100 protein-coding genes, 1 tRNA gene and 1 riboswitch (1 of these 102 running past the window's edge) are annotated in these 115,343 nt (G+C 57.0%); of the genes, 15 read left to right on the forward strand and 86 right to left on the reverse strand.

Features of this window, described 5'->3' with window-relative positions:
- Positions 1-129 precede the first annotated feature (129 nt).
- Positions 130-783 (forward strand): energy-coupled thiamine transporter ThiT, encoded by a 654-nt coding sequence (gene thiT / locus HMPREF9166_RS03140; RefSeq protein ID WP_039980906.1) that lies wholly within the window; start codon positions 130-132, stop codon positions 781-783.
- Positions 784-822: 39 nt separating this feature from the next.
- Here thiT and HMPREF9166_RS03145 read toward each other — a convergent pair whose 3' ends face one another.
- The 4 genes from HMPREF9166_RS03145 to HMPREF9166_RS03160 form a co-directional block, all read right to left on the reverse strand.
- Entirely contained in the window at positions 823-1,482 is a 660-nt protein-coding gene (locus tag HMPREF9166_RS03145; RefSeq protein ID WP_009442610.1) for a TatD family nuclease-associated radical SAM protein, read from the reverse strand.
- Positions 1,483-1,550: 68 nt separating this feature from the next.
- Positions 1,551-2,384, reverse strand: a complete 834-nt coding sequence (locus HMPREF9166_RS03150) for a pyridoxamine kinase (protein ID WP_009442611.1) — start codon at positions 2,382-2,384, stop codon at positions 1,551-1,553.
- Positions 2,381-2,872, reverse strand: a complete 492-nt coding sequence (queF, locus tag HMPREF9166_RS03155) for a preQ(1) synthase (protein ID WP_009442613.1) — start codon at positions 2,870-2,872, stop codon at positions 2,381-2,383. Before queF ends, HMPREF9166_RS03150 begins: the two co-directional genes overlap by 4 nt.
- Positions 2,872-4,563 carry a bifunctional diguanylate cyclase/phosphodiesterase gene (locus tag HMPREF9166_RS03160; protein WP_009442614.1) on the reverse strand — a complete coding sequence of 564 codons (1,692 nt, stop codon included), beginning with the start codon at positions 4,561-4,563 and terminating at the stop codon, positions 2,872-2,874. Before HMPREF9166_RS03160 ends, queF begins: the two co-directional genes overlap by 1 nt.
- A 279-nt stretch (positions 4,564-4,842) precedes the next feature.
- Here HMPREF9166_RS03160 and trxA point away from each other — a divergent pair, with 279 nt between their 5' ends.
- Positions 4,843-5,157, forward strand: coding sequence for a thioredoxin (gene trxA, locus HMPREF9166_RS03165; protein ID WP_009442615.1), 315 nt, complete (start codon positions 4,843-4,845; stop codon positions 5,155-5,157).
- A gap of 271 nt (positions 5,158-5,428) precedes the next feature.
- Here trxA and HMPREF9166_RS03170 read toward each other — a convergent pair whose 3' ends face one another.
- The 10 genes from HMPREF9166_RS03170 to HMPREF9166_RS03215 all read right to left on the reverse strand — a co-directional run bounded on the left by HMPREF9166_RS03170 (position 5,429) and on the right by HMPREF9166_RS03215 (position 28,951).
- On the reverse strand, positions 5,429-15,007 hold the full coding sequence (locus HMPREF9166_RS03170) for an autotransporter outer membrane beta-barrel domain-containing protein (protein WP_009442617.1): 9,579 nt from the start codon (positions 15,005-15,007) through the stop codon (positions 5,429-5,431).
- A gap of 27 nt (positions 15,008-15,034) precedes the next feature.
- Positions 15,035-17,515 (reverse strand): TonB-dependent receptor, encoded by a 2,481-nt coding sequence (locus tag HMPREF9166_RS03175; protein WP_009442618.1) that lies wholly within the window; start codon positions 17,513-17,515, stop codon positions 15,035-15,037.
- Positions 17,516-17,796: 281 nt separating this feature from the next.
- A riboswitch (cobalamin riboswitch) is annotated at positions 17,797-17,972 on the reverse strand.
- A 92-nt stretch (positions 17,973-18,064) separates the two neighbouring features.
- Positions 18,065-18,895, reverse strand: a complete 831-nt coding sequence (locus tag HMPREF9166_RS03180) for an RNA methyltransferase (protein WP_009442619.1) — start codon at positions 18,893-18,895, stop codon at positions 18,065-18,067.
- 50 nt (positions 18,896-18,945) lie between these two features.
- A complete protein-coding gene (gene rplT, locus HMPREF9166_RS03185; RefSeq protein ID WP_009442620.1) occupies positions 18,946-19,299 on the reverse strand; it encodes a 50S ribosomal protein L20 in 354 nt (117 codons plus the stop codon).
- Between the two features lie 50 nt (positions 19,300-19,349).
- Positions 19,350-19,547, reverse strand: coding sequence for a 50S ribosomal protein L35 (rpmI, locus tag HMPREF9166_RS03190; protein WP_039980908.1), 198 nt, complete (start codon positions 19,545-19,547; stop codon positions 19,350-19,352).
- The gene (gene infC / locus HMPREF9166_RS03195; protein WP_009442622.1) at positions 19,534-20,100 is read right to left on the reverse strand and encodes a translation initiation factor IF-3; all 567 of its coding nucleotides are present in this window, start codon (positions 20,098-20,100) and stop codon (positions 19,534-19,536) included. The genes rpmI and infC overlap by 14 nt, the downstream gene beginning before the upstream one ends.
- Positions 20,101-20,295: 195 nt before the next feature.
- A complete protein-coding gene (thrS, locus tag HMPREF9166_RS03200; RefSeq protein ID WP_009442623.1) occupies positions 20,296-22,215 on the reverse strand; it encodes a threonine--tRNA ligase in 1,920 nt (639 codons plus the stop codon).
- Positions 22,216-22,359: 144 nt separating this feature from the next.
- Complete coding sequence (locus tag HMPREF9166_RS03205; RefSeq protein ID WP_050749692.1) at positions 22,360-22,716, reverse strand: LysM peptidoglycan-binding domain-containing protein; 357 nt, start codon at positions 22,714-22,716, stop codon at positions 22,360-22,362.
- A 190-nt stretch (positions 22,717-22,906) separates the two neighbouring features.
- Positions 22,907-27,214 (reverse strand): 2-hydroxyacyl-CoA dehydratase, encoded by a 4,308-nt coding sequence (locus HMPREF9166_RS03210; RefSeq protein WP_009442625.1) that lies wholly within the window; start codon positions 27,212-27,214, stop codon positions 22,907-22,909.
- A gap of 126 nt (positions 27,215-27,340) precedes the next feature.
- A complete protein-coding gene (locus HMPREF9166_RS03215) occupies positions 27,341-28,951 on the reverse strand; it encodes an MBL fold metallo-hydrolase RNA specificity domain-containing protein (RefSeq protein ID WP_009442626.1) in 1,611 nt (536 codons plus the stop codon).
- 164 nt (positions 28,952-29,115) lie between these two features.
- Here HMPREF9166_RS03215 and HMPREF9166_RS03220 point away from each other — a divergent pair, with 164 nt between their 5' ends.
- Entirely contained in the window at positions 29,116-29,976 is an 861-nt protein-coding gene (locus HMPREF9166_RS03220) for an NAD(P)-dependent oxidoreductase (RefSeq protein WP_039980911.1), read from the forward strand.
- A gap of 112 nt (positions 29,977-30,088) precedes the next feature.
- On the opposite strand, the gene rbr is transcribed toward HMPREF9166_RS03220, so the two are convergent.
- The 8 genes from rbr to HMPREF9166_RS03260 all read right to left on the reverse strand — a co-directional run bounded on the left by rbr (position 30,089) and on the right by HMPREF9166_RS03260 (position 40,065).
- Entirely contained in the window at positions 30,089-30,622 is a 534-nt protein-coding gene (gene rbr, locus HMPREF9166_RS03225; protein WP_039980914.1) for a rubrerythrin, read from the reverse strand.
- Positions 30,623-30,728: 106 nt separating this feature from the next.
- Positions 30,729-32,363 carry an FAD-dependent oxidoreductase gene (locus tag HMPREF9166_RS03230; RefSeq protein ID WP_175279246.1) on the reverse strand — a complete coding sequence of 545 codons (1,635 nt, stop codon included), beginning with the start codon at positions 32,361-32,363 and terminating at the stop codon, positions 30,729-30,731.
- 83 nt (positions 32,364-32,446) lie between these two features.
- On the reverse strand, positions 32,447-33,025 hold the full coding sequence (gene ahpC / locus HMPREF9166_RS03235) for an alkyl hydroperoxide reductase subunit C (RefSeq protein ID WP_039980918.1): 579 nt from the start codon (positions 33,023-33,025) through the stop codon (positions 32,447-32,449).
- Between the two features lie 170 nt (positions 33,026-33,195).
- A complete protein-coding gene (locus tag HMPREF9166_RS03240; RefSeq protein WP_009442631.1) occupies positions 33,196-33,723 on the reverse strand; it encodes a NapC/NirT family cytochrome c in 528 nt (175 codons plus the stop codon).
- A 13-nt stretch (positions 33,724-33,736) separates the two neighbouring features.
- The gene (locus HMPREF9166_RS03245) at positions 33,737-35,476 is read right to left on the reverse strand and encodes an FAD-dependent oxidoreductase (RefSeq protein WP_009442632.1); all 1,740 of its coding nucleotides are present in this window, start codon (positions 35,474-35,476) and stop codon (positions 33,737-33,739) included.
- Between the two features lie 123 nt (positions 35,477-35,599).
- Entirely contained in the window at positions 35,600-36,736 is a 1,137-nt protein-coding gene (gene nspC, locus HMPREF9166_RS03250; RefSeq protein ID WP_009442633.1) for a carboxynorspermidine decarboxylase, read from the reverse strand.
- Positions 36,736-37,935: a saccharopine dehydrogenase family protein gene (locus HMPREF9166_RS03255; RefSeq protein WP_039980920.1), complete on the reverse strand. Its 1,200-nt coding sequence runs from the start codon at positions 37,933-37,935 to the stop codon at positions 36,736-36,738. The genes nspC and HMPREF9166_RS03255 overlap by 1 nt, the downstream gene beginning before the upstream one ends.
- 123 nt (positions 37,936-38,058) lie before the next feature.
- Complete coding sequence (locus tag HMPREF9166_RS03260; protein WP_009442635.1) at positions 38,059-40,065, reverse strand: methyl-accepting chemotaxis protein; 2,007 nt, start codon at positions 40,063-40,065, stop codon at positions 38,059-38,061.
- A 208-nt stretch (positions 40,066-40,273) separates the two neighbouring features.
- On the opposite strand from HMPREF9166_RS03260, the gene HMPREF9166_RS03265 reads away from it, so the two are divergent.
- The 5 genes from HMPREF9166_RS03265 to HMPREF9166_RS03285 are packed head-to-tail and all read left to right on the forward strand — an operon-like array spanning position 40,274 to position 44,718.
- Positions 40,274-41,503: an FAD-dependent oxidoreductase gene (locus tag HMPREF9166_RS03265; RefSeq protein WP_009442636.1), complete on the forward strand. Its 1,230-nt coding sequence runs from the start codon at positions 40,274-40,276 to the stop codon at positions 41,501-41,503.
- 45 nt (positions 41,504-41,548) lie between these two features.
- On the forward strand, positions 41,549-41,854 hold the full coding sequence (locus HMPREF9166_RS03270; RefSeq protein ID WP_009442637.1) for a hypothetical protein: 306 nt from the start codon (positions 41,549-41,551) through the stop codon (positions 41,852-41,854).
- Complete coding sequence (locus HMPREF9166_RS03275) at positions 41,851-43,350, forward strand: anthranilate synthase component I family protein (protein WP_009442638.1); 1,500 nt, start codon at positions 41,851-41,853, stop codon at positions 43,348-43,350. The genes HMPREF9166_RS03270 and HMPREF9166_RS03275 overlap by 4 nt, the downstream gene beginning before the upstream one ends.
- A complete protein-coding gene (locus HMPREF9166_RS03280; RefSeq protein WP_009442639.1) occupies positions 43,334-43,909 on the forward strand; it encodes an aminodeoxychorismate/anthranilate synthase component II in 576 nt (191 codons plus the stop codon). Before HMPREF9166_RS03275 ends, HMPREF9166_RS03280 begins: the two co-directional genes overlap by 17 nt.
- Positions 43,906-44,718 (forward strand): HAD-IIB family hydrolase, encoded by an 813-nt coding sequence (locus HMPREF9166_RS03285; RefSeq protein ID WP_009442640.1) that lies wholly within the window; start codon positions 43,906-43,908, stop codon positions 44,716-44,718. The genes HMPREF9166_RS03280 and HMPREF9166_RS03285 overlap by 4 nt, the downstream gene beginning before the upstream one ends.
- A 66-nt stretch (positions 44,719-44,784) precedes the next feature.
- Here the strand turns inward: HMPREF9166_RS03285 and HMPREF9166_RS03290 are convergent, their stop codons facing one another.
- Positions 44,785-46,125, reverse strand: a complete 1,341-nt coding sequence (locus HMPREF9166_RS03290; RefSeq protein ID WP_009442641.1) for an MATE family efflux transporter — start codon at positions 46,123-46,125, stop codon at positions 44,785-44,787.
- Positions 46,122-46,880 (reverse strand): YdcF family protein, encoded by a 759-nt coding sequence (locus HMPREF9166_RS03295; RefSeq protein WP_009442642.1) that lies wholly within the window; start codon positions 46,878-46,880, stop codon positions 46,122-46,124. Before HMPREF9166_RS03295 ends, HMPREF9166_RS03290 begins: the two co-directional genes overlap by 4 nt.
- 113 nt (positions 46,881-46,993) lie before the next feature.
- On the opposite strand from HMPREF9166_RS03295, the gene HMPREF9166_RS03300 reads away from it, so the two are divergent.
- Positions 46,994-47,338, forward strand: a complete 345-nt coding sequence (locus tag HMPREF9166_RS03300; RefSeq protein WP_009442643.1) for a cupin domain-containing protein — start codon at positions 46,994-46,996, stop codon at positions 47,336-47,338.
- Between the two features lie 69 nt (positions 47,339-47,407).
- On the opposite strand, the gene HMPREF9166_RS03305 is transcribed toward HMPREF9166_RS03300, so the two are convergent.
- From HMPREF9166_RS03305 to ftsE, 8 genes are all read right to left on the reverse strand, one after another.
- Positions 47,408-48,622, reverse strand: coding sequence for an ABC transporter permease (locus HMPREF9166_RS03305; RefSeq protein ID WP_009442644.1), 1,215 nt, complete (start codon positions 48,620-48,622; stop codon positions 47,408-47,410).
- On the reverse strand, positions 48,612-49,328 hold the full coding sequence (locus HMPREF9166_RS03310; protein WP_039980923.1) for an ABC transporter ATP-binding protein: 717 nt from the start codon (positions 49,326-49,328) through the stop codon (positions 48,612-48,614). The genes HMPREF9166_RS03305 and HMPREF9166_RS03310 overlap by 11 nt, the downstream gene beginning before the upstream one ends.
- Before the next feature lie 12 nt (positions 49,329-49,340).
- Positions 49,341-50,453, reverse strand: a complete 1,113-nt coding sequence (locus tag HMPREF9166_RS03315) for an efflux RND transporter periplasmic adaptor subunit (RefSeq protein WP_009442646.1) — start codon at positions 50,451-50,453, stop codon at positions 49,341-49,343.
- Positions 50,450-51,838 carry a TolC family protein gene (locus HMPREF9166_RS03320; protein WP_009442647.1) on the reverse strand — a complete coding sequence of 463 codons (1,389 nt, stop codon included), beginning with the start codon at positions 51,836-51,838 and terminating at the stop codon, positions 50,450-50,452. The genes HMPREF9166_RS03315 and HMPREF9166_RS03320 overlap by 4 nt, the downstream gene beginning before the upstream one ends.
- Before the next feature lie 206 nt (positions 51,839-52,044).
- Positions 52,045-53,190 (reverse strand): S41 family peptidase, encoded by a 1,146-nt coding sequence (locus tag HMPREF9166_RS03325; protein WP_009442648.1) that lies wholly within the window; start codon positions 53,188-53,190, stop codon positions 52,045-52,047.
- 38 nt (positions 53,191-53,228) lie between these two features.
- Positions 53,229-54,344, reverse strand: coding sequence for a murein hydrolase activator EnvC (locus HMPREF9166_RS03330; RefSeq protein ID WP_009442649.1), 1,116 nt, complete (start codon positions 54,342-54,344; stop codon positions 53,229-53,231).
- 3 nt (positions 54,345-54,347) lie between these two features.
- Positions 54,348-55,235, reverse strand: a complete 888-nt coding sequence (ftsX, locus tag HMPREF9166_RS03335; protein WP_009442650.1) for a permease-like cell division protein FtsX — start codon at positions 55,233-55,235, stop codon at positions 54,348-54,350.
- On the reverse strand, positions 55,225-55,911 hold the full coding sequence (gene ftsE, locus HMPREF9166_RS03340) for a cell division ATP-binding protein FtsE (RefSeq protein WP_039980925.1): 687 nt from the start codon (positions 55,909-55,911) through the stop codon (positions 55,225-55,227). Before ftsE ends, ftsX begins: the two co-directional genes overlap by 11 nt.
- A gap of 177 nt (positions 55,912-56,088) precedes the next feature.
- Here ftsE and HMPREF9166_RS03345 point away from each other — a divergent pair, with 177 nt between their 5' ends.
- Positions 56,089-56,457, forward strand: a complete 369-nt coding sequence (locus tag HMPREF9166_RS03345) for a YbaN family protein (protein WP_009442652.1) — start codon at positions 56,089-56,091, stop codon at positions 56,455-56,457.
- A gap of 124 nt (positions 56,458-56,581) precedes the next feature.
- Positions 56,582-57,778 (forward strand): acetyl-CoA carboxylase biotin carboxylase subunit family protein, encoded by a 1,197-nt coding sequence (locus tag HMPREF9166_RS03350; protein ID WP_039980927.1) that lies wholly within the window; start codon positions 56,582-56,584, stop codon positions 57,776-57,778.
- 120 nt (positions 57,779-57,898) lie between these two features.
- On the opposite strand, the gene HMPREF9166_RS03355 is transcribed toward HMPREF9166_RS03350, so the two are convergent.
- From HMPREF9166_RS03355 to HMPREF9166_RS03365, 3 genes are all read right to left on the reverse strand, one after another.
- Complete coding sequence (locus HMPREF9166_RS03355; protein ID WP_039980929.1) at positions 57,899-58,732, reverse strand: polysaccharide deacetylase family protein; 834 nt, start codon at positions 58,730-58,732, stop codon at positions 57,899-57,901.
- Between the two features lie 170 nt (positions 58,733-58,902).
- Positions 58,903-59,418 (reverse strand): YbjN domain-containing protein, encoded by a 516-nt coding sequence (locus HMPREF9166_RS03360; protein WP_009442655.1) that lies wholly within the window; start codon positions 59,416-59,418, stop codon positions 58,903-58,905.
- A 135-nt stretch (positions 59,419-59,553) separates the two neighbouring features.
- Positions 59,554-60,990 (reverse strand): carbon starvation protein A, encoded by a 1,437-nt coding sequence (locus HMPREF9166_RS03365; RefSeq protein ID WP_009442657.1) that lies wholly within the window; start codon positions 60,988-60,990, stop codon positions 59,554-59,556.
- A 235-nt stretch (positions 60,991-61,225) separates the two neighbouring features.
- Here HMPREF9166_RS03365 and HMPREF9166_RS03370 point away from each other — a divergent pair, with 235 nt between their 5' ends.
- Positions 61,226-62,023: a sulfite exporter TauE/SafE family protein gene (locus HMPREF9166_RS03370; RefSeq protein WP_009442659.1), complete on the forward strand. Its 798-nt coding sequence runs from the start codon at positions 61,226-61,228 to the stop codon at positions 62,021-62,023.
- 65 nt (positions 62,024-62,088) lie between these two features.
- Here the strand turns inward: HMPREF9166_RS03370 and HMPREF9166_RS03375 are convergent, their stop codons facing one another.
- The 27 genes from HMPREF9166_RS03375 to rfbB all read right to left on the reverse strand — a co-directional run bounded on the left by HMPREF9166_RS03375 (position 62,089) and on the right by rfbB (position 90,435).
- The gene (locus HMPREF9166_RS03375; RefSeq protein ID WP_006691272.1) at positions 62,089-63,393 is read right to left on the reverse strand and encodes an ammonia-forming cytochrome c nitrite reductase subunit c552; all 1,305 of its coding nucleotides are present in this window, start codon (positions 63,391-63,393) and stop codon (positions 62,089-62,091) included.
- On the reverse strand, positions 63,386-63,868 hold the full coding sequence (locus tag HMPREF9166_RS03380; protein ID WP_009442660.1) for a NapC/NirT family cytochrome c: 483 nt from the start codon (positions 63,866-63,868) through the stop codon (positions 63,386-63,388). Before HMPREF9166_RS03380 ends, HMPREF9166_RS03375 begins: the two co-directional genes overlap by 8 nt.
- Before the next feature lie 16 nt (positions 63,869-63,884).
- A complete protein-coding gene (ccsA, locus tag HMPREF9166_RS03385) occupies positions 63,885-66,026 on the reverse strand; it encodes a cytochrome c biogenesis protein CcsA (protein ID WP_009442661.1) in 2,142 nt (713 codons plus the stop codon).
- Positions 66,023-66,397 (reverse strand): cytochrome c maturation protein CcmE, encoded by a 375-nt coding sequence (locus HMPREF9166_RS03390; RefSeq protein ID WP_009442662.1) that lies wholly within the window; start codon positions 66,395-66,397, stop codon positions 66,023-66,025. The genes ccsA (HMPREF9166_RS03385) and HMPREF9166_RS03390 overlap by 4 nt, the downstream gene beginning before the upstream one ends.
- The gene (gene ccsA / locus HMPREF9166_RS03395; RefSeq protein ID WP_009442663.1) at positions 66,390-67,007 is read right to left on the reverse strand and encodes a cytochrome c biogenesis protein CcsA; all 618 of its coding nucleotides are present in this window, start codon (positions 67,005-67,007) and stop codon (positions 66,390-66,392) included. The genes HMPREF9166_RS03390 and ccsA (HMPREF9166_RS03395) overlap by 8 nt, the downstream gene beginning before the upstream one ends.
- A 12-nt stretch (positions 67,008-67,019) precedes the next feature.
- The gene (locus HMPREF9166_RS03400; RefSeq protein ID WP_039980932.1) at positions 67,020-67,676 is read right to left on the reverse strand and encodes a heme exporter protein CcmB; all 657 of its coding nucleotides are present in this window, start codon (positions 67,674-67,676) and stop codon (positions 67,020-67,022) included.
- Entirely contained in the window at positions 67,633-68,274 is a 642-nt protein-coding gene (locus tag HMPREF9166_RS03405) for an ATP-binding cassette domain-containing protein (RefSeq protein ID WP_039980934.1), read from the reverse strand. Before HMPREF9166_RS03405 ends, HMPREF9166_RS03400 begins: the two co-directional genes overlap by 44 nt.
- Before the next feature lie 239 nt (positions 68,275-68,513).
- Entirely contained in the window at positions 68,514-69,509 is a 996-nt protein-coding gene (locus HMPREF9166_RS03410; RefSeq protein WP_009442666.1) for an aldo/keto reductase, read from the reverse strand.
- A gap of 261 nt (positions 69,510-69,770) precedes the next feature.
- The gene (locus tag HMPREF9166_RS03415) at positions 69,771-70,922 is read right to left on the reverse strand and encodes a mannitol-1-phosphate 5-dehydrogenase (RefSeq protein ID WP_039980936.1); all 1,152 of its coding nucleotides are present in this window, start codon (positions 70,920-70,922) and stop codon (positions 69,771-69,773) included.
- A gap of 12 nt (positions 70,923-70,934) precedes the next feature.
- Positions 70,935-72,833, reverse strand: a complete 1,899-nt coding sequence (locus HMPREF9166_RS03420; RefSeq protein ID WP_039980938.1) for a PTS mannitol transporter subunit IICBA — start codon at positions 72,831-72,833, stop codon at positions 70,935-70,937.
- An 84-nt stretch (positions 72,834-72,917) separates the two neighbouring features.
- Positions 72,918-74,987 (reverse strand): transcription antiterminator, encoded by a 2,070-nt coding sequence (locus HMPREF9166_RS03425; RefSeq protein ID WP_039980940.1) that lies wholly within the window; start codon positions 74,985-74,987, stop codon positions 72,918-72,920.
- 145 nt (positions 74,988-75,132) lie between these two features.
- Positions 75,133-76,155 (reverse strand): tRNA (adenosine(37)-N6)-threonylcarbamoyltransferase complex transferase subunit TsaD, encoded by a 1,023-nt coding sequence (tsaD, locus tag HMPREF9166_RS03430; RefSeq protein WP_039980942.1) that lies wholly within the window; start codon positions 76,153-76,155, stop codon positions 75,133-75,135.
- Complete coding sequence (rimI, locus tag HMPREF9166_RS03435; protein ID WP_039981577.1) at positions 76,118-76,609, reverse strand: ribosomal protein S18-alanine N-acetyltransferase; 492 nt, start codon at positions 76,607-76,609, stop codon at positions 76,118-76,120. Before rimI ends, tsaD begins: the two co-directional genes overlap by 38 nt.
- Positions 76,606-77,328, reverse strand: a complete 723-nt coding sequence (gene tsaB / locus HMPREF9166_RS03440) for a tRNA (adenosine(37)-N6)-threonylcarbamoyltransferase complex dimerization subunit type 1 TsaB (RefSeq protein WP_039980944.1) — start codon at positions 77,326-77,328, stop codon at positions 76,606-76,608. The genes rimI and tsaB overlap by 4 nt, the downstream gene beginning before the upstream one ends.
- Positions 77,309-77,785, reverse strand: coding sequence for a tRNA (adenosine(37)-N6)-threonylcarbamoyltransferase complex ATPase subunit type 1 TsaE (gene tsaE / locus HMPREF9166_RS03445; RefSeq protein WP_006691286.1), 477 nt, complete (start codon positions 77,783-77,785; stop codon positions 77,309-77,311). Before tsaE ends, tsaB begins: the two co-directional genes overlap by 20 nt.
- A gap of 133 nt (positions 77,786-77,918) precedes the next feature.
- A complete protein-coding gene (gene rimM, locus HMPREF9166_RS03450) occupies positions 77,919-78,428 on the reverse strand; it encodes a ribosome maturation factor RimM (RefSeq protein ID WP_006691288.1) in 510 nt (169 codons plus the stop codon).
- On the reverse strand, positions 78,400-78,810 hold the full coding sequence (locus HMPREF9166_RS03455) for a YlqD family protein (protein ID WP_006691290.1): 411 nt from the start codon (positions 78,808-78,810) through the stop codon (positions 78,400-78,402). Before HMPREF9166_RS03455 ends, rimM begins: the two co-directional genes overlap by 29 nt.
- Positions 78,811-78,890: 80 nt before the next feature.
- On the reverse strand, positions 78,891-79,118 hold the full coding sequence (locus tag HMPREF9166_RS03460) for a KH domain-containing protein (RefSeq protein WP_006306836.1): 228 nt from the start codon (positions 79,116-79,118) through the stop codon (positions 78,891-78,893).
- Positions 79,119-79,208: 90 nt separating this feature from the next.
- The gene (rpsP, locus tag HMPREF9166_RS03465; RefSeq protein WP_006691291.1) at positions 79,209-79,484 is read right to left on the reverse strand and encodes a 30S ribosomal protein S16; all 276 of its coding nucleotides are present in this window, start codon (positions 79,482-79,484) and stop codon (positions 79,209-79,211) included.
- A gap of 32 nt (positions 79,485-79,516) precedes the next feature.
- Positions 79,517-80,893, reverse strand: a complete 1,377-nt coding sequence (gene ffh / locus HMPREF9166_RS03470; RefSeq protein WP_009442673.1) for a signal recognition particle protein — start codon at positions 80,891-80,893, stop codon at positions 79,517-79,519.
- Positions 80,894-80,920: 27 nt separating this feature from the next.
- The gene (gene ylxM / locus HMPREF9166_RS03475; protein ID WP_009442674.1) at positions 80,921-81,271 is read right to left on the reverse strand and encodes a YlxM family DNA-binding protein; all 351 of its coding nucleotides are present in this window, start codon (positions 81,269-81,271) and stop codon (positions 80,921-80,923) included.
- Between the two features lie 145 nt (positions 81,272-81,416).
- The gene (locus HMPREF9166_RS03480; protein ID WP_009442675.1) at positions 81,417-82,862 is read right to left on the reverse strand and encodes a DUF438 domain-containing protein; all 1,446 of its coding nucleotides are present in this window, start codon (positions 82,860-82,862) and stop codon (positions 81,417-81,419) included.
- 265 nt (positions 82,863-83,127) lie between these two features.
- A complete protein-coding gene (gene clpB, locus HMPREF9166_RS03485) occupies positions 83,128-85,701 on the reverse strand; it encodes an ATP-dependent chaperone ClpB (RefSeq protein ID WP_009442676.1) in 2,574 nt (857 codons plus the stop codon).
- A 134-nt stretch (positions 85,702-85,835) separates the two neighbouring features.
- Positions 85,836-87,725 carry a glutamine synthetase gene (locus HMPREF9166_RS03490; protein ID WP_039981579.1) on the reverse strand — a complete coding sequence of 630 codons (1,890 nt, stop codon included), beginning with the start codon at positions 87,723-87,725 and terminating at the stop codon, positions 85,836-85,838.
- A 146-nt stretch (positions 87,726-87,871) separates the two neighbouring features.
- Positions 87,872-88,618 carry an ABC transporter permease gene (locus HMPREF9166_RS03495; protein WP_009442678.1) on the reverse strand — a complete coding sequence of 249 codons (747 nt, stop codon included), beginning with the start codon at positions 88,616-88,618 and terminating at the stop codon, positions 87,872-87,874.
- A complete protein-coding gene (locus HMPREF9166_RS03500) occupies positions 88,615-89,403 on the reverse strand; it encodes an ABC transporter ATP-binding protein (RefSeq protein ID WP_009442679.1) in 789 nt (262 codons plus the stop codon). The genes HMPREF9166_RS03495 and HMPREF9166_RS03500 overlap by 4 nt, the downstream gene beginning before the upstream one ends.
- 24 nt (positions 89,404-89,427) lie before the next feature.
- A complete protein-coding gene (gene rfbB / locus HMPREF9166_RS03505) occupies positions 89,428-90,435 on the reverse strand; it encodes a dTDP-glucose 4,6-dehydratase (protein WP_009442680.1) in 1,008 nt (335 codons plus the stop codon).
- Between the two features lie 121 nt (positions 90,436-90,556).
- Here rfbB and HMPREF9166_RS03510 point away from each other — a divergent pair, with 121 nt between their 5' ends.
- Positions 90,557-92,074 carry a type VI secretion protein ImpB gene (locus HMPREF9166_RS03510; RefSeq protein ID WP_039980950.1) on the forward strand — a complete coding sequence of 506 codons (1,518 nt, stop codon included), beginning with the start codon at positions 90,557-90,559 and terminating at the stop codon, positions 92,072-92,074.
- A 29-nt stretch (positions 92,075-92,103) separates the two neighbouring features.
- Positions 92,104-92,313: a hypothetical protein gene (locus HMPREF9166_RS03515; RefSeq protein ID WP_009442682.1), complete on the forward strand. Its 210-nt coding sequence runs from the start codon at positions 92,104-92,106 to the stop codon at positions 92,311-92,313.
- A gap of 200 nt (positions 92,314-92,513) precedes the next feature.
- Here the strand turns inward: HMPREF9166_RS03515 and HMPREF9166_RS03520 are convergent, their stop codons facing one another.
- The 9 genes from HMPREF9166_RS03520 to HMPREF9166_RS03560 all read right to left on the reverse strand — a co-directional run bounded on the left by HMPREF9166_RS03520 (position 92,514) and on the right by HMPREF9166_RS03560 (position 100,847).
- Entirely contained in the window at positions 92,514-93,200 is a 687-nt protein-coding gene (locus HMPREF9166_RS03520) for a fructose-6-phosphate aldolase (protein WP_009442683.1), read from the reverse strand.
- A 65-nt stretch (positions 93,201-93,265) separates the two neighbouring features.
- Entirely contained in the window at positions 93,266-94,051 is a 786-nt protein-coding gene (gene trpA, locus HMPREF9166_RS03525; protein WP_009442684.1) for a tryptophan synthase subunit alpha, read from the reverse strand.
- A complete protein-coding gene (gene trpB, locus HMPREF9166_RS03530; protein WP_009442685.1) occupies positions 94,048-95,235 on the reverse strand; it encodes a tryptophan synthase subunit beta in 1,188 nt (395 codons plus the stop codon). Before trpB ends, trpA begins: the two co-directional genes overlap by 4 nt.
- 3 nt (positions 95,236-95,238) lie before the next feature.
- Entirely contained in the window at positions 95,239-96,024 is a 786-nt protein-coding gene (gene trpC, locus HMPREF9166_RS03535; protein WP_009442686.1) for an indole-3-glycerol phosphate synthase TrpC, read from the reverse strand.
- A 131-nt stretch (positions 96,025-96,155) separates the two neighbouring features.
- The gene (locus HMPREF9166_RS03540; protein WP_009442687.1) at positions 96,156-96,767 is read right to left on the reverse strand and encodes a phosphoribosylanthranilate isomerase; all 612 of its coding nucleotides are present in this window, start codon (positions 96,765-96,767) and stop codon (positions 96,156-96,158) included.
- Positions 96,768-97,003: 236 nt separating this feature from the next.
- Positions 97,004-99,052, reverse strand: coding sequence for a glycine--tRNA ligase subunit beta (gene glyS, locus HMPREF9166_RS03545; RefSeq protein WP_009442688.1), 2,049 nt, complete (start codon positions 99,050-99,052; stop codon positions 97,004-97,006).
- Positions 99,049-99,930, reverse strand: coding sequence for a glycine--tRNA ligase subunit alpha (gene glyQ, locus HMPREF9166_RS03550; RefSeq protein ID WP_006691372.1), 882 nt, complete (start codon positions 99,928-99,930; stop codon positions 99,049-99,051). The genes glyS and glyQ overlap by 4 nt, the downstream gene beginning before the upstream one ends.
- Positions 99,931-100,002: 72 nt before the next feature.
- Positions 100,003-100,275, reverse strand: a complete 273-nt coding sequence (locus HMPREF9166_RS03555) for a hypothetical protein (RefSeq protein ID WP_009442689.1) — start codon at positions 100,273-100,275, stop codon at positions 100,003-100,005.
- 29 nt (positions 100,276-100,304) lie between these two features.
- Positions 100,305-100,847 carry a 3'-5' exonuclease gene (locus HMPREF9166_RS03560; RefSeq protein WP_009442690.1) on the reverse strand — a complete coding sequence of 181 codons (543 nt, stop codon included), beginning with the start codon at positions 100,845-100,847 and terminating at the stop codon, positions 100,305-100,307.
- Between the two features lie 247 nt (positions 100,848-101,094).
- On the opposite strand from HMPREF9166_RS03560, the gene HMPREF9166_RS03565 reads away from it, so the two are divergent.
- Positions 101,095-102,255 (forward strand): FprA family A-type flavoprotein, encoded by a 1,161-nt coding sequence (locus HMPREF9166_RS03565; RefSeq protein WP_009442691.1) that lies wholly within the window; start codon positions 101,095-101,097, stop codon positions 102,253-102,255.
- 222 nt (positions 102,256-102,477) lie between these two features.
- On the opposite strand, the gene HMPREF9166_RS03570 is transcribed toward HMPREF9166_RS03565, so the two are convergent.
- The 15 genes from HMPREF9166_RS03570 to HMPREF9166_RS03640 form a co-directional block, all read right to left on the reverse strand.
- Positions 102,478-102,966 carry an AsnC family transcriptional regulator gene (locus tag HMPREF9166_RS03570; RefSeq protein WP_009442692.1) on the reverse strand — a complete coding sequence of 163 codons (489 nt, stop codon included), beginning with the start codon at positions 102,964-102,966 and terminating at the stop codon, positions 102,478-102,480.
- A gap of 21 nt (positions 102,967-102,987) precedes the next feature.
- Positions 102,988-103,446, reverse strand: a complete 459-nt coding sequence (locus HMPREF9166_RS03575) for an AsnC family transcriptional regulator (RefSeq protein WP_039980954.1) — start codon at positions 103,444-103,446, stop codon at positions 102,988-102,990.
- Positions 103,447-103,567: 121 nt separating this feature from the next.
- Positions 103,568-104,191: a ribosome biogenesis GTP-binding protein YihA/YsxC gene (gene yihA / locus HMPREF9166_RS03580; protein WP_009442694.1), complete on the reverse strand. Its 624-nt coding sequence runs from the start codon at positions 104,189-104,191 to the stop codon at positions 103,568-103,570.
- 10 nt (positions 104,192-104,201) lie between these two features.
- On the reverse strand, positions 104,202-106,520 hold the full coding sequence (lon, locus tag HMPREF9166_RS03585; RefSeq protein ID WP_009442695.1) for an endopeptidase La: 2,319 nt from the start codon (positions 106,518-106,520) through the stop codon (positions 104,202-104,204).
- Between the two features lie 97 nt (positions 106,521-106,617).
- A complete protein-coding gene (clpX, locus tag HMPREF9166_RS03590; protein ID WP_009442696.1) occupies positions 106,618-107,883 on the reverse strand; it encodes an ATP-dependent Clp protease ATP-binding subunit ClpX in 1,266 nt (421 codons plus the stop codon).
- A gap of 14 nt (positions 107,884-107,897) precedes the next feature.
- The gene (gene clpP / locus HMPREF9166_RS03595) at positions 107,898-108,509 is read right to left on the reverse strand and encodes an ATP-dependent Clp endopeptidase proteolytic subunit ClpP (protein WP_009442697.1); all 612 of its coding nucleotides are present in this window, start codon (positions 108,507-108,509) and stop codon (positions 107,898-107,900) included.
- A gap of 24 nt (positions 108,510-108,533) precedes the next feature.
- A complete protein-coding gene (tig, locus tag HMPREF9166_RS03600) occupies positions 108,534-109,823 on the reverse strand; it encodes a trigger factor (protein ID WP_009442698.1) in 1,290 nt (429 codons plus the stop codon).
- Between the two features lie 131 nt (positions 109,824-109,954).
- Positions 109,955-110,536 carry a GerMN domain-containing protein gene (locus HMPREF9166_RS03605; RefSeq protein ID WP_050749693.1) on the reverse strand — a complete coding sequence of 194 codons (582 nt, stop codon included), beginning with the start codon at positions 110,534-110,536 and terminating at the stop codon, positions 109,955-109,957.
- 14 nt (positions 110,537-110,550) lie between these two features.
- Positions 110,551-111,591: an N-acetylmuramoyl-L-alanine amidase gene (locus tag HMPREF9166_RS03610; protein ID WP_139062666.1), complete on the reverse strand. Its 1,041-nt coding sequence runs from the start codon at positions 111,589-111,591 to the stop codon at positions 110,551-110,553.
- Between the two features lie 48 nt (positions 111,592-111,639).
- Positions 111,640-111,840 carry a DUF3006 domain-containing protein gene (locus HMPREF9166_RS03615; protein ID WP_039980957.1) on the reverse strand — a complete coding sequence of 67 codons (201 nt, stop codon included), beginning with the start codon at positions 111,838-111,840 and terminating at the stop codon, positions 111,640-111,642.
- Positions 111,837-112,745 (reverse strand): ComEC/Rec2 family competence protein, encoded by a 909-nt coding sequence (locus HMPREF9166_RS03620; RefSeq protein ID WP_039980959.1) that lies wholly within the window; start codon positions 112,743-112,745, stop codon positions 111,837-111,839. The genes HMPREF9166_RS03615 and HMPREF9166_RS03620 overlap by 4 nt, the downstream gene beginning before the upstream one ends.
- Before the next feature lie 15 nt (positions 112,746-112,760).
- Positions 112,761-114,095 carry an NCS2 family permease gene (locus HMPREF9166_RS03625; protein ID WP_009442703.1) on the reverse strand — a complete coding sequence of 445 codons (1,335 nt, stop codon included), beginning with the start codon at positions 114,093-114,095 and terminating at the stop codon, positions 112,761-112,763.
- Between the two features lie 52 nt (positions 114,096-114,147).
- Positions 114,148-114,238: transfer RNA gene (locus tag HMPREF9166_RS03630), tRNA-Ser, on the reverse strand.
- Positions 114,239-114,367: 129 nt separating this feature from the next.
- Positions 114,368-115,015, reverse strand: a complete 648-nt coding sequence (locus tag HMPREF9166_RS11880) for a hypothetical protein (RefSeq protein ID WP_254655003.1) — start codon at positions 115,013-115,015, stop codon at positions 114,368-114,370.
- A gap of 139 nt (positions 115,016-115,154) precedes the next feature.
- Positions 115,155-115,343, reverse strand: partial view of a flagellar hook assembly protein FlgD gene (locus HMPREF9166_RS03640; protein ID WP_009442705.1) — the end only. It continues 336 nt past the right edge of the window; the window shows 189 of its 525 coding nt (coding positions 337-525); the start codon falls outside the window, past its right edge — the gene reads right to left on this strand; it ends in the stop codon at positions 115,155-115,157.

Below are 115,343 nucleotides of genomic sequence, written 5' to 3' on the forward strand. Positions count from 1 at the left end.
GATAAGATGAAGGGAATGTCTGCAAAGAGCACATTTTCAATTTGAACAAACATCGTTTTTATAGTATTCTATACGAAGTACCGGACACCGATGTCCCCCACACAAATTGTATCCCCACAGGAGGTCTCCATGGATACACTCATGAAAAGTACTGCCGATCTGATCGCGCAGCCGACCAGTCTCTTTGCGCTGCTCGCCGTACTCATCCTGATCCTCGGCTATCTGCAGATGCGGCGCATTCACTTCACGACCCACATGCTCATCAGCGTCGCACTGATGCTCGCGCTCACGATCGTACTGCATCAGCTGCGCATCTTTCACATGCCGCAGGGCGGCAGCGTCACCATCGGCGGGATGATTCCCCTCCTCTTTCTCACCTACCGTTACGGGGCGGGCATCGGCTGTCTCGCGGGCTTCCTCTACGGCATGATCAACCTCATGCAGGATGCGTTCATCCTGCACCCCCTGCAGGTGCTCTTCGACTATCCGCTGCCCTATATGGCACTCGCGATTGCCGCTGCCGTACCGGGACGGATCTTCACGGGAGCCGCACTCGCCTTTGCGGCACGCTTCGCTTGCCACTTTATCTCGGGTGCTGTATTCTTCGGCTCGTACGCGCCGGAGGGAATGTCGCCCTATCTGTATTCCCTCGTGTTCAACGCGACCTACCTCGTCCCCGAGGCGGTGATCTGCTTCATCCTGTTGCGCGTACTCCCCGTGCCGCGCCTCCTCGCCGCGATGGACCGGCAAACGCCGCTCTATGGGGCGAAGCTGACGCTATAATGGCTTAGGGAATGACGGTGATCTGAAAGCAGTGAGCCCTTAGCTGTCCTCGTACGTGCGCACGCGCAGGGTCAGTCCGCGCTCCGCACAGATCTTGCGGCAGCGAGCGATCTCCTCCTCGTTCTCCACCTTCTCCACGACGGTGAGTACGACATTTGGAATATAGGGCTTGCAGTGCTCGGCAAAGGTGAGCATCGCCTCATAGGAACCGATGCCGAACTTCGAGCGCGTGAGCGCAAGATAACGCTCGGCATTCGATGCATTGAGACTGATGGAGATGGTGTCGAGCAGCCCTGCAAAGCGCTGTGCAAAGACGGTGCCATGCTCCAGCTCGCCCAGTCCGTTCGTATTGACGCGCGTCGGCACCTGCGGATGATTTTTCTTGACATGGCGCAGGACACCGAGCACTATGTCTAGGCGCATCAGGGGCTCTCCGAAGCCGCAGCATACGACTTCGGAGATGTATTCCCACGGCAGGCGGTCGAGCTCTTCCGTGATCTCAGAAAGTGTCGGGTCATGGTCAATCCAGAGCGAGGACTCCTTCGCCATCTCCTTCATGCTGCGCAGACAGAAAACGCAGTCACAGTTGCAGGAGTTCGTAATATTGACGTAGATGGCACGCTTGCCCTCAGGCTGTTCGCGCAGACTCTCCTCCATCGGCAAATAACGTCCGCCCGCATGGGTCGCGTAAACAATCATAATATGCTCCTAATTATACACAGAAATGAGAAAAGCTGCCCTTACGGCAGCTTTTTTGTTGTACATCCTTACAGTTTGGTCAGCTCGCCCATAAATTCCTCAAAGGGCAGCCCGTAATTCCACGGCAGATCCAGCTCCTCCGCATAGGTGAGGCAGTGACCGATAAAGTCGGCGGCACATTTCACCCCGTCCGCAAGTGGGACACCGCGCACGAGGGACGCCGCGACAATCGCCGCAAACACATCACCCGAACCGGAACGATCACGCCCGATCTTCACATGGTCGTAGCAGCGGCTCTCTCCATCCTCATAGAGGTACGTGCGCACGCAGTCACCCGCGTGAAGGCCGGTAATGACAACAGCACGCGGCCCCATCGCTGCGAGCTGGTATGCCATGTGAGACAGCTCTGCATCGGTCACTGCGCCGCCCGGCGGATACGGCAGATCGAGGAGCTGACACGCCTCCGTGAGGTTCGGCGTCACGACGTCTGCGTACGGCATAAGCTGACGCATCTTCGCACAGAGTGCGGGCGTATACGAGGAGTAGAGCTTTCCATGATCTCCCATCACGGGATCGACAATGACCAGCGTGTCCTTGCCCTTAAACGTATGCACCGCATCGAGCACGACCTCGATCTGCTCCTCCGAGCCGAGAAAGCCCGTGAGGATCGCATCGAAATCGAGATCGTTCTCCGCCCAGTTCTCCATGTACGGGCGCATACGCGCCGTGTAATCGTCGAGATAGTGGTTCGGAAAGCCCGTATGTACGGAAAGAATCGCCGTCGGGAGCGGGCATGCCTGGACGCGCATCGCAGAGATCAGCGGGAGCTGGACTGCCACTGAGCAGCGGCCAAAGCCCGTGATGTCATTGATGAGAGCGATCCGTTTTTGCCGCGCCGTCAACGGTTGTCCACCCGTTCTGGTACACGGTCGTGCTGTGCGAGGCGCTCCCACGCCAGTGTCTCGTACTTGGTCCCCGAGATGCCGTAGTTTGCATAGGGGTCGATCGAGATACCGCCGCGCGGCAGGAATTTCCCCTGTACTTCGATGTACTTCGGTGCCATCAGGCGGATCAAATCACGCATGATGACATTGACAACATCCTCGTGGAAGTCGCCGTGGTTGCGAAAGCTCACCAGATAGAGCTTCAGTGATTTGCTCTCGACCATGCGCTCCGCCGGCATATAGGAAATATAGATCGTTCCGTAGTCCGGCTGCCCCGTAATCGGACAGAGTGTCGTAAACTCGGGGCAGTTGAAGCGTACCCAGTAGTCGTGATCCGTATGCTGATTTTGAAAGGTCTCCAATGCCTCAGGCGCATAGTCATATCCGTAGTCCGTCCGCTGCGCGCCGAGTGAGGTCAGCCCCTCCTCTGCTTTTTCTCTTCCCATTACATCCCCAAAAACTTTTGTTCAAATACATCCTGCGGTTCAGGGCGTCCAAAGAGATAGCCCTGAATCGTATCGGTCTTGCAGATCTTGACGAGGCAGTCGTACTCGTCCTGACTCTCTACCCCCTCGATGCAGGTGGTCTTGCCGATGCTGTGGCAAAGCTCCACCGTATACTCGACGAGCTTCTGATCGAAATGATTGTCCAGAATCCGCATGACAAACGCACGGTCGATCTTGATGATATCACAGTTCAGATTCTTGAGTGAGGACAGCGAGGAGTACCCCGTACCGAAATCATCCATGGCAATTTTGATGCCATGCAACCGAAATGCATCGAACTGCGCATTGACAAATTTCAGATCGCTGACGATCTTGCTCTCCGTCAGTTCGAGGACGACGGCATCCGGCGGCATATCATGCCGATGCAGGCAGTCCTCGATGAACTTAAGGAACGAGAGATCCTTGATCTGCTCATAGCTCATGTTGACACTCATGCAGAAGTTCGGAATCTTCTTCCGCCACTCCTTGCAGACGCGCAGTGCCTGCTCAAAGATCCATCGCCCGACGGGCACAATGGTCTTAGTCTCCTCAAGGATGCGGATGAATTCCATGGGCGCGACCATGTGCCCCTTTTCGTTCTTCCAGCGGAGCAGCGTCTCCGCACCGACAATATGCTGGTCGTCGCCTGCGACCTGCGGCTGGAAGTAAAGCTCGAAATTGCGGCAGCCAGCCTTGACATCCTCAAGAATTTGCTCCTGAATCGTCAGCGACCGCAGCCAGCGGTTATAGACCTCCTTTGAGAACGCATTCAGTCGGTTCTTTCCGCCGGCTTTCGCCGTATCCAGTGCCGCCTGCGCGTATTTATGCAGAACAAGAGGATCACGCGCCGCCTGTGGATAGAACACCATGCCCGCCGACATGGTGACAAGATACTGCCGTCCGTCATATACCTGCGGGTGCGCGAACTCGCGCTGAACGCGGATGAAAAACTCCCTCAGCATCTCCTCATCTGCCTCCGGATAGATGAGTCCGAACTCATCACCATCCAGGCGATAGAGTGAAAGACGCCGCGGCACATTCTGCAGGATACACTCCGAAATCTCCCGCAGAATCACGTCACCGATCTCATGGTTAAACGCCTCGTTCACCGTGCGGAAATTATCGATGCCCATGACGAGGAGACCGCCGCCCTTCCCCGTCTCACGTGCTGCGCGCAGTGCCTCGCCAAGATCCTCAGTGAACTGATAGCGGTTCAGCAGTCCCGTCACCGAGTCTGCTGCATTACGGCGTGCAAGCTGGCTGATCGTCCCAACGAAGAGATTCGGATGTCCATCCTCGGACAGTCCGATCTTCCCCTTCAGGCGCAGCCATGTGAGATCGCCCTTCGCATTCGTAATACGAAAGTCCAGCTGCCGTTCCCGCCCCTCCGTCACGTCCATCAGCGAGGAAAATATCGCATCAAAGGCGCGGCGATCCTGTACGCAGATCAAGGGATGCAGCACGTCGGCGACATGAGTCAGCGTCTCCGATGGCAGCGCATAATCACGGACAAACGTGGGTGAAGCAAGAAACACATCGGCAGCCGGATCCATCATGAAAGCATAGTCAGAGGTCGTGTTTTTCATCAAATCAAAGATCCGCTTGTTCTGCCTGAGTATCGGGCTCAGCGGTGCTCTTTTCTTCCCTGCCATCTTCCGTTCCCCTCTTCTCCATCACTCTATGGCAAATAAATTAAACTTTCTCTTTTATTATTATATACTTTTTCTTCGGGACATGCAACCAACGGCCGCAAGGAAGAGCTCTTATTATTAGGAAAAAAGATTCAATGACTTTTTCCTATATCTCTTGAAAAAATTTCTTTTTTTTTATAATAATAGGCAGCGTTCATAGAAGCACGGATAAACAAAAGTTCATCACCATCGGCGTGGTATTATCCGTATATCCATACTACTGCAAAGGAGATTCAGGCTGTGGCGGTCATCGAATTAACGAGAGAAACATTTGCATCCGAAGTCCTAACGGAAAATCGTACGGTCGTCGTCGATTTTTTGGCGACATACTGTATGCCGTGCCGTATGCTCATTCCCGTGCTGGAGGAAGCCTCCACCGCACGCAGCGATGTCAAGTTCTGCAAGATCAATGTGGATGATGCACAGGACATTGCCGAGCGATACGGCGTGATGAGCATGCCGATCCTCATCTTCTTCAAGAACGGAGAACCCGTCGATGAGTCCGTCGGGCTCATCACGAAGGATGAACTGCTCGCCATGCTGGAGAAGTGCTGATCATTCAGCACCGCCGATCTGACGGACTTCATTTTATCAGCAATTCCCTAGAAAGAACAAATAGAATAGTCGCTCTGCTGCATGACGGTGTTTCACTGCGTGCAGCATTTTTTATATGATATCCCCTGCGCAAGCCACCGCCATCGGTATAAATTCACCAATCGAAATAGCCTTTTTTCCTGTACACGCACAAAAAAAGCGCAGAAAAACTTTCCTGCGCTTTTTTATCAATCTACGCTGCCCCGACAAACTTCATCTTATCAGCAATTCCCTAGAAGCTCCAGCGCATACCGGCATCCATACGCCATGCGGTTTTGATGTCGCCGCCGAAGGTCTTCTCGAAGTTGCCGTACAGGTTCGTGCGGTCGTTGAGTTTCACCGTGCCGCCGAGCTGCACGCCGACCCACGTATCGCTGCCGTTCTGCATCGTGCTCTTCGGTGTAAAGCCGTCCGAGTAGTCCGTATGCAGGTCGCCTGCGAACTCGTGGTAGAGCGAGACTCTCGCATAGTACGTGCTGCGCTCGGTCTCCTTGCCAAAGCCAAAGCCGAGACGCCCGATGAAGCTGTCAAACGGCTTCTGGTGCACATACATGTTCATGCCGATGTAGTCTGTGCTGCCGGTATAGCTTACACCGTTCAGATGGCTGTAAATCAGCTCAGCCTGCGGCTCAATGAAGGTTCCTCCCTTCATCGCGATGCGCTTGCCGTACTCTGCCGAAAGCGAACCGCCCCATGTGCTGTAATCCCCCTTCACATAGTGGCCGAAGTCGTTGTAGACGGTGTACTCGTTGTTCAGGCGGCCGACCTTTGCGATGAGATCGACATACTGTCCGGATTTGCCCGTCCATGTGCCGTAGATGCCGAGGTTGCCCTCTTTGTTCTTGCCGCTGCCGGCTGCGTAGGTGGAGGAGCCATTCATGTAGCTTCCTGCAATACCGACGCGCCAGTCATTTCCAACCTTCTTGTCATAGCCGACCTGAATGGTGGAATAGTTCATGCGGAAGTTGGCATTGTCCTTGTTGCTGGTAGCTTTGCCGCGGTAGGCACGTGCCCAGATACCGGTATCCTGCGGCGAGAGACGGAGGTCGCCCATACGCTTCATGAGGTCGTTCGCCTCAGCCCGCCAAGCCATCGAGGATGCGGTCATCGCGGATTTGACGCCGCTCATGAGTTTTGTCTCATAGTCACCGTATTCGATCTGCGTATTTGGATTGGGATTGGGATTCGGATTGGGGTTCGGATTCGGGTTTGGATTGGGGTTCGGATTCGGGTTTGGATTGGGATTCGGATTCGGATTGGGGTTCGGGTTGGGATTCGGGTTCGGTTCTGTTGCCGGCGTGTAGACGTAGCCGCCCTGGCCGCTCGCCGCATCGAATGTGATGTTCTCGATGCGCTTGCTTGCAGACGATGTCGTGAGGCCCTCAGCGATCTCAGCCTTACCCGTGAGATTCCTCTCTCCCGTCGTATAGGCCGTATAGTAGAGCTTGTTCGCGAGTGCGTTGAGCGCTGCGCTCACGAGATTCTTGTCTGCTGCCTTTGTGGATTCCGGATTGAGGCCGACATTGTCTGTCACCATCTTGACGAGACTGCCTGCCGCCGCTTTCCCGATCGTGACCTTTCCGCCGCAGATCGTCGTCGGCGTCGCTGCGTCGTGGCGATAGAGCATCGTCGTCGAACCGTTGAACTCATCGATCATGAGATCGCCCGTCTCGCCAAGTCCCTTCTCCTCAATGGAGGAAGAACCCGTCTTTACGGGGGCGCCGCTGAGGCTTTGACTCGACGCGAGGAAACGGTTCGTTCCCGTCATGTCGATGAAGCCGCCTTCGCCCGTGAAATACTTAACTTTGCTGATTGCGGCGTTGTTGTCCTGGTCTTTCTGCTCCGGCGTGATGGCGTTGTGCCAGATCGCACCGTCGGAAAGTTTAAGCTGCAAATTGTCTCCAATATTGAAGCCTGTCCAGTTCGTGCCCGCGCCGCTCATCTCCACCTTCATAGAGCCGTTGGAGAATCCCTTCCAATAGGCACCGTTCTTCATAAAGAGGTTGACTGCACCGAGCTGGCCCGGCGTCACACCGTAGCCGCGCGTATCGGCATAGTTGCCGATCCAGTGTGAATCCGCGGTCGCAAGACCAACGCTCACACGGCCTTTCGTGCCCATGCCGCCGTTCGTGACGATATCGCCCTCGACAACGGCGCGGTTCGTACCGGCACCGTTCGCGAGACCGTCCGCTCCCTTCGTGACGTTGAAGTTGACGGCACCGTAGTTCTGCGTGACAAATTCGCCATAGGCGCGGATCGCTGCCCATGCACCATTGATGGCACGGATGGAACCGCCGCCGATGTCAATCTTCGAGGCGACAGCACTCACCGCTTCATTTGCGCCCTTGCCGTTTGCCGCATCATTTCCGTCTGCCAGCACATCAACAAGACCGTCGATCGTGATGTTCGACTCGACACCGTTCACACCGTTCATCGACTTGATGACGGCAACGTTCGTCTTTGCGGTTCCATTGGAACGCATCTTCAGCACCTTATCCTCAAGGTTGCTGCCGCCGTTCTGAATGTGGAGCGCGCCGCCGCCGTTGACAAAGAGCGCCGCAGTCTGTCCGCCTGCCGTGCTCTCTGCATCAATAGAGATGGCTCCGGCATTCTTGATATTGACTTTCGAGTTCTTGCCAATGGACGAGATGCCAGTCGTGCTGACATCCGTCTTTGTATTGACGGCGAGGTTCTTTCCGCTCAGATCGATATCGAGTATCTTTCCATTATTGGCACTGGATATCGCCGCGCTGATATTGCTCATCCACGCGCCGGCCGAAATCAAATCCTTGCCGGTCGTAATGGTGGAGTCTTTCGTGAAGATATACCTGCCGTCTGCCTTGCGGACACCGGCATTCACATACGGAGCATCATGCACCTCATCGCCTGTGATGGCGGTGGTGAACTCCGTCTGTGTCTGAGCGTCCGGTGGCTCCACAGCGGGGGTATAGACATAGCTGCCCTGGCCGCTCGCCGTGTCGAACGTGATATTCTCAAGGCGTTTGCTTACAGACGATGTGGTCAGACCTTCGGCAATCTCCACCTTGCCTGAGAGGCTGCGTTGACCGCTCGTATATGCGGTGTAGTAGAGCTTCTTTGCCAGAGCGTCGAGCGCTGCGTTCACGAGATTCCTGTCGGCGGCCTTTGCGGATTGCGTATTGAGTCCCGCATTGTCCGTCGTCAGTGTGATGACGCTGCTGCCGCCCGCTGCGTTTTTGATGCGGAAGTCGCCGCCCGTCATCACCGTCGGCGTCGCGGCATCGTGCTCGTAGAATACGCGCGCATAGCCACTGTAGTTGTCGATCGTGATGTCATTGGCGTTCTTCTGAAAGATCACACCCGCATGGGAGGCGTCACTGCCGCCCGTAAACGAGGCAAGATGACTGCCCAGCCACTTGTTTGTAACACCGGATTTTCGTTCATTCGTCCAGTGGGCACCATTTTGCAAGGTCAAATTGAACTGCCCCACATCGTGTGCCGTGAAGCCGCCCTTCTGGAAATCCGCCCGATTGACGTCATACGTCGCGGCGCCCATCCACGAAGAATCTGCCGTTGTCAAAGAAACATTCAGTACACCATTCGAGTCAAAATCGACAAGTTGTCCACCGGTGTATTCGACTGTCTTCTTTCCATACTCACGCGTAACATACATATCACCTGTGATGTTTGTCCGTCTGCTTCCGCTGATGCCCTCTGGCGTATTGATGTTCACCGTGCCCTTTTGGACATGTACGGCACGATACTGCTTCGTTTGATCGACGTCCTCGGCAGCCGACATCGTACCGCCGCCGACATCGATCACGCTGTCTGCGCCGACAGTCTTCAGCACACTGCCCTTGATATTCTGAATATCGACATTGCCCTTGACTGTAATCTTGGACTCATCGGCCGTTGTTTGGAGTGCAGCCAGATTGCGTCCGTCATCTGCGCCCTTATTTTTCGTATCCACGCGGTCAGCACGCACGGACTGCACGGTGAGATCACCGTCGATCGTAACGTCGCTCGGAGAGCCGATGGTACCGGAGGTCTGAATAGCCGTCGCATTGTATCCCTTCGCATGAACGTCTTCGATCGTAACAGGGCCTTGAATATAGATATGGGCATTCGCATCCGTCTGGATGCCGTTCGCCGCACGTGTATCCGTATTCGAGGCCTTAATGGTCAGCGCCTTTTTCTCACCACTGTTCACAATCCGAATGCTCTTGTTGTTGCCGCCGTAGATCGCACTGGCAATCTGGTTCTTACTGTTTGCCTCAATGCGCAGGCTGTGCCCGTTCATATCGACGACCATCGGATGCTGCTTGTCATAGGCACTGTTTTCTGTATAGAGCGCCGAGACGACGCGGTTTCCCTTGGTATTTGGCTGTGCAGCAAGTGCCTGGCGGTCATAGGTCAGCGTTTCCGATTCCTTAATCGGATCGGTCGTCACCTCGGACTGCGGCGTATAGACATAGCTGCCCTGTCCCGTCGTCCCGTCGAACGTAATATCTTCGATGCGTTTGCTGGCCGCCGATGTTGTCAGACCTTCGGCGATCTCCGCCTTGCCCGTGAGATTCCTTTCCCCCGTCGTATAGGCCGTGTACCAGAGCTTGTTGGCCAGCGCATTGAGCGTCGCGCTGACAAGGTTCTTGTCCGCCGCTTTCGTCGATTCCGTATTGAGACCCGTGCTGTCCGTCGTCAGCGTGATGGCGCTGTCTGCCGCCGCGTTCTTGATGCGGAAGTCGCCGCCCTTCATCGTCGTCGGCGTTGCCGCTTCATGCGCGTAGAATACGCGCGTATAGCCGCTGTAGTTGTCGATCGAAATGTCCTTGTCGTTCTTCTGGAAGATCACCCCCGCATTGCTGGCATTGCTGCCGCCTTTCAAAGAGACAAGACGGCTGCCAGCAAAAGAGATCTTTTCGAGAACAGCAGAGGACTGATTCCAATCTTGATTGTTCCACACGGCACCGTTCGTCAATAAGAGGCTCACTCCATTTGCTGCCTCTCCCTCCTTATGAACAACACCGTTCAAAGCGGACTCCGCTGTAGCCAGTGACAGATCTGTACTGCCATTGGCTCCTGAATGAATATTTCCACGCAAGATTACTTCATGCGTGCCTCCCTTGTTTACCTTGATGGTCCCATTGTTGTCGATAGACCAACCATCCAAAGAGGATTTATTCAGTGTGACATCCAGACCGTCCGTCTCGATTGCAGCATCCTTACTCGCAGAAAGTCCCTTTGCCGCATCACCGCCCGTGGCAGATATATCCAAATTCCCTGTTATTTTGACTGTTGAGCCGTTCTTAGCATTCCAAACACCATATGCCTTTCCCGTGCCACTCTTGACATTGATCTTTACCGTATCTGCAGCAATCGCAATGCCCTTTTCCCCACTGTTTTTAATCCCCGTGACAAGCCCGTTATTTCCTTCTCCCTTGACCGTCAGCACATGTCCACCAGCATCAATCGTCAGCGGATTTTTGGGAAATCCCGTGTTGGAAATGGCTCCGGCATAAGATGTCTTGGATATGGTCGTATCCTTCGTGAACTTATAGTTTCCCGGACTAGGTTCAACATTGGCATCCTTGTACTCGGCAACTTCCTTCTGCGTGAGCTGCTCAGTGAACTCCGTCTTCGTCTGCTCCCCGCTCGGCGGGGTCGGAGGGGTTGGCGGAGCCGGTGTATAGCTGCCTTGTCCGCTCGCCATATCGAATGTGATATTCTCAATGCGCTTGCTGGCAGCAGAAGTGGTTAGTCCTTCAGCGATCTCCGCCTTGCCGGAGAGATTTCTTTCGCCCATCGTATAGGCCGTGTACCAGAGCTTGTTGGCGAGCGCATTGAGCGTATTATCCACCAGCTTCTTATCGGCGCCCGATGCTGCCTCCGTATTCAAACCGCTGTTGTCCGTCGTCAGCGTAATGCTGCTGCCCTCAGACGCCTTGCCAATCTTCAGCGCAGCGCCGATGATCGTTGTCGGCGCTGCAGCGTCATGCGTATAGAATACACGCGTATTGCCGCTGTAGTTGTCGACCATGATATCCTTGCTGTCTCTCTGGAAGATCACGCCCGCATGAGCAGCATCATCGCCGCCCTTGAGGAAACGCAGCCAACTCCCTGTGAATTTCGCTGCAGTGAGTGCACTCTTCTGCTTGTTGTAGTCCCCATTCGCCCAAACTGCACCGTTCTGCAGGGTCAGCACATTGCCTTTTGCTGCGCCGTTTTGCTGAAGAATGACCGGGAGACTGAATGCTTCATCCTCTTCTTCATCCTCGCCGTCGCTCGGCGCCACCTTTTGGATGACGCCGTTCAGGGCGGACTGCCCTGTCGTCAGCGAGATATTGGTGTTTCCTTCCTCACCCGTCTGGACATTGCCGTTGATGACCACCTCATGGCTGCCGTCGCTGTTGACCGTAACCGTGCCATTGCTGTTGCTGATGGCCCAAGCGCCGCCCACCGAATCCTTGTTCAGCTCTACATGCAGCCCATCCGTTTCAATCGCTGCGCCTCGACTCGTGACGAGCCCCTGCGCAGTCTGGCCGCTCTGCGCCTTGATATCGAGATCACCCTTGATTGTGATGACAGAGCTGTCCTGATTATTGCGTATGCCAAAAGCACGACCGTCGCTGCTCTTTACATCAATCTTCAGCGTATCCGCCGTGATCTTTATGCCATCCTTGCTGTTGTTGTCCACACCGAGGATAAAGTTGCTGCCGTCGCCGATCAAGGTCAGCTTATGCTCCCTTGCATCGACATTGAGCAGCTGTTTTGGATAGGTTGCTGCTGCGATGATGCCGTCATAGGAGCTTCTGCGAATCGTCGTGTCCTTCGTGAACTTGTAATTGCCGGGCGACGGCTCGACATTGGCCGCCTTGTACTCGGCAACTTCCTTCTGTGTAAGCTGCGAGGTGAACTCCGTCTTTGTCTGTTCCGTGCTTGGCGGCGGAGGTGTAGGACCTCCACTGACGTAGCTGCCGCGTTCCGTCGCAAAGGTAATGTTTTTATTGATGGAGGAGGCCGTCAGTCCCTCACCGATCGCGAGTTTGCCTTTGAGTTTCCCGTCGGCGAAATTCTTGTACGTCAGCTTATTGGCAAGCGCATTCAATACGGTGTCTTGATTGGCTGCTGTCACCCCGTTTGCGTCGGTAAAGAGCGTGAAAACATTCTCAGTTCCCACAGCCTTGCCGATGACAATATCACCCCCCTTAAAGGCTGTTGGTGTTGCTTCATCATGCCGATAAACAGCTGTTGTATGGCCGCTGTAATTATCAAGCGTCATTGCATCCGAATCCTTTTGGTAGATGATGCCGCGTGTGGCCTCTGTCGTCCCGCCATAGAAATTGGTGACACGGCTTCTGCCGACATAGATCTTCTTTCCTGCGACATCAGTGAGCGCGCCCGCGCCGATGTCTTCGTTGTCCTGATAGTAGCGCGCATTGCGCCCCTCATTCAGCCATGCTGCACCGTTCTGCAGATAGAGATTCGCCGTACCGCCGTTATCCACAAGGCCGTGCAGGTAGGACTTGTCTGTCATGAGGGCGACGTCGAGTCTGCCCTTGGGCAGCACAAATAGGTCGCCGTCGAGCTTTACATCAGCAATTTCATTTATTTTTTTGCCGTTGCCGAGTTTCGTCCCGTCATCGCCCATATTCATGGAAATCGCGCCCTGATAGGCGGCAAGCGCATAGTAGCTGTACTTCATAGCGGCAGGCACTTGGATGGAGCCGCCGCCTGCGATGCGTACGCTGCTGTCCTTCGCATTCGTCGTCACGCCGTTGCCGTAGACGGTCATATCCACATCGCCGTTTACGGTCACATTGCTCTTTTCGACCTGCGTAAGAATGCCTGCATTGTTGAAGCGCGAGAATACATTCTCACGATTGAGCGGAATACCCCACTGATCCGTCTGTTCACCTGCGATCTTCAGATTGCCGTTGATGCGGATCCCCGATGTGGTGCCCGCTTCATAAGATTTTTCTCCAAAACGGTCACTCTTTTGGATCGCGACGCCGTTGCCGCCAAGGCCGCCTGTCATCGAGATACTGAGCGGTCCGTTGATGGTAAGCTGCGCCGCCTTGTTTTTCATCGCATCAAGCTGAACGGCATTTGTCAGGGTATTGCCGCCGTCAAGCCCTCGCGTGAGGATATTGATGCCCTTTGCCGCACTTACCGTGAGATCCGTTCCCCTGGCATAGATTCCCGTCGGATTTCCCACCGTGTTTTCCACCTGCAGCTGCAGGAGGTTTTTCTTTGCGCTGATATTAAGGCGCTTACCTCCGGCTGCAGAAATCGCCGCAAGCACATTCGTCGACTTGTCGCCGAGCTTATCCTGCCCGATGCTGACAACGGTATCACCGTCCCAGCTCTGCCGCGTCGTGACCGTATCGGTGTATACGGCATTGTCTTTCCAGACGGCATTCTCATTGCGTGTCGCTGCGGTCGTCGTTCCGCCCAGTTCCGGCGGCAGCGTCATGACGACGGATGCCGTCGTGCCGTAGACCCAGTCCGGCTCGATCATCGTGATCTTGTTGAAGCGGCTGAATGCCTTGTTCTCGGAGAAATCCTTCGCCTGCCATATATGTTTCGCCGCATCATCGCCGTCCGTATAGGCCTGCAGAGTATCGCCAAGCTCCAGCCAGAGACGCTTCGTATAGTATTCGGCGTTGAGCTTGCCGAACCATCCCTCCTGTTCGTGCGCAACGGCAATCTCCGTCCAATCGTCGGGATGTTCCGACATCAGATTGGACATGGTCGTCTGGTAGACATGCGCATTGATCTGGCTGCCGCTTGGGCTGAGATTGTACGTCATGACGTAGGCAGTGCCGTTCGGCAGGATCTTCAGATCGCGCATATCCTCGCCGGTTCCCTTGACATGCTCTGGAATAGAAGCGCGGCGCTGCTCCGTGCCCAGGATGCGCCCCGTATTCTGATCGATCTTGGCGATGTTGAGCGCCGTATAGTGGGTATTGCCCGTCCCGTTATAGTGCTGATAGCCGCCGATGCAGGAAATGAGGATATGGTCGTTGAACTTATTGAGTCTGCCCTGATCGATGTTGCGGCTGATGCGCGTATAGCTGCCGAACTTCAGGGTGCCGTCGTCCTGGATGTCGTACTGCATCAGGAAGCCGTCATCGTAGGGATCATAGCCCCCAAGCGGATTGACGGACGCCGCCACATAGAGCCTGCGCCCCTCGACGAGCAGCGCCTCACCGTGCACCTGTGCTTTTGCAGGGTCACCCGTGTAGGTTTTGTCTTTCTCGCCCTTTGAATCTTCGTCGAGGTTTTTGAACGTCTCGGTGAAGTTGTAGCCGCAGTACTGCTTGATGTCATTCTTGAGGTTGACAACAGCTCTTTTGTTTTCCATCAATCGCTTGCCGTTTTGGCGCACGACACCGATCTGCCCGAGATCATAGCCGGTCATATAAATATATTCATCGCTGCCTGCCGCCGCATGCATATTCGGTACATCTGCCGTCTTTCCGCTCGCCACGCTCGCCGCCGCACCAGCAGAATTTGGATCGATGAGTTTCGTCCCTTCCAGTTCCGTCGTGCTATAGGTGTATTGACGCAGCAAGACCATACTCTTGCCTTTCTGATGGAAGCCAAAGGATGCGGGATCGCGGTTGAGGTTTTTCAGCACGCCGACCTGGGGATCGGCATCCACCTGCGTCGTCACTCGGGAACCAGTCACGGTCCCCATCTCGCTGTTTCCGTAGTCCGATGGGACGGTCGAGACGAGGTTTGCCGCACTTGCAGTCGAAGCACAGAGCAGTCCGCCCATAATGAGAACAGAAAGCCGCATACGCTGCACTTTACCAAAATGCGATTTCATAATGCTCCTCCTTTTATCGGTGATTCTTTAGAACTCATAGCGGAAGCTCATATAGTAAGTGCGTCCCTGCAGCGGATACTCGATATTTACCCAACTGGGTTCGCTTAAGTAACGCTGCACGCTGTGCACCTTTAGCTTCGACGCTGCATCGAACACGTCATTGCAGCCAATCGACAGCGTCATATCCTTGCGCGGCGACCACTTGAATCCCAAGTTGATTGTTTTCAACGCCGCTCTCGGCCTGCCGGCAAGTTCCTTTTCCACAGGATCCCTGACCTGCGGGATGGCATAGTGCGTGTAGTACTGCGAAACATAGTGTCCCTCACCGAAGAAGAGCCACTTCTCCGTCGGACGATAGGTCAGTCGGAGATTGCCTTCCCACTTCGGTTGATAGGTTGGGCGCACCTCGAACCAATCATAATGGACGCCCGGGGAGGAGTCCCTGCGCTGCGCCGCTATATTGAGGTACGTGCCTTCGAGGTCGAGATCGAATTTCTTCCAGTGGAAATTCGTCTGCAGCTCAATGCCGTGCGCCTTCCCGCGCATATCGTTGAAGTACGAGCTGTAGTTGAGTCCTGCACGGTAGAGGTAGAGCATGCGCTGTGTATCGCGCCAGAAATATGTGAGCGTCGTTCGATTATCTGCCCCAAGGAACTTGCCGTCCCAAATGGCACTGAGATCAAACTGCTTGCCATACTCGGGCTGTGGAAATTTCGCGCCGCTCCCCTTGTAATCCATTGGAGCCGGCATGATTCCTGCGCCGTCACCTGCGATTTCGTACATATTGAGCAGGCGGAAGTAGGTGCCGCCCGTCATACGCATCGTAAAGTGGTTGTTGAATTCTTTTTTTAATGCGAGCTGCCATGTCACCTTGGAATCCACCTGACTGTCCTCCGGGTGAACCCAGCGATATGTTTTGAGTGGATTGAATCGACCGAACTGACTGTATCCTATAATCTGTGAACGATTGTAGCGGATGGCAGGCGTCAGCTGCCATGAACGCTTCTTGTCAAGCGTAATTGTATCCTGCAGCTGCAAGTTAAAGATATTTTGATCGAACTGGTTGCGCATCTGTGCCCAGAGATTGCCGATACCCGCCTGCACGTCATCGATGACCTCATTAAGCCCATCGCCGTCAATATTCATGCGCTCGTGAGAGTAATTCATCTGGAAGTCGAGCATATTGTTCTTGCTGAGCTGATAGGTACCGTCCACCTGTACATTGTATTTCTTCGAGCGATAGCGGCTCCACTCCCGCATGGGAATCTTAATCATGTATCGCAGACCGTCGTGAATATTCTCGGCGCGGTAGTCCTTGCTCTGGGTGAGGTAGTCGACCATCCAGCCCCATTCATAGTTCTTTCCTATATAGCGGCGCTGTACGAGCAGCTCCTTTGCACTGATTTTTTGATGCCGCTTGTCGTATTTATAGAGATCGTATTTATCAACGAGAAGCCCCGGCTGAATCATATCGAAATAACTTCGATAATCGACCCAGAGACTGTCGGGCAGATGCCGATCGACAGTCTTGTATGTTCCCTTGATCATCCAATCGTCATTCTGCCATTTGACAAGCAGATCCGAATTGCTGTAGTCATTGTATTGCCGCCGGCGGTGCGGATCATCCGCAGCAGTAACCAACCGGCCCCCATTGTCCTCCAGCCACTGGATGCAATCATCTACATTCTGCTGCCATGCTCCGGCGCCATGTGCGATATCAAACGCGGCTTTCCCTGCTGGTGTCATAGCGAGGTAGCCTTGGAGTTCTGTCCGTGTCGCAACGATCTGTCGTCCAATGTCGGTATTTGTATAGAACTGCTCCGCCGCATAGCTGCGGTAGGGGAAGTCACCATCACGCGATTCGTGATTGTAGCCAAAAAGCAGGCTGCCAGCACCTAGGGGGGCTGTGATCTCAACGGAGGCTTTTTTCCCGCCGAAGGAGCTCGGTCCAATCTCGGCGGATCCATGTGCGCCCGTCGGTTTCTTCGTCACGACGTTGATGATGCCGCCGATGAAGGTGCCCGCAAAGCGAGCCGGGATGTAGCCGCGGTAGACCTCGATGCGCTCGATATTGCTGACGGGGATCGTCGAGATATCGACCGCCGCATCGCCGCCGAGGTTCGTCAGCACGCCGTCGACGAATACGCCGACCTGTGCTGCCGTCGAGCCACGTACGGTGACCGTCGTATACTGCCCCTTGCCCTGCACCTCGCGTACATGCACGCCGGGAACCATCTTGAGAAAGTCAGGCAGTGTCTTTTGTTCGCCCTTGAACTCCTCTGGGCGTATAATGGTCACGGTGCCGGGGGAGAGAATATCTTCCCATGTGGGACGCTTCGCCTCGACGGTGATATCAGAAGTGCTATATTTCAACGGAGGACTCGATGATGTCGGCTCCATCTGAACCATGGCAGATGCCTGTTCTTCTTCCCCGCCAGTATCAGTTGCGGTACCTCTTGCTGCGGCAATCATCGGATGATGCAGCGCACCAGACAACAGCATACCCATAACGCCCAACACAAGCCGTCTTTGTTTCCGTCGAGACAACATAGATTATCCTCATTTCTGTAGAATTACCAAAATAAATAATCCCGTCATTATATTCAGTCAATAGTATAGAACATACTGGACTCTCCTTTCAAAAAAATACCGCCTTCTGAACGAAGGCGGTCATATCATTTCAAAAAGGCGGCAGAACAAACCTGCCGAAGATACTCTGCTTCACAAAGAAGCAGAGATGATCCCCTTCCCATCGCTCGCAGGTACCGATTCCGAACAACGTCCGAATCGACGGTGATGTTAAAGCAGGCAATTCTCCTGGCTCAGATTCCTCACCCTGTCAAACCTTCCCAGAATTTCTTCCAGTGGCATACGATGACGGGGCTCCTCTTACAGTGGCGGGACCGCTTCGGCTTATACCGAATTCCTTATTAAGTCTTTCGACACCTGTTTCCTTACAATATGAATTTTTTCACTCTTATGATATTACAAATTAGTTTATTTTGTCAATAATATAAAAGAATCTTTTTATAGTTCTATGTGATAAAACTATATCTATTATATCCCTGCGTAGCTGCGCTGACGCATCGACTCATAGAGGATCGCTGTGGCGGCCGAGGCGACGTTGAGCGACTCCGCCTGCCCACACATTGGGACGTAGAGGTGCTGACACGCGCCCAAGAGGCGCTCCGATACACCGTTTGCCTCGTTGCCGAGGACGACAATCGTGGGGCGGCACAGATCCGCTGCAAAATGCGTCACAGCATCGGCGTCGCACGCAGCCGCATAGAGATATAGGCTTTGCTCCTGTGCGAAACGCAGGAGTTCCTCATCATCGACGCCGCTGATAAAGGGAACGTAAAACAGAGAGCCCATCGTTGCACGGACGACCTTGCTGCTGTATACATCCGCACAGCCGCGCAGGAGTATCACGCCCGCTGCGCCCGCTGCATCTGCCGTGCGCAGAATCATGCCGACGTTGCCGGGATCCTGCACACGATCAAGAGCCAGATAAAACGGTACTTTCTCCGCCGCGTGTACGAGATCGGTCAATGATCTGCGGGGGGGACGCTGCATCAGCAGCAGGATTCCCTGCGGCGCGTCCGTCTCCGCGCAGGCGGCAAAGAGCCGCGGCGGGACACAGTTAACCGGCACGCCGCGCAGATGCAGCTGCTCTGCCAGTATGGCAGCTCGCTCCGCTGCCAAGGCACGCTCCGTCAATACGGCGTGTAGGATCTGTCCGTCTGAGCGCGCTGCCATCTCGGCAAGGCGCAGTCCCTCCACCAAGAATACATTTTCCTTGGCGGCGCGGCGCGAACTTCGTACCAGCACGGAGAGGCGGCGGATGAGTGGGTTCTCCGCACTCGTGATTGTCTCGATCTTTTTCATCGTATAAAAAGAGCCTGATGAATCCGATGACTCATCAGGCTGCTCCCATCTTACTGATTTTCCTTTGCGACGTTCACAAGCTGCGTGAATGCCGCTGCATCGGCAATGGCGAGATCAGCAAGCATCTTGCGGTTGACCTCGACCCCTGCATTCGTCAGACCCGCGATAAAGCGGCTGTACGAGATGCCGTTCGCACGCACTGCTGCATTGATGCGTGCGATCCAGAGACGACGGAACGTGCCCTTCTTTGCACGACGGTCACGGCGCGCATAGTAAAGCGCCTTCATGACGGTCTCGTTTGCCTTCTTGAACTGCTTGCTGCGCGAGCCGCGATAGCCCTTGGCAAGCTTCAAAATCTTCTTATGACGACGGTGTGCCGTAACACCGCTCTTTACTCTTGGCATAGCAATTCCTCCTGTTTCCTACCCACGTAGGGTTCTCTTCATTGCCCCGTTTATGCGTAGGGGAGCATCTTGCGGATGCGCTTGTAGTCCGAATTGTCAGCAAGTGCTGCCTTGCGCAGGTTGCGCTTGCGCTTCGGCGTCTTCTTCTCCAGAATATGTCTCTTGTACGCCTTGTTACGGCGGAATTCTCCGCTCCCTGTTACGGTGAAGCGCTTTGCTGCAGCGCGGCGCGTTTTAATCTTCGGCATCGCCATTTCCTCCTTTATCTTCCTGCTTCGCGGGTTTTGCCGCCTTGGCGGGCTTCTGCACCTTCGGCGAAAGAATCATCGTCATATTCTTTCCCTCGAGCTTCGCACCGCGTTCGATCGACACGAGATCGCCCAGCCGTTCGGAGACGCGGTCGAGAACCACGCGCCCGAGTTCCGGATGGGAGAGCTCACGCCCACGGAACATGATCGTCACCTTGACCTTGTTGCCCTCTTCGACGAAGCGGAGCGCATTCTTCAGCTTGACATTAAAGTCATGCTCGTCGATGTTCGGACGCAGCTTGACTTCCTTGATGCTGATGGTCTTTTGCTTCTTCTTCGCTTCTTTCTCACGTTTCTGCTGCTCATAGCGGAACTTTCCAAAGTCCATGATGCGGCAGACGGGCGGCTTCGCCTTCGGCGCCACCTCGACCAGGTCGAGATGCTGCTCCTCCGCCATGCGAAGGGCATCGCGCGTCAGCATAATGCCAAGCTGTTCCCCCTCCGCACTGGTGACACGCACCTCACGGATATGGATTTCCTCATTGATTCGCAAAGATTCCCTGCTTATGGCAAGAACACCTCCTGGTACGGATGCGCATGATTACGCCATCCGGCAATAGAAAAGGGCGGCATAAAGCCACCCTCATACATTCTCTCATGCAACCCGTCAGACATCTATGCCCGCAGGTGAGAAGCGGTGGCTTCTGCTTTCAACGTGAGATATATTACCACAGATCGGAGTATCCTGTCAATACTCCAGTGCACGCGTCGCAATTTTTTCCTGTACGAGCGCGATAAAGTCCGCGACAGGCAGGACTGTGCTGTCCTTCTCTCCATACTTGCGGAAGGCGACTGTGCCGCTCTCCATCTCCTGATCGCCGACCACCAGCGTGTACGGCGTCTTCTTGACCTGGCTCTCACGGATCTTGTAGCCCGTCTTTTCGTTGCGTGCATCCACCTCGACGCGGAGGCCAAGGTCGAACATCTTCTTATACAGTTCCTCCGCGTATGCGGCATGACGCTCCGTGATCGGCAGGATACGTACCTGCACGGGTGCCATCCATACGGGGAACGCACCTGCATAGTTCTCGATCAGGATGCCGATGAAACGCTCAATCGATCCGTAGACCACACGGTGCAGCATGACAGGGCGATGCTTTTCGCCGTCCTCGCCGACATAGGTGAGGTCAAACTTCTCGGGCAGACTCATATCGAGCTGGATCGTGCCGCACTGCCACGTACGTCCGATGGAGTCGCGCAGGTGGAAGTCGATCTTCGGACCGTAAAATGCGCCGTCTCCCTCGTTGACGACATAGTCCAGACCACGGTTGTCCAGTGCCTTCTGCAGGCCATTCGTCGCCATCTCCCACATCTCGTCCGTGCCCATCGAGTCCTCGGGGCGCGTCGAGAGCTCCGCCTTGTACGTCAGACCGAACGTGCGGTAGACCTCGTCGAAGAGGTCAATCGTGTGCTGGATCTCGCCCTCGATCTGATCGGGGGTCACAAAGAGATGCGCATCATCCTGCGTGAAGTTGCGGACGCGGAAGAGCCCATGCAGAGCACCCGAAAGCTCATGACGATGGACAAGTCCCAGCTCGGCAAGACGCAGCGGCAGGTCGCGATAGCTGTGCAGCTGGGAACGATAGACGAGCATGCAGCCGGGGCAGTTCATCGGCTTGATTGCGTAGTCCTCTTCGTCGATCTCCGTGGTATACATATTCTCGCGATAGTGGAACCAATGCCCCGAGGTCTCCCAGAGCTTACGGCTGAGGATCACAGGCGTGCTGATCTCCTGATAGCCGTAGCGGCGATGCACCTCGCGCCAATAGTCGAGCAGTGCGTTGCGCAGTGCCATGCCGTTTGGATGGAAGAATGGGAAGCCCGGTCCCTCCTCGTGCAGGCTGAAGAGATCCAGCTCTCTGCCGAGTTTTCGGTGGTCGCGCTTTGCCGCCTCCTCCAACATGTGCAGGTAGGCATCGAGTTCTTCCTGCTTCTCAAACGCCGTGCCATAGATGCGCTGCAGCATCTTATTCTTCTCACTGCCGCGCCAGTATGCACCTGCGACACTCTGCAGCTTAAATGCCTTGACCTTGCCGGTCGAGACGACATGGGGGCCTGCGCAGAGGTCGGTGAACTCGCCCTGCGTATAGAGGGAGATTACCTCGTCCTCCGGCAGATCCTCAATCAGCTCCACCTTATAGTTCTCCCCCTTCTCACGGAAGAGTGCAATCGCCTCTGCACGGGGAATCTCACGGCGGACAAGCGGCAGGTTCTCCTTGACGATCTTCTTCATTTCCTTTTCGATATCGCGAAGATCGGCATCCGTCAGCTGGTGCTCCATGTCGAAATCGTAGTAGAAGCCGTTCTCGATCGCAGGCCCGATCGCGAGCTGCACATGGCTCTCCGGATACAGGCGCTTCACTGCCTGCGCCATGACGTGCGCCGCCGTATGGCGCAGAGCGTGGCGGCCGCCCTCATCATCAAAGGTCAGCACGCGCAGTGCAGCATCCTTCGTGACCGGCGTCGTCAGATCGACGACCTTGCCGTCGAGGCTCGCCGCAAGTGCCTTTTTCGCCAAGGAGTTGCTCATGCCCTTGACGACGTCCAGTATGCTCGTTCCTGCCTCTGCCTCGCGAACGGAGCCATCCGGCAGTGTCAGCTTTATCATAAAATGCTCTCCCTTCCAAATATACAAAAGCCCTGTCCCTGTGGGATAGGAAATCCATCCTCTCGGGGACAAGGCGACGGGAAGCACCGTAATTTCGTGCTCCCATAAGTTTCCACCCTAATCGGTAAGGTCATTATAAGGCGGTCAATTCTCTGTGTCAAGGGATTTGTGTTCTGCCATCGCCTGCAGCTGCTCTGATGGGGCAATCACGGGGATGCGAAGATGTCTCCCCGCATGGATTGTGCCGTCGGGCGGCAGATCGTTCACCTCAATGATTGCTTCCTCAAGATCCTTTGCCGTGGATTCTTTTGCCGAGTAGGTCTGTGCAATCGACCAGACGCTCTCCCCATGTGCTACGGACACTTCAACAAAGTCCGCCGAGCGCAGATAGGGATTCGTCAGATGCAGGGCAGAAACTCCCATCCAGATGAGCGCGATTACGCCGAAGAGAAGTCCGACGCGCTTCTTATTCACTGTTCTGCGTGTTTTTCTGCGTCTCATATCCGTACCTCCGAACACTCATATCGCATATACATTCTTAAAACTTTTGTTCGTATATAAGATAACACAGAAAAGATGTTCGGTCAAGTATTTTCGAACGCATCTTTGCGAAAAATTTGTTCGCAGAACGAGTTTTTGTAAAAAAAAGAGATGCTGCACATCGTACAGTATCTCTTTGATAAACTCGGTACTATTTAGGCAAATTGACCGCCCGATCCATTTGCGCCTCAGGATGCTCCGCTCCCTGCGGGCGACGCTCCTTTGCCACGGCAAGCATCAGTTTCAGGCGATTGAGCTGGTTGACCTCACTCGAGCCCGCATCGCAGTCGATCGCCGTGATGTTTGCGCCGTGATACGCCTTACGCAGGTCGTGCATAACGCCCTTGCCCGTAATATGGTTCGGCAGACAGCCGAACGGCTGCAGGCAGACGACGTTGGGGACGCCCTCCTCGATGAGCTTGACCATCTCACCTGTGAGGAACCATCCCTCCCCCGCCATGTTGCCGAGGCTGACGTGGCGTGCTGCGAGTTCCGCCGTATGGTCGATAGACTGCGGCGGACGGAAGTGACGGCTCTCCTTCAGCGCCTTGCGCATTGGTGCGCGGAAGAACTCGATCACCTTGATAAACATACGTCCATAGAGACGATCCTTGTACGAGCCAGCGAGCAGCTTGTGCTGTGCGATCGGGTCGTAGGCGGAGTACAGAAAGAAGTCGACGAAGTCGGGCATCACGACCTCTGCCCCCTCCCCCATCAGTACCTTTTCGATGTCGTTGTTCGCGACGGGGTGGTACTTGACGAGGATTTCGCCGACGATGCCGACCTTTGGTTTCCACAAGGTCTCGTCGATGGGGATATGGTCAAAGTCACGCACAATGTCCTTCACCATGCGGCGGAACTTGAAGATGCTGCCGTGCAGCAGCTCCCCCTTTGCGCGCGCCATCCATTTCTCATACGCCGCCTGCGTACTCCCCTTGACCATTTCGTACGGCATCATGCGGTTGCGCACGTTCATCAGGAGATCGCCGTAGATCGCCGCTTTGATGGCGTCGACCATCATCTCGCGGTTGAATGCAAAGGAATCCGTCTCCTCGGGAAGACCGCGCACGGCAAAGACCGCAACGTTCGGGAAACCCGCATCACGCAGCGCCTTGCGCAGGACACCGAGGTAGTTGGTCGCACGGCAGGCACCGCAGGTCTGAAAGAGCGCAATGCTCGTGTGATCGGGATCGCACAGTCCCGCCTTCAGTGCGGCGAGGAGCTGTCCGATGACGACGATGGCAGGGTAGCACATATCATTGTGCACATAGCGCAGACCAAGGTCAATGGCTGCTTTGTCCGGCATCGGCGGAATGACGACGTTATAGCCGTGCTTTCTCATCGTCGTACGGAACAGATCAAAGTGAATCGGTGCCATCTGTGGGGCGAGAATCGTATGCGTCTTCCGGCAGTCCTCGGTAAAGCGCGGGCGCTCGATGACAGGCACGTCATGGTAGGCGGGCATCTCCCGCCGCGCGAGAGCCGCGATCAGCGAGCGCAGACGAATGCGCGCTGCGCCGAGGTTTGACACCTCATCGAGCTTGATCATCGTGTAAATGCGCTCATGCGACTCGAGGATCTCGCGTACCTCTGTCGTCGTGAGTGCATCGAGACCGCAGCCGAAGGAACTCAGCTGGATCAGCGTAACATTCGGATGCTCCGCAACGAACTGTGCCGCATGATAAAGACGTGCATGATAACTCCACTGATTGACGACCTGCAGACGCCGTTTGCTGACCGGCATGTGGTATACTGCATCCTCGGAGAGAATCGGCAGCTTATAGGACTGGATCATCTCGGGGATGCCGTGATTGATCTCGGGATCAATATGATAGGGACGACCCGCTAACAGGATGGCGTGCTCGCCCGTCTTTTCAATACGGTCGAGGATCTTCTGCCCATAGTCACGGACATCCTGACGATACTGCTCAACCTCGGCATAGCCGGCATCAACTGCCGCGGTAATCTCCGCCCTGCCAATGCCCTCGGCTGTTCCAAACTCCTCCACCAACCGCTCGATCATGCGCTTGCGGTCATTGATGGGCAGGAACGGCTGCAGGAAGCGGATGTTCTTCTCACGCAGGACATCCATGTTGATGCGGATGTTCTCCGCATAGGATGCGACAATCGGACAGTTATAGTTGTTCGCCGACGAGTCGGTCTTGTCCTCCATGTTGTGCGGTTCGCACGGATAGAAGATCGTATCGACGCCCTTTTCGATGAGGTCGGCAATATGCCCGTGGGCAAGCTTTGCCGGGTAGCAGAGGGAATCCGACGGAACGGTCGCCATACCCTTATAGAACAGCTGAGGAGAGGACTTTCCTGAAAGAACGACGCCGTAACCAAGCCGATCAAAGAAGGTAAACCAGAACGGATAGTCCTCGTACATATTGAGCGTGCGCGGGATGCCGATGCGGCCGCGGCGCGGCTCATCCGGCGACTTATAGTGCTTGAAGAGACGGCGATACTTGAACTTGTAGATGTTCGGCGTCTCATCCGCTGCCTTCTCACCGCCGATGCCGCGCTCGCAGCGGTTGCCCGTAAAGTAACGCTCCCCATTGGGGAACTGCTGCATCGTGATGAGGCACTTGTTGCCGCATTTTCCGCAGCGGTAGGTGCTCGTCTTGGAGGAAAACGCGCCCAGCTCCTCCGCGCCCAGCAGAGAGGAGTGCTCCGTCCCCGCCTCCATCGCAAGGATCGCCGCGCCGTATGCGCCCATCAGCCCTGCGATGTCAGGACGGATAACGTGCTTGCCGAGCAGGTTCTCGATGGAGCGCAGGACGGCATCGTTGTAGAACGTCCCGCCCTGCACGACAATGTGGTCGCCGAGGGCATGAACATCCTTCAGCTGCATGACCTTAAAGAGAGCATTCTTCACGACAGAAAGAGCAATGCCCGCCGAGATGTCGGCGACCTCCGCCCCCTCCTTCTGCGCCTGCTTGACCTTGGAATTCATAAAGACGGTACAGCGCGTGCCGAGGTCAACGGGTGCCTTTGCGTCGATCGCCTTGGCGGCGAACTCCGCCGGCGTCATGTGCAGCCCCTCGGCAAAGTTCTGGATGAAGGATCCGCAGCCTGCCGAACACGCCTCGTTGAGCGTGATGTTGCCGACGCTGCCGTTCTGGACGAAGAAGCATTTCATATCCTGTCCGCCGATGTCGAGCACAAAGCTCACCTCAGGGCAGAACTCCTGTGCAGCGCGCAGGTGGGCGAAGGTCTCCACCTCACCGCCGTCCGCATGAAGTGCCGCCTTGACAATCGCCTCGCCGTAGCCTGTCGTCACAGCGCCTGCGATGTGACAGCCCGTGGGCATCACATCATAGAAGTCCCGCAGTGCCTCGATGACCGAGCACAGCGGCGAACCCTGATTGCTGCCGTAATAGGTGTGAAGCAGCTCCTTGTCTTTTCCGATGGCGACGAGCTTCGTCGTCGTCGATCCTGCATCGATGCCGATCCAGACCGGACCGCAATAGGATGAAAGCTCGCCGCGCCGCACGCGATCCCGATCATGCCGCTCCTTGAACGCGGCATAATCCGCTGCATCCTTAAAGAGCACAAAGTCCGCCGTGCGCGTTTCCGCTGCCGCAGCTGCCTCCGCACGCGCAATGCACGCCTCCATCTCCCGCATATCGGTTGCCTTGGCATCATCGGAGAGCGCCGCGCCAACCGCGACGAAATAATTGCCATAATCCACATTGACGACGTGTTCCTCGTCAAGCTTCAACGTCTCGATAAAGCGTCGTTTCAGTTCCGGGAGAAAGTGAAGCGGTCCGCCAAGAAAGGCGACCTTGCCCTCAATGGGACGCCCCTGTGCGAGGTTGCCGATGGTCTGATTGACCACCGCCTGAAAGATCGAAAGCGCAATGTCCGCCTTCTCCGCACCGTCGTTCATGAGTGCCTGAACATCCGTCTTGGCAAAGACGCCGCAGCGCGAGGCGATTGCATAGATGCGCTTTCCCTTTTCGGCAAGTGCATTCAGCCCGATTGGATCCGTTGAGAGCAGGGATGCCATGTGATCGATAAAGGAGCCCGTCCCCCCTGCACAGACACCGTTCATACGCTGTTCCGGCGCATCGCCGAAGTACGTGATCTTGGCGTCCTCACCGCCGAGCTCGACGGCTGTCGAAGTAGCAGGAATGAGCCGCCGCACTGCCGAGGCGCACGCAACAACCTCCTGCACAAAGGGCAGGCCGATGCGCTGTGCAATGCCCATGCCTGCCGACCCCGTCAGAGCAAACGAGAACTTCGACTCACCGACGACATCGCGCAGCTGGCTCAGGTTCTCCTGCAGCGCCTTGCCGATCTCTGAGAAATGCCGCGCGTAATTCTTATAGAGAATTTCGTGCTGTTCCCCCATAACGACCAGCTTGATGGTCGTCGAGCCGACATCTACACCGACGCGAAATGGTAATTCCACTATTACACCACCCATCATTTTCCATAGGAAAACGAGGGACATGTCCCTCTTTCCTTCATTCTGTATTAAATAGGAAAGCCCTTCTCAAGGCTTCCCTATTTTAACGTATTTCATAAAGAGATGCAAGCACAGACATCACAGCTCACGGCATTCTGCCGCGCTGTCCCGTCAGATGTTGTACGGAGCGATGAGTTTCTTGAAGTAGGTGCGCGCCTTCAGGAGGGCGCGGATGAGCGGCTCCATCAGTTTCGGCTGTCGTACGACGGCACGGATGAGCGACTTGCGCAGAAGACGATACTCGGCGTCGAAGTCGCGCAGCGCATCCTCCATCTCCGCTTCGATGGAGACGGCGGGACTGTTCGACGGGATCAGAACGGCACTCCGCCCCTGAATCGTTACAAGATCGCCGAGGAACGGCGCGTAGACTTCGAGCCCGAGTTCCTCCTGGATGCGCTCCTTCAGAGCCTCCTGTGCCTGCCCTTCGCCGTGTACCAGAAATACCTTTGCAGGACGCGGTGCGGTGACTGCACGCATCCACTCCACGGTCTGCGCTGCATCCGCATGGGCGGAGAACCCGTCGAGTACCTCGATCTTTGCCTTGACGGCGATTTCCTCGCCGAGGACGCGCACGCGCTTGATGCCGTCCACCAGCCGCCGCCCAAGACTCCCCTCCGCCTGGTAACCGACGAAGAGCACCGTCGACTCCGGCCGCCAGAGGTTATGCTTCAGGTGATGGAGCACGCGCCCCGCGTCCGCCATCCCCGAGGCGGAGAGGATGATCGCCGAGCCCTCTGCCGAGTTGAGTGCTCGCGACTCTGCCGCCGTCTCAGCGATACGTACCTGCGGAAACGCCGGAATCATGCCTTCATGCCCAAAGAACGCAATCGTCTCCTCGTCAAACTCCTCATAGTTTTTGAGAAAGACGCGCGTCGCCTGAATCGCAAGAGGACTGTCGATGATGATCGGGATGTCGTCATCGAGACGCCCCTCCTTCCACAGATTGTAGAAATAATAAAGGAGCGTCTGTGTCCGCCCAACGGCAAAGGAAGGAATGATAACATTGCCGCCGCGGTCCATCGTATCGCGGATGACCTCGAGCAGAGCCGTCTCCTTGTCATAGTCGCGATGAATACGATCGCCATAGGTGGACTCGACAATGAGGAAGTCCGCCCCCACAATTGGCTCCGGGTCGCGCAGGATCGGCTGATGCGGCTGTCCAAGATCGCCCGAAAAAACCAGTTTGGACTCCTGCATCCCCTCGCGCACCACGATCTCAAGGATCGCCGAGCCGAGAATATGCCCCGCATCACGGAATGTCACAGAAACAGGCCCCAGATCCACCGTCCCTTGATAGGGTACAGGCGTAAAGTGCTCCAATGCAGCAAAGACATCTGCCTGTGTATAGAGCGGCGTAATCGGCGCCTCGCTGCGTCGTGCGTTCTTGCGGTTCAGCATCTCCGCATCGCTCTCCTGGATATGTGCCGAGTCCGGCAGCATGATGTGCACGAGGTCACAGGTAGCACGCGTGGCGTAGACTCTGCCCACAAAGCCCTCACGAACGAGGCGCGGAATCCGCCCGCAGTGATCGATGTGCGCGTGGGTCAGAAAGACCGCATCGATCTCAGCAGGGTTGAACGGGAATGGCTCATAGTTCATCTCGCGCAGCCGCCGCGTGCCCTGATACATACCGCAGTCCACCAGATACTTATGGTCACCCGTATGGATCAGAAAGCACGAGCCCGTAACGACATGTGCTGCCCCTAAAAATTCCAATCGCATCCGTCATCCGTCCTTCCTACTGTAATTCAAATCTGAACGTTCCTATTCTTTATGTATAAGATTCGGAATCCATTGAAAAAATCCTGCAATGATCCGTGATTCCCTTGATTTTTTGCTTTATCCTGCTACACTGAAGGTATATGAAGGAGAATGGAGGAAATGATATGAAAAAAATTGGATTCATCGGCCTCGGCATCATGGGCGCAGCGATGGCAGGACATCTCATCGATGCAGGCTATGAGCTCAGCGTCTACAACCGCACGAAAAGCAAGGCGGAACCGCTTCTTGCGCGCGGCGCACGTTACTGCGAAAGTCCGGGCAAGTGCGCGGCGGGGCAGGATGCCGTCATCACCATCGTCGGCTATCCAAAGGATGTGGAGGAGATCTATCTTGGCACGGACGGCATTCTCGCAAACCTTTCCGCAGGCACATACACTGCCGATATGACGACTTCCTCTCCCTCGCTCGCCGTCCGCATCTATGAGGAGGCGAAGAAACGCGGCATCCACGCCCTTGATGCTCCTGTCACGGGAGGAGATATGGGGGCGCGAAACGCCACGCTGAACATTCTGGTCGGCGGCAACGAGGCCGCATTCCGCGCCATGCGGCCCATCTTTGCCGCGATGGGCAAAAATATCGTCTATGAGGGTGCTGCTGGCGCGGGACAAAAGACGAAGGCAGCGAATCAGATTGCCATTGCGGGGACGCTCGCAGGCGCCTGTGAGGCATTTGCCTATGCGCGTGCTGCAGGACTTGATCCTGAGAAGGTGTTTTCCTCCATCTCAGGCGGTGCGGCCGCGAGCTTTCAGATGAGCAACATGATCCGCAAAGCACTTGATGGAGACTTTGCTCCCGGGTTCATGATCAAGCATTTCGTTAAGGATATGAACATCGGTGCTGAGACGAGCCGGGAATACGGCATCGACCTCCCCGTACTCGAGCAGGTCCTGCGTGAGGCGCGCTCCCTGGAGGAGAGCGGCAGTGGTACAGAGGGAACACAGAGTCTGCTGAAATACTATGAATAACGAAACATCTGGCTGATTTAGCATATCGTTTTATTGCTATTTCCTAATAACAGCAAAAAGCCCCGCCAAACGGCGAGGCTTTTTAGTATTCCGCTGCCAAAGCAGCGCTTCCTTAGTAGTTACGAACAAGCTGCTGGAAGAACGACTGCGGATGCTCGCAGACCGGGCACTTTGCCGGTGCCTGCGGGCTCTCGCAGACATAGCCGCAGTTCAGGCACTGCCAGATGATCTTCTCATCGCGGCGGAACACCTTGCCCTCCTCCACATTCGAGAGGAGGATCTTATAGCGCTCGTCATGCTCCTTCTCAATCTTGCCAACTGCGTCGAAGAGACGGGCAATCTTATCGAAGCCCTCTTCGCGCGCCACACGGGCAAACTCGGGGTACATGCTCGTCCACTCGCCATGCTCGCCGGCAGCGGCGTCGGCAAGATTTTCCTTTGTGTCGCCGACACCATGCACGAGCTTGAACCAGATCTTAGCATGCGCCTTCTCGTTGCGCGCCGTCTCGTTAAAGATGTCCGAGATCTGCTGATAGCCATCCTTCTGCGCCTGCGAAGCGTAGTAGAGGTACTTCGTATGTGCCTGCGACTCACCCGCAAATGCTGCCCAGAGATTCTTTTCCGTCTGTGACCCCTTCAGTTCCATCATGTTTCTCCTTCCACAAATACACAATACACATATATTACATCTATCAAAAGTGCCGTTCTGCGCCCTGCTCAGAGGCGCAGCATATTAGGGAATCACTGATTCCTTAGGCACGACTGACCAAAATATCGGCAATCTCATCGATATGCTTCCTGCCGAAGAAAACCTCCTCCCCTACGATAACGCAGGGAACACTCATGACATTATACTTTTTCTTCAGGTCAGGGAAATAGCGAATGTCATAAATATCGGCACGCACATCCGCACGCTCCGCCGCAATGCGCTGCACAGCAGTGACCACATCAGGACACATCGTGCAGGAGAGGGACATGAGTACCTTGACATCGGCGGGTGCTGCGATCTGTGCAATCTTCTCGCGCGTATCAGCGCGAAGTTCCTGTCCCGGCCCTGCGACATTGTAGAGCGCGAGGATAAATGAGTTGAACTCATGGCCGCCCGGAACGGCGTGGTAGACGATCCCGCTCGGCGTACCGTCCGCGTACAGGATGGCGATCCCCGGCTCTTCATCGGAGCCTATCGGGATCTCCGTGCAGCTCACCTTGGGCGACAGCTTCGCGAACTCATCCATAAAGCCGCGCAGCTCGGCCGAAAGTGCGCCGCTATCAAAACGACCGACCAAGCGAACCGTGGAGGCAAATTTATCAAAGACAGGCAGCAGCTGCTCGCGCAGCTCCTCGGAGATGAAACCTTCCTCCTCATCACCGACAGCCGACTTCTTCTCGATGGAGGCCTTGCGCTGCTCAAAACGCTTCGAATCCACACCGGAGCGCGGAAACGAGGGCAGTTTCAGGCGGTCATGGACCGCTGCCGCGTGACGCTCCGCCGAGACGGCACTGACAGCACCGTCAGAGACCGCCGTCACCACCTGACGCAGAGACTTGATGCAGACATCGCCGGCGGCAAAGACGCCCTTGATATTCGTCTCCTTGTCCTCGTTCGTGATGATGTAGTTTTGCTCATTGAGATCGATCCGTCCACGAAACAGCTCCGTATTCGGTACGTAGCCGGCAAAGACAAAGACGCCAAAGGTCTCGCCCTCTTCCGCCATGTGATGCTCGACTTCACCTGTCGCATTGTTGCGAAAATCTGCATAGGAGATCATTGCATCGCCGCCGACACGCTCCACCACGGTATTGAAACGCACGCTGATGTTCTCGTAATCCGCGAGCGCATCCACTGTCGTCTGCGGTGCTCGGAATTTATCGCCGCGTACAAGAATCGTGACCGAACGCCCGTAACGGGACAGAAAGATGCTCTCCTCGACGGCGGAAAGACCGCCGCCGATAACGAAGATATCCATCCCCGTGAAGAACTCTGCGTCGCAGGTCGCACAGTAGGCGACGCCGCGCCCACGGAACTCCTCCTCACCGGAAAAGCCAATCCGGCGCGGATTCGCGCCCGTTGCGAGAATCACGCTCAATGCCTGTACGGCACCGGCGGTCGTCTCTATTTCCTTGATGTCCTGATCCAGCTTCAGTCCCGTGACCTCGGCACTGACGAACTCCGCCCCGAAGCCGCGCGCCTGATGTTCCATCTGCGCTGCAAGCTCGGTGCCGCTCACACGTCCTGTCCCGGGATAGTTGACCACGTCGGCAGTGATGGTGATCTGCCCGCCGATCTTCTCCTTTTCGATGACAAGCACCTTGCACTTCGCGCGCGCCAGATAGATTGCGGCAGACAGTCCTGCGGGACCGCCGCCGACAATCACGGCATCATACATATTTTCCACAAAACCGCCTCTTTTCCATCTCATAGGAAAAAGCACCTCACGAGCGCTCTCGCGAAGTGCCCCACTCCATACGCTTAGAGTTTGCCAACAAGATCAAAGCTGGGCTTTAGCGTCTTTTCACCCGGCTTCCAACGTGCGGGGCAGACCTCATCGCCATGCTCTGCGACGAACTGCAGTGCCTGCACCTTGCGCAGGAGCTCCTTCGCGTTGCGTCCGACGTTGCCCGCACTTACCTCATAGGAGACGATCTTGCCCTCGGGGTTCACGACAAACGTGCCGCGCTCAGCGCGCCCGTCATCCTCGATGTAGACGTCGAAGTCGCGTGCAAGCTTTGCCGTCGGGTCAGCGAGCATCGGATAGGTGATCTTGCCGACGAGCTCGGAGCTCTCATGCCATGCCTTGTGGACGAAGTGGGAGTCGCAGGAGACACCGAAGATCTCGCAGCCGAGCTTCTGGAACGCTGCATACTCGTCCTGCAGATCCGCAAGCTCCGTCGGGCAGACAAACGTGAAGTCTGCGGGATAGAAGAAGAACACGCTCCACTTGCCCTTGAGATCCGCCTTTGTGTACTGCGTGAACTCGCCCTGTGCGCCTGCCTTCTTCTGGAAAGCATCTGCTTTAAAATCGCTGATTTCCTTGTTAATGAGTGACATGAATATCCTCCTTTGTTGATGGAAATGGCCGTCTATCATTTGCACGACCATCGTTGTTCTTTTGATGGTCACATCATAGCACGGAAGATTTTCCATGTCAATAGAAATTTATACTTTTTAATAATTATTTTTGTTTACATGGATATTGTCAAGGTACTTTGCCTTCTCCCCTATTTCTCCCAACTGGAATCCAGTTTCCAGCTCACAGGATGACAGGCCGTACATTTCTTTGCCGACTGCGGATGATGCATTGAATGGCAGTCCGCACAGTTCTGCGGATTCTCATTGCCCGCCAGATGCACGGGGTCGTGCGGATTTTCCTTGCCATACTGCGCCGTCGCCTGTTTGATCCCCTCAAAGGTGTGGCAGGAGAGACACTGCTCATTCGTATAGCCGTACTTCGGCATGGGGTCCTCATAGTTCCCCGTTACGAAGAGCCAGCCCTCATTCATCTGCTGGAGCAGCGTCGGCTCATGACAGTCGTGACAGGTTACGCCTGCATCTGCGTGCTGCTTTGCGAGCAGATTCCCCTGCGCATAGCTGTCATACTCGGGCCGCATATTGTGACAGCTCACGCAGAACGCAGGGTTTGCACTGACCCGGGAAAGGATGGCGAGTCCGCCGAAGCCGCACGCTGCGAGTACGATCACGAGCACCAATAGGGTACGCGGCTCTTTGAATTTCTGAAACATCTTCATTGTCCCGCCTTTCTCAGAGCTGCGCCGCAACGTTGCCGACAAGCCGCCCATAGACGAGCGCAAAGGCATGGCTGACGCCTGCCGTCACAACGGGGTAGTCTCCCACAAAGCGTCCGCCCTGCGTATTTCCGGCCGCATACAGTCCTGGGATGCCGTGGTACTCTGCATCCAGTACGTTGCCGTCCTCGGGGTTCACCGTCAGTCCACCCATATTGACCAAGAGAGCCCCGCCAAGCATCTTGCCCGCATAGAACGGCGGCTTCTCAAGGGGAAAGAGGCGCTTCGCGGCCTTACCGAAATCCCGGTCCTGATGCGCATTGGCAAGCTCGTTATAGCGTGCGATCTCCGCCAGTATCGTACGCTGTACGGCAGGGCGGTCCGGCGCGAGTGCCGCCGCGAGTTCCTCGATGCTGCCCGCCTTGATGAGTCCCGGCGTCTTATCCAGATCCTCGCGCGAGGTATAGGACGTCCGTCCGAGCGACCACTGGCAGTCCGGCGGGAGTTTCGGGTTCTCGGCGGCAGAGACGCAGTGGTTTACGCTCCCGTGGGAAACGCCCATCGCGCCCAGCTGCTCCGGCCAGTTGTCATCGAAGATCTGCCATGCGTAGCTGCCGCGCTGACGATAAATGGCGCAGGAGAGCTGCTGGCCGCCAATGTCCTCGTTGACGAACCGCTGTCCGTCGTCGTTGAGCAGGAGATAGGCATCGACACCGAGCGGACCGCCGAGCGTATGGATCATCGGCGCGTGAGGACCGTCCTCGATCTTGCCGCCGACCCATGCCGCCATCCGATGCCCATCGCCCGTATTCGTCGGCGTATCCCATGCGTCGCGATTTGGGAATACGTTCAGATAATCGACTGCCCATGGAACAAAATACGACATCATCTCCTTGTTGTTGCCGTAGTCCCCTGTCGCCAGAATCACGGCCTTGCGTGCCGTACACTGGACGATCTTCCCGTGAATGTCCTCGCCGATCACTGTCGTCACACGTCCGCCGTCCTCCTCACGGACGAGCTTCTTGGCACGCGTTGCATAGATGAACTTGCAGCCCTGCGCGAGGCATTTCTCATAGACCAGCGTCAGCAGCGGCTCCTGACTCGGCAGGAGCGTCATGACGGTCGGATAGGTTGGGCTATTCTCCTCGCTGCGATTGTACCCCGACGGGAGCGGATAGTGCATCATCTGCAGGTTGATCTTCGTGCGGTCGAGCTCTGTATCCGTCTCCTTCATCACGTGGACGGCAGGCGCGAGGTCGAGCATCCAGTCAAAGTCCTCGCCGCTGTGCTCCGCCCAATAGTTCCACATGCGCTGATCAGCACGGTAGCCCATCTGCTTCATATTTTCGAGGATGGCGGCATTCTTGTCAAAGCTGATGCCCAACTCCCGCTGATAACGGTTGCCGATCGTGCCGAACTGTCCGCTGCGGCACTGCCATGTGCTCGCGCGTTCCATGACGAGGACGGATGCTCCGTGCTCCGATGCTGCGCGCGCCGCCGTCAGGCCTGCAAGTCCTGCGCCGACGATGACGATGTCCGCACTGTACGTATCGCTGATTTTCTCCGCCGGGATCTCCGGTGCTGTTCCGAGCCATGCGGGCGGCGGTGCTCCTTCCGGTGCCTTGGGCGGGATGAGGTGATCGTTGGGATTCGCGGCGCAGCCCGTCAGCAGTGTCGGCGCGGCGACGAGTCCTCCCAACGCAAGTGCGCTCCCTTTGAGAAAGTTTCTGCGGCTCAGTTCCGCGTTCTCTTTCATACGATCTGCTCCCTTCTATGGGAATATTATAAGGCGGCGCAGAAATAAACACAAGTTAGTTTGTCATAGGCAATATCTATCCAAAAAGAGAGAATCTGCCCTCACAGCAGTTCTCCCCTTTGGTCAAAGTCTCATCTTAAAATCATCATAGCCGAATGTGCGTACCGTCTCCCATTCTCCCTGCGGAGAGACGGCAATGATATACGGCAGCGGCATCCCGTTGAACGTATTGTTCTTCACCATCGTATAGATTGCCATATCGCCGAATACAACGCGGTCACCGATGCACAGCGGCGTGTCAAACGAGTAGGTCCCAATCGTGTCGCCCGCCAGACAGGTTGGACCTGCCAGCGTGTACGTATGCGCCTTCTCCCCCGCTTCGCCCGCGCCGACGACAGGCGGGCGGTAGGGCATCTCGATGACATCCGGCATGTGGCAGGCGGCGGAAGTATTCAGGATCACGTTCCCGCCCGCCTGTACGTCGAGTACCTCAGAGACGAGAAATCCCGCATTCAGCGCAACCGCCTCGCCCGGTTCGAGATAAACCGCCACATGATATTTTTCCTGTACGCGGCGGATCAGCTTCTTGAGCAGGGAAATATCATAGCCCACACGCGTGATATGGTGACCGCCGCCGAAGTTCAGCCACTTCATCCCATGGAGGTACTTCCCGAACTTTTCCTCTACGGCATCAAGCGTCTCTTCAAGCGCATCCGCCCCCTGCTCACAGAGCGTATGAAAGTGCAGGCCGTCGAGCCCCGCGAGGATCTCCTCGCGAAAGTCCGCAGTCTTTACGCCGAGGCGTGACCCCGGTGCACACGGATCGTAGATGGCATGATCCTGCGTCGAGCACTCGGGGTTGATGCGCATCCCGCAGGACGCACCGTGCAGACGCGCCACTGTGCCGAACCGTTCCCACTGGGAAAACGAATTAAAGATGATATGATCGCAGATCGACGCGAGCTGCTCGATCTCCTCATCCTCATAGGCGGGCTTAAAAACGTGGTTTTCTTTGCCCATCTCCTCCTGCGAGAGGCGCGCTTCATAGATGCCGCTTGCTGTCGTCCCTGCCAGATAGCGCCCAATCAGCGGATAGTAGTGATACATGGAGAAGCACTTTTGTGCGAGGAGAATCGTTGCTCCCGTATCCTCTGCGACCTCGGCAAGGACTTTGAGGTTCTTCTCCAAGAGCTCTTCATAGACGAGATAGGACGGCGTGGGAACCTCATTCCACTCCGCACGCCATGCATTCGCCGCCATCAGTCCACCAGCACGGGGTCATGGCTCTCCTGCCACGGCAGCCCCCACCGATTCAGCGCATCCATGAACGGATCCGGATCGAACTCCTCGACGTTAAAGACGCCGGGTTTCCGCCACTTCCCTGTCATGACCATCATCGCGCCGATCATCGCGGGTACGCCCGTGGTATAGGCGACCGCCTGCGAGCCGACCTCGGCGTAGCATTTCTCATGGTCGCAGACATTGTAAAGATAGTAGTTCTTCTCTGCATCGTCCTTCTTCCCACGGAAGATGCAGCCGATGTTCGTCTTGCCCTTCGTCCGCGGTCCAAGGCTCGCAGGATCGGGCAGCACTGCCTTCAGGAACTGGAGCGGGATGATCTTCTTTCCCTCAAAGTCAATCGGATCGATCGAGGTCATGCCGACATTCTCGAGGCAGCGCAGATGCGTCAGATAGCTCTCGCCGAACGTCATAAAGAAGCGGATGCGCTTGATCCCCTTGATGTTCTTCGCGAGAGACTCCAACTCCTCGTGATGGAGGAGGTACATATCCTTTTTGCCGACCTCGGCAAAGTCATAGACGCGCTTGATCTCCATCGGCTTCGTCTCGACCCACGCGCCGTCCTCCCAATAGCTGCCGTTTGCCGACACCTCTCGAATGTTGATCTCCGGGTTGAAATTCGTTGCAAAGGGATAGCCATGGTCGCCTCCGTTGCAGTCGAGGATGTCGATGTAGTTGATCTCGTCGAATTCATGCTTCATCGCATAGGCGCTGAAAACGCCCGTCACCCCGGGGTCAAAGCCTGAGCCGAGGAGAGCCGTCAGCCCTGCCGCACGGAAGCGGTCAGCATACGCCCACTGCCAGCTATACTCAAACTTCGCCGTATCCTCCGGCTCGTAGTTCGCCGTATCCACATAGTGAACGCCCGCCGCAAGACATGCATCCATGATGTGCAGATCCTGATACGGGAGTGCCAGATTCAGCACAACGTCCGGCGCAAAATCCTTGATGAGTGCCGTCAGGGCAGGCACATCGTCTGCATCGACGGCAGCGGTGTGAATCTTTGTTTTGCCGCCATCCAGTTTTGCCTTCAACGCATCGCATTTTGACTTCGTACGAGAGGCGATGAGGATCTCCTCAAACACCTCGGGATTCTGACAGCATTTATGCACGGCGACGCTCGCCACACCGCCCGCACCGATAATCATCGCTTTTCCCATGAAAACGCCTCCTTCATCGATGTTTCTATCATACAACAGGAAAAGGGTCACTGCAAGAGCAGCGACCCTTATTGAAGTTTACGTTTTAAGGAAGTACGGACCGCTTCACTCTATCCGTACTTCTCAGAGCTTGAACTTCTTCGTCTCATCCGCAAGCTCGTCTGCAAGCCCCGAGAGGCGGCGCGTTGATGCCGCAATCTCCTGCATCGAGGCAGACTGTTCCTCCGTCGCCGCCGATACGTTCTGTGCGCCGTCCGCATTCGCTGTGCTGACCTTCTGGATCTCCTCGATCTGTGCACGTACCGTCTGCGTCTCATCCTCCATCTTTCGGATGCCTGCAGTGATATCCTTCACGCCGTCGCCGAGCTGCTGAATTGACTCTGCAATCGACTGGAACACCTCATCCGCCGTACGGACTGAGTCCAGACCATGCCCGACGTACTCATCTCCGTGCTTTCCTGCATCGATGGCACGTTCCATATCTGCCTGCACGGACTGCATCGTCTCAGAGATCTTCTTCGAGAATTCACCGGACTCTTCGGCGAGCTTTCTGACCTCTTCAGCAACAACGGCAAATCCGCGCCCGTGCTCACCTGCACGAGCCGCCTCAATCGCAGCGTTTAAAGCAAGCAGATTCGTCTGCTCGGCAATGCTGCCGATGACCTCGACGCTGTGGCTGATTTCCTCCGAACTCTTGCCAAGCGCAGAGATTGCGGCATCCACGGTCTCCGAGCCGGTCTTGATCTGCTCCATATACTTGACGACCTCGTCGATGGAGCGACGTCCCTCGCGGACGCGTTCTACCGTATTGTTCGTCACCTCCGCTACTGTTCCGACCTGTTTCGACATCTTCTCCGCATGGCTTGAAATGGACGCCGTGGCATTTGCGACAGAGGAGGAAGCCTCCGACTGACGCTCTACGCCTTCTGCGATCTCGGTGATCGACACGGCAACATGATTGGATGCCTCTGCAGACTGCTGAGAAGCATCGGTAAGGCCCTCTGCCGATGTCGAAAGTTCCGCCGCATTGGACTGAATCCGCTGAATCAGCGTATTGAGTGTATGACGCATCTTGATCAGGCCGTCCGAGAGCTGCCCCATCTCATCCTGTGAGGTAATCGTCCTCGGCGTTTCGCGCAGGTCGCCGCTGTTGATAACCTCGCAGACACGAACTGCCTTCTGAACATTTGCCGCGAAACTGTTCGAAACGAAGAAAATAATGACCGAGATTACGAGGAGGATAACAACCGTCAGCCCCGCGAGCACCATCAGCAGTGTATGGGCATCTGCAAGGATCTCACTGTCTGACGCCTCTGACATAACGACCCAGCGCCGCCCATCGAGGTGAATCGGCACAAGCGTGCCCGTCATCTCCTCGCCTGACTCGCGCTCATAGTGCGCGAGAACAGGTGCATCCTTGTCGATCACGGCCTTGAAGGCATCCACGAGGCTCGTCGAGATCTTAACACTCGATACTTCCTTGCTGAAATCAAGCTTGCCGACCTGTGCCGGCTCATTTGGGTGGATGATGACGAGCCCCGTCTCGTCCATAACAACGAGCTGCCCTGTACGGTACGTCGCCATCTTCGACAGGGTATCGTTAAAATTGTCGAGACCGACTACCCCTGCCACAATACCCGTGAGGACACCGTTCTCCATGACCGGCACAGCAATGATTGTGACCACCTTGCCGGAGATCGCAGAGATCACCGGTTCGGAGATCACCGTCTTTTGTGTCTGAACGACCTTTTTGAAGTAATCCCGTTCCGAACGATCAAGGGCGCTGCCGTCTGCGTCAAAGCCGATGCCGTCCACACCTAGATAGAAGATGTTTGAGAACACATCGGTGTCCTGCTTGATCTCCTGCATCCTTGCCATCTTCGCCGCATCGTCACCATGCCGGATTGCATCGGAGCGTGCCGCTACCTCAAGATGCACCTCATTCGTATCAAAGAGACGCTGCACCTCAAGCGCTGCCTGCTTGCCGACGCCCTTGCCGATCGTATCCGCATCCGCCACGAGCATATCGCTCGCCATCTTGTAGCTGATGCCGAAGAACACAAAAAATCCAATGAGCATCACAGGCAAGATAGATACTAAAAACTTTGTTCGAATTGATTTGAATTGCATAATGACCCCTCCCAATTCATAACCCCGCTATAGAAATATTACCACGAGCTTTAATCCTTTGCAAACATTTTTCAGAGGCAAAGTGCTCCTATACGAAAAAAATGGTTTCTTTTCGGCTTGCTATGACAGAGTGAGCGAGTTGTGTTATAATGTGCTCGTGTATTTTCCCTTTTAAGAAGCGATACGACGAAACGAAAGGATTAGCTATATGGCTGTTCACGTCATTAACGAGTCGCGGCGCTGCCTTCAGTGCAAAAAGCCGCTGTGCCGCCTGCAGGGCTGCCCCGTACAGACGAATGTTCCTGAGATGATCCGCCTCTTCCTCGACGGGAAGATCAACGAGGCGGGTGCGATGCTCTACGACAACAACCCCATGAGTGTGTTCTGTTCACTGGTCTGCGACCATGATGCCCAGTGTGAAGGGCACTGCATTCAGGGGCGGCGCGGCGCACCCATTCAGATCTCGAGCATCGAGCACTACATTTCAGACACCTACCTGGACAAGCTCGTCCTCGCACGCAAGTCCTACAATGGGCACAATGTCGCCGTCATCGGGGCAGGACCTGCAGGCATTGTCGTCGCGGTCAAGCTGGCACAGGAGGGATACGGTGTCACCATCTTCGAGCGGATGCAGAAAATCGGCGGCATGCTGCGCTACGGCATTCCTGATTTTCGTCTGCCGCCCTCGACGATTGACCGCTATGCCGAGAAGCTCCTGACGCTCGGCATCCACATCCGCCCGAATACAACCATCGGTGGTGCAATCAGCGTGGATGACCTCTTCCGCGACGGCTATGAGGCAATCTTTATGGGCACAGGCGCATGGCGTGCCAAAAGTCTTGGCATCCATGGAGAAACCCTCGGAAACTGCCACTTTGCCGTCAACTATCTCCAGAACCCCGACGTATACCATCTTGGCGACCGCGTCGCGGTCATCGGCTCGGGCAACTCCGCGATGGATGTTGCGCGGACGGCAATCCGCAAGGGGAGCCGCTATGTCACGATCTACGCACGGCGCAACGGCATCTCCGCGAGTGAACGGGAGCTGGAATACGCACTCATGGACGGCTGTGAGATCCAGTATGCAAAGGGCATTCACTCTGTCACCCCCGAGGGTCCCATGATGTACGACCGCGTCTTCGACGAGAACCAGAAGCTCATCAGTGAGGGGGAGCCATATCTCATCCCTGCCGACAGCACGGTCATCGCAGCAAGTCAGGCGGCAAAGGATAAGATCGTGCGCACGACGACGGGCATTCATCTGAACGAGAAGGGGCTGGTCAAGGTTGATGAGAACGGCATGACCGACCGCGACGGCGTATTCTCGGCGGGCGACGTCGTGTTCGGCCCGTGGAATGTCGTGCAGGTCGTCAAGGAGGCGAAACATACCGCCGACGCCATGATCCGGTACCTGAAAGCGCGCGAAGCCAACGTGTAACCGCCAAGAACGCCCGTATTTCCCCAAGAAGAAAGGAAGAGTGCCATGAGCATGAACGATCACGAGATCACTGACCTCGTCCGTCAGATGGCAAAGCCCCCCGCGCCCCCCACCTACAGCGATGCTGATGTGGAGGAGCTGGTGCGGATGCACGCAGGCGGACGCCACAAAATGCGCAGTGAGGCGGAGATCCTCGCACGCTATAATCTCGGCCGCAAGCAATACAAGCAGCTGAAACACAGCCGCGAGAACAACCGCGAGCAGCAGCAGATGCTCTACGCGGAGCTGAAGGTGCTCGGCTGGATTCTCGGGCGTAAGGAGCGCGAGGTCGTCATGGAGATCAATCAATGAAGCTGAGCCACACCAAAGAGGATTTTATCAGAGCGGCAAAAACGGCAAATCTCGTCACCGTCTCCACAGAGCTGACGATGGATCTCGACACGCCCGTCTCCATCTACTATAAGCTGGTCGGCGAAAAAAAAGGCTATATCATGGAGTCCGTCGATACAACACAGCAGCAGTTCGGGCGCTACTCCTTCATCGGCGGCGAGCCATTCGTGCGCGTGCAGGTCTTTGCTGACAAGCTGCTCATCAACGAAAACGGCCTGATGAAGAGCATCTCGGGTGCACCGCATGATACGATGAAGAAATACGCGGCGCACTTTACCCCTGCGGAGGACAAGGAACAGCTGCCGCTCGTCCACGGCGGACTGGCAGGCTACTTCTCCTATGAGGCGGCTGCGACGTTCGACCGCGTACGCGGCGTTCATCTCGGCGATGAGCAGCTGCTCGGGCAGTTTATGATGTGCCGCTATCTTGTCGTCTACGATGCGCTGCGCAACAGTGCACGCCTGCACTACCTCGCCGACATCAAGGAGGGGGATGATGCGGGCGAGCTGTATGACGTGGTTGCCGAACGCCTTTCCGCCATGCGCAGCCGCCTTGCCGCCCCCTGTCCCCTGCCTGCAGCACCGCCGAGCAAACGGTCAGCGCCCATTGACTTTATGGCACAGTACGGAACGGCACCGACGGAGTTTCTGAAGACGGTCAAAGCGGTCAAGGAGCATATCTATGCCGGCGACATCTTTCAGGCAGTGCCCTCCTTCCGCTTCCGCGCCAAGATCACGCGCCCGCCGTTCCTCTTCTATCGACGGCTGCGGCAGGTCAACCCTTCCCCCTATATGTTCTACTACAACTTCGGCGCAGTTAAACTCGTCGGAGCATCCCCTGAGATGCTGATCAAGGTGGCGGGCAGCACGGTCTATACCTACCCCATCGCGGGAACGCGAAAACGCGGTGCAAGCGACGAGGAGGATGCGCGTCTCGCTGCTGATCTGCGTGCAGACGAAAAGGAATGTGCCGAGCACGCCATGCTCGTCGACCTCGCACGCAACGACCTCGGCCGCATCAGCGTCCCAGGCACGGTGCGCGTGCCAAAGCTGATGGCGGTCGAACGGTTCTCCCACGTCTCCCACATGGTGAGCAGTGTCGTCGGTGAAATCGCCCCGCACTATGCTCCCATGGACGTCCTGCGTGCCACATTCCCTGCCGGTACGGTCAGTGGTGCGCCGAAGCTGCGTGCCATGGAGATCATCCACGAACTCGAGCCGCAGGAACGCGGCTTTTACGCAGGAACGGTCGGCTACATGGACTTTCGGGGCAATATGGATATGTGCATCACCCTGCGCACCATGTGCATCGAAAGCGACGATACGGCAATCATCCAGGCGGGGGCCGGCATTGTCAAGGATTCCGTACCTGAGAAGGAATACCTCGAGATCCTGCAGAAGGCAAAGGCTCTCTTCGAGGTGGTAGAGGAGGTCGAGAACAATGCTGCTTTTGCTTGATAACTACGACTCCTTTACCTATAACATCGATCAGCTGTTCAGCGACATCGGCGCGCAGGTCGAGGTCGTCCGCAGCGACAAAATTTCCATCGATGAGATTCGCGCGAACGGCTACCGCGGCGTCATCATATCGCCTGGTCCGGGTATTCCGCAGGACGCGGGCATCTCCGAGGAGGTCATTCGTCAGCTCGGCGGCGAGATCCCGATTCTCGGCATCTGCCTTGGGCATCAGGCCATCGGCGAGGTCTTCGGCGGACGCGTCGTCCGTGCGGGAGAAATCGTCCACGGCAAGGCATCCCCCATCTGCCACTGCGGCACAGGGCTCTATCAAGGTATTCCTGAACATACGCAAGTCGCCCGCTACCACTCTCTCATTATCGAGCGTGAAAGCCTGCCCGATGTGCTGGAGGTGACGAGTCAGCTGGATAACGGCACCATCATGGGCGTACGCCACAAGACCTTCCCCATCGAGGGCATCCAGTTCCATCCCGAATCCATTCTTACGCCCGATGGGCGTGCGATGATGAAAAACTATCTAAAAGACATCGGTGCAGTATGAGCGAAAAACGATATGACGACATCCTTCTCATCAGCGACCTCGATGGGACACTGATTCCGCGTCACGAGGCAATCGCCGACGAGAATCTTGCGGCACTCAGCACGTTTACAGCGGCGGGCGGAGCCTTTGCCGCTGCGACGGGACGCACGCCCGAGGCAGCACGCCCCTATCTGGACGGCATTATGGTCAACGCACCGAGCATCTTTTTCAACGGTGCCATGCTGAAGGATTTGACGGAAGGCCGCGTGCTTGATGTGCGCACACTGGACGGCGATCTCTGGCGCACATTCGCCGCGCGCATCCTCTACCAGTTTCCGCGTGCCTGCGTCGAAGTCTACACGGAGGGACACTGCCACATCATCAGCCCCGAGGAAAACGACGATCCGCGCCTCACGGATGAGTTCTACAACGTCAACCATACGGAGCTTCGCGCTGTGGAAGACGAGGCATGGCTGAAGTTCTTCATCTGCGACGCACCGATCAATCTCAAATTCGTCGAGCGGCTCGCCGCAGAGCTCGGCATTGACAAATGCTCTACATCGTTCTACTCGGAGGCGAACTACCTCGAATTTGTCCCGCCCGGTACGAGTAAGGGTGCGATGGCAGAGGTGCTGCGGACGATGCCGCCGTATGCGGGACGCCGCATTATCGCCTGCGGCGACTACGAGAACGACGTCGAACTGCTGCGCATGGCAGACATCGGCATCGCCCCCGAGGACGCAGCCGACGTGGCAAAGGAGGCGGCAGACCGCATCGCACCGCCCTGCCGCACACCGCTCATTCCATGGATTCTGCGCGAGGTACTATAAAAATTAAGAGGAAAAGAATGGGACAGATGCAGGAGTTCTTTCTGCATCTGTCCCATTCTTTTGCTCTTATGTGCTTCGCAGCGTCTTCTCCGTCCAGAAGTACGCGATCGCGACGGGAATACCGGCACCGATCCATGCGAGGGGATTGGCGAGACACGCGCCGAGAAAGCCGAGATGGGCGCAGAGGAAGATCGCCGCACCGGCACGCATGACAAGCTCCATCGCCCCCGCGATCGTCGGGACAACGCTCTGCCCGAGCCCCTGCAGGACGTTGCGGTAGACGAGCAGGACGGCGAGAATAATGTACGTCGAACCGTTGACAGTGAGGAAGGTCTGCCCATAGGCAATGACCTCCTCTGCCCCCTGTGCATCTGCGCCGACAAAGAGTGCGAGCAGATGCGTCCCAAAGACGATAAGCAGAATACCGACGGCGACGGCAAAGGCGGCAGACATCTTGAGACAGGCGTGCACACCCGCACGGATGCGCGCATACTGCTGTGCGCCGTAGTTCTGTGCCGTATACGCCGCCATGGCATAGCCGAAGGAGAGCATGGGCATGACGGCAACGGCGTCGATCTTCTGCGTTGCCGCGTATGCCGCCACGGGCAGTGCACCGAGGTTGTTGAGGGCAACTTGGAGGATGATCGCTCCGAGGGCAATCACGGAGGACTGCAGCCCCATCGGAAGCCCCAGCCGCAGATGCGCAGCGAGGAGCGAGGCATCTGGTTTCCAGTCCTGCCATGCGGGGCAGAGTGCAGGGATGCGCCGCCGTATGTAGAGGAAAAAGACGATCATGCCGATCGCCTGTGCGGCAACCGTCGCACCCGCCGCGCCTGGGATGCCCAAATCCAGCACCAGTATGGCAATCGGCTCGAGGACGACATTGATGGCAAGGGTGATGCCCAGAATGACTGTCGGTGTCGTACTGTCCCCGAGGGCACGGATAAGGCAGTTCTGCAAATAGAGCAGAAGAAATACCATCAGCCCCGCAAAGATGATGGAGAGAAAGTCCACCGCCCCGTCTAGAATCTCAGGCGGGGTCTCCATAAGGATGAGCAGCGGCCGCGTCAGCGGAAAGACGAATGCGGTCAGGAGAAGCGCTGTCAATATGCCGAGCAGGATACACGTCGCCGCACTGCGGCACACGCCCGCCGCATCGTCCGCGCCGAACCGCTGTCCCGTATAGATGGTGATCCCCGTGCAGAATCCCATAATGAAGCCGAGCGCGAGGAACATGAGACTGCCCGTACAGCCAACGGCGGCAAGTGCATTCACCCCAAGGAATCGCCCGACGATGAGCGTATCGACAAAGGAATAGAGCTGCTGCATCATATTTCCTGCAATCAGAGGCAGCGCAAAGAAAAAGATCAGCCGTGCGGGGTCACCCGCTGTCATATTCTTCGTCATTCGAGATACCTCGTCACAATGGTACGCAGTTTCTCTTGAAAGTACACAGTATTCGTATAGAGCACCCCTGCGTTTGGCGCAAACTTGATGAGATAGAGCTGCGGATCACCGCTCACCCAGAAGTCCGTGGGGTACGGGGTCACCGTGATGCCCTGTTTTTCAAAGTTGAGCACGGCGCGCGGCAGGTGGAACGCCGAGGTCACGAGAATCGGATGCACAAAGCCCTCACGCCGCAGGATCTCCGCCGTATAGCGTGCATTCTGCCCCGTCGTGAGGCTGCGCGTCTCCACATAGATCATATCGTCCGGCACGCCGAGTGAGCGCAGGACGCGCCGCGCGATCTCCGCCTCAGAGCCCGTATCACTGAACACCTGCCCGCCCGAGAGCAGGATCGGCAGATGTGTGCGCAGGTGAAGGCGATACACCGCGAGAAGGCGCGAGGACGGGCTCTGTGCTAGCATCCCCGTGCCGTCCACATCCTGCACATCCGCGATTGCCCCGCCGCCAAGCATGATGATGACATCGCCCTGCGGCGCCTCGGGCACGGGATACGTCCGCTCGAGCTCCCCCATCAGGCGATCCGATACGGCTCCGATGGAGAGGAGATAGAGCATGGCGGCCAGAGCACAGAGCAGCACAGCCGCACGAGATTGATGCTGTCTCTTCCATAGATAGACAGCAAGCCCTAGCATAGCAAGAACAAAAATCCCCGGCGGCAGAATCCATGCTGCCCCAAATTTTAAAATGTAAATCATAAAAAGGAAAACACGCCTCCACCGCGAATATTTAGAATATAGCACGTTCTTCTGCGTGCTTTATCGTTCATTGTATCAAATTTTATGTGTAATGACAAAGGAGAGATTCACTCATGGCAATCATCGAATCAGAGCACATTGATGCCGAGAAGCGCTTTGGCGGCAACGGTACGATCCACATTCAGAAGCTCCTCACGCCAAAGGAACTGGACGGAAAGTGCGCCATGTTCGCGCGTGTGACGATCCCGCCCCATGCGTCGATGGGCGCACACAAGCACGAGGGCAATACGGAGACGTATCACATCCTCTCGGGACGTGCCCGCTACAACGACAATGGCAATGAGATCGAGATCGGCGCAGGTACGACAACATTCTGCGCGGACGGCGAAGTGCACGCGATTGCCAATGCCTCCGAGACCGAGGATCTCGTCTTTATGGCGCTGATTATCAATAAGTAATTTTCGTAGAAAAGCGACTGCTGTACGTAGTTCCCCTTCGTACAGCAGTCGCTTTTGTATTGTATGGATTCACTCATACCGCAGGGCGTCGATCGGGTCGAGGCGTGCAGCTTTACGGGCGGGATAGATGCCGAAGAAGAGGCCGATCCCGACGGCAAAGGAAAAGGAGACGAGGATCGGCAGTATCTCAATGGAGGTCTTGAGTTCACCAAAGCTGCCAATGAGCTTCGAGAGAGAAATGCCGAGCGTAATGCCGATTACGCCGCCGACGATTCCGATGACCATGGACTCAATCATGAACTGCATGAGGACGTTTGACGAGGTAGCGCCAAGTGCCTTGCGGATGCCGATCTCGCGTGTGCGCTCCGTGACGGAGACCATCATGATGTTCATGATGCCGATGCCGCCGACGAGGAGCGAGATGCCCGCAATCGAGCCGAGGAGGAGCGTCAGCATATTCGTGTTTTCGGTAAAGCTCTCCATGAGGCTGGTCATGTTGCGGACGTTGAAGTCGTCCTCCGCGCCCATGCGGATGTGATGCCGCTGACGCAGGAGTGTCTCAATTTCCGCCTGTACCTCATCCATTTTCTCGGGCGAGGAGACCTGTATGTTGATGGAGTGCACGTGCGTGATGGCGAGCATACGCTCCTGCGCCGTCGTCAGGGGGATGTAGATCACATCATCCTGATCCTGTCCGATGGACTGCCCCTTGCTCGCCGTAATGCCGATGACCTTGAACGGCTGGTTGTTGATGCGGATATTCTTTCCGACAGGATTCTCCGTGCCAAAGAGATTGGACGCAACCGTCGGACCAATCACGGCGATACGACTGCGTTTCTGCATATCACTCGTCGTGATGAATGTCCCGTTCTCCACCTTCAGCGAACGGATCTGCATCAGTTCCGGGGTGACTCCCTCCACCTGCGTATTCCAGTTGAGGTTGCCGTTGACGACCTGATAGGAGCTCGAGACGGTGGGCGATACATAGTCAATGCCTTTGATCTTGCTCCGAATCGCCTTCGCATCGTCGTATTTCAGAGACTTTCGCGTGCCCGCCTTGCCGCGCACACCGCCCTGATTGGACGAGCCCGGCATGACGATGAGCATATTCGACCCGAGACTCGCGAAGGAGTCCGAGACACTCGTGCGCACGCCCATGCCGATAGAGACCATCGCGATGACCGCGCCCACGCCGATGATGATGCCGAGCATCGTGAGGAGGGAGCGCAGCTTGTTGGCGAGCAGTGCATTCACCGCCATGCCGAAGCATTCCTTAAACAACATCCATCACGACCCCCTTCCCCTCATCGCGCGTGATCTTCCCGTCACGCACGAGAAGCTGACGGCTCGCGCGCAGGGCGATCTCCGGCTCATGGGTGACGAGGATGATCGTGTGTCCCTTTTCGTGCATCCGCTCAAAGATGTCCATGATCTCCGTCGTGGACTTCGTGTCGAGGTTGCCCGTCGGCTCATCCGCCATGATGATATGCGGATCGTTGACGAGGGCACGGGCAATGGCGACACGCTGCCGCTGTCCGCCCGAGAGCTCGTTCGGCAGATGCTGTCCGCGGTCGCCAAGCCCCACGGCGGCGAGCATCTCCTGTGCGCGCTCCGCCCGCTCATGCCGCCCCCACCCCGCATAGACGAGCGGCAGAGCGACATTGTCGAGCGCCGAGATGCGCGGCAGCAAGTTGAAGTTCTGAAAGACAAAACCGATCTTCTTGTTGCGCGTCATGGCAAGTGCATCGTCGTCAAGCCCCGCTACCTCATCGCCGTCAAGCTGATATGACCCCTCCGAGGGGCGGTCGAGACAGCCAAGGATGTTCATGAGCGTAGATTTGCCTGAACCGGAGGGTCCCATAAGCGCAGCGAATTCCCCGCGCCGGATATCGAGGTCGATGCCGTCCAGTGCGGCCAGCATCTCACCGCCGATACGGTAGACCTTACGGATACCGCGCAGGCGAATCGTGCTTGTCTCTTTGCTCTGCATCATGACCTCCGATCACATCGGCGGAGGTCCGCCGTGATCTTGGCTGCCGCCCGTCGACTTCTTCGCCGTATAACTGTTCACGACGTGCTCGCCCTCGCTCAGCCCCGACAGGATCTCAACGTATTCATCGCTGTAAATTCCGGTTTCGACATAGCGCTGTTCCTGTGTCCCATCGTCGTTCAGCACGAACACATACGCACCTGCCGTGTCCGTCTTAAGCGCAGAGAGCGGCACGACGAGAGCGTTATCCTTATCTGCCGTGTCGATGACGACGCGCGCCGTCATCGCCGGGAGGAGCAGGTTGTCCGGATCATCCACGTCGAGCGTGACATAGTAGTAGATGACGCTCGCATTCGATGATGCAGAGGAAGAACTCGATGAGCTCGTATCCCAACTGTTTGTCACATCCGTCTGCGAGATCTTGGAGACGCGTGCCGTAAATGTCTTATCCGTAAAGGCATCCACACTGAATGTCGCAGACTGTCCGATGCGGATGCTTCCGATGTCCGTCTCATCCACCTTCGCCTTGATCTGCTTCTTTGAGAGGTCTGCAATGCGCATGATGACCGTCGGATTATCCGAGCCCTGCACCGCCATCGTCCCTGCATTCTTCGGTTCGCCGACAACCACGCCCGAGATCGGTGCGGTGATGATCGTCTCATTCGCGTCGGAGTTCGCCTCCTCGAGTGTGGACTGCGCCGTATCGTAGTTATACTCTGCATCCTCAAGATCGGATTTCGACTTTGCGCCGATGCTCTCCAGATAGCTCATGCGGTTGTACTTCGCACGCGTATTCGTTACGCGGTACTGTGCCTGATCACGCTTTGCCTCGTAGTCTTTGCCGTCGAGGGTGGCGACGATCTGCCCCGCCGTCACGGTATCGTTCTCCTTGACGAGCACGGAACTGATGCGCGCCGTGATCTTCGAGCTGACCTCAACGGAGTCCACAGGGCGGATCGTTCCTGTCGCCTCGACGGTGGACTTGATGTTCATGCGTGCGGCATCGACGGTCGAGACCGCCTTCGCCGCTTCCTGTGCTGCACTCTGCGTGTAATACCAGTAACTGCCGCCGGCAATCAACGCCATTGTCAAAGCACCGATGCCGATGATCGTTCGTTTCCTCATGGCTGTGCTCCCCTCGCTGCCGTATCCGTTCCCTCAGCGTAAGCCGCCTGTGCCGCCGTACGCTCCTCATCCGTCACAGCAGGCAGTCCCTCTGCCGCTTTGTGCTCCTCTGCTGTGAGCTCCTTCCCCATCAGGCTCTCCACCTGTGCACGATAGCGTGCATAGTCGTATCGTGCACTGAGGGCATTTTGCCGCGCTGTCGTGAGCGCAGTCTGCGCATCGAGAATATCAAGGAGTATGCCCTCGCCCGCACGATAGCGTTCCGAGGCGATACGGTAATCCTCCTCTGCCTGACGCACGGCATCCCCCGTCGAGGTAAAGCGCTGCTCCGCCTCTCGCATATTGAGATACGCCTGCCGCAGATTCAGATCGATGCTCTCCTCTGTTTTCTTGACATTCAAGAGGGCAATGTCACGCTCCGCCTCCGCCGCCTCAATGGCACTGCGCGTCACACCGCTGTCAAAGATATTCCAGTTCACACCGACCGAGGCAGACACATCGGAGGATGTATCGCTGTGCGGGCGAAACTGACTTGTCAGTCCCGTACCGAGGGTCAGATTTACCGTCGGTTTCTTCCCCGCACGCGCGATATCCACCGCCAGCTCGCGCTGCTGCAGCGTCTCACGCTGTGCCGCGAGATCCAGCCGCGTGCGCTGTGCGTAGGAAATGCAGTCCGTCAGTGCCGTGCCAAACGGCTCATAGGTGACCTCTGTCGTCAGCTGCAGCGGTTCTGCGCGGTCAATGTTCAGCAGATTGCGCAGGGCCGCGAGATTCACCTCGTAGCTGCTCTCAGCACGGATGAGCTCCTGCCGTGCATTTGACAGCTCCACCGAGGAGCGAATCACGTCGATTTTTGCCTGTGCTCCTGCTTCGTAGAGTGCATTGACATTCCTCAGATGGGCGTCGTACTTGTCCACGCTGTCGCGTTGGACCTCGATCTTTTTTTCCGCCTCTGCCGCGTTCCAGTAGGCGGCAATCACCTCGTATTTCAGCTCCTCACGCGCACGCTCCGTTGTCAGGCGCGCCGCATGTGCACCGATCTCCCCCGAACGAATCCGCGTCTCATTTGCTCCGCCGCTGTAAAGCGGCAGACTCGCCGAGAGGCTGATCCCGTTGCTCACCTGCTCACTCGCATCGCTCGCCTTCGACGTACGCAGACTATCACTCGCTCCAACCGAAATGCTGTTCTTCCCGCGCGCCTGACGCAGGGCGGCATCGGCAGAGCGCTCTCCCTCACGCGTGATGCGCAGCCCTGTATTCGCCGAAAGTGCTGTATCAATCGCATCTTCGAGGCTGAGCCGCATCGCATCTGCAGACAGCGGAAATGTCAGCACTGCGCCCACGAGAAGCGCGGCAAGAGTGTGCTGCCGCCTGTTCTTCATCATAACCACCTCAACGTATAGAATCCCTTTTCATCCTGATAAGAATGCGCCCATGCTACAGCAAGGGCGCTATATTCTGCTTAGCATACGGTTAGTTTTTTCTTAAGGAACCACAGATAAAATGAACTCTATCGAATTGACGTAGCTTTGTCGCCGAAGTGCGGGCAAAAATACGTCAAGATGATAACGATGAATTTATTTGTGCTTCATTAAAAGCTCGGATGCTCCTCCAGATATTTCTTTGCCGCCTCGAACTGGACATCCGTCGTGTCCTGCGGCGAACGCTCAACGACGATATCCGGCGTAATGCCCGTGCCGTCGATGGAGCGGCCGTTCGGTGTAATGTATTTGGCAATCGTCAGTTTCAGCCCATCGTCGTGGAAGAGCGGCATCACCGCCTGCACTGACCCTTTCCCATAGGAAGTCGTGCCGATGATGACCGCCGCGCCCGTATCCTGCAGTGCCCCCGCCAGAATCTCCGACGCGCTCGCACTGTTCTCATCGATGAGTACGACAATTGGATACTTGCGCGCCTCGAGATGCGAGCGATAAACCTCTGTATCTCCGTCACGGTTAATGACGGAGACAATCGGCCCCGCCGGAACAATCTGCTCGGCGACGGCAACACAGCTCGTAATCAATCCGCCCGGATTCTCACGCAGATCGATGATGAGCGAGGTCATGCCCGCCTCACCAAGACGCGTCATCTCTGCAGCGAACTCATCGCCCGTGTGCTCGGCAAATGAAGCGATGCGGATGTAGCCAATCGTCGTCCCGTCGAGCATCACACCGCGCACGGAGTGTACCTGTATCACATTGCGCGTGATCGTCACATCCTGCTTTGCGCCGTCATGCAGGATGCGCAGTGTCACCTGCGTCCCAACCTCACCGCGGATACGGAGCGCGACCTCCTCGTTCGGCAGCTCACTCGTCGGCACACCGTCCACGGCGAGGATCTCATCGCCCGCACGCAGTCCCGCGGCCTCACCGGGCGTCCCGTCAAGCACGGAGATGATCTTTACCGTCCCATCCTTAAAACCCATCGTCACGCCGATCCCGCCAAACGAGCCCTCCGTCTGCTGACGCAGCGTGCGAAACATCTCGGGCGGCATATAGACCGAATGCGGATCGCCGAGAGAGGCGACCATTCCATCGATTGCACCATCCACGAGTGTACTGGTGTCAGGCGCATCCACGTAACGCGACTGGATGAACTTCATCACGCCGAACAGGCGGATAACATCATCGCCGTAGATGCCCATCGAGCGCAGGAATACCCCCGCCGCAAGCACCGTCAACATACTGCCGCACAAAACCGAGATCATGGCGGTCAAGACAATCTTTTTTTTGCTCATATCCTCTTCAATTCATTGATGAGCGGCGCTCCGCCCGCTTACAAATACGACAGCGGATTGACCGGCTCGCCGTTTTCACGCACCTCAAAGTGGCAGTGCGGTCCCGTCGAGTTGCCTGTAGACCCGCAGTAGGCGATCACATCGCCCTGTAAAACGCTCTCACCCACACTGACATTCAGTGACTGACAATGTCCATACAGCGTTGATATGCCGCCGCCGTGATTGATGATGACGGCGTTGCCATAGCCCGAGATCCAGCCCGCATATTCCACTGTTCCCGCCTGTGCCGCACAGATTGCATCGCCGTAGTCGCCGCCGATGTCGATGCCGCTGTGGAAGCGCTGTGCACCCGTGATCGGATGAACACGCCAGCCAAAGTCCGACGTAATCGGTCCGCCCAGCGGCCAGATCATCGCCCCTGATCCCTGCACGGGAAGGTTACGCAGACCGCTGCGCTGCAGCATCCGCGTGATGCGTTCTGACGCCGCGCGTGCCTCGTCCTGCTTGCGCTCGATGGTCGCTTTATCGTACTTCATCTGCTCGATGATTGCACGCTGCTTCTCGACCTTCTCCTCCATCGCGAGACGTGCCTCGCGCGCCTCCTTCTCGAGCGGCTCCTGTGCCGCCCGATCCTTCTCCAGCTCCTCCTTGAGCGCACGCATCGCATCGCGGTCGGCAAGCACGGCATGAACGAGATCATAATCCTGCTTGATGACACGCTTCAGAAGATCCATGCGCGTGAGGAAATCGGAGAAGTCCTTTGCCCCGAACAGCACATCGATATAGGAAATCTGCCCGTTGATGTAGATATCGCGGACACGCTTCCCAAGTGCCGCACTCTTGCGGTCATACTCGCGTTCTGTGACAGCGAGTTTCTCCTCGTTCTCCTCAAGGCGTTCAAGCGTCTTGTTCAGCTCCGCACGACGTTCTTTATGCGTCGCGATTGCCGCATTTGCTTCCTCATCCAAAATTCGCTTCTGCTCCGAGAGCGAGTTGATCTTTCCCGCCAGCTCATCGCTCTGGCGTCCCAGATCCTCTGCCTGTGCATCGTAGCTGTCGCGCTCCTCCTCGAGGCTCGCCGCCCACCCCTGCCCCGCCGTAAGGACGGAGACAGCAAGAGAGGCACAGAGGATACGTTTTGTCACTGCATTCATCGCTTACACCTTCAGGAAACGCTTCAGCGACACCCACGCACCTGCCGCGCCGATCGCCATGCCGAGCAGGACGATCACAATCCCCACATACGTCATAAACGGCGACTGCGGAATGAGCGGGAAGAACGCCAGTGTATCGTATACCTTGTTGACGACGCCTGCGTAGAAACTGCGCAGGACAAGAGCGGAAATCACACCGCCAATGAAGCCAAGCACAATGCCCTCCAATACGAACGGCCAGCGGATGAACTCATCCGTCGCACCGACATACTTCATGATGGCGATTTCGCGCCGCCGCGCAAAGACCGTCAGACGGATCGTATTCGCGATGATAAAGATCGTCGCACCGCCGAGCAGGAGGATCAGGAGAACGCCGAAGAGACGCACCAGACGCGTGATATCAAAGAGATGCTCCACCACATCCTGCCCGTATTTCGCGGACTCGACGCCACCCATGCGCTCAATCTGCTTTGCCGCCGTCTCTACCATATCCGGCTGACGCACAGTCACCTCGTAGGCATTCGGCAGCGGGTTCTTGTCACCGAGCGCATCGAGCAGATACTTCTGCTCTCCCAGCCGCTCGGAGAGACGCTCCTTTGCCTCGTCACGTCCGACGTACTTCACGGACTCGATGCCCTGGAGCGCCTTGATCTTGGCACCGACATCCTGCTCTGCGTCCTCGCTCAGATCGTCCTTTAGATAGACGCTGATCTGCACCTGCGACTCGAGCATCGACGCCGCACGGTTCATATTGAGGGCAAGGATGAGGAATACGCCTAGGATAAAAAGAGAGACAGCGACCGTACCGACCGCCGCAAACGTCATCCAGTTGTTGCGGCGCAGGGAGCGCAGAACCTCCTGCACATAGTACTCCGCCGTCCTAATTTTCATATCCGTACCCCCCGCGCTGCTCATCGCGCACGATCTTGCCGTCCTCAATGGCGACAACACGGCGCTGCATCGTATCGACAATGTTCTTATCGTGCGTTGCCATGACAATCGTCGTCCCTGCCGCATTGATGCGCTTGAAAATATCCATAATATCCCAACTCGTCTCCGGGTCAAGATTTCCTGTTGGCTCATCGGCAATGAGGATTGCAGGATCGTTGACGATAGCGCGGGCAATCGCCACGCGCTGCTGCTCACCGCCCGAGAGCTGTGAGGGGAAATCGCGATACTTGTCACGCAGTCCGACCACGTCGAGCACAGCGTTGACGCGCCGCTGGATCATCTGGCGCGGCGCCTCGATAACACGCATGGCGAAGGCCACATTCTCATAGACCGTCTTATCCGACAAAAGGCGGTAGTCCTGAAAGATGACCCCCAGACCGCGCCGCAGATACGGTACGTCAGTCATATCCATGTGCACGACATCGTGCCCGTTGACGAAGAGCTCCCCCTCCGTCGGCAGCTCCTCACGAAACAGCATCTTGATGAACGTGGATTTCCCCGCACCGCTCACCCCGACGACAAAGACAAACTCCCCCTTGACAATCTCAATGTTCACATGGTCCAGTGCCACAGCACCATTCTCATATACCTTCGAGACATTTTTCATTCGAATCATGCGGTTCGTCTCATTCCTCTCCAATGCCAGCGCATGCATCCCAGCATATACGCTAAAAAAACATTTTTTATTATAGCACAAATTGAAGAAACCACAAAATATTGCGTTGTCTTTTTCTCGCGCACATGATATCCTCTTGCTCATGAGAATTCATTTCATTGATAGGGATACTACACCATGATCCTGAAAAAAATCTTTTTCTCCATTCTCGGATTTCTCAGCTTTGGACTCGGCATTCTCGGGGCCTTTCTCCCCATTCTCCCGACCGTTCCTTTCATACTGCTCGCTGCGTACTGCTTCGCGCGCAGCTCCCGCCGCCTCGAGAACTGGCTGCCTACGACGCGCATCTACCGCACAACACTCCTTCTCATGCGCCAAGGGCGGCGCGGCATGACGCCGATGGAAAAACTCCGCATCATGCTCCCCGTCACCACCCTCATGGGGATCTCCTTTCTTCTCACCGATCACCTGCACGCACGCATCGCCATCGGCGTTGTATGGACGGCGCACGTTCTCTTCTTCCTCTTTCGCGTGCCGAACAGATAGTGACCTTCATTTATCATGATAACTTTTTATCTTTTTCTAATATATACTTGACAAAAAGTCAAAGATTCGATAGCCTATACTTATCATATGATAATTTTTTCAGTGATTGGACGAGGGCAATGATATGAATTTCATCTTTGTATCTCCGCAGTTCCCACACGTCTACTGGAACTTCTGTGACCGCTTGAAGAAAAAGGGGGTAAACGTTCTCGGCATCGGCGATACACCCTACGACCAGCTCACGCGCGAGATGCGCGAGGCACTGACCGAGTACTACTTTGTCCCCGCACTCGACGACTATGACCAGATGCTGCGCGCCGTCGGCTTCTTCACGTTCAAGTACGGACGCATTGACTGGCTCGAGTCCAACAATGAGCACTGGCTCATGAATGACGCCCGTCTGCGCACGGACTTCAACATCCGCACGGGCTGGCAGAGTGCAGACATGGAGCACATCAAGAGCAAGTCCGCCATGAAGGCATACTACCAAAAAGCGGGCATCCCAACGGCACGCCTCGTTCGTGTGACCACCCTTTCTGCCGCCGAGGAGTTTCTCGATACTGTCGGATACCCCGTCATCGTCAAGCCGGATATCGGTGCAGATGCGACGGGCGCTTACCGCATCGACACGTATGACGAGCTGCGGCATTTCTTCGCGTCAAAGCCCGACGTCCCCTATGTCATCGAGGAATTTGTCGCAGGCGATATCTGCTCCTACGACGCCATCGTCGATGCGGATGCGAACCCGATCTTCGAGTCCATGACCGTCTGGCCGCCGACCGTCATGGACATCGTTCTCTATCAGCTCGACCTCTCCTACTATACGGTACCCTCTGTCCCAGACACGGTAAAGCGGATGGGACGCGCCGCACTGAAGGCGTTCCGCGTACACAGCCGCTTCGTCCACTTTGAGTTCTTCCGCCTGACCGAGGCAAAAGCAGGGCTCGGCGCCGTCGGCGACTACGTCGGGCTCGAAGTCAATATGCGCCCGGCGGGCGGCTACACGACGGATATGACGAATTTCGCACACTCCACCGATGTCTATGAAATCTGGGCAGACATGATTACGGCAAACCGCCGCCTCCTCCCCGACTGCGGCGTACACTGCTGCTGTGCCTACGCGGGACGGCGTGATTTCCACCGCTACGTACACACACACGAGGAAATCCTCAGCCGCTACGCGGACAGCATCGTCATGTGCGAGCGTCTGCCCGAGGTCATGTGGCCACAGATGGGCAATCAGATGTATATGGCAAAACTCCGCGATCAGGAGGAAACGGATGCGTTCATCCGATTCGTGCAGGAACGCGTGAGAAAATGAACTGCTGCACGTCTCCCTATCGCTTCGCAGCGCCCCTTCCCCCTAAGCAGCAAAAGAATCACAAAAATAGCCTATGGTACGAAGTTTATTGTTTCGTGCAATAGGCTATTTATTTCTCATTCAATTTCGCACCCAGCCGTACTGCGTGAGATTTGAGGTATAGTGCAGGCGGTCGACAAAATCCTCGTTTGTCGCACCCGTGCGGAAGATCGGCACGCGCTCAAGGGCGAATACATTGCTGTTGCGGTCCACATTGCTGTACTTGACCGTAAAGCCTGCCTTGTATCCTGCCTCCTTCGCAAGCTCTGCGATATGCAGATCGTGGGCGCCCGTCGGATAGGCGATGAACTCGACGGGATGTCCCAATTCGCTCTCCGCCTGCCGCTTGGACTCCACAAGCTCCGCACGAATACGATCATCTGACAGCTCCGGCAAAGCCGCGTGTGTCACCGTATGCGACTCAATCGTGACGCCGCTCTTTTCCATCTCACGCACCTGATCCCATGTGAGATAGCCCTTGCGCTTGCTCAGGAAACCCGTGACGACAAAGACCGTCGCCTTGAGGTGATACTTTTTCAGAATGGGAAACGCATTGGTATAGTTATCGACGTAGCCATCGTCAAACGTGATGAGCACAGGACGCTCGGGCAGAGACCCCGTGCCTGCCAGATAGTCGTAGAGCTCATCGGGGCTGATCGTGTGATAGCCATGATCGATGAGATACTTCATCTGCCAGTCAAAATCCGATGGCTCAACCGCAAGAGAGAGGAACCGCGAGTTGATCATGTGGTAGTTGAGCACGGTCACCTTCACATCGTCCTCGGGGGGCGGCGGAGGTGAGGGCGCAGGCGTTTCCTTCGGATGTCCAATAATGAGCAGGACGCCGAGAAGAATGGCAAGGACAGCAAGCAGCGACCAGAACTGCCGTCCGCCGATCATCTGTTTTATGTTCACGCCATCCCCCCGTCAGAAAATTATTCTCTTGATCATTGTACTTGGATTTTGACGGGAAATCAACACGGGCACAAAAAAAAAGACTGCCAGACCGGCAGCCTTCATATTGTCGCTCAGAATCACAATACCGCCGAAATGCGAGAAAGGTACCGCGTCAGCATGGCTGAGATTTATTTTTTCGCCCAGACCACTGCCATGAGATCCTCATACACGGTCTCGAGCTGCTGCACAAGAATCGGCAGGAGCGTCTGAATCATGCGGCTGTCGAAGGTCTCATCGACAAACGGGATACAGACATCGAGATAGATATCGCCATCTTCGCGGAGATAATACTTGAACATCTTGTACTCCGCGTTGAGCATATTGAGGTGGCTCTTGATGCTGTCGATGTTCTTCTCGTTGATGCCCGTCGCAACCTGCGTGCGGATGATCGTAAAGATGCTGTCGTCGATGAAGATCGCCATCGGCAAGGTCTGCCCCTTCGCCTCGATGCGCGAGCGGAAGATCGTCGTGTGGAACTCATCGGAAAGTGCCTGCGACTCAAAGAAATTGATGTCATTCTCCTTGAGGAATGCTTGGAACTTTTCCGCCTTTGTCGCACCCTCTGCGGCAGCAGCTTCCTTCTTCTCAATCAGCTTCTCTGCCTGCTTTTCGAGCTTCGGCTCTTTCTCCGTGCTCTTTGCCATGTAAATATGCCTCCCTTATCCGTTATGAGTAAATACTCCTATGACTATTTTACCATAGTTTTTCATCCATTTGCAAGAAAAAACCGCTGCCACGCGGTTTTTCTTCAAAAGCCGTATGCAGCGGTATCGTTCATGTCAGGCCGTTCTTTTGCGCAGAATGAACGCACGCACGAAGAGTGCCGTAAAGAGTATAGCGAAGCCGATGCCCGCCGGATAGGTAATGTTCGTCGGCAGACCAAACCCCTCCGGTGCCTGCAGGAGGTATGTTGTCGTCACCGCCGACATAAAGATCGCAGGCACGAGTGCAATCACGTATGCATATGAGCCCGGTTTATTGAGGTAGAGGTATGCCGTGCCCGTCCAAAGCATAATCATCGCGAGTGTCTGGTTTGCCCACGAGAAGTAACGCCAGATGATGGAGAAGTCCATCTGCGAAAGAATCAAGCCGATGGCGAGCATCGGAACAGCGATCATCAGACGCTTCGACGCTTTCTTCTGTGGAATATCCATCCAGTCGGCAAGCGTCAGACGCGCCGAACGAAAGGCCGTATCGCCCGAGGTGATCGGGCAGGCGATAACACCCAACATCGCGAGAATAGCACCGATGCTGACTCCGCCGACACCGATTGCCCCCATGAAGCCGTTGCAGACCTCGTAGACAACGCCGCCGGGGCCGGCCTCCTTGAGTGCCGCGCCAAGTCCCGGTGTACCATCGTAGAACGTCGCACCTGCCGCCGCCCAGCAGAGCGCGATGATGCCCTCAGCGACCATTGCACCGTAAAACACGGGGCGTCCCATTCGCTCGTCCTTCAGACACCGTGACATAATCGGCGACTGCGTCGCGTGGAATCCCGAAACCGCACCGCAGGCAACGGTGATGAAGAGCAGCGGCCAAATCGGGAGGTGCTTCGGATGCAGGTTCTCCAGCGTCATCTCGGGCATCGTATGTCCGCCGACTCCGAAGAGCATTCCGCCCATGATGCCGAGTGCCATGACGATAAGGCAAATGCCAAAAAGTGGGTAGAACCGAGCGATGATCTTGTCAATCGGGAGCAGGGTTGCCAGCGTATAATAGATGAAGACGACCGCGAGCCAGAAGAGCACCGCCTGCCCCGTCAGCTTGGAAAGCAGCATCGCGGGTCCCGTCATGAATACAACACCGACGAGAACAAGGAGGACAATCGAAAAGATACGCATGATCTGAAGCATGATATGCCCCAGATTCTTACCGACAATCTCCGAAAGGCTCTTGCCGTCCTCACGGAACGAAATCATGCCCGAAAGATAGTCATGCACACCGCCCGCAAAGATCGTACCGAAGACGATCCAGAGGTAGACGCTGGGTCCCCAGAGCGCTCCTGCAAGCGCACCGAAAATTGGACCAAGTCCTGCAATATTGAGGAGCTGGATGAGGAACACCTTCCACGTCGGCAGCGGGATATAGTCCACACCGTCCTCCAAACGAATCGCAGGCGCTACCTCCCCCGTACGCCCGAATGCCCGATCGACGATCGCTCCATAGACGAGGTATCCAACGATAAGCGTTGCGAGCGCGCCAAGAAATGTAACCATTGCTTGTCACTTCTTCCTAAAATAAATACATGATATGCCGGTGTGCACCGGCCCCCCCCCATGTCTGCCCTCCTTCCGTACAATGATAAAGAAGCCCCTTAAAATCAGTCCCAAAGAATTATCGGCTTCTTGGCAATTATCATATCATAACTCTCTTCTCTTGTCTAATCCTTTCGATGTGCTATAATCAAGAATACACTGTGTATGTGTTTCTACTTATAGGGGAGGGGTTTCTATGGGACTTGATATTCTTCTATTCCTTCTGCTGGGGCTCTTCGTGGGCACGTTCGGCACGCTGGTCGGCATCGGCGGCGGACTGATCTGCGTGCCGATCTTCATCTTCTTTCTGTCGGACGGTGGAATCTATCCATACTTTCACACGGCGGCTCAGATCACGGGCACATCGCTCGTCATCGTCTGCGCCAATGCGCTCTCGGGGACATTTGCCTACATCCGTCAAAAACGCGTCTACTTCGCCGCAGCAGTCCCTTTTGCTCTTGCGACACTGCCCGGCGCGTTTCTCGGCTCATACATCGTCGACGACTTCACAGGTCCGATGCTCTACATATCCTATGGCTCGTTCCTCCTGCTCATGGCTCTTATGATGTACTGGAACGCCATGAATAAGAAGCACGCGGATGTGCACACCCTGCCCGCAGACTTCACCTTCAACCGTTCTCTGGGCGTTGGAGCAAGCGCAGGTGTTGGATTTATCTCGAGCATCTTCGGCATCGGCGGCGGCGTGATTCACGTTCCCCTCATGGTCTACCTGCTTGGCTTCCCCGTCCACGTCGCAACAGCGACCTCGCATTTCGTCCTCGCCTGCTCGGCGACTTTCGGCGTCATCAGCCATGTCTGGCTCGGTCATGTCATCTGGACGCCCGCCATCTGCATCTCCATCGGTGCTGCCATCGGTGCACAGATCGGAGCCGCCCTCTCGAAAAAGACAAAATCCAAGGTCATCCTCGTTCTCCTTGCGCTCGCCATGTTCGGACTCGGACTTCGTTTGATCTGGATGAGCGGCATGCTCTGATCGATCCATCAAAAAAGAATCGCCTCGGTGTGAGGCGATTCTTTTTTCCGCTCTGTCTATTTCGATCAGATTGGCTTGATTCCATACTGTGCAGCCTGTGCGGACTCGACTGCCTGATGTGCCAGGTCAATCGAGAGCCCGAGGGTGCGCATGATCTTATCGGGGTTGTGGAAACCCATGCCGTTCTCGGCAGCGACCCAATCCCAATACCACTGTGCTTCGCGGAGCTTCGCACGTGCATCCTCAAGCGATGCGTCGGGCACGCCCGCATCCATCGCAGCCTTGACCGCGAGATGTGCCTTTGCGACCGACTGTCCCGCGATGCGCTGAACCTTAAAGGTATTGTCATGGATGGTCTTGACGCGGGCGACGAGGGTCTCCTCGCTCTCATCATGACACTTCAGACATGCTTCCTTCGTGTACTTCAGCGGACTCGACATCCAGTGCGATGTGTACTTCTTGCCTCCGTCACGCATATAGGGCATGTGGCAGTCCACGCAGGTAACACCGGCGTCGGCATGAACGCTCGTCGCCCACGTCTCGAATTCCGGATGCTGCGCCTTGAGCATCATCGTCTTGGAGTCGGGATGCATCCAGTCACCCTTGAATCCGCCTGCCTGTCCGGTCTGATAGAACTTGTACTCGGACTCGGCATCAAGGCCGTTGTCGTACGGGTGGTTCACACGTCCGTCCTCAGCGGTGAAGTAGTACTCCGTATGGCACTGCGCACAGACATAGGCGCGCATATCATTATGTGATGCGGCATTGACGTCAACACCACGGCGTGCCATTGCCTCGACGAAGCCCTGCTGATAGACGCGCAGCTGCATCGTATCGGGATCGTGGCAGGTGGAGCAGCCAAACCACTCATCGTCGGTGATGGGAGCCGCAACTTCATCAAACGGCTTCGATGCATACGCCCATCCACCTTCTTTGAAGTACACATCATAAACATACGAACCCTTGCACTGTAGACAACTCCCCTTCTGTCCCGGAAGCCTCTTCGTATGCAGGAGATCGTAGCCCGCATACGTATGCCCGCGGTCATCGTCATACTGAAGGGCAAATTTGTAGCCCTTGAAGTTCTCGAGCATCTCGGGCTGGTGCTCCAGATGACTGTTGCCCTCCATGCTGCCGCCGTAGCCCGTGGGCGACGGGGTTTCCTCATTGTTTTTCATGAAGGAATTGTACTGGAGCGGATAGGCATCCTTATACGCCTCTTTGCCGATCTTGGCTTCCGTTCCGCCTTGGATGGCGACCAGCTTTACGCTGTCGTCATTCGGCTGCGCACCGATACGAACGGCAACGAATCCAAAGAACAGGGCACAGACGCCGGCAACACCCGCAATGATTTTCTTTCTGTTACTCAACTCTTATCCCCCCTTCTAAAGGATTGGAACCATGTGGAATCCGGCTGTGACACTTCGTGCAGGTCGCACTTCCGTCCTTGCCCTTATCCACGCATACATTGCCCATTGTCGAGCTGTGACAGCGCAGGCAGTTGCTGTTGACGATATCCCGCCCATGATCCGAGATCTTGATGTGCACGGGGTAGTCGTTCAGCACCTGATGCAGCGTATCGTGCATCCCGGTCTGCCCTTTTTCCATATAGTAAATGGCGACATTCTCATGCGGCAGATGGCACTCCACACAGGCAACGTCCGCATGGGTCGACATGGCATGTGTCGCCGCTTCGTGCTTCATGGCGTGACAGGTTCCGCAGAATTTCGGTGATGCCGACGCCTTGTCCATGACCATACCGCCCGCAACGACGATGATGCCAAGAACAAATGCGCCGATGACGCAGCGGAGTGTGTTCTGCTGCACGAACTCCTTCAAATTCATGTGTCCTTCCTCCCTTCTATGATTTCTTACCGAGCGGATCTTCCGCGTCACCCCCTTTGGCCGGACTTACCGTCTGCCGTGCCGCGACGAGACCGCCGATTGTCACGAGCACACAGGCGAGCCACAGGAGCGATATACCGGGCTTCGTACTGATGGAAGCCGTCACCGGCATCGCCATCTCCTCCGCCAAGGAGGGCAGAATCTCCAGACGTATATCACGCTCATCCGCAGATACGCCTGTAAGGCGTATGCGGAATTTGCCATCCATCACATCGACCGGGCGGGATGTCCCTCCCGTATCGGTGGCAAGTATCGTTGGTTCGGCCGTATCCACCGCTTCCCCGTCCGTCAGCGCGATCTTTGCTGTGACGAGAGTCTTTCCGCCGCCCTGCGGTTCAAAGGATACGCCCTCATAGCGGTAGGCATAGTCGTTGATGCCCATAACCGTCCTGCCGCGCCGCAGGATCATCTCATCATGCTCCGCCGTCGTCGGCGTCGGAGCGATGTAGAGATCCCCCGCAAGACTTCTGGCAATCGCGGGCTCACGTGCCGCATCCTCGCCGCTCCCGCGCAGTTTCGTGACTGCTTCAGCAGGCGTTCCGTCCACCTCGTAGCGATAGGACTTTTCCTTGCCGCTGTCGGCAAAGTCCTGTCCGCGATAGACCACTGTGTGTCCGTAGACCTCCTGCGGAACATCCGGCGTCAGATCGACGGATGTCGTCTGACTGCCGCTGCCCGAAAGGATAAAGGCAAGGAGTGCTATGCCTGTGCCGACGTGGGCAAGCAGTCCGCCGACACCGATCTGATGCCGACGATAGGTCTCAGCAGCCGCAGCTGCAGCAAAGAGCGCGAAGGACGCGAGAAGGATGGAGGGGATATCCGTGACGCCGACCGCCCCCGCTGCAACGCCGCCTAGCACGGTAAGTGCGAAGATCCAGTAGGGACGCTTCCCCATCGTTCCGCTCCACGACATGAGCGTGCCGAGCCCCATCAAGAGGGCAAGCACGATGGCAATTGGCAGGGTCGTCCGCACGTAGTAGCTCGTATCCACCGCCGCACTCTCGCCCATGAGCCCCGAGATCAGCGGCATCGACATACCGAAGAACACGAGAACCGTGATGAATACGAGGAGCAGCATGCCGAGCAGGATGAGGAAGCTGCGGCTGCGGTGTTCGCTGTAGATTGCTCCCTGCGGAAGACGATCCATCTGACGCACAAGGACGATGAGTCCAAAGAGCAGGATGATGCCATTCGCAAGGGCGATGTAAAAGCCGATGTCCGACCCCGCAAAGGAGTGTACGGAGAAGTCTCCGAGAATACCGCTGCGCGTCAGGAACGTCCCATAGAGGACGAACGCGTAGGAGAATACCGCAGCGAGATGGACGAGATAGAACGCGCCGCGCCGCGTACGTGCGACGGCAATCAGATGGAGCAGGATACAGGAGAGCAGCCACGGTACGAGCGAGGAGTTCTCCACGGGATCCCAGCCCCAGTAACCGCCCCAGCCGAGCACCTTGTATGCCCAGTAGCCGCCGATAAAGATGCCTGCGCCGAGAAACGACCACGCGATGAGCGTCCAGCGGCGCATCGGTGCGAGAAAGTTCCCGTCTGCGGGGCTGCGCATCATACTCTCAAGCGAGTAAACAAAGGGAACGGCGAGGAGTGCATACCCGATAAAGATGATCGGCGGATGCACTGCCATCCACGGGTCCTGCAGCAGCGGGTTCATCCCGTACCCGTCGGGCATAATATGCTCGGCGGGAGCAAAGGGACTCTTGATGAATACGAGAATGACGAGCATCGCCGTCAGGAGATGATAGATGATCCGCCCCGTCCCTGTCAGACGGTTGGTGCAGACCATGTACGTACCAACAAGTGCGTGAATGAGGAGCCAGAGGAGGAACGAGCCCTGCTGCCCTGCCCAGAATGCCGAGATCTTGTAGACCAGCGGCAGATCGATGGAGGAGTAGCTTGCCACATACGAGTAGCTGAAATCATTGGACAGGATGATGGCAAAGAGAACGGCGGATGCACCGATGGCAGTAAGTCCTGCGAGGATGGCAGAGATGCGGCTGCCGCGATCACTGTCCTTGGCATCAAAGAACACTGCACTGAGTGCAAAGAGAAGAACAAAACCCAACAGTACCGTACCGATCATACACGAGCCTTTCCTTTTTCTTCCTCATATTTGGACGGGCATTTGATGAGCAGCTTATCCGCGGCAAAGGCATCGCCCGTATATTTCCCAATGGCGACAACGTGATATGCGTCGTCGAACGTATCCGGCTTTGCTCCTTTGTACCGTACGAGCATTGTCTCTCCTGTATCCTCATCGGCGATGGAAAAGACAAAATGTCCATCTTCCATGCGCGGGGCAACCGTGCCGTCGGGGACGCCCTTGACTTGCACATTGCGCTGTGCGGCGCGCGCATCTGCTACACTGACGTACGGCGTGACCGAGTCGGCAAAGAAGTAGCCGGCATAGCCGATAAATCCCAGAATCAGAATGAGGAAAAAATATTTACGCATTGGGTTTCCCCCGTTTCATCAGCCAAATGTAGATCAGTGTCACATCAATCAATGCGAGCACGAGTGTCCCGAACATCACTGCATCCATGTCGATGCGTCCTGTCTCATTGAGAATGGGTGATGGATGGAGAGAGAAGAACATTCGCGGCAGGATAAAGACCAGAAAAGGAACAGCGATAAAGGAGAAGAGCGCATACACGGCAGAGGAGGAGGCGCGGGCGCGTTCGTCCCGCATCGTCATGCGCAGTGTCACGTATGCGGCGTAGATCAGCAGGAGGACGAAGATCGTCGTCTGCCGGGGATCCCAGTTCCAGTAGGAGCCCCATGTCAGCTTAGAGAAGACAGCCCCGCTCACCGTCGCCATGAGGGTGAAGATCAGACCGAGGATGGCAGAGCGGGCGCTCTTTGCGTCATAGTGCAGCTCCCTCGTCTTCAGATAACGTGCGCCCCAGTAGGCAGCACCGAAGAATGCGACGACGGCGACCCATGCCGTTGGAATGTGAAAGAATGCGATGCGCACATAGTTCCCCAGCCCTTCCGCGGGCGGAACGATGAAGAACACGGCACCGAGCGATGCGAGTGTCAGCACGGCAATCACTCCGACAAGCATTAAGACTCCTATCTAACTCTCGATCCAGAGAGAATCAAACAGTATCGATGCTCCCACTGCGAGCATCATATCGTAGAGGGCCATACCGCCAAGGAGCGCCGGCTCTCCTCCACCCGCCGAGAGAGAGATCGCAGGCAGGAGAATCGGCAGCATCGACGGAAGCAGGAGCACGGGAACGAGCCCGCCGCGTACGCTCGCTCCTGCGGCGACCGCCGCGAGGAGCGTATCGGCCGCTGCCATACCACAAAGTCCCAGAAGCAGTGTCCCGAGAAAAACGGCATTGAGGACGAGCGGTGCATCCATCAAAATGATCACAAGGGGCAAGGTAATGACAGCGAGCACGATGAGTGTGACGAGATGTGCTGCCATCTTGCCGAAGAGCACGGCCTGTGCCGGAACGTAGATCCGAAGAAAAAGCAGTGTTCCCGCGGCCTCCTCCTCGGCAAAAAGCCGTTCTCCCTGCAGCGTCGCTGCAAAGAACAGGACAATCCAGAACAGCGCTGCGGCAAGGCGGACATCCATCGTCCCCCACGCGAGCGACATACTCATGAACGCAATAACCGTGAGTGCGAACATCCCCATCGTGACATAACCCGCACGGTGGCGTACGCCGTCACGCAGTTCTTTAGCAGCAACGTGCAGAACTATCGGTAAGATCGATGCACGCATCTGCCGCCTTCCTTTCCTCCGGTTCGTTTGTCGCCCACAGAATGAGCCGCCCACGCTCTGCCGCACGCCGCGTCTCCGCGGTGAGCAGCTCCCGTCCATGCACATCGAGGGCAAGCCCCGGCTCATCGAGGAGCCAGACGGGGGCGTCTGCTCCGAGGAGAACGGCAAGACGTACACGCTGACGCATGCCCGTCGAGAGTTCCCCCGCCATGCGCGGCAGCACCTCGGACGGCAGTCCCACACGCTCCAAGAGTTCCTCCAGCAATCCATCCGCCATGCAGATCCCGCGTGCAGAGAGAAAGAAGGTCAGATTCTCACGGACGGAAAGGCGGGTATACAGCTCCATCTCGGGTGTCGCCATCGCGAGAATGCGGCGATAGTCCGCTCCGCAGATCGACTTGCCGTCCAGTGCCGTCTCAACCTTCCCTTTCGTTGGAAGGATCAGACGGCCTGCGAGACGGAGCAGCGTCGATTTGCCGCTCCCGTTCCCCCCCGCAACGGAGGTAATGACGCCGCCATGAAAGGAACATGTCAGCTGCCGCAGGATTTCATGGGATCCGAAGCTGTGACTGACTTGATTAAAGGAGATTTCAACCATATTCATTCCTTCCATAACTTTGATTTATTTTAACACGTATCTGAATAGAATATGAAATACTTTTTTGTATAAAATATTTTTATGTGTGTAGACTATTTCAAAAATGAATTCAGTTCATATCGCGTGATTATTGAAGAAAAAGAAATATCTGAACGTTTCTCGTCACGTTCCGAATACTTCTTCTCATTTTCAACGATATATAATATTTATCACACATGTGTGATCTTCTTTATGCTTCCTTATTTTTTCATACGCACTTCTCCAAAGACGGCAGACATTGGCATTCGATCAAGCTCCGCATCAATGGCAGCAACATCCCCTGCCGAAAGCTGGATATCGGCGGCTCCTGCATTCTCCGTCAGCCGCGCACGCTTGCGCGTTCCTGGGATCGGCACAATGTATGGCTTTTTGCAGAGCATCCACGCGAGCGCAATCTGTCCGCTCGTCGCCCCCTTTTCCTCCGCGAGCGTACGCAGGAGAGCGAGAAGCTCTGCATTCTCCGCCATCGCCGCTGCGCTGAACTGGGGCATACGCGCACGCATATCCCCCTCTGCAAAGACCGACGTCCTGTCATACGCACCGGTCAGCACGCCGTTGGCAAAGGGCGAAAACGCGACAAAGCCGATTCCCAGTTCCTCGAGAACGGGGAAAATCCGCTCATGCGTGCGCGCCATCATGGAGTAACGATTCTGCACGGCAGTCAGTGGACAAACGGCGTGCGCACGGCGAATATCCTCCTCCGAGGCCTCCGAGATCCCCCAGTGAAGAATTTTTCCTTCCTTTATCAGCTCTGCCATCACACCCGCGACCTCCTCAGCAGGAATCTTTGGATCGACGCGATGCTGATAGAAGAGGTCGATGTGATCTGTCCCAAGCCGCTGCAGAGAGGCATCCACTGATGCGCGGATCACCGCAGGCCGTGCGTCGGGGACGATGGGGCTTTTGCCCTCTTTCAGCAGGCTCATATCGAAATGGATCCCGAACTTCGTCGCGAGGACGACCTTATCCCGATATGGCGCAAGAGCTGCGCCGACCAACCGCTCGTTGTCATGTGGATCATCGGGCGTACCGTATACCTCCGCCGTGTCAAAGAACGTGATGCCCATATCCACGGCAGCGGCGATCAGCTCACGCATCTCCTTCTTGTCGGCGGGCGCACCATAGCTCTGGCTCATCCCCATACAGCCAAGCCCAACGGATGAGACCGTGAGATTCCCTAATTTACGGTAATTCATGTAAATCCTCCCTATCACAAAAGAAGTACTTCTTTCATTATAACACAGGAATCAGGATATAAAAAAGGATGACGATACGTCGATTGTACCGTCATCCCTATGAGAAAGGGGGTGTTGCATATCCCCCCATCCTAATATGCCGTTATCCTAAGCCTTCCCCGTTATCACGGGGAAGGGGGACCGCGCAAGCGGTGGAAGGGGCACAAAGGAGGGGCTGTTGCACGAAGTTTGCAACTTCATGCAACAGCCCCTCCTTGGAATTTACTTTTTCAGCGCTGCATTCTTCTCTGTAACGAACTTGAACAGCTCCGAGCCTGCCGGAATCTCCGTGAAGTGCGTGAGCGCCTTCTCGAAGCCGTGCTCCTTGAGATACGTCTGCACCTCGACCGCCTCAGGATCCTCCGCGTAGTCAAAATGGAGGGCAGCGGCAATGACCGTCGCAAGCGCCTCGGGTTTTTTCCCGCGTGCGACAAGCTGATTGGCGGGCGAGACGAGGCGATCCTTCGCGCCGAGCTTACGCTTCGGCCCGCGTGCGACGCGCGTCACAGCATCGGAGAGATGCGGATTCTTGAACCGCGACTCTGCCGTACGGATGTATTCTGCATGCGTTTCACGGTCAAAGCCGTATTTCTCGATCAGGAGTTCACTCGTCTCCGCCCAGACGCGGCGGACAAACGCGACAATCTCCTCGTCCTGCATCGCCGAGGCGATATCCTCGATGCCTTTCAAATATGCCATGTAGGCAATGGAAGCATGTCCCGTATTGACGGAGAACAGCTTGCGCTCAATGTAGGCTTCGAGGTTATCGACCCACGTCAGCCCCTCGATCTGCGGCTCTGCACCGACGACACCCGTGCGGTCAACATCCCACTCGCAGAACGGCTCAACCTTGACGAGCAGCGGATCCTCGTTGTGCTGAATCGGCACGATGCGGTCAACCGCCGCGTCAGGGAATCCGATGCAGCGCGCAGCTTTCTCCTTGATATCGTCAGCGAGATGCTCATAGACAAAGTTCTTCAGCACCGTCGAGCCGCCGACCATATTCTCACACGCGATAATGTTCAGCGGTGCATCCGTCTTTTCAAGTCGCCGCACAATCCCCTTGGCAATGTTCGGCGCAATGAATTTCAGGATATTCGGCCCGATCGCCGTGGTGACAATGTCCGCCGTGACGAACGCATCGAGCAGTGCCTCAAGATCTTTGTTGCTGTTGATCGCCTTGACATGCTCGACGTGGATTTTTTTCGGCGTATCGCCGACCACCTCGATATCGTAGGAACGGCGTGCATTGATCTCATCCACCAGCGCCTCCGCCACATCGACAAAGGTGACCTCATAGCCCGAGCGCACGAGCAGTTCCCCGATAAAGCCGCGGCCAATGTTGCCGCCGCCGAAATGGATTGCCTGTTTCATGGTCATGTCCTTTCAATCCGCTTTCGTAAAGACGTGATAGAGTTCATCGGCGCTCTCCGTCTTGAAGAGCTGCTCGAGCTGCTCATCCGTGTAGTCGCCAACCATCGTTGCGATATTGGCGAGGATCGCAAGATGATCGTTGCCGACGCCCGCGATTCCGATCACAAGATATGCCGTCTCATCGCCGAACTTCACACCGTCGGGATACTGACAGACGACAATGCCCGTCTTCTTGATCGTATCCTTGACTGCGTTTTCTCCGTGCGGGATGGCAATGCCCTTGCCAATGTAGGTGGAAAGATCATGCTCGCGGTTGAGCATGCCCTGTACATAGCCCTCATCGACGTAGCCGCTCGCAACGAGTATCTTGCCTGCCGCCGTAATCGCTTCCTCACGGCTGACCGACGGGAGTCCGATCTTCACGTTTTCCTGACGCAGAACATCTGCGCTCACCGTCTCTGCTGTCTCTTCCCGTGCGTCGGAGGCCGGTGCAGAGGTCTCCACTGCCGCCTCTTTCAGGCGAGCCGTAACGATCTCATAGACGTTGTTCTGCGTAAAGTCGCGCACCCAGATATGCTCTGCCTGCGGCGAATCCGCAAGGGCACGCTCTGCGAGTTTTTCATGCGAGATGACCAGCTGTGCTTCCTGCGGGATTGCACCGATGGCGCAGTTCGTCACAGAGATATCCTTATAGCCGTCCTTCTTGAGTTTCTTGCGCAGTGCTGCCGCACCGAGTGCTGACGAGCCCATGCCCGCATCGCAGGCGTAGACGATGACCTTCAGATCCTTGCCCGCAACCTTCTTCTCTGCGGGCAGCTCCTTGCCGCGATTCTTGCGCTCTGCCATGTCCTCACGCGCCGACTCCAGCGATTCATCTTCGACGTCCTTCGACATCTTGATAAAGACAGAAGCAACCGCGCAGGATACCGCCGTCGCTACGGCAAATGCCGAAAGATTTGCAACAAGTGCCGAGGTGTTCGGGGTCATCGCGATAATCGCGAAGATCGAGCCCGGAGAGGACGGAGCAATCAGACCGCCGCCGAGGAGGCCAAGCGTAAAGACGCCGGACATGCCGCCCGCAATCGCAGCGATGATGAGGATCGGCTTCATAAGGATGTACGGGAAGTAAATCTCGTGAATACCGCCGAGTACGTGGATAATCATGGCTCCCGGCGAGGACGACTTAGCCATGCCCTTGCCGAACATCCAGTAGGCAAGCAGAATACCAAAGCCGGGCCCGGGGTTCGCCTCGAGCAGGAAGAACATGGACTTGCCGTATTCCTGTGCCTGCTGAATACCGAGCGGGCTGAGCACGCCATGATTCAGTGCATTGTTGAGGAAGAGCACCTTTGCGGGCTCAATGATGATGGATGCCAGCGGCAGAAGTCCTGCCGCGACAATCGCCTCCACGCCGCTGCGCAGGATGTTGTTTGCGCCGCTGACCACTGGGCCGACTACAGCAAAGGCGATCATTGCGAGGATGCCGCCGAAGATGCCGAGCGAGAAGTTGTTGACGAGCATCTCGAATCCGCCCGGGATGCTGTCACGTACGGCATTGTCAAACTTCTTGATCAGATAGCCGCCCAGAGGTCCCATAATCATGGCGCCGAGGAACATCGGAATCTCCGAGCCCGCGATGATGCCCGATGTGGCAATCGCTGCCATGACGCCGCCGCGGTGTCCGTAGACTGCTGCACCGCCGCTGTAGCCGATCAGCAGCGGGATGAGCCACTTGCTCATCGGTGCGCCGACCTGTGCCAGATACTCGTTCGGCATCCAGCCCGTCGGAATAAAGAGTGCCGTTAGAAAGCCCCATGCGATAAATGCGCCAATGTTCGGCATCACCATGCCGGACAGGAAGCGTCCAAACTTCTGCATGGCCTCCTGTGCCCCTCCGCCTTGCTGACTCATAAAAATCCCCCTTTGTAAAAGCAGAACGATATGGAGCATTTCAGCCCCGTTATTTGTTGAATCACTGAATTTATCAGTGATTCTTTACAAGAGTTGTTCGAGATGTTCCCGAAAATGCTCTTCCAAAACGTATTCGAGCTCGCGGCGTATCCCTGCCGCATCCCCGCGCGCGAGGATATCGGCAAACGTCGGGCGGTCTGCAATCTGTGCTGCAACATGCCCAAGTATCTGCCGTTCCATCTCCGTCTCTCCCGCCGGCACGAGCATGACCAATGCGGTCTGTACGGCACCCCCTCCGTAAGGGAGCGGATGCTCAAGATGCATAACGCCGAAGCGCGCTCTCTCCTGCCGTGCAAAATACCCATGGAGAAGAATCATCTGCGGCGCAGCCCACGTCGGAGCGATGCGCTCCCGCCGCAGGAGTTCGTCGGCAAAATCTTTCGCCGCCGCATCCTCTGCGAGGAGAAGATGCGCCGCCGCATTGGCAAGCTGCTCAATGGACGCCGCCGATACATTTTCCTGCAGGTGAAAGTCTGTGAGCAGATCGCAGATCAATCCGCTGCGGCGATGAATCTCTGCCATCACTGCAGGGAACGGCAGCGGCGCGGGATCCGCCGGCACCTCCGCATGATGTACGCTGCAGCCGGCAAGGACGGCATCGATCTGTGCCCGATCTGCTGCCGTCAAAAATACACTGACAACAACGACCGGAACAGGAAGCGGCGAAAGCGGCACCGTGGAGACCACGAAGTCCGCTGAACGCCGCAGGATCTCCTGCGCAGTAAGGGCAAGCGAGGAGACGACGCCGACCACACGAATCCGCTCGTAAGATCGGCGCAGACGGCTCGCAAGCAGGCGGCTCGTCCCAAGCCCTGTCGGACAGGCGACCAGAACACGTGCGGCGGGGTGATCCCCGCCCGCCTCCGTCAGTGCCGCACCGATGTGAATTGCAATATAGGCAACCTCATCATCGGGTACCGGCATCCCTGCCTCCTCCTCCATCATGGGAATCGCATGCCGTGCGATCTCCATGAGCTCCGGATGTTCTTCCTCCATCTGCGCGAGCAGAGGATTGCGGATATCCATGTGGAGTTTCAGACGATGCAGTGCCGGAGCAAGGTGATTCACGAGCCCCGTGAGCAGCGCACGGCTGCGCATGAGCGGCGCGCCGCTCTTTTCAGAGGCGCGCCGCATGATCGACTGCGCGATCTGCACCAACCGGAAATTATCCACGCGCCCGCCCCCCGAGGGGAGGGTCATGCCGCGCGCACCGAGCAGATGCATGGTGATATAGCCGATCTCCGCTGCGGGGATGGAAATGGAGAATACCTCCCCCATCCGCACCGCAATCGTCTCTGCCACTGAAAATTCTTCGGTATCCTGCAGCTCCTCCAGCGTCCCCGCATCCATCGCAATCGTATCGCCCTGCTGCAGCCGCCGCACGGCGAGCGCGAGGTGGACAACAAGTCCGACGCGTGCACTGTCTGGGATATGCCGATTCTGCGTCTCCGCTGCAACAGCGTCATCAATGCGGCGGATCTGTGCGGGATCAACGAGGCCGAGCAGGGCTCGATCTGCCGCATATGCCGTTCCCTCATCAGCCGCATCGTCTCCGATGAGGGCAAGGAGTTCCTTTTCATCCACATAGTCATGGATGATGCGAACCAGTGCGCGGCGGATATCCCGCTCCGCCCCTTCGACGTAGACGCCGAGTCCGGGACGGCGCACGAGCGTGATCTGCTGTGCGGCGAGCCACGGCTGCAGGCGATCGAGATCGTGACTGACGGTACTGTCAGTCACATGCAGAAGATGCGCCAGAGCAAATAACTTGAGCGGCTCGTCCGCCATGAGTAGACGCGCGATCAGGATGGAATGCCGTTGATCGGGCGTCAGTGTGCTGTGCACATCCGCCAAAGAGAGCTCCGTGCGCAGATGTCCAAGCGCTGCGGCATCCCCACAGAGCATGAATCCCGCCCCCGTGCGCCGAAGGAGCATCACGCCATAGGACTTCAGTGCCGTCTCGATCCCGTGCATCTCGCGCGTCACAGTGCGCGCGCTGACACCGAGCTCTGCGGCGATATGTTCGGCAGTCACATAGCCGTATGCGGCAAGAAGCAGAGACAGTATCGTCCGCATACGTGCCGTCAGTTCCATGTGACCGCCCCCTCTCGCCCCCTGACAGGCCTCATTATAACGAATGGGATTCATCATTGCAATGAAAAGACCTTGCCCTTTGTCATGAAGGGCTATGGACAAATAAAAAGAGCCGATGCACCATGGCACATCAGCTCTCACAAATTCAAGTAAAATCCAGTCCCGGCACAGCATTCAGATAGAGATCGCTGTACTTGCCTGCCGCCGCCTGATAGGCACCGCGGCAGGCAATCATGGCGGCGTTATCCGTGCAGAGGCGCAGCGAAGGATAGAGATAGCGGATGCCCTCCTGCTCTGCCCTCATACGGAGCTGCTGCTCGAGGGCGGCATTTGCCGCAACGCCGCCGGCAAGGACGAGGGTATCCCGCCCCGCCGCATGAATCGCCTCGAATGCCTTGTGAACGAGCACCTCAGTGACGGCGGCCTGAAACGATGCCGCAATATCTGCCGCGCGGAGTTCCCGTCCCTTCATGCGCTGACCGTTGATGTAGTTCAACACGGCGGATTTCAGACCGCTGAAGCTGAACTCATAGTTGCCCTCCTGCGCGAGCGCACGCGGAAAGTCAATCGCCTGCGGATCCCCCGCACGTGCGAGTCGATCGATCTCAGGGCCGCCCGGATAGGGAAGGCCGAGCACGCGCGCGACCTTATCAAACGCCTCGCCTGCCGCATCATCACGCGTACTGCCCATCAGACGGAACGTCTCATAGTTCGCCACATCGACGAGTGCCGTATGCCCGCCCGAGACGACAAGCGCGATAAAGGGCGGCGTGAGATCGGGGGTCTCGATGAAATTCGCAAAGATATGCCCCTCAAGATGATTCACACCGATGAGCGGCACGTCGAGCGAAAACGCCAACGCCTTTGCCGCCGACACACCAACAAGCAGCGCCCCCACGAGTCCAGGGCCATACGTGACAGCGATCTGATCCATCGCCGCAAGCTCCGCTTTCGCCTCGTCGAGTGCCTGCTGGACGACGGGCAGAATGCTCAGGATATGGTTGCGCGAAGCAATCTCAGGAACGACGCCGCCGTATTTCTGATGAATCGGTATCTGCGTTGAAATCACGCAGGACAGGAGTTCGCGTGTCCCACGAAGTACGGCTGCCGACGTCTCATCGCAGCTTGTCTCAATCCCGAGCGTCAGTCTCTCTTGCACATCTTTCATCAGACAGTGTATCCCTTAATTTCGTATTCCACATGAGAATGGCATCTTCGTTGTTGTCCTGATAGTACCCCTTGCGGATACCGATCTCCACGAATCCCAGCCGCTCATAAAGGCGGCGGGCGGGCAGATTCGACGGGCGCACCTCGAGGGTCATACGCTCGACGCCGCGCTCCGCTGCCGCGCGCATCAACGCGCACATGAGCAGACGCCCATAGCCCCTGCCTCGCTGCATCGCTGTCAGCGCGATATTCGTGACCTGTGCTTCCTCAAAGGAGATCCAGCAGCCGGCAAAGCCGATCACTGCCGTGCCCTCAAGCGCAACGATATAGCAGGCAAAGTCATTCGACGCCTCGCGCCAAAAATCCTCGCGTGACCACGGTGTCGGAAAGCTCTCTCGCTCAATGCACGCCACGGCGTCCGCATCCTCCGGAGCAAGCGGACGAAAGGAGATCATGATGCCGCCGCTCCGCCATGCCGCTGCTCCCACAGCACCTCTGCCTCACTGCGTCGCAGATAGAGCGGTACCGCTGTCACGGGGTCGTCCGTCTCCCCCCGCTGCAGCCGCGCAAGACCCGCCAGTCCTACACACGCCGCACGCGGCATGCGCAGATGCAGGGGAGCAATCCCGACATTGGCAGGAAGCGCAGGGAAATCGTTCCGCCGCGTGGCATCGCCAAGCAAAACGGCGGGCAGCTCCGTTCCCGCGAGTGCGTCGAGCACCTCGGTCAGCGGCAGGATGGAGAGTGAATGCTCCTCAGAAAGGCGCACGCCTTCCCCCTCGGGACACCACCTGAATTCCTGCACGTAGACATTTCCTTTCTGTGCATCCATCATCGGGAGAATGCGCAGCCCTACAGAACCCATATAGTGACAGGCGAGCGCCTCCAGTGTCGGCACGCAGATCATGGGGATGTTCAGTGCGTACGCCATCATCTTTGCCGCCGCAAGACCAATGCGCAGCCCCGTGAAGGACCCCGGCCCGATACTGACGGCAATCCCATCGAGTTCCGTTTTCTTGGCACGCGCCATCTGCAGAGCCATCTTGATATGCGGCATGAGTGTCTCGGAGTGCGTCAATGCGCCCTGCATACTCACCTCGGCGGCGACACGCTCCTCAGAGAGCACCGCCACGCTCGATACCTGCGAGGACGTATCAAGGCTCACGATCAACAATGCGTTTCAACTCCTCCAAGAGTGCCTCGCTCTTTTCCCCAGCGGCAATAAAGGTAAACTTCCGCTTCTCAGCATCGAGTGCATCAATCCGTACCGAGAGATGATCTGCGGGGATGGCATTGGGAAACTTCTCTGCCCACTCGATCAGCACAATTCCCTCCGTCGCCTCTGCATATTCAAAGAAGCCGATATCCTCCAACTCCTCCTCGGAAGCGATACGATAGAGATCAAAGTGCACGATCGGGCACGCCGCCTCATAGATGTTCATAAGGTTGAAGGTAGGGCTGGTCACATCGCTCTCCACGCCGAGGGTGCGGGCGAGAGCCCGCACAAAGAGGGTCTTGCCTACGCCGAGTTCTCCATCGAGGCAGATGACCGTCCCCTCACGGATGATTTTGCCGATTGTCCCCGCTAAATGCGCTGTCTCTTCCGGTGAATGCGTAACACACGTGAGCATAGTTCGTCCCCTTATGAAAAAAATAGCGACCTAGGAAATCGCTGAATGTATCAGTACTCCCATAGTTCTTACTATTATAGCATGACACAGAAATTTGCGCAAAGAAAACGCGGACAGAGATCATCTCCGTCCGCTATTCCGGCAGGCGCACGGTCATACAGCCGCCCGCTGTGTCAATGTTCTGCACCACGGTACGCAGTGCGGGTACAAGGAGTTCGTGCCCCTCGGCATCCCGTACTGCATAGACATCGTTGCTGCCCGTCCGCAGAACATCCGTCACCGTACCGAGTTCATTTCCATCCTCATCGCGCACCGTGAGGCCGACGATGTCGAACACATAATACTCGCCCTCATCAAGCGGTGCCGCTTCCGCACGCGGCACCGTCAGCACACGTCCCGTGAGGCGCTGTGCCGTTTCACGCACATCATATTCCCGAAAATGCATGAGAATATTCCGCCCCTGCGGCTTGACAGCAGTGATATGAAGGAGCTCATCCCCTGCCATCACCTCCCGCATCTGTGCAAAGCGCTCGGGAAAATCCGTCAGGGGGATAATGCGCAGATCGCCGCGCACGCCGTGCGGTGCGCCGATGCGGCCGATGACGATGCGCTCATCAGGAACGGATTGCGACAATCTTGTCATCCTCCACCAGAATCTCGACGTTCATCAGCTCACGCATATCGTCGCCGACCTTGGCTTCGACTTGACGTTCAAGTGTCCCCTGCACAATCTCCGCTCCCTCGGCAAACTTCTGCAATTCCTCCTGATGAGCGCGCGTCTCCTCAACGTAGTCCATGCGCCGCTGACGCTCCTGACGAATGTTATTGATGTTCTGGATTGCCTGCGGGGTGAGTTCGCCCTGCTCGGCTTCCTGCATCACACGCTTTTCCTGAATGCCAAGCTGCTGGAGTTCGAGCTCCGCACGGCTGAGTCCTTCCTCCATCTCCTTGAGCATCTTCGCACGCAATTTTTCCGTCAGCTTCGCCTTAACGGTAACGGGTACCTTGATTGAAATAGAATCCACTCTAATCTCTCCTTATGAAAAAACGACGGAATATATGCCGCCGTTTTACAGGGGTGCACCTTATCGGCACTCCGCCCGGCTCAGCCGATCTCGACTGTCGCCCGCTTATTCTCCTTCGTGGCAGCGGCCTTGACAACACTGCGAAGCGCCTTTGCGATCCGCCCCTGTTTGCCGATGACCTTTCCCATGTCATCCTCCGCCACACGAAGTCTTAAAATGATCTCCTGATCATCCTGTGTTTCGTCAACGACGACAGCTTCCGGATGATCTACCAAGGATTTCGCAATAACCTCGACTATCTCTTTCATGCGCGTCGTCTCTCCTCATCGCCGTGTGCGCACGCGACGGGAAGTCCTCTGCGGGAGAGGATATCCCCCCATCGAATCGCGCGTCACGCATCAGTCCTTCTGACGCTTTGCCTCAGCGAACTTCGCCATCGTGCCATTCTTGCTCAGAATGTTCTTGACGGTGTCTGTCGGCTGTGCGCCCTTCTTCATCCAATCGATCGCCTTCTCCTCGTCGATATTGACGAGTGCGGGCTGCTTCGACGGATCGTAATTTCCAAGGATCTCGATGAATCGCCCGTCGCGCGGTGCACGCGAATCAGCGACTACAATGCGATAGAAGGGATTCTTCTTCGCGCCCATACGGTTCAAACGAATCTTGACTGCCATAATTTCACCACCTTTCGTTGGACTCTGCCGCACTACCTAAAGAACGGCATCTTGGGGAGTCCCATGCCGCCCATGGACGGCATGGCGGGCATCCCGCCCTTCCCCTTCATTTTCTTCATCTTCTTCATCATCTTGCGCATTTCGCCGAACTGCTTGAGCAGTTTGTTGACGTCCTGCACGCGCGTCCCGCTGCCGGCGGCAATGCGCTTGCGCCGACTGCCGTTGATGATCGTGATGTCTGCGCGCTCCTTCGGCGTCATCGCGCGGATGATCGCTTCAAGCCGGCGCATCTCTTTCCCATCGAGGTCAAACTCCTGATCGCCGAGTTTCTTCTTCAGGGCGCCCATTCCCGGGATCATGCCGAGGATGTTGCTGAGCGAACCAAGCTTTTTAACCTGCTGCATCTGGTCGAGGAAATCATCGAGCGTGAAGTCGTTGCGGCGGAGTTTCTCCTCCATCTTCTTCGCGTTCTCGAGATCGAAGTTCTCCTGTGCCTTCTCCACGAGGGAGAGCACGTCGCCCATGCCAAGGATACGCGACGCCATGCGGTCAGGGTGGAAGACCTCGAGCGGCTCGAGCTTTTCACCCATACCAACGAATTTCAGGGGACAGCCCGTCACCGCCTTGATGGAGAGCGCCGCGCCGCCGCGCGCATCGCCGTCCAGCTTCGTCATGATAACGCCGTCCAGGCCGAGCGAGGCGTCAAACGCCTCGGCGACGTTCACTGCTTCCTGTCCTGTCATGGCATCCACGACGAGGAGGATTTCATGCGGCTTTACTTCCGCCTTGATGTCGCGCAGCTCCTGCATGAGCGTCTCATCAATCTGCAGGCGCCCCGCCGTATCAATGATGACAACGTCGTTGGCGTGGGAGGAAGAATGTGCGATTGCCGCACGCGCAATGGCGACGGCATCCTCCTGCCCCTGCGAAAAGACGGGCACATCGACCTTGCCGCCAATGACCTCAAGCTGCTTGATGGCAGCGGGACGATAGATGTCGTCAGCAACGAGCAGCGGACGCTTGCCCTGTTTCTTGAGCATGAGCGCGAGCTTGCCCGCCGATGTGGTCTTACCCGAGCCTTGGAGGCCGACGAGCATAATGACAGTCGGCGGGTTCGGACTGATGTTGAGGCGGCTCTCCGTCCCGCCCATCAGTGCGGTGAGTTCCTCGTCAACGATCTTGACAACGGCCTGTGCCGCCGTGAGCGTGTCGAGCACCTCCTGCCCGACGGCCCGCTCCTTGACACGCCTCACGAAGTCCTTGACGACCTTGAAGTTCACGTCCGCTTCCAGCAGCGCCATGCGCACCTCGCGCATCGCATCGTTCACGTCGTCCTCGGTCAGCTTGCCGTGCCCGCGCAGCTTCTTGAATATCCCCTGCAGACGGTCGGACAGATTCTCAAAGAGCATTTCCTCACCTCCTTTTATCTACAGTCTTTATATCTCATTCTGTGATGTATATCGTTCCAATTCGTCCGCGATGCGGCGGACATCCGCGCGTCCAATCGGCTCGCGAAGCGCACGCAGCTCCGCACAGACGGCGGCGATCGCCCGCTCCTGCTCCTGTTGACGAGCAAAGAGCCCCAGCGTCTCCTCCATATCCGCCAGTGCACGCTCTGCACGGCGGATATTGTCATGTGCCGCCTGCCGCGTGATGCCGAGCTCCTCGCCGATCTCCGCGAGCGAGAAGTCCTCTGCAATATGTAAATGCAGGCACTCCCTCTGCTTCCCCGTCAGAAGGCCTCCATAGAGATCGTATAGCTTTGCGCGATAGTAGAGCTGATCCAATTCGTTCCTCCCCTCTCACCACGCGCTGCGTGGTCCCCCTTCCCCGCAGGCGAGGCAGGCTATTGTGGGAGACACTTGTGCAAGTATAGCGGGAAACAAAGAACCTGTCAAGCATTTTTCTTGATAGGTTCTTTTATCTTATCTTTCAGCGGCAAAATTTCTCGAGTGCCTCGGCGTGATCGGTCACGAACTCGACCGTGCCAAGATACTCACCGGCCGCGTCGTACATTGCCTGATACTGCACGCGGATTGGCTGCTCGCGGATGCGGCGATAGACAACCATCTGCGTGCGCTTCTTCGCCTTGAAGTCCGCGATCAGATTACGCACGACGGGAATGATCTCGGGCGGGTGGCAGTTGATCACGTCACGCCCGAGCGCGGACATGGGACGCGTGAAGACCTGCCCCTCGTTGGTAAAGAAGCGGACGACGTCGTCCTTGTCGATGAAGGTGATGTCAACGGGCAGGAGTTTAAAGATCGCCGTCAGCTGCTCCATCGTAAGCGTCCCCGTGGGAAATTGCAGTGCTCCCCCGGACGGCGCGTCGGCAACGCGTGTCGCTTCCTGATCGAGCCATGCCTGTGCCTCCGGCCACGCGGGAAGGTCGACGCCGAAGGACGAGCCCATCGTCACGAGATCGTGATAGGCGCGATACCACTCCATCTGTGTGAAGTACCGCAGACTGAGCGGGAACAGGATGCGCTCCTCCTTAAAGGTCATCTCGCGCACGCGCTGTACGAGATCACGAATGCGCGACTCGTAGAGCGGCAGTGTCTCTGCATCCGCCTTGAGTGCCTTGATGATCATGCTGAGCTCGCGCTTCATCTCATCGTCAATGCCCCACATCACCTGCGACGGCCCGGTAACGCCATAGTCATAGAGCACCGGCATCAGCAGCTCTTCCTTCTTGATGTAGTGCATCCGCAGATCGCCGAGGGAAAGCATGTGCGTCAGCATGACATCCATGCGCTTCGCGCCGTCCAGCTCCGCCGTAATCGTATCGAGCAGCTGTTCAAGAGCGTGATTCTCCGCGCGCAAAATCGTCAGCGGATGTCCCTCGGGCAGTGCGTCCATATCATTCGGGTCGACCGATGCTGCCTGCGCGTGAATCTCATCATGCGAAAGCGCACCTGCGGGCGGAGCAGACGCCGTCCCATGAAAGAGCGCGGAATGCACGTCACAGAGGCGCTGCACCTCACTGACCGGCATGCCCTCCTTGATGAGGGATTGCTCTGCATCCATGATCTCATGAGCCTCGACGTGGCTGAACTCCTTGACAAAATCCTTGCGGACGGAGTCCAGTTCCTCCCCGTCCGACAGGCGCTCGATAAAGCCGCGCAGACGTCCCTGCCGCGACTGTGCGTCGTCAGTGAGCACGGTATAGCCGTGCTCCTCGAAGGCGGCAATAACCTTTGCGAGATCAATTCCCTTCACCGCCGCACCGCGCGGGATCGTCATGATGCGCCCCATCACATTGAGCGCAACGGGATTCGTGATCTCCTTGAAGCCGACCTCCGCCATGATCTCCCGTACCTCGGGATACTCCTCCACCAGTTCGGCAACGCTCTTCTTCAGATCCAGTATCTTTTCCATAATGAAAGCCCCTTTATACCAATTATAATTTTCACCTTGATGTGACAATTATAACGCAGGACGGTGAAGAAATGCTGTAACCGTTGGTACGGAAATTAAATAGGGAGCAACATGAAGGAAAACACTCCTTCACGTTGCTCCCTGTTGTGCCCCTTCCACCGCTTCGCGGTCCCACTTCCCCGCAAGCGGGGCAGGCTTTTGGATTATGGCATATTCGCTTCCCCCGTCGCAACGAAGAAAGCAGCGAGCCGATTGCAGCTCTCGCTTACAGCGTCTGAAACGTAAACGCCGTGCCGTCGAAGCCAAGTTCGACCGTGTCACCGCCGCGCACGTCGCCTGCGATGATCTTCTTCGAGAGTGCCGTCTCGATCTTATGCGTGAGGAGACGCCGCAGCGGGCGTGCGCCAAAGTCGGGATCAAAGCCCTCCTTCGCAAGTGCCTCCAGTGCATCATCCGTCCACGCGAGTGCGATGTCCACCTGACGCTCAAGGCGTTTGCTGAGCGACTTCAGCATGATCGCCGCAATGCGCTTGACATCCTCCTGTGTGAGCCCTTTAAAGACGATGGTGTCGTCGACGCGGTTCAGGAACTCGGGGCGGAAGTACTCCTTGAGCAGTGCCTTCACTGCCGCCGTTGCCTCCGCATAGTCCTTGCTGAGAATCTCATGCGAGCCGAGATTGCTCGTCATGATGATGACGGTGTTCTTGAAGTTCACCACACGCCCCTTGCCGTCCGTCAGGCGTCCGTCGTCGAGGATCTGAAGCAGCACGTTGAACACGTCGCGATGCGCCTTCTCGATCTCATCGAGCAGAATGACGCTGTACGGACGACGGCGCACTGCCTCGGTGAGCTGACCGCCCTCGTCGTAGCCGACGTATCCCGGAGGCGCGCCGATGAGACGCGAGACACTGTGCTTCTCCATGTACTCGCTCATGTCGATGCGGATCATGCTCCGCTCATCGTCAAAGAGCGACTCCGCAAGGGTCTTGGCGAGCTCTGTCTTGCCGACGCCCGTCGGCCCAAGGAAGATAAACGAGCCGATTGGACGGTTCGGATCCTTGATGCCGGCACGTGCGCGCAGAATCGCCTCGCTGACGGCGGTCACCGCCTCATCCTGTCCGACAACGCGCTCATGGAGCACATCCTCCAGACGGAGCAGTTTCTCGCGCTCGCCCGTCATCATCTTCGTGACGGGGATGCCGGTCCAGCGGCTGACGACGCGGGCAATATCCTCCTCGCCGACTTCCTCCTTGAGCATCTGTTCACCGTCCGCCTTTGCAGCGAGTGCCGCTTCCTCGTCGGCGAGCTTCTTCTCAAGCTCCGGCATCTTGCCGTATTTCAGCTCCGACGCACGGGCGAGATTCTGGGCACGTTCTGCCGCCTCCATCTCGCCGCGCACCTCATCCATCTCCTTTTTGATGGCACGTACGCGCAGGATTGCCTGCTTTTCACCTTCCCACTTCTCTTGGAGCTTCTGCTCCTCCGCGTGAAGTCCTTCCTTCTCGGTGACAAGTGCCGCAAGCTTTTCCTTCGAGTCCTCGTCTGTCTCTTTCTTCAGTGCTTCTTCCTCGATGTCGAGCTGGAGGATTTTGCGCCGAATCTCATCGAGCGGTGCGGGCATGGACTCAATCTCCGTGCGCAGCTTTGCCGCTGCCTCATCGACGAGGTCAATCGCCTTGTCGGGCAGGAATCGATCGGAAATATAGCGGTCAGAGAGCGTCGCTGCAGCGACGAGGGCCGCGTCGCGGATGCGCACGCCGTGATGCACCTCGTAGCGATCCTTCAGACCGCGCAGGATGGAGATGGTGTCCTCCACCGTCGGCTCGCCGACCATGACGGGCTGGAAACGCCGCTCAAGTGCTGTATCCTTCTCGATGTACTTACGGTACTCGTTCAGGGTCGTAGCGCCGATGCAGCGAAGTTCCCCGCGCGCGAGGAGCGGCTTTAGGAGGTTGCCCGCATCCATTGCTCCCTCGGCAGCCCCCGCGCCGACGACCGTGTGCACTTCGTCGATGAAGAGGAGGATCTGTCCCTCAGACTTTGCGATCTCGTTGAGAACGCCTTTGAGGCGTTCCTCGAACTCGCCGCGGAATTTTGCTCCCGCGACGAGCGCACCCATATCGAGCGAGTAGAGCGTCTTGTTCTTCAGCGACTCGGGGACATCGCCCGCCACGATGCGGCGTGCCAGTCCTTCGACAATCGCCGTCTTGCCGACGCCCGGCTCACCGATGAGCACAGGGTTGTTCTTGGTGCGGCGCGAGAGAATCTCGATCGTGCGGCGAATCTCCTCGTCGCGGCCGATCACGGGGTCGAGCTTGTTCGCACGCGCTGCTGCCGTGAGGTCGCGCCCGTATTTCTCAAGCGACTGATAGCCCTCCTCGGGGTTGTCACTCGTCACGTTTTGCTTGCGGTTCTTCTGGATGGCATCCTGTACGCTGCTCTTCGTCAGACCGAACTCGCGCGCAATCGCCTGTACCTCCTCACTGCCGTCCGTCACGATGGCGAGCAGCAGATGCTCTGTCGATACGTAGTCGTCCTTCATGGACTTTGCGAGCTCCTCGGCACGACCGAGCACGCGCACCATATCCATCCCCATGCCGAGACGGTTCGAGCCGTGCACGCTCGGGATAGAGGCGAGCTCCTTCTCCAGACGAGCCTTGAGCATCGGCAGATCCACACCGCAGACCTCAAAGATCGTTGCGAGCAGTCCCTCGGGCTCTTTGGCAAGTGCGAGCAGCACATGTGCCGACGTGATTTCCTGATGATAGCGCATCGCCGCAATCTGCTGTGCCGATTGGAGCGCAGCCAGCGTCCGCGCAGTATATTTATCCTGTTCCATAGGTATCCCTCCACTGTTTTCCTGTTTGATGGTTCTATTATAATATATAAAGTCAAAAAGTCAAATAGAAATTTTGATTTTTTGACATTTAATGCAAAAAAATCTGCCGCATACGCGGCAGAACCTTTTTCATATCAGATCATATTCTTCTTATAGCTGTCATAGAGTCCCTTCAATTCCTCCATCTTCGCGTACATCTCGAGCTGCAGCGCCGATGCCGTTGCATCATCGCCGTCATTCAGTGCCTTGATCAGCAGGGTAAAGAGCGCCTTGTCGTCAATCGTATCCTTTGCGAGGTAGACGCGCAGGTCACGAATTTTGTTCCACATATAGGCATCCTGATCCGTCACGAAATCGCTCTTGATCTCCGTCATACGGCGAACGATATCGCGGTTCTCCGGAATGATGCGGCTGATCAGCTCGATCTTCCAGCGCAGGAGAGCACCGGTACGGAACGAGTCAATGATGCGCGGCGTCAGCGTTCCGCCCGCCGTGATGACCGCGAGCTTCTTCTCGTTGTGCTCAAAGCCGAGCATGTTCTCCCAGACCGTCGCGGGCGGCTTACCAAAGCGTGCATCGCGCTCCTCCGCCGTATAGTGCTCAAAGACATCCTCCTCGCTCCGATAGGCGCGGTCTGTCTCGAGGTAGAGCCCCTGCTCACCCGGCTGCTTGGAGAGCTCGGCGAGCAGTTCCTCTGCCGTGCGCCCCTTCGTGTGCAAAACGCCGTCGAGGATGGCGAGATACGAGGCGGCGAGGACGAAGTACGTATTCGAGTACGGATTCGTCGCACGCAGCTCAAAGCGCGTAGCCAGTGGATTCTTGATATCGCGGATGAGGCTCACGAGCACCGTGCGGTTACGCGCGGGGATCGCAGGCGTCGCGCCAAAGGACGTAACGATGCAGACCGGCGCCTCAAAGCCCGGCTTCAGGCGGTTGAATGCGTCATTGGTCGCCGATACGAACGGATTGATGACCTCGTAGTTGCGCAGGAGTCCCATGAGTGCGCCATAGCCGACGGCGCTCATATAGTGTGCATTCTGGTCGTCTGCTGCAAAGAGGTTGTGGCGTTTGCCGTCCTTCGTGATGGCCGCGAGGCTCAGATGGGTATGCTCGCCATTTCCCGCCAGACCGATGAGCGGCTTTGCCTTGAAGTTCACCTCAAGCCCGTAGAGACGGAAGATCTCGCGGACAAAGGTACGGATGAAGAGCTCGTTGTCCGCCGCCTGTACCGCATCGTCATATTTCCAGTCGATCTCGATCTGCTCGCAGACATGGGTCATGCGGCCGGTATCGTCGATCTGCGCCTTCACGCCGCCGACCTCTTTATGCCCCATCTCCATGTGGAACCCATATTTTTCGAGCTGGATCAGGCACTCCTCAAGTGCCGAGCGCACGGCACCGTGCGTCCGCTCCCAGTACTGCTCGTTCATCACCTGCGACGCCGACATCTCCTCAATCGAGGCATTGTCGTCGAGCGGCGTTTTGACCCAGAACTCGAGCTCTGTCGCGGAGGTGAATACGATATCCTCAATGTCCGCACCGTTCAGGCTCAGCGCCGCAGAGATCTTCGGATTCTCATGGAAGAACTTCAGCAGTTCCTTCTTTACATAGGCAAGCGTATCCGTGAGCACCGCGCGGGGATCGACGCGCTTTCCCTCATGCACGACGAAGGACGGGATGCGCAGCGTGCCGATCGGCAGCCCCGTATCCTCATCCGAGCTCTCAGGATTATAGTCCACAAACCAATTGACAGAGGGGTCAACAGGGAGATCCACCTTGGCGTTTTCGATCGTTGCAATCTTCGGCAGAACAACCGAGGAGCCGTCCGTCTGCACGGCCGTACCATTGTAGAAAGCGTCGATATCGTCGAGAAAAATCTGTACCGGAATCTTCTCATCCGTATCATTTCCCGCCATATCAATGCCGACGAGTGAGACGAATCGCACCTCGGGATGTGCTTTCATTTGGGCGACAATTTCCTCACGCGGCGTATGGGCAGGAATTTTGTAGAGAAGTTCATTCATCATGCATACCATCCTTTTCCTAGAAGATATCGAAGGGGTTCTCCCGTCCACGCAGTAAAACCACGCGCCCATCTTACCATTTTTCAGCGTGGATTGTAAAGCGATTGAGAAATGTATTCACACGATTAATAATTCCCTAATACCGTCTACTGCCGATTCCACGCACACAGCCGACGCTCTGCCAGATCGAGCAGGATGAAGAGCAGCAGTCCGATTGCACTCAGCACGACGATGCCGGCGTACATATCGAGGTAGTTCACGCGCAGCCACGCGTCCATGATGTAGTAGCCGATGCCGTACTGTGTGCCGAATGTCTCCGTAAAGAAGAGGACGGAGATCGCCGTTGCCATCGCCACGCGCACAGCCGTGATGAACTTCGGCAGCGAGGCGGGCACGATGATGTGGCGCACCATCTGTCCGAATGACGCGCCGAGCACGCGCAGCGGGAAATACGTGGCCGGCGGAATCGCGGCAACGGCATCGCGCACCGTGACGATCACCTGAAAGACGATGATGAGAAAGACCAGCAGCAGCTTGCTCGTCTCCCCGACGCCAAAGAGCAGCATGACGACGGGCAGGAGTGCGATCTTCGGGATGGGGTAGGTCAGATAGAGGATCGGGGCAAGGAGATGATTGACGCGCCGAAAATAGCCCATCAGAATGCCAAGCGGATAGCCGACGGCAACGGCGGCAAGCACGCCCACAGCAATCCGCATCAGGCTGTACGCCGCGTGAATGGCAATCGTCCCTGTGAATGTCGCTGTCAATTGGAAAAACACCTGCACGGGCGATGGGATCACCGGCTTTTGAAAGAGCTCCGCCGCGCCCGCCCAAAGGAGAATACAGGCGAGCATCCCGGCGGCGATCATCCGCAGTGAGAGTTTCTCCATCATGCCCCCTCCCCAGCGATCTTTTCGCGCAGTGTCTGCCCCATGGCGGAGAACGCCGGAGACCCACGGCGTGCGGTATCACCGACAAGCGCGTTGTCGATCACCTCGACGATACGGCCGGGTTTTCCGCACATGACGGCAATGCGGTCGGCCAGCATCAGTGCTTCCTCCACGTAATGCGTCACGAGCAGGGTTGTCACCGCATACTTCCTGCGGAGGGAGAGGAACACCTCCTGCATCGCCTCGCGCGTAATCGCGTCGAGCGCGGAGAATGGCTCATCCATCAGGAGCAGGTCGGGGGCGAGAAAGAATACGCGCGCCAGTCCGACGCGCTGCTGCTGTCCGCCCGACAGCTCATGCGGATAACGTGCCAGCAAATCCCCAAGTCCCAGTTCATCAACCAGCGTATCCAGGCGCTCTGCATCTTCATCGCGGCGAATGCCCTTGATCTCTGCCGCAAGCAGGATATTCTCGCGCACGGTTTTCCATGCAAGGAGCCCATAGTTCTGCGGGAGAAATCCGATCCGCAGGGCACGCGGATCAAGGGGTGCACCGCCGCAGGTCACCTGCCCCGATGTCGGATGAAGAAGTCCTGCCCCAACGCGCAGGAGCGTCGACTTGCCGCAGCCCGATGCCCCGATCAGTGCGAGCACCGTGCTGCGCTCCAGCTGTACGGACACATCCGCGAGCGCATGGACCTTATCGTCTCCGCACCCGTAGTCCACAGAGACATCCTTAAAACAGAGCACGCATTTTCCTCCTATGCACGCCGTGCATGACACCTGCATCCACACAGAGGAGCTGCCACTGCGTCATGCCTCGGCATTTCGTTTCTCATAGACACCGCTGAGGATGTCCTCCCACCACGACGTATGGTCACGATACCACGCAACAACCGCCTCAATGCCGTCATCGAACTTCGTCTGCGGCTGCCAGCCGAGTTCCCGTCCGATCTTGGTCGGATCGATGGCATAGCGGCGATCGTGCCCCTTGCGATCCGTGACGTAGGAGATCTGTTCCTCTGCCCTGCCCAGAACGCGCAGGATCGTACGGACGACATCGATATTGGAGTGCTCATTGTGCCCGCCAACGTTATAGACAGAGCCTTCCGCCCCACGGCGCACAATCGCATCAATGGCACTGCAGTGATCGTCCACATGCAGCCAGTCACGGACGTTCTTTCCATCGCCGTAGACAGGGAGCTGTTCCCCCTTCATGGCGCGGATGACCATGAGCGGAATCAATTTTTCGGGGAACTGGAACGCACCGTAGTTATTGGAGCAGCGCGAGATCGTCACGGGAACGCCATAGGTACGCGCATACGCCTGCACGAGCAGATCAGCCGACGCCTTGGAGGAGGAGTAGGGACTGGACGTGTGCAGCGGCGTCTCCTCTGTAAAGAGGAGATCGGGACGATCCAGCGGAAGATCGCCATATACCTCGTCCGTCGATACCTGATGATAGCGTTTGATGCCATATTTGCGGCATGCGTCGAGCAGGATGCTCGTGCCGATGATATTCGTCTGAAGGAAAATCTCGGGCGTCTCAATCGAGCGATCCACATGTGATTCCGCCGCGAAGTTCACGACCACATCGGGCTTCTCGCGCGCAAAGAGTGCATAGACCGCCCCGCGGTCGGCAATGTCGCCGCGCACAAAGGTGAACTGCGAGGACTTCCTTGCCTCGGCAAGAGTTGCAATATTCCCCGCATAGGTCAGAGCGTCATAGCAGACGATCTGATCCTCTGGATGCTCACGCAGTTCATAGTAGACAAAATTGGCGCCGATAAATCCTGCGCCGCCCGTAACGATCATCTTCATGGCTGATTCCTCCGCATCGTTCTATATCCTCTTTTATTTTCGACGCGCCTCACGTTTTCCCTTTTTCTGATTTACAAGAAGCAAACACATGTGCTATGATAGAACTAAGGAGGGATACCACATGACGAACCGCACCTACATCGCAATCGATCTAAAATCCTTCTATGCCTCGGTGGAATGCATCGAGCGCGGTCTGAATCCGCTGACGACGCATCTCGTCGTCGCAGATGAAAGCCGCACGACGAAAACGATCTGCCTTGCCGTATCCCCTGCGCTCAAAATGCACGGCATCGGCGGACGCCCGCGCCTCTTTGAGGTCGTCCGCGCCGTGCGGGACGCAAACGCCAAGCGGAAATACCGTGCACCGCAGCACAGGCTCACGGGTGAGACAACGGATGCGACAGAGCTCGCCGCATCTCCGCACCTCGGCATCGCCTACCACATCGCCCCGCCGCGCATGGCACTCTACGTCGCATACAGCGTGCGCGTCTATGAGGTCTATCTGCGGCATATCGCGCCGGCGGACATCCACATCTACTCCATCGACGAGGTGTTCATCGACGCGACGAGCTATCTGGACACCCTGCATATCTCCGCACACGACTTTGCCCTGCGCCTCATCCGCGAGGTACTGCAGGAGACCGGTGTTACCGCGACCGCCGGCATCGGGACGAATCTCTACCTAGCAAAGATCGCCATGGACATCGTCGCCAAGCGCATGAAACCCGATGCGGACGGGGTACGTGTGGCACAGCTGGATGAACTGAGCTATCGGCAGGCGCTCTGGGCGCATCGCCCGCTCACGGACTTCTGGCGCATCGGCAGGGGCTACGCTGCAAAGCTCGAGGCAAACGGCCTCTATACCATGGGCGATATTGCACGCTGTTCCCTCGGCAAGGCGTCTGAGCACTATAACGAGGATCTGCTCTATCGTCTCTTTGGGGTACAGGCAGAGCTACTCATCGACCACGCTTGGGGTATCGAGACGACGCGCATGGAGGACATCAAGCACTATCGCCCCAAGTCGCGCAGCATCCACCACGGACAGGTGCTGCAAATGCCATACGCCACCGACAAGGCGCGTCTCGTCGTGTGGGAGATGACGGATGCGCTCGCGCACGATCTCGCCGTAAAGCACCTCACCTGTGACCGCATTGAGCTGACCATCGGCTACGATGTGGAGTCCCTCACCCGCCCGGAGATCCGTTCTCTCTACCACGGCCGTATTCGGACAGATCGATACGGCCGCAGTGTCCCGTGGCCGTCACATGGGCACTGCACCGTGGAGCGCGGTGCGCCGCCGCGTGCATTGATGAACGCATTGACCCATCTCTACGATACGATTGTGAACCCGCATTTGCTCATCCGACGCATCACGATTTCTGCGCAGCACCTTCGGACGCTTGAGCAGCACAGTACTGATGCGGAGCAGCTGGATCTATTCTCTGCCGACGAGGCCGCAGGCACTGTGTTGACGGCGAAGGAGCGTCGTGCACAGGAAAAGGAAAAGGCACTTCATGCCGCCGTTGTTGCCATCAAGCAGGCCTATGGGAAGAATGCCATCCTGCGCGGGGCAAACTTTATCGACGGGGCAACCATGCGCCAGCGCAACGGGCAGATCGGCGGACACAAAGCATAGCGTACGCACGGATAAAAGGAGGCACGACCATGCAGCGAAATATCCATGACTACGATGACATCATCCATCTTGCGCGGCCGATCTCCCGCACCCATCCGCCCATGTCACGGCACGACCGTGCGGGGCAGTTCGCCCCATTTGCGGCGCTCAATACCCTCCATGCCGCCACCGCGCGCGCAGAGCTGCGTCATGCGGCACAGTATGAGGAGTATGAGAAATACGATGAACCGCCTGCGTAAGCAGGCAAATTTGACAAGGGGCTGTTGCACGAAGCTGAAAACTTCGTACAACAGCCCATTCTTTGTGCCCCTTCCCCGTGATAACGGGGAAGGCTTTTGGGAATAACAGCATATAGCTTCCCCCGCACTTTGAGGGAGCGGCGAGCATAGCGAGCCGATGGGGGCGTGCAGCCGCTCTTCTTTGCCTTATTGGTACGATCTCATTCGTCTGCCAGCTCCGCGAGTGTCTTCCCGCCATAGAGCCCCGTCCAATCGTCGGAGAATGCCTGCACCGCATCTGCAACGACCTGCTTGACAAAGATGCCGCGCAGAACATCAGGCGCCACGGTGACGGAATGCGCACCTGCGAGAATTGCACGATCGATCTGGGCGGGCTGCTTGAAGCTCGCCGCAAGAATCTCTGTCTCATAGCCGTAGTGGGCAATAATGCCGGCAATATTCCCGATCACAGACGCTGCATCGACGCCAAGCGCCTCCATGCGGTTATAGTACGGGGCAATGCAGTCCGCGCCAGCCTCCAGAGCCATGAATGCCTGATCCATCCCGTAGACGGCCGTCGCCGTCACGTTTGCCCCCTGACGGCGAAGGGCTTTGATGACCTTGACCCCTTCAAAGTCGACGGGAACCTTGATGAATACCTTCTCATCAACATGGCGAAACACCGCCTCTGCGTCGCGCATCATCCCGTCATAGTCCGTCGCCGTCACTTGAATATGCAGGGGGCGAAGCTTTCCGATGATGGAGCGAATCTCACGCATGTGGGCAAAGAACGGGACACTCCCCTCCTTCTTGACGATGCTCGGGTTGCTGGTTACACCGGCGATCGGCAGATATTCCGAAAGCGCACGAATCTCATCGAGATTTGCCGAATCAATCAGATACTTCATGGTATAGGATCTCCCTTCACATGGCAAAGCCCACCGACTTCACAGCGGTGGGCAATATTGTTCCCTTAAGCATCGAGTGCCTTGCGCATCGCAGCGATCAGCTGGATGCCGCCGTCGATATCACCGTCGAGAATGTGCTTGACGACTGCACTGCCGACGATCACACCATCTGCCTGCTTTGCGGCGCGTGCGGCAGCCTCGGGCGTACCGATGCCGAAGCCGATGGCAAGCGGGATATTCGTATAGCGGCGTGCGGCAGAGCAGACCTTCCCGATGATGCTGTAGTCGATCTCCTTGACGCCTGTGACACCATAGTTCGAGACGCAGTAGACGAAGCCCGCCGCATGACGGCACGTCTCCGCCATGCGCGCCTCCGTCGTTCCCGGCGTGATGAATTCCGTCAGTGTAAAGTCATGCACATCGCAGATGCGGCGCATTTCCTCCGACTCTTCGTGCGGAACATCGGGCAGGATCACGCCGTCCATCCCCGCTGCCTTGAAGTCCGTGACAAAACGCTCAAACCCATAGTGGTTCACCATGTTGATGTAGCCCATGCCGACGATGGGGATCTCCGAGTGTCTGCGGATCTCCTTGACGATCTCAAGTGCCTTCTTCATCGTCATGCCGTTCTTCAGTGCCTCGACACTTGCCGCCTGAATCACGGGACCGTCCGCCATGGGATCGGAGAACGGCAGGCCGAGCTCGATGAGATCGGCGCCCGCCTCCTCGGCACGGCGTACGATGTCCACGGTTGCCTCCGCACTGGGGCACCCTGCCGTCACGTAGATGTAAAGCCCTGTCCGCCCGTCGGCGCGGAGCTTTGCGAGTTTTTCATTCATCCGCTTGCTCATGCGATGTCCTCCCCCAGCTCCTTTGCCACCATCTGCACGTCCTTGTCGCCGCGTCCTGAGAGACAGACGACAACGCGCTCGCCCGCCTTGGTCTTGGGCATCAGCGTCTCCAGATACGCCAGTGCATGCGAGCTCTCGAGCGCGGGAATGATCCCCTCGATGCGCGAGAGACGCTGGAATGCGTCGAGTGCCTCTCTGTCCGTCACGGAGACATAGGTGACGATGCCCTCGTCCTTAAAGTAGGAATGCTCCGGACCAACGCCGGGGTAGTCGAGCCCTGCTGAGATGCTGTACGCCTCAATGACCTGCCCGTCCTCATTCTGCAGGAGGTTGCTGTACGCTCCGTGCAGGATGCCCGGCGTACCGCCGCCGCTGAGCGTCTTGGCATTGTCGCCGTCCGCATCGCTGCGCCCGCCGCCCTCGACGCAGAACTTCTTCACGTCGGCATCATTGCGAAAATCATAGATCGTACCGATGGCGTTGCTCCCGCCGCCGATACAGGCGACGAGATAGTCGGGTTTCGCGTGGAATTTCTCCTCTGCCTGTGCGCGAATCTCCTCACCGATAACCTTCTGGAAGTCGCGCACCATCATCGGATAGGGATGAGGCCCGACAGCGGAGCCAATGACGTAGTAAGTATCCGTGATGTTTGTCGCCCAGTAACGGATCGCCTCGCTCGTTGCATCCTTCAGCGTTCCTGTACCGCTCGATACGGGGACGACCGTCGCGCCGAGCAGACGCATACGGAACACGTTGAGCTTCTGCCGCTCCACGTCAAGTGCACCCATGAAGATGCGGCATTCCATTCCAAAGAGTGCCGCCACCGTCGCCGTCGCCACACCATGCTGCCCCGCGCCCGTCTCTGCGATAATGCGCTTCTTGCCCATGCGGTGTGCAAGGAGTGCCTGGCCGAGCGCATTGTTGATCTTATGCGCCCCCGTATGAAGAAGATCCTCGCGCTTGAGATAGATGTCCGCCTTGCCGTAGTGCTTCGTCAGCCGCTCGGCAAAATAAAGATTCGTCGGACGCCCTGCATACTCCTTGAGGTAGCTGCGGTACTCCGCCTGAAACGCCGCATCGTCACGGTATTTCAGATATGCCTCTTCCAGCTCATTCAGTGCCGGCATCACAATCTCGGGCACATACTGCCCGCCATAGTCGCCGAATCGTCCCTTCTTGCTCATATATTATTGCTCCTTCGTCTCAACATCAACCAGTTCTCTTGCAAACCCCCCGATATCCGCCGCACGCACCAGTCCCTCTCCGACCAGCACGCCTTTGCACCCTGCCGCACGAACGCGTTCCGCATCCGTACGGGCAAAGATGCCGCTCTCGCTGATGAGCGTACGGTTCTTATCCGCATAGGGCAGGAGGGCAAGCGTCGTCTCGACGCTTGTCTCAAAGGTCACGAGATTGCGGTTGTTGATGCCGATAAATTCTGCCGACGTTTGCTGCGCAATCTCCAAATCACGGCGGTCATGCACCTCCACGAGGGCATCCATCCCAAGACTCCACGTCAGGTAAAGCAGCTCTTTCAGCTGCTCCGGCGTGAGGATGCGCACAATCAGCAGGACGGCATCCGCGCCCAACGCACGCGCCTCGTAGACCTGATAGGGATCGATGATAAAATCCTTGCGCAGGAGAGGTGTATTCACACGTGCACGTACGGCGGAAAAATCCGCGTTGCTGCCGAGAAAATGCGGATCGGTATGTACGGAGAGCACGGCCGCGCCTGCCGCCGCATAGATATCGGCGAGCTCCGTGACCGTGTGCGCCGTTGTCAGCCGTCCCTTGGCGGGCGACTGCAGCTTGCACTCAGCGATCAGCCCCCACCCATGCCATCGGAAGTGCTCCGCCATGCGGAACGTCCCACAGGACAGATCCCGTTTCAGTACATCGAGCGGCACGGCCTCCTTCGCCGCTGCGACAATGCCGCGCTTCTTCGCCACGATTTCAGCAAGTATGTCGCGCATTGTGCACCTCCTTCAAATGATTCATTCTGCGCCTTTCGGCGTATTTGTCTATCTTAGAGGAGAATGCGCCATTTGTCAATGAGAGGGCGCACATGGCCGTGTACCGCTCGCGTTCACGCGGGGCAAATACATCATCGGTGTGCATGTACCGCCGCCATAAACGCCGCAATTTTCGCCTCAGATTTCACGCCGTCCTCCTCCAGCCCTCCCGATACGTCAATGCCGAATGGCTGAAAGGTATCCATGGCTTCCCCGACATTCGCCGCCGTGATGCCGCCCGCAATCAGTACGGGCTTCGTGACGCGCGCGATCTCCTGTGCCGCTTCCTGCCAGCGAAATGTCCGCCCCGTACCGCCTGCCGCCCCCTTCACGTAGCTGTCTACGAGAATGATCTCCGCAGGATAGGCGTTCGCCGCCTCCGCATCGAAGTTGTCCCCATAGCGGTACGCCTTGATCACGGGGCGCTCTGCCATGCGTGCCATCTCTGCCGTCTCATGGCCGTGGAGCTGCACATAGTCCAGCCCAACGGCATCGGCAATCTGGTTCACCTCCGCCATCGGCGCATCGACAAAGACGCCTACCTTCTTCACATGCCGCATTTCCCGCGCAATCTCGCGCGCCGTCTCCGGCGTGACATAGCGGCGACTGCCCTGCGCGAAGATGAACCCGATGTAGTCCGCTCCCGCCTCCTCTGCCGCGCGTGCCGCTGCTGCGGTCTGCATGCCGCACATCTTCACCCGCATACCATCATCACCCCTCCGATAAAAAACTGCTGTACGAAGATAGAAAGACCTTCGTACAGCAGCGTTATTTGTTAGGGAATCACTGATAAAATGAGGTCTGCCAGATTGGCGTAGATTTTTTCGTCTGAACAAGGTGGAAAACCGGACGCAGAGTGGTGCTCTGTGGAGAATTTTCCGCCGAAGTGCGGACAAAAAAGATGCGTCAAGATGGTTGTACCGAATTTATCAGTGATTCCCTAGTTCAGCACAATTTTGCTGTAGTCTGCCGTCTCCAGCAGATAGTCGTCGATCATCTTGAGGAGCGACAGGCGATTCTCCTTGACGCGCGCGTCCTTGTCCATGACCATGACCGCATCGAAGAATGTGTTGATCGCCTTGCCAAGGGCTCGTTCTGCCGGAAGCGTGTCCTCGCCCTCTGCCCGCGCAGCCGCAGCAGTCTGATAGGCAGAGAGCAGTGCGCCCTCCTCCTCTGCCTGGAACAGTGCAGGATCCACTGCGCCGCCCGTCACGCCGCGGGCGATGTTCCCCACGCGGACAAAGGACTGCACAAGCGCGTCCGCACCATCTGATGCGAGCAGACGCTCCACATAGGCGGCGCGCACGGGGACATCCGCGACGAAGTCCACATCCTCCAGCACTGCCTCCTGCACATCGTAGCGCACACCGCGCTCTGTGAGCACATTCTTCAAGCGCAGACGGATAAAATCTGCAACGTAGGCCTGCATTTTCTGACACAGAGACACATCAAGATCGTAGAGATCGCACGCCTCATCCACAAGATCGGAGAGGAGCATCGTGCTCTTCTGCTCGATCAGCATGAGGACGAGACCGAGTGCCTGGCGGCGTAGGGCAAAGGGATCCTGCGATCCCGTCGGAATTCTGCCTTGGCTGAACGTCCCGACGATGTTGTCGACCTTGTCCGCTGCACTGAGGGCAACGCCGAGCGGCGTCTGCGGCAGCTCGTCCCCCGCAAAACGCGGCATATACTGCTCGTCAATGGCACACGCAACAGCAGGGCTCTCCCCATCGAGCAGGGCGTACTCACGTCCCATGATCCCCTGCAGCTCCGTGAACTCCGTCACCATGCCCGTCACGAGATCGGCCTTCGAGAGCTCGGCGGCACGCCGCGCATCGGCGAGAGCGGTGCCATCCGCATCACCCGCCGCCATCTCCTCGACAATCGCCGTCGTGAGCGCCGTGAGACGCTCCGTCTTTTCGTACATCGATCCGAGCCCCCGCTGGAACACGACCGTCTTGAGCTTTTCCCGATGCTCTGCAAGGGATTTTCTGCGATCCTCATCGAAGAAGAACTGCGCATCGGCAAGACGTGCCCGCAGCACGCGCTCGTTGCCGTGTGCCACGACATCAAGATGTGCCTTCCCACCGTTGCGCACCGTGATAAAAGCGGGCAGTAGGCTGCCGTCCGCCGCCTTGACGGGGAAATAGCGTTGATGGTCGCGCATCGGCGTAATCACCGCCTCGGCGGGGAGCGCCAGATACTTCTCCTCGAACGAGCCGCTGAGCGCCGTCGGATACTCCACGAGATAGAGCACCTCCTCGAGGAGGTCGGGCGTGATCTCCGCCGTGCCGCCGCACGCCTTTGCCGTCTCTGTGATCTGTTCGCAGATCATGGCGCGCCGCCGCTCGGGATCGACGATGATATACGCCTTCTCGCACGCCGCCTCGTAGTCCGCCGCCGACGTGATCACGAAGTCCGCCGGTGCGAGCGTCCGATGCCCGCGCGAGTGATTCCCGCTCGTCACTCCGGCAAGGGTAAAGGGCACGATCTCTGTCCCGTAGAGTGCCACGAACCAGCGAATCGGGCGGATGAATCGGAAGTCCAGATCCCCCCAGCGCATACTGTTTGGCAGCGGAATCGCACGCACAAGGTCAGGCAGGAGCGAGGTCAGAAGCTCAGCCGTCGCTGCACCGCTCTCATGCACGGAGGCATAGACATAGCCGTCACGCTGAATGAGGGCGGACGGATCGACGCCCTGTCCGCGCGCAAACCCCGCGCCCGCCTTCGTCGGGTTTCCGTCCGCATCAAAGGCAATGGCGACGGATGGGCCGCGCGTCTCCGTATTGACGTCTTCCTGCCGCTCTGCGAGCCCCGTCACAATGAGGGCGGCACGGCGCGGCGTGCCGAGCGTGCGCACCTTCTCATAGGAAAGGCGGTGCTCCTTCAGCATCGTCTCCGCCAGCTGTGCCAAATCCTCCAGGAGGTGTGGCATCACGTGTGCCGGAATCTCCTCCGTTCCAATTTCAAATAACAGATCCCGCTTCATGCCTTCCCCTCCTTTTTCAACAGCGGATACCCCAGTTCCTCACGCTGGGCGAGATACGCCTCCGCGCAGAGACGCGCGAGTTTGCGCACGCGCCCGATGAACGCCGTCCGCTGGGAGACACTGATCGCCCCGCGCGCGTCGAGCAGATTGAACGTATGCGAGCATTTCAGCACGTAGTCATGCGCCGGATGCACATAGCCTGCCTCGATGACGCGCACCGCCTCCGCCTCGTACTTGTCAAACAGGTCAAAGAGCAGCTTCTCGTCCGAGAGATCGAACGCATACGAAGACTGCTCAAACTCATTCTGGTGGAACACATCGCCATAGGTCACATCATCCGTCCACGCGATGTCATAGACGTTCTCTACGCCCTGAATATACATGGCAAGACGCTCAAGCCCATAGGTGATCTCCACGGAGACGGGCTTTACATCCTGACCGCCAACCTGCTGGAAGTACGTGAACTGCGTGATCTCCATCCCGTCCAGCCAGACCTCCCAGCCAAGTCCCCACGCGCCCAGCGTCGGCGACTCCCAGTTGTCCTCGACAAAGCGGATGTCATGCTCCTCCGCGTGAATGCCGAGGCGGGCAAGGCTCTCAAGGTAAAGTTCCTGGATATTGTCCGGCGACGGCTTCATGATCACCTGGAACTGATGATGCTGATAGAGACGATTCGGGTTGTCTCCATAGCGTCCGTCCGCCGGGCGGCGCGAGGGCTCCACATAGGCGACATTCCACGGCTCTGGCCCAAGAACGCGCAGGAACGTCCACGGGCTCATCGTCCCTGCGCCCTTTTCTACATCATAGGGCTGGGCGAGGATACAGCCCTGCCCCGACCAGAACTCCTGCAGTGTGAGGATAACCTCTTGAAATTTCATGCAAACAACCCCTCCAACAAAAAAACCGCGTATACCCTATAAGAATACGCGGTTTTGAGAAAATAGCAAGACCTATTTAAAACTGTTCCGCAAACTCTGCAAAATACCCGCCTGTCCTTCATTGATATCCTTATTCCATCGGCCATCATAGGCTCGATCGCCGGACGGAAGCAGAGCACACACAATGATGAGGAGGATAAAGGCAACGACGATACCGCCGATGATCTTACGCTGATAGGTGCTGCGCGCTTTTCGTACGCGCTGAAGCCGTGCCTCGAGCTCCTGCTGTTTGCGCTCGCGCATCGACTGCATCGGCGTCTCCGTTTGGCTCTTTTTCTTTGCCATACAGCATGCCTCCCTGCATATTAATCAAATTAATCAAACAGGCTCTGTTCCTCATAGACCGGCTCTTTCATCTTTTGGTAGCAGAAGAGCGTCGCGAGTGTGTCCGCGAGTGCGCCGTGCGCCACCGTGTTTCCCCAGTCGTAGCGGTAGTAGTCCGCACACTCCGTCAGCTTCCACCATCGGTAGCCGCCGCGCCGTGCATCGGGGACTTTGCGGAACGCCGAAAAAGCAAGCATCACATCATGACGGTTCGGGTTCGTAATGCGGATCCCCGACTGCGCCAGAAGGCGAATATCGAACTCGGTGTTATAGCCGACAAGGAGTGTGTCCGGCGCATTGAAGAGACGTTCCAGCTCCTCACGATGTGCGAGAATGGGGTCACAGCCCGCGACCATCGCCGGCGATATGCGATTGATGCGCTCGGCATCCGGCCACTCTGCCTTACGCGCCGGCGCATACATACCGTCGACCATCGTCTCACCCACGCCATTCACAACAGCGAGGGTCAGTACTTCATCATCACTGCGAAAGCCGGTCGTCTCCGTATCAAAGACTAGAACCTTTTCTTGCATCAAAAGTCCTCTTTCTTCTGGTTGTTTTATCCCAATTATACACAGCTTTCGTCATGATTATTATACAACAGACGGAATCATCTGTCAAGAAAACGCGTCACAAGACGCCCATCATCACAGGGTTGAGGGCAATTTGCGGTTGCAAAAGAATGGGTTTTACGCTAGAATACTTTTATAATATATAGATTATTTCTATAGCTTAAGTCTATTCTCTGTTAATCCATCCTATGGTTGAAAGGAGTCTTTTATGAACGCCATCAAACTCCGTGACAATATCTACTGGGTCGGCGCCATCGACTGGTCCATGCGCAGCTTCCACGGCTACGATACGCAGCGCGGCTCATCATACAACGCCTACCTCATCATCGACGATACGATCACTCTGATTGATACGGTCAAACACGGCTTTGAGGAGGAGATGCTCGCGCGCATTTCCTCCGTGATCGATCCGTCGCAGATCAACTGCGTCATCTCCAATCACGTGGAGCCAGATCACTCCTACGGTGTCTCCCTCATCTCCTCCCTCGCGCCGAGCGCAAAGATCGTCACGAGTGCGCCGAACGGACTGAAGGGGCTGCGCGCCTACTATGGAGAGCTCCCCTATGAGACCGTCAAGGCAGGCGACAGCATCTCGCTCGGCAAGCGCACCCTGCAGTTCATCCCGACCCCGATGCTGCACTGGCCCGACAGCATGGTCACCTACTGCCCTGAGGAGAAGATTCTCTTCTCGAACGACGCGTTCGGGCAGCATCTGGCATCGGGCAAGCGCTTCGACGACGAGAATGACCTCGCTATCCTCTGTGAGGAGGCAAAAAAATACTACGCCAACATTCTCTTCCCATACGGAGCACAGGCAAAGGCGGCACTCAAGGCACTGCACGGGCTCGACATGGAGATGATCGCCACGGGACATGGCATTATCTGGCGTTCCCATATCCCTGAGATCATCGAGCGCTATAAGCAGTGGTCGAGCGGCGAGACAGAGGAGCGCGCCGTCATCGTTTTCGACAGCATGTGGCACTCCACCGAGGCGATGGCGCATACGATTGCTGAGGCGTTCATCGACAAGGGTTACTCCGTCGGCTACTACGACATCAAGAAGAACTCCCATGCGGACATCATGACGGATATCCTCACGAGCCGCTATCTCGCCGTTGGTTCGCCGACGCTCAACAATACGATGCTCCCGACCATCGGCGGTTTCCTCTGCTATATGCGGGGGCTCGCACCGAAGGGACGTAAGGCTTTCGCCTTTGGCTCCTATGGCTGGGGCGGGCAGAGCATCCAGCAGATTGAGGACGAGCTGAAGGCGGGCGGCTGCGAGATCGCCATGGACAAGGTACGTATCCTCTACGTTCCGTCCGAGGAACAGCTCAAGGCACTCCACGATCAGGTGATTGCACTCTAAGGAAGCACTGATAAATTCGGTACAACCATCTTGACGCATCTTTTTTGCCCGCACTTCGGCGGAAAATCCTCCACAGAGCACCACTCTGCGTCCGGTTTTCCACCTCGTTCGGACGAAAAAATCTACGCCAATCTGGCAGACCTCATTTTATCAGTGTTTCCCTAAAAAACATAGAACCCCCGAAGGCTCAAGATAAAAGCCTTCGGGGGTTTTCTATCCATATCACTCTTCCACAAAGTACTGCATCGATGTCTTCTTCCACTCTTTCTTGGTGTAGAGCATCGCGCGATCCTCGATGCCCGTCGCGGCTGCGAGTTCTTCTGCAATCTTCTCGCACTCCTCACGGCTGAAACCATGGATCATCGTATAGACATTATAGCGCCAATCCGCCGTACGATTGCGGTCATAGCAATGGGAGACGCGCTCGTGCTGCGCCATCCGCCGCGCCACTTCGTCCACGCGCGCGTCGGGGACATTCCAAACACAGAGGCAGTTGGACGTAAAGCCGACCTCGCGGTGACGGAGAACCGCGCCCATCTTCCGGATCTTCTTTTCTGCAATCATACGCTCCACACGCTGCAGAAACTCCTCCTCGCTGATGCCGATTTCCGCCGCGAGTGCCTTGTACGGCTCGGCGACAAGCGGAAACTGCCCCTGCAGGAGGCGGATGATCTTACGGTCGAGAGCATCGACCTCGATTGCTTCGCTCATAGATATGCCTTCCTTCCTGCATCAGTTCAGCTTAAACTGCACGTTGATCTTATATTTCTTATTCGCTTTCAGGTCCATCAGACGCTCCACCCCGGGCAGCGCCTTGATCTCTCCGATGATCTTCTCCTCCGTCGCCTGCGACGGTGTCATGAGCGTAAACCATAGGTTATACCTACCCTCGCGCTCATAGTTATGCGTCACGCCCGTATAGCGATTGACCGCCTGTGCGACGGACGAAAGCTGCTCCGGTGTCACACACAACGCGATCAGTGTCCCCTGATAGCCAAGGCGTTCCGAGTTGAAAAATGTCCCAATGCGCCGCAAAAATCCGTCCGCCTTCAGGGCGTCCAGCCGCTCAAGCACATGCTCCTCCGTCGTTCCGAGCATCTCGGCGAGACGCGCAAACGGCCGCGAACACACCGGCAGGTTGCCCTGCAGGAGGTTCAGCAGCCGTTTGTCAAATTCTGTCAGTTCTGCCATTGAAGTCTCTCCCATATACCGTGCACCATCTTCATGCACCGGTATCGGATCGTCTTGCTCATGGACAATCGTATCATAGGACACAGGCACAAAAATGAATGCGATTCACTTCTTTACGTGCCTATTCTAACAGATATTCCTTCATCACGTCAAGGAGTTCCGTACGCCCTTCGTTTTTCGGCACGGAATATGGCAGAATCGAAAGATCGGGAACGTCGAGCGTCCTGCGCATCAGGGACAGCTGTTTTTGCCGTGCCGTGCGCCCAAGCTTATCCGCCTTCGTGGCGATGACCAGCACAGGTATATCATGCGATACGAGCCACTCAAACATCTTTCTGTCGGAGGGCATGGGGGCATGACGAATATCGAGCAGGAGACAGACAAAGTGCAGATTCTCTGCATGGAGAAAGTACTCCTCGATAAACTTTGCCCATGTCTTTCGGCTCTCACGCGCCGCCTTGGCATAACCATAGCCCGGCAGATCGACCAGGTGTACAGGATGCCGCTCTTCCCCACCGTCGATGCGCATGAGCAGCTCATAGAAGTTGATCGTCTGTGTCTTCCCCGGTTTCCCCGAGACATGGGCGAGTTGGCGAATGCGTGTCAGGGAGTTGATGAGAGACGACTTCCCGACATTGGAGCGTCCGATGAAGGCGACCGCGGGACGCTGTTCCTCGGGGTACTGATCGCGCCGTACCGCAGAGGCAAGATAGGCAGCCTTTGTAATGACAACCGGCTCAGACATGCTGCACCTCCTAATTATACAGCGCGACCTTCAGTACCTCGTCCATGTGCGCTACGGGTACAAACTCAAGTGACGCACGCACCGCATCGGGAATATCCTCGATATCGCGTTCGTTTTCCTGCGGCAGGACGATGGTATGCACACCCTCGCGATAGGCAGCGAGCGTCTTCTCCTTCAGCCCGCCGATCGGCAGCACATTTCCGCGCAGCGTGATCTCCCCCGTCATAGCGACATCGGCGCGCACCTTGCGCCCCGTGAGTGCTGAGATCATCGCCGTCGCCATGGTGATGCCCGCCGAGGGGCCGTCCTTCGGAATCGCCCCCTCGGGCAGATGGATGTGTATGTCGTCCGTCTCGTAGAAGTTCTCTGCCAGATGGAGCGCATCCGCACGGCTGCGCACGTAGGAGAGTGCCGCCTGTGCCGATTCCTGCATCACGTCGCCGAGCTGCCCCGTGAGGATGAGTTTGCCCTTCCCGCGCAGGATGTTGACCTCCGTCCGCAGCACGTCGCCGCCGACCTCCGTCCACGCAAGCCCCGTGACGACACCGACGAGGGGCTTCTTCTCCTGCCGCGCCGGATGGTACTTCGGACGTTCCAGAAACTCCGTAAGATTCGCCTTCGTCACGGCGATGGGCGGCGTCTCCCCTTCGACGATGCGCCGTGCTGTCTTGCGGCAGAGCTGACCCACGACGCGCTCCAGCTCGCGCACCCCCGCCTCGCGCGTATAGGAGCGGATGAGCACAGGATAGACGCCTGCACTGATGCGGATGTCCTTTGCCTTCAGCCCGTTCTGTATGCGCTGACGCGGCAGGAGATGCCGCCGTGCGATCTCGACCTTCTCCATCTCCGTATAGCTCGAGAGGTTCAGGATCTCCATTCGGTCACGCAGCGGCGCAGGAATGCGCGCGGGGTGATTTGCCGTGACGATCCAGAACACCTGCGAGAGGTCAAACGGCAGCTCCACGAAGTGATCGCTGAACGTGCAGTTCTGTGCAGGGTCAAGAACCTCAAGAAGCGCAGCGGAAGGATCGCCATGAAAGTCCATGGCAATCTTGTCTACCTCATCGAGGAGAAAAACGGGGTTCTTCGTACCGGCACGGCGAATCCCCTCGATGATGCGGCCCGGCATCGCGCCGACATAGGTGCGGCGATGCCCGCGTATCTCCGCCTCATCACGGATGCCGCCGAGCGAGATACGGATGAACTCCCGCCCCATCGCACGGGCAATCGACGCTCCGAGCGACGTCTTGCCGACACCGGGTGCACCGACGAGGCAGAGGATGGGGGCATTCTGCTCCGGTGCCAGCTGACGCACGGCAAGATAGTCGAGGATGCGCTCCTTGATCTTTTCGAGTCCGTAGTGATCGCGTTCGAGCACAGCGCGCGCAGCATTCATATCGACCGTCTCTTTGGTCGTGTGCATCCACGGCAGTTCGATCAGACAGTCCAGATAGCTGCGGATCACACCGACCTCGGCACTCATCGCAGGGCTGACGTCGAGGCGGTGAATCTCACGCTCGATGGTCTCGCGTACGGCATCGGGGTACGCCCCCTCCGCGAGAGCCGTGCGATAACAATCCACATCAGCGGACTTATCCGCATCGTCGCCGAGCTCCTTATGGATTGCCTTGATCTGCTCACGCAGATAAAAATCGCGCTGAACCTTGTCCATCTGCTTACGTACACGACGGTTGATCTTCTGCTCGATCCCCATGATGTCCAGCTCATAGACGAGCACCTCATAGAGACGATGCAGGCGTGCGCGCACATCAATGGTGGCAAGGATATCCTGCCGCACCTCATGCTTCAGGCTCAAATGGCTCGCGATAATATCCGCCAGACGTCCCATGTCCTCCATGATTGAGATCGACACCAGCGCCTCGGGCGGAATCTTATGAGAGAGCTTCACCCACTCCTCGAATTTGCTCGTTACCCCGTGAACGAGTGCCTCCATATCCTTTGTGGAGGGCGTTTCCACACTCTCCTCGTCAATCACATGGACATCCGCCTCCGCATACGTCTCCCCCTCGCGGATCTCCATGATCTCCGCACGCTGCTGTCCATCCACGAGAATCCGCAGCACGCCCTCGGGCAGGCGCAGAAACTGACGGATCTCCGCAACTGCACCGACATCATAGAGGTCTGCCGCCGTCGGGTCATCCAGTTCCGGATCCTTCTGTGAGACGACGAGAATCCGACTGTCTCCTGCAATCGCAGCCTCGATGGCGGCAACGGAGCGATCGCGTCCCACGTCGATGTTGACCATCATGTGGGGATAGACCACAAGTCCCCGCAGGGGAAGCAGCGGCAGTGTTTGTTTTTCAGACATGGTCGCGTTCCTTCCATCTATAGAAAAAAGGAGCACCGCACGCTGCAGGCTCCTTTCATTGGTATGTCGATATGTGTCAAAGGAAACACAGAGACCTTTAATTGGCGGCTGCCATCTTCTGTGCGCCCGCACCGTCGATGGTGAGGATCGGGGCACTGTGGTTGACAATGACGTCCTTCGTGACCTGACATGCTGTCACGCCATGGATCGACGGCACCTCATACATGACGTTGCGCATGATCCCCTCGACGATGGCACGCAGACCACGCGCGCCCGTCTTATGCGTCAGCGCTTCCTTCGCGATCAGGTGCAGTGCATCCTCCTCAAACGTCAGACGCACACCGTCCAGTTCGAGCAGCTTTTGGAACTGCTTGACAAGAGCGTTCTTCGGCTCTGTCAGAATGCGAACGAGTGCCTCCTCATCGAGGGAGTTCAGCGTGACTACGACAGGCAGACGCCCGATGAACTCGGGAATCAGCCCATTCTTCATCAAATCCTCGGGAATGATCTTGCTGAGCGACGCCCCCACGGTAACGCGGCGCTTTGAGCGCACCTCGGCACCGAAGCCCATCTGCTTCTTTCCGAGGCGCGATTCGATGATCTCCTCAAGGCCATCAAACGAACCGCCGCAGATAAAGAGAATGTTCGTCGTATCGATCTGCAGGAGTTCCTGCTGCGGATGCTTGCGCCCGCCCTGCGGCGGTACGGAGGCCGTCGTCCCCTCAAGGATCTTGAGCAGTCCCTGCTGAACGCCCTCTCCCGAGACATCTCGCGTGATGGAGGGGTTCTCCGATTTGCGCGCAATCTTATCGATCTCGTCGATGTAGATGATGCCGCGCTGTGCCTTCTCGATGTCGTAGTCTGCCGCCTGAATCAGCTTCAGCAGGATGTTCTCGACATCCTCGCCGACATAGCCGGCCTCCGTGAGAGAGGTCGCATCGGCGATGGCAAACGGCACATTCAGGATGCGTGCCAGCGTCTGCGCCAGCAGAGTCTTGCCGCTGCCCGTCGGACCGATCATGAGGACGTTCGACTTGCGCAGCTCCACATCCTCGTTCTTTCCCTGACCGGCATGAATACGCTTGTAGTGATTGTAGACCGCCACGGAAAGCGATTTTTTCGCCTCATCCTGACCAATGACATATTGGTCGAGAATGCGGCGGATCTCCTTTGGCTTCGGAATATCCTTGAGTCCGACATCAATATCGTCGCCAAGTTCCTCCGCAATGATCTCATTGCAGAGTTCGATGCACTCATCGCAGATATAGACGCCGGGCCCCGCCACGAGCTTCCTTACCTGCTCCTGCGTCTTACCGCAGAACGAGCACTTGAGCTGACCCTTGTCGTCCGCCCCAAATTTCATCGCATGACACCCCCTCAGGCCTTGCTGTCAGCAGATGTATCCTTTGGTCGGAGGACAACCTCATCAATGAGGCCGTATTCTTTTGCCTCCTCCGCCGACATGAAGTTGTCGCGTTCCGTATCAACGTTGATCTTCTCTGTATCCTGCCCCGTGTGATGCGCGAGGATTTCGTTGCCGACCTCACGCAGGCGCAGGATCTCCTTCGCCTGGATCTGGATGTCGGTCGACTGTCCCTGTGCGCCGCCAAGCGGCTGATGAATCATAATACGGGCATGCGGGAGAGCATAGCGTTTTCCCTTTGCACCCGCCGTCAAAAGAATCGAACCCATGCTCGCCGCCTGTCCAACACAGATCGTGGAGACATCCGGCTTGATGTACTGCATGGTATCATAGATGGCAAGTCCTGCCGTCACAACACCGCCGGGGCTGTTGATATAGAGGTGGATATCCTTATCGGGATCCTCTGACTCCAAAAAGAGCATCTGCGCAACAATGACGTTGGCGACGCTGTCGTCAATCGGTCCACCGAGGAAGATGATGCGCTCCTTCAGCAGGCGGGAGTAAATGTCATAGGCACGCTCCCCGCGTCCGGAGGTCTCCACCACCATCGGTACATAGTAACTCATACGTTCCTCCCCGCAGGAGCTTTCTTACTCCGTGATATTGTCCACGATGAACTGCGCCGTCTTCTTGCGCAACACCGTCGCTGCAAGATCGCTGACGCGCCCCTGTTCCTTGATGATCTTCTGAACCTGCTTCGGTGTTGCGCCATAGGAAAGCGCCATGGCATAGACTTCCTGATCGAGATCCCTTCCCTCGACCTTGATGTCCTCTGCCTTGGCAACCTCCTCGAGCATGAGATCGGTGCGCACGTTCTTTTCCGCCGTCTCGCGGTACTCGTCGCGGATGCGCGCCATGTCGAGCCCGGCGTACTGAAGGTACTGCTCAAGGCTCATTCCCTGCTGCTCAAGACGCATCGCCATTTCCTGGATCATCGCCGTAATGCGGTTCTCGACCATCACGGGCGGAATCTCCATCGTGCAGTTGTCCGTCGCCATGTCGATTGCCTTTGTGCGGCGCTCATTCTCTGCCTGACGCTCCGCCCCCTCCTGGAGGTTCTTGCGGATGTCCTCGCGCAGCTCTGCGAGCGTCTCGAACTTGCTTGCCTTCTTGGCAAACGCATCGTCCAGCTCAGGCAGCTCGCGCGACTTGATACTGCGCACCGAGCACTTGAAGACAGCCGCCTTTCCCTTGAGATTCTCCGCGTGGTAGTCCTCGGGGAACGTGACGTTCACCTCGCGCTCCTCGCCGACCTTCGCACCGATGAGCTGATCTTCAAAGCCCGGAATGAACGAGCCCGAGCCGATCTGGAGCGGATAGTCTTCGCCCTTGCCGCCCTCGAACGGTGTTCCGTCCACAAAGCCCTCAAAATCAAGCGTAATGAAGTCGTCCTTCTTGACCGCGGCATCGTCGGGGGCGTCGATGAGCGTGCCCTGATGCTGGCGCATCCCCTCGATCTGACGATCGATGTCCTCCTCGGAAACCGAGACGGCAGGCTTCTCGACCTTGAGCCCTTTATATTCGCCGAGTGTGACCTCGGGACGCTGCGTGAACTTTGCCGTAAATACGACATCCTTGCCCTCCTCGAGTGTCACGATGTCGATCTCGGGGCGCGTCACAGGCTCCATGTTCTGCTCGGTCAGCGCTTCATCGAACGCCTTCTGTGCAACGCTCTCGAATGCCTCCTGAAGGATGGCCTCCTTGCCGACAAAATTCTCGACAATCTTGCGCGGTGCCTTTCCCTTGCGGAAGCCCGGGATATTCACGCGTCCCGCAAGACGCTTTGCCGCGCCGTCCGTCGCCTGCTCCAGCTTGTCCTGATCCACTTCAATCGTCAGAGTGACCTCACGGTTCTCCCCATGCTCTGCCGTAACCTTCATTGTATGAAACAACCTCCTGCTTCTTTCCATTGGGGGGCGCGCTGCACCCTCCGATTTGCGGGCATACAAAGAGAGCACTCCCGCCATTCTACTAGTATCCTATCACAAAACAGCCAAAATGACAAGCACAGCTATTTCAGCAACTCTGTCATGCGCGGCAGTGGCTCAGAGAGATCCATGTGCCCCGAGAGAGTTTCCACATCCTCTCCCTCAATGCGGATGCGCACCTTTTTCACCTCAGGGAAATCCGTGAGCGTGTTGACGATTGATCCGACGAGCATCTCTTCCCCCGTCGACCCACCGTTGAAATTCTTCTGCAGCTCCTTGGAGAAATCCACCGTGGCGACACCGTCCTGAACCTTGACGCTGCGCAGCTTCACGTGTTTTGGGAAGACATTCGTCTGCCCCTTCTCCGTCGTGCCTGCGAGCAGGGACTTCAGCGCTGCCGTATACTTATCCTCGCTGCCGAGTTTTACCGTACGGCTGTCCGCCACAAGACCCATGCCGTCATTCTTCGGGTAGTAGACATTCACCTTGACCTCTTTGTCCTTCGCCGCTGTGTCGTCCACAGCAGCCGCCTTCGTCTGTGTCTGCTGTGACTCTGCGGCAGGCGGGGCAGACGTCTTTTCATCCGCACAGCCCGCTGTGAGCAGAAGTGCTGCGCAGAGCGGCGCGCCCAGCAGACGTGTGATATGTTGCGCGTGTTGGAACATTTCCGATTCTCTCCTCATTCCTCAAAATAGCGTGCAATCGCACGAAAGAGTGCCTGTGCCAATGTCTCCTGATAGGCAGGATCCGTGAGCAGCTGCTCCTCCTCGGGATTCGAGATAAACCCCAGTTCCGCAAGGGAAGCAGGGATATCCGAATGCTTCAGGACGTAGAAGTGCGCATATTTGACCCCGCGATTATAGAGTCCGCCCGCCGCAGCAAGTTCCTCGTTCAGCAGCGCGGCGAAACGTTCATCCGCATCCGTCTTGGGATAATAGTAGGTCTCCATCCCGTGTGCATCCGGATTGCTAAAGGAATTACAGTGCACGGAGAGGAAGAGTTCCGCTTCCTCATGTGCCGCCGCAGCATCCACACGCGCCTGCAGTTCGCGGGAAGCCGAACTGCCCGCATACGCGACGTCCACATCGTCCGTCCGCGTCATGACGACATGCGCCCCCGCCTTGGTCAGGAGGTCACGCGTACGCAGGGAGACGGCAAGGGCGACATCCTTTTCGCATGTACCCGATGGACCGATCGCCCCTGTATCACTGCCCCCATGCCCGGGATCGATGACCACCGTATGCCCCATGACCGCCTTGCTGAGCGTGTCTCCGGCATCCGCAAAGATCTCAATCACGAGCCGCTCGGTGTTCTTCTCACGTCCCGTCCCCGGGACGGTATACACGCGATAGGCATCAGCACTGCGAAGGTCATGCCCTGCATAGATCCGCAGTGCCGCACGATGATTCTCGCGTGGGATAACGACAAGCCGCTGCAGCACCGCTCCATCGAGAGCGATCTCATGGGGAAGATGCTCATCCAGCGCAACATCCTCCAGCTCGACCAGCAGCTGATTGTCCGCATGATACCGCTCCGACAGAGCGTAGTGCAGCTCCGCCTTCTTAACGGTGATCTCTATGCGCTGCGCCGCGCGCCCGTCCACCTCCACCGCATGGCTTTCAATGCCCGTAATGCGATGGATGGTGCCTGCTGCTTCTCCCGCTCCACCGAGGAGAAAGAGCAGGCAGACAAAAACCGCTGCGGCAAGCAGCGGTCGCATCCACAGATGAACCCTGTTCTTGATCGTCAATGCCAATCTCGCCCCCATTCAGCCTTTCAGCAGCTCCAGTGCCTCATCCTCAGCGGCATCCGTCGCCGCCGCATCGCGCTCTATCGTCAGCTTCAGATAGTCGCCCTCTGCCACATCTTTGGGCAGGAACACGCGTGGAAAATTCACCTTGACCATGGCATCCCCGAGGAGAAGCACGGCAAGATCTCCTTCAAATCGATCTAGGTACGCAGAAATCATTGTTTCTCCCCTCTCTCCGGCGTGATATGGTAGTCCTTGCCATCGCTCGTAAGCGTAATCGTGCCATTCTCCGCCGTCACATAGATGTCCAGATTCATGGCATGGTACTTCTTCATCGTCTCCTTATGCGGATGTCCATAGTCGTTGTTCACACCGCAGGAGATGAGTGCCGCCGCAGGATGGACGGCGCGCAGGAAATCTGCCGAGGAGGAGGTTTTGCTGCCATGATGGCCGGCCTTGAGGACGGTGCTCTGCACCGCGCCCTGCGCCCCCGCAAGGATATCCTGCTCCTCTTTCTTTTCTGCGTCGCCCGTAAACATCATGGAGAAATCGCCAAAGACCAACCGCCCAACGACAGACTCGTTGTTCGGATCGTGCTTGTAGCCCTTGACGCTGCCCTGCTGGACCAGTGATGCCGACGGGGCGAGCACCTCAAAGACAGCCCCGCCGCCGAGATCCACGCGATCCCCCGTACAGAGGCCCTTGCGTGCAATTCCCTTCGCCTTCAGCTGTTTCATATAGCCGATGTAGACGCGCGACGTTGACGGCATCCCGTTGTCATAGACCATGCCGATCGGATACGTATTGATCAGCATCTCCATCCCGCCGATATGATCAGCATGGGGATGGGTCAGAATCACTGCATCGAGTTTCTTGACTCCCGCCTTGTCCAGTTCGGCGCGGAGCTTATCCCGCTCGTCCACATCGCCCGTGTCGATGAGGACGTTCTGCTCTGCAGTCTGAATGAGGATGGCGTCCCCCTGCCCAATATCGAGCATCTTGACCGTGAGTGCCTGCTGCACGGGTGCTGTCGTGGATGTTTCATGCGATGCTCCTGCACATCCGCCAAGGAGCGCGGAGAGCAGGAGCAAAAGGCTCACGAGAAATGCCATGCGATGTTTCATCTGCACGTCAGCCTCCTACGAACGAAGTGCCAGATTGATCAGGAAGGCAATCGAGACGAGATACATGATCCAGCTGACCTTTTTATACTGCCCCGCACAGAGCTTCATGACCGTGTAGCTGATAAAGCCGAAGGCAAAGCCATTGGCGATACTCGACGTGAGCGGCATCATGATGATCGTAAGGAAGACGGGCAGAGCATTCGTGAAATCGGAGAAGTCAATCTTTCCGACCTCGGACATGAGCAGCGCTCCGACTAGGATGAGGGCAGGCGCGGTAGCAAATGCCGGCACGAGCCCGATCAGCGGCGTAAAGAGCAGCGCCGCCAGGAAGAGCACGCCCGCCGCAACGGCAGTCAGCCCTGTCCGCCCGCCGGCGGCAATGCCGGCCGCGCTCTCGATGTAGGAGGTGACCGTCGACGTACCGAACATAGCGGAGACCATCGTCCCGACCGCATCTGTGGTCAGTGCCTTGTCGATGTTCTCGATGTGTCCGTCGGGGCGCACCATCTTTGCCTTTGTCGTCAGACCGATCAATGTGCCCATATTATCGAACAGCTCCACCACAGTGAACGTGAAGATGATCGAAACGAGGCCGTAGTGCCATGCGCCCGCGAGATCGAGCTGGCCGAACGTCTCCCCCATGTGGGGGAGCGAAGTGCTCATAATATCCGTGATTCCCTTCGGTGCCGGCGTCATCCCGAGAATCATGGCGAGGATGGTCGTCACAAAGATGCCGATGAGGATCGAGCCGTGCACGTTGCGCGCCATCAGCGCCGCTGTGAGGAGCAGACCGAAGAGAGAGAGCAGTGTCGTCGGCGCGGTGACGTGACCAAGGGAGACATAGGTCGCAGAGTTCTCGACGATCAGCCCCGTCCCCTTCAGCCCGATGAACGCAATAAAGAGTCCGATGCCCACGCTGATGGCGTATTTCAGGTCACGCGGGACAGCATTGATGATCGCCTGTCGGATTCCGCCAACCGTCAAAATCAGGAAGAGTACACCCGAGAAGAACACGGCGCCGAGTGCCACGGTCCAGTGCAGACCGAGAACACCGCAGACATAGTAGGCAAAGAACGCATTCAGCCCCATGCCCGGTGCGAGCGCGACGGGATAGTTCGCAAAAATGCCCATGGCGAGCGACGCGAGTGCCGCGATCCAGATCGTCGAGGCAATCGCCGCCTCCTTCGGGATACCGGCGTCCGCAAGTATATTTGGATTGACAAAGAGAATATACGCCATGGCAATGAACGTCGTCACGCCTGCGAGCAATTCCGTGCGCACGGTCGAGCCCTTTTCCCGCACTTTAAAAAATCGTTCGACAAAGGACGGCGGCGTGCTCTGCATCTCCATAGAAGCATCTCCTTAAATTAAAAAAACCCGACGCAGACCGGGTAATAAAAAATGGCGGAGTGGGAGAGATTCGAACTCTCGCAGCGGTTACCCACTCTAACGATTTAGCAAACCGTCCTCTTCAGCCTCTTGAGTACCACTCCATATTCACTTCACGCTTTCTCTGCGACAGATGTTATATTAACAGATGGATTCACGCTTGTCAAGACAAAAATAAGGACTGCCATACAAAGCCGCAGGATTCCGTAGGCAGTCCATTATCATTTATCATTTTATGCTTTGATGTCGAGATTGCTTCCGACATGCTGTGGCGCACGCGGGCTGATTGCATAGGCCGCCTTTGCCTGCTCCATGCGCTGGCTCGTTGCCTGGGCGCCATACTGCTGTGCTTCACGAAGGGACTTCTGGAAGCGGCTCGTGCCCAGCATCGCAGGATCCATATTCTGCGCCGCCTGCTGCGTGGCGCGTGAAGTAACCTGCTCCGCCGTGCGGATAACCGTCCGCTGCGTCTGCTGGAACTCACTCGTCCCTGCCTTCGTGCCCGAACCGAACTTCGAGTCGCCTATAACCGCCTTGACCTCGTCCATCTTGGCCTGCGTCGCCTGGGCACCCATCTGCTGTGCCGAGCGGTTCGACTTCTGGAATGCACTCGTGCCCAGCATTGCAGGATCCATGTTCTGCGCAGCCTGATGTGTGGCGCGCGACGCGCTCTGCTCGCCCGTGCGGATGACGGTCCGCTGCGTTTGCTGGAACTCACTCGTCCCTGCCTTCGTGCCCGAACCGAACTTCGAGTCGCCTATAACCGCCTTAACCTCGTCCATCTTGGCCTGTGTCGCCCGACCACCAAGTTGATGGATTTCACGGTTTGACTGTTGGAAAAGACTTGAACCGAAGCCCCCTCCTATGGCTGATAGTGCCATATTGGATCCCTCCATTTCCTCTCTGCATCCCATATTCCCTTGGGATATTACGTCCCCATTATAAGCGACGGATACGCATTATGCAACAAGAAAAGGGCGGTACGATACCGATCTTTGGCCAACTGCCCTGTATTTCCGGTTACGTTGCTGAGGCTGTGACACGGCCGACGCGCACCACTTCAGAGATCTGCACCTTATGCGACTGTCCATTGACATCGGCGATAATGCTCGGTGCACCGTCTGTGATGCTGACCCCGATGACCTTGCCTTCAAAGTTCTGCTTCGTTACAGCACCATCTTTTCCCTTCGTCTCTGTAATCCACTGGAT

The sequence above is a fragment of the Selenomonas sp. oral taxon 149 str. 67H29BP genome, assembly GCF_000146365.1.
In the GTDB taxonomy this organism is placed as follows: Bacteria; Bacillota; Negativicutes; order Selenomonadales; family Selenomonadaceae; genus Centipeda; species Centipeda felix.

Excerpts from the sequence above, each read along its gene's own strand:
- thiT (WP_039980906.1), top strand. The coding sequence starts at position 130 with ATGGATACACTCATGAAAAGTACTGCCGATCTGATCGCGCAGCCGACC.
- HMPREF9166_RS03145 (WP_009442610.1), bottom strand. The coding sequence starts at position 1,482 with ATGATTGTTTACGCGACCCATGCGGGCGGACGTTATTTGCCGATGGAG.
- queF (WP_009442613.1), bottom strand. The coding sequence starts at position 2,872 with ATGGGAAGAGAAAAAGCAGAGGAGGGGCTGACCTCACTCGGCGCGCAG.
- HMPREF9166_RS03160 (WP_009442614.1), bottom strand. The coding sequence starts at position 4,563 with ATGGCAGGGAAGAAAAGAGCACCGCTGAGCCCGATACTCAGGCAGAAC.
- HMPREF9166_RS03170 (WP_009442617.1), bottom strand. The coding sequence starts at position 15,007 with ATGAAATCGCATTTTGGTAAAGTGCAGCGTATGCGGCTTTCTGTTCTC.
- HMPREF9166_RS03175 (WP_009442618.1), bottom strand. The coding sequence starts at position 17,515 with ATGGGTATGCTGTTGTCTGGTGCGCTGCATCATCCGATGATTGCCGCA.
- HMPREF9166_RS03180 (WP_009442619.1), bottom strand. The coding sequence starts at position 18,895 with ATGAAAAAGATCGAGACAATCACGAGTGCGGAGAACCCACTCATCCGC.
- rplT (WP_009442620.1), bottom strand. The coding sequence starts at position 19,299 with ATGCCAAGAGTAAAGAGCGGTGTTACGGCACACCGTCGTCATAAGAAG.
- rpmI (WP_039980908.1), bottom strand. The coding sequence starts at position 19,547 with ATGCCGAAGATTAAAACGCGCCGCGCTGCAGCAAAGCGCTTCACCGTA.
- thrS (WP_009442623.1), bottom strand. The coding sequence starts at position 22,215 with ATGATAAAGCTGACACTGCCGGATGGCTCCGTTCGCGAGGCAGAGGCA.
- HMPREF9166_RS03205 (WP_050749692.1), bottom strand. The coding sequence starts at position 22,716 with ATGAGACGCAGAAAAACACGCAGAACAGTGAATAAGAAGCGCGTCGGA.
- HMPREF9166_RS03210 (WP_009442625.1), bottom strand. The coding sequence starts at position 27,214 with ATGTCCCTCGTTTTCCTATGGAAAATGATGGGTGGTGTAATAGTGGAA.
- HMPREF9166_RS03215 (WP_009442626.1), bottom strand. The coding sequence starts at position 28,951 with ATGCGATTGGAATTTTTAGGGGCAGCACATGTCGTTACGGGCTCGTGC.
- HMPREF9166_RS03220 (WP_039980911.1), top strand. The coding sequence starts at position 29,116 with ATGAAAAAAATTGGATTCATCGGCCTCGGCATCATGGGCGCAGCGATG.
- rbr (WP_039980914.1), bottom strand. The coding sequence starts at position 30,622 with ATGGAACTGAAGGGGTCACAGACGGAAAAGAATCTCTGGGCAGCATTT.
- HMPREF9166_RS03230 (WP_175279246.1), bottom strand. The coding sequence starts at position 32,363 with ATGTATGATGCCGTGATTGTCGGCGGCGGTCCCGCAGGACTGTCTGCC.
- ahpC (WP_039980918.1), bottom strand. The coding sequence starts at position 33,025 with ATGTCACTCATTAACAAGGAAATCAGCGATTTTAAAGCAGATGCTTTC.
- HMPREF9166_RS03240 (WP_009442631.1), bottom strand. The coding sequence starts at position 33,723 with ATGAAGATGTTTCAGAAATTCAAAGAGCCGCGTACCCTATTGGTGCTC.
- HMPREF9166_RS03245 (WP_009442632.1), bottom strand. The coding sequence starts at position 35,476 with ATGAAAGAGAACGCGGAACTGAGCCGCAGAAACTTTCTCAAAGGGAGC.
- nspC (WP_009442633.1), bottom strand. The coding sequence starts at position 36,736 with ATGGCGGCGAATGCATGGCGTGCGGAGTGGAATGAGGTTCCCACGCCG.
- HMPREF9166_RS03255 (WP_039980920.1), bottom strand. The coding sequence starts at position 37,935 with ATGGGAAAAGCGATGATTATCGGTGCGGGCGGTGTGGCGAGCGTCGCC.
- HMPREF9166_RS03260 (WP_009442635.1), bottom strand. The coding sequence starts at position 40,065 with ATGCAATTCAAATCAATTCGAACAAAGTTTTTAGTATCTATCTTGCCT.
- HMPREF9166_RS03265 (WP_009442636.1), top strand. The coding sequence starts at position 40,274 with ATGGCTGTTCACGTCATTAACGAGTCGCGGCGCTGCCTTCAGTGCAAA.
- HMPREF9166_RS03270 (WP_009442637.1), top strand. The coding sequence starts at position 41,549 with ATGAGCATGAACGATCACGAGATCACTGACCTCGTCCGTCAGATGGCA.
- HMPREF9166_RS03275 (WP_009442638.1), top strand. The coding sequence starts at position 41,851 with ATGAAGCTGAGCCACACCAAAGAGGATTTTATCAGAGCGGCAAAAACG.
- HMPREF9166_RS03280 (WP_009442639.1), top strand. The coding sequence starts at position 43,334 with ATGCTGCTTTTGCTTGATAACTACGACTCCTTTACCTATAACATCGAT.
- HMPREF9166_RS03285 (WP_009442640.1), top strand. The coding sequence starts at position 43,906 with ATGAGCGAAAAACGATATGACGACATCCTTCTCATCAGCGACCTCGAT.
- HMPREF9166_RS03290 (WP_009442641.1), bottom strand. The coding sequence starts at position 46,125 with ATGACGAAGAATATGACAGCGGGTGACCCCGCACGGCTGATCTTTTTC.
- HMPREF9166_RS03295 (WP_009442642.1), bottom strand. The coding sequence starts at position 46,880 with ATGATTTACATTTTAAAATTTGGGGCAGCATGGATTCTGCCGCCGGGG.
- HMPREF9166_RS03300 (WP_009442643.1), top strand. The coding sequence starts at position 46,994 with ATGGCAATCATCGAATCAGAGCACATTGATGCCGAGAAGCGCTTTGGC.
- HMPREF9166_RS03305 (WP_009442644.1), bottom strand. The coding sequence starts at position 48,622 with ATGTTGTTTAAGGAATGCTTCGGCATGGCGGTGAATGCACTGCTCGCC.
- HMPREF9166_RS03310 (WP_039980923.1), bottom strand. The coding sequence starts at position 49,328 with ATGCAGAGCAAAGAGACAAGCACGATTCGCCTGCGCGGTATCCGTAAG.
- HMPREF9166_RS03315 (WP_009442646.1), bottom strand. The coding sequence starts at position 50,453 with ATGAGGAAACGAACGATCATCGGCATCGGTGCTTTGACAATGGCGTTG.
- HMPREF9166_RS03320 (WP_009442647.1), bottom strand. The coding sequence starts at position 51,838 with ATGATGAAGAACAGGCGGCAGCACACTCTTGCCGCGCTTCTCGTGGGC.
- HMPREF9166_RS03325 (WP_009442648.1), bottom strand. The coding sequence starts at position 53,190 with ATGAGCAAAAAAAAGATTGTCTTGACCGCCATGATCTCGGTTTTGTGC.
- HMPREF9166_RS03330 (WP_009442649.1), bottom strand. The coding sequence starts at position 54,344 with ATGAATGCAGTGACAAAACGTATCCTCTGTGCCTCTCTTGCTGTCTCC.
- ftsX (WP_009442650.1), bottom strand. The coding sequence starts at position 55,235 with ATGAAAATTAGGACGGCGGAGTACTATGTGCAGGAGGTTCTGCGCTCC.
- ftsE (WP_039980925.1), bottom strand. The coding sequence starts at position 55,911 with ATGATTCGAATGAAAAATGTCTCGAAGGTATATGAGAATGGTGCTGTG.
- HMPREF9166_RS03345 (WP_009442652.1), top strand. The coding sequence starts at position 56,089 with ATGATCCTGAAAAAAATCTTTTTCTCCATTCTCGGATTTCTCAGCTTT.
- HMPREF9166_RS03350 (WP_039980927.1), top strand. The coding sequence starts at position 56,582 with ATGAATTTCATCTTTGTATCTCCGCAGTTCCCACACGTCTACTGGAAC.
- HMPREF9166_RS03360 (WP_009442655.1), bottom strand. The coding sequence starts at position 59,418 with ATGGCAAAGAGCACGGAGAAAGAGCCGAAGCTCGAAAAGCAGGCAGAG.
- HMPREF9166_RS03365 (WP_009442657.1), bottom strand. The coding sequence starts at position 60,990 with ATGGTTACATTTCTTGGCGCGCTCGCAACGCTTATCGTTGGATACCTC.
- HMPREF9166_RS03370 (WP_009442659.1), top strand. The coding sequence starts at position 61,226 with ATGGGACTTGATATTCTTCTATTCCTTCTGCTGGGGCTCTTCGTGGGC.
- HMPREF9166_RS03380 (WP_009442660.1), bottom strand. The coding sequence starts at position 63,868 with ATGAATTTGAAGGAGTTCGTGCAGCAGAACACACTCCGCTGCGTCATC.
- ccsA (WP_009442661.1), bottom strand. The coding sequence starts at position 66,026 with ATGATCGGTACGGTACTGTTGGGTTTTGTTCTTCTCTTTGCACTCAGT.
- HMPREF9166_RS03390 (WP_009442662.1), bottom strand. The coding sequence starts at position 66,397 with ATGCGTAAATATTTTTTCCTCATTCTGATTCTGGGATTTATCGGCTAT.
- ccsA (WP_009442663.1), bottom strand. The coding sequence starts at position 67,007 with ATGCTTGTCGGAGTGATTGCCGTGCTGACACTCGCATCGCTCGGTGCC.
- HMPREF9166_RS03400 (WP_039980932.1), bottom strand. The coding sequence starts at position 67,676 with ATGCGTGCATCGATCTTACCGATAGTTCTGCACGTTGCTGCTAAAGAA.
- HMPREF9166_RS03405 (WP_039980934.1), bottom strand. The coding sequence starts at position 68,274 with ATGGTTGAAATCTCCTTTAATCAAGTCAGTCACAGCTTCGGATCCCAT.
- HMPREF9166_RS03410 (WP_009442666.1), bottom strand. The coding sequence starts at position 69,509 with ATGAATTACCGTAAATTAGGGAATCTCACGGTCTCATCCGTTGGGCTT.
- HMPREF9166_RS03415 (WP_039980936.1), bottom strand. The coding sequence starts at position 70,922 with ATGAAACAGGCAATCCATTTCGGCGGCGGCAACATTGGCCGCGGCTTT.
- HMPREF9166_RS03420 (WP_039980938.1), bottom strand. The coding sequence starts at position 72,833 with ATGAGTCAGCAAGGCGGAGGGGCACAGGAGGCCATGCAGAAGTTTGGA.
- HMPREF9166_RS03425 (WP_039980940.1), bottom strand. The coding sequence starts at position 74,987 with ATGGAACTGACGGCACGTATGCGGACGATACTGTCTCTGCTTCTTGCC.
- tsaD (WP_039980942.1), bottom strand. The coding sequence starts at position 76,155 with ATGAAAGATGTGCAAGAGAGACTGACGCTCGGGATTGAGACAAGCTGC.
- rimI (WP_039981577.1), bottom strand. The coding sequence starts at position 76,609 with ATGATCTCCTTTCGTCCGCTTGCTCCGGAGGATGCGGACGCCGTGGCG.
- tsaE (WP_006691286.1), bottom strand. The coding sequence starts at position 77,785 with ATGCTCACGTGTGTTACGCATTCACCGGAAGAGACAGCGCATTTAGCG.
- rimM (WP_006691288.1), bottom strand. The coding sequence starts at position 78,428 with ATGACAAGATTGTCGCAATCCGTTCCTGATGAGCGCATCGTCATCGGC.
- HMPREF9166_RS03460 (WP_006306836.1), bottom strand. The coding sequence starts at position 79,118 with ATGAAAGAGATAGTCGAGGTTATTGCGAAATCCTTGGTAGATCATCCG.
- rpsP (WP_006691291.1), bottom strand. The coding sequence starts at position 79,484 with ATGGCAGTCAAGATTCGTTTGAACCGTATGGGCGCGAAGAAGAATCCC.
- ffh (WP_009442673.1), bottom strand. The coding sequence starts at position 80,893 with ATGCTCTTTGAGAATCTGTCCGACCGTCTGCAGGGGATATTCAAGAAG.
- HMPREF9166_RS03480 (WP_009442675.1), bottom strand. The coding sequence starts at position 82,862 with ATGGAAAAGATACTGGATCTGAAGAAGAGCGTTGCCGAACTGGTGGAG.
- clpB (WP_009442676.1), bottom strand. The coding sequence starts at position 85,701 with ATGGAACAGGATAAATATACTGCGCGGACGCTGGCTGCGCTCCAATCG.
- HMPREF9166_RS03490 (WP_039981579.1), bottom strand. The coding sequence starts at position 87,725 with ATGAATGAACTTCTCTACAAAATTCCTGCCCATACGCCGCGTGAGGAA.
- HMPREF9166_RS03495 (WP_009442678.1), bottom strand. The coding sequence starts at position 88,618 with ATGATGGAGAAACTCTCACTGCGGATGATCGCCGCCGGGATGCTCGCC.
- HMPREF9166_RS03500 (WP_009442679.1), bottom strand. The coding sequence starts at position 89,403 with ATGCAGGTGTCATGCACGGCGTGCATAGGAGGAAAATGCGTGCTCTGT.
- rfbB (WP_009442680.1), bottom strand. The coding sequence starts at position 90,435 with ATGAAGATGATCGTTACGGGCGGCGCAGGATTTATCGGCGCCAATTTT.
- HMPREF9166_RS03510 (WP_039980950.1), top strand. The coding sequence starts at position 90,557 with ATGACGAACCGCACCTACATCGCAATCGATCTAAAATCCTTCTATGCC.
- HMPREF9166_RS03515 (WP_009442682.1), top strand. The coding sequence starts at position 92,104 with ATGCAGCGAAATATCCATGACTACGATGACATCATCCATCTTGCGCGG.
- HMPREF9166_RS03520 (WP_009442683.1), bottom strand. The coding sequence starts at position 93,200 with ATGAAGTATCTGATTGATTCGGCAAATCTCGATGAGATTCGTGCGCTT.
- trpA (WP_009442684.1), bottom strand. The coding sequence starts at position 94,051 with ATGAGCAAGCGGATGAATGAAAAACTCGCAAAGCTCCGCGCCGACGGG.
- trpB (WP_009442685.1), bottom strand. The coding sequence starts at position 95,235 with ATGAGCAAGAAGGGACGATTCGGCGACTATGGCGGGCAGTATGTGCCC.
- trpC (WP_009442686.1), bottom strand. The coding sequence starts at position 96,024 with ATGCGCGACATACTTGCTGAAATCGTGGCGAAGAAGCGCGGCATTGTC.
- HMPREF9166_RS03540 (WP_009442687.1), bottom strand. The coding sequence starts at position 96,767 with ATGCGGGTGAAGATGTGCGGCATGCAGACCGCAGCAGCGGCACGCGCG.
- glyS (WP_009442688.1), bottom strand. The coding sequence starts at position 99,052 with ATGAAGCGGGATCTGTTATTTGAAATTGGAACGGAGGAGATTCCGGCA.
- glyQ (WP_006691372.1), bottom strand. The coding sequence starts at position 99,930 with ATGAAATTTCAAGAGGTTATCCTCACACTGCAGGAGTTCTGGTCGGGG.
- HMPREF9166_RS03555 (WP_009442689.1), bottom strand. The coding sequence starts at position 100,275 with ATGGCAAAGAAAAAGAGCCAAACGGAGACGCCGATGCAGTCGATGCGC.
- HMPREF9166_RS03560 (WP_009442690.1), bottom strand. The coding sequence starts at position 100,847 with ATGCAAGAAAAGGTTCTAGTCTTTGATACGGAGACGACCGGCTTTCGC.
- HMPREF9166_RS03565 (WP_009442691.1), top strand. The coding sequence starts at position 101,095 with ATGAACGCCATCAAACTCCGTGACAATATCTACTGGGTCGGCGCCATC.
- HMPREF9166_RS03570 (WP_009442692.1), bottom strand. The coding sequence starts at position 102,966 with ATGAGCGAAGCAATCGAGGTCGATGCTCTCGACCGTAAGATCATCCGC.
- HMPREF9166_RS03575 (WP_039980954.1), bottom strand. The coding sequence starts at position 103,446 with ATGGCAGAACTGACAGAATTTGACAAACGGCTGCTGAACCTCCTGCAG.
- yihA (WP_009442694.1), bottom strand. The coding sequence starts at position 104,191 with ATGTCTGAGCCGGTTGTCATTACAAAGGCTGCCTATCTTGCCTCTGCG.
- lon (WP_009442695.1), bottom strand. The coding sequence starts at position 106,520 with ATGTCTGAAAAACAAACACTGCCGCTGCTTCCCCTGCGGGGACTTGTG.
- clpX (WP_009442696.1), bottom strand. The coding sequence starts at position 107,883 with ATGAAATTTGGGGCGGACGACAAGGGTCAGCTCAAGTGCTCGTTCTGC.
- clpP (WP_009442697.1), bottom strand. The coding sequence starts at position 108,509 with ATGAGTTACTATGTACCGATGGTGGTGGAGACCTCCGGACGCGGGGAG.
- tig (WP_009442698.1), bottom strand. The coding sequence starts at position 109,823 with ATGAAGGTTACGGCAGAGCATGGGGAGAACCGTGAGGTCACTCTGACG.
- HMPREF9166_RS03605 (WP_050749693.1), bottom strand. The coding sequence starts at position 110,536 with ATGTTCCAACACGCGCAACATATCACACGTCTGCTGGGCGCGCCGCTC.
- HMPREF9166_RS03610 (WP_139062666.1), bottom strand. The coding sequence starts at position 111,591 with ATGCGACCGCTGCTTGCCGCAGCGGTTTTTGTCTGCCTGCTCTTTCTC.
- HMPREF9166_RS03615 (WP_039980957.1), bottom strand. The coding sequence starts at position 111,840 with ATGATTTCTGCGTACCTAGATCGATTTGAAGGAGATCTTGCCGTGCTT.
- HMPREF9166_RS03620 (WP_039980959.1), bottom strand. The coding sequence starts at position 112,745 with ATGAAACATCGCATGGCATTTCTCGTGAGCCTTTTGCTCCTGCTCTCC.
- HMPREF9166_RS03625 (WP_009442703.1), bottom strand. The coding sequence starts at position 114,095 with ATGGAGATGCAGAGCACGCCGCCGTCCTTTGTCGAACGATTTTTTAAA.
- HMPREF9166_RS11880 (WP_254655003.1), bottom strand. The coding sequence starts at position 115,015 with ATGGCACTATCAGCCATAGGAGGGGGCTTCGGTTCAAGTCTTTTCCAA.